At 34.2% G+C, this 115,343-nt stretch carries 85 protein-coding genes and 1 other RNA gene (2 of these 86 cut by a window edge); 75 read left to right on the forward strand and 11 right to left on the reverse strand.

Going from position 1 to position 115,343, the window contains the following annotated elements:
* Positions 1–1,171: the 5' portion of an MATE family efflux transporter gene (locus PBV87_RS10440; RefSeq protein ID WP_053984581.1), read on the reverse strand. The gene continues 245 nt to the left of window position 1, outside the view; 1,171 of the gene's 1,416 nt are visible here — the first part of the coding sequence; the start codon lies at positions 1,169–1,171; its stop codon lies beyond the left edge, outside the window.
* A gap of 263 nt (positions 1,172–1,434) precedes the next feature.
* On the opposite strand from PBV87_RS10440, the gene PBV87_RS10445 reads away from it, so the two are divergent.
* From PBV87_RS10445 to recQ, 3 genes are all read left to right on the forward strand, one after another.
* Positions 1,435–3,405: a methyl-accepting chemotaxis protein gene (locus tag PBV87_RS10445; RefSeq protein WP_271012210.1), complete on the forward strand. Its 1,971-nt coding sequence runs from the start codon at positions 1,435–1,437 to the stop codon at positions 3,403–3,405.
* A gap of 158 nt (positions 3,406–3,563) precedes the next feature.
* Positions 3,564–5,534 carry a methyl-accepting chemotaxis protein gene (locus PBV87_RS10450; protein ID WP_271012211.1) on the forward strand — a complete coding sequence of 657 codons (1,971 nt, stop codon included), beginning with the start codon at positions 3,564–3,566 and terminating at the stop codon, positions 5,532–5,534.
* A 222-nt stretch (positions 5,535–5,756) separates the two neighbouring features.
* Positions 5,757–7,946, forward strand: a complete 2,190-nt coding sequence (gene recQ / locus PBV87_RS10455; protein ID WP_271012212.1) for a DNA helicase RecQ — start codon at positions 5,757–5,759, stop codon at positions 7,944–7,946.
* Positions 7,947–7,985: 39 nt separating this feature from the next.
* Here the strand turns inward: recQ and PBV87_RS10460 are convergent, their stop codons facing one another.
* Positions 7,986–9,311 carry an MATE family efflux transporter gene (locus tag PBV87_RS10460; RefSeq protein WP_271012213.1) on the reverse strand — a complete coding sequence of 442 codons (1,326 nt, stop codon included), beginning with the start codon at positions 9,309–9,311 and terminating at the stop codon, positions 7,986–7,988.
* Between the two features lie 96 nt (positions 9,312–9,407).
* On the opposite strand from PBV87_RS10460, the gene PBV87_RS10465 reads away from it, so the two are divergent.
* The 6 genes from PBV87_RS10465 (at position 9,408) to PBV87_RS10490 (ending at position 14,291) form a co-directional block, all read left to right on the forward strand.
* Positions 9,408–10,280 (forward strand): MerR family transcriptional regulator, encoded by an 873-nt coding sequence (locus tag PBV87_RS10465; RefSeq protein WP_271012214.1) that lies wholly within the window; start codon positions 9,408–9,410, stop codon positions 10,278–10,280.
* 103 nt (positions 10,281–10,383) lie between these two features.
* Positions 10,384–10,635: a hypothetical protein gene (locus PBV87_RS10470; RefSeq protein ID WP_271012215.1), complete on the forward strand. Its 252-nt coding sequence runs from the start codon at positions 10,384–10,386 to the stop codon at positions 10,633–10,635.
* 108 nt (positions 10,636–10,743) lie between these two features.
* A complete protein-coding gene (gene smpB / locus PBV87_RS10475; protein ID WP_053984574.1) occupies positions 10,744–11,214 on the forward strand; it encodes an SsrA-binding protein SmpB in 471 nt (156 codons plus the stop codon).
* A gap of 57 nt (positions 11,215–11,271) precedes the next feature.
* Positions 11,272–11,621: a transfer-messenger RNA gene (gene ssrA, locus PBV87_RS10480) on the forward strand.
* A 155-nt stretch (positions 11,622–11,776) separates the two neighbouring features.
* Complete coding sequence (locus tag PBV87_RS10485; RefSeq protein WP_271012216.1) at positions 11,777–13,969, forward strand: ATP-binding protein; 2,193 nt, start codon at positions 11,777–11,779, stop codon at positions 13,967–13,969.
* Between the two features lie 13 nt (positions 13,970–13,982).
* Positions 13,983–14,291 carry a hypothetical protein gene (locus PBV87_RS10490; RefSeq protein WP_271012217.1) on the forward strand — a complete coding sequence of 103 codons (309 nt, stop codon included), beginning with the start codon at positions 13,983–13,985 and terminating at the stop codon, positions 14,289–14,291.
* A 611-nt stretch (positions 14,292–14,902) separates the two neighbouring features.
* On the opposite strand, the gene PBV87_RS10495 is transcribed toward PBV87_RS10490, so the two are convergent.
* Positions 14,903–15,613 (reverse strand): SGNH/GDSL hydrolase family protein, encoded by a 711-nt coding sequence (locus PBV87_RS10495; protein ID WP_271012218.1) that lies wholly within the window; start codon positions 15,611–15,613, stop codon positions 14,903–14,905.
* 186 nt (positions 15,614–15,799) lie between these two features.
* Here PBV87_RS10495 and PBV87_RS10500 point away from each other — a divergent pair, with 186 nt between their 5' ends.
* The 19 genes from PBV87_RS10500 to PBV87_RS10590 all read left to right on the forward strand — a co-directional run bounded on the left by PBV87_RS10500 (position 15,800) and on the right by PBV87_RS10590 (position 47,206).
* Positions 15,800–16,672: an AraC family transcriptional regulator gene (locus PBV87_RS10500; protein WP_271012219.1), complete on the forward strand. Its 873-nt coding sequence runs from the start codon at positions 15,800–15,802 to the stop codon at positions 16,670–16,672.
* A 319-nt stretch (positions 16,673–16,991) separates the two neighbouring features.
* Entirely contained in the window at positions 16,992–18,284 is a 1,293-nt protein-coding gene (locus PBV87_RS10505; RefSeq protein WP_416388424.1) for an ABC transporter substrate-binding protein, read from the forward strand.
* Positions 18,285–18,363: 79 nt separating this feature from the next.
* Positions 18,364–19,242, forward strand: a complete 879-nt coding sequence (locus tag PBV87_RS10510) for a carbohydrate ABC transporter permease (protein WP_271012221.1) — start codon at positions 18,364–18,366, stop codon at positions 19,240–19,242.
* Positions 19,243–20,076: a carbohydrate ABC transporter permease gene (locus PBV87_RS10515; RefSeq protein ID WP_271012222.1), complete on the forward strand. Its 834-nt coding sequence runs from the start codon at positions 19,243–19,245 to the stop codon at positions 20,074–20,076.
* Positions 20,077–20,110: 34 nt separating this feature from the next.
* Positions 20,111–21,217: a Gfo/Idh/MocA family protein gene (locus PBV87_RS10520; RefSeq protein WP_271012223.1), complete on the forward strand. Its 1,107-nt coding sequence runs from the start codon at positions 20,111–20,113 to the stop codon at positions 21,215–21,217.
* A 19-nt stretch (positions 21,218–21,236) separates the two neighbouring features.
* Positions 21,237–24,041, forward strand: a complete 2,805-nt coding sequence (locus PBV87_RS10525) for a sialidase domain-containing protein (RefSeq protein WP_271012224.1) — start codon at positions 21,237–21,239, stop codon at positions 24,039–24,041.
* Between the two features lie 194 nt (positions 24,042–24,235).
* Positions 24,236–25,399: a flagellin lysine-N-methylase gene (fliB, locus tag PBV87_RS10530; RefSeq protein ID WP_271012225.1), complete on the forward strand. Its 1,164-nt coding sequence runs from the start codon at positions 24,236–24,238 to the stop codon at positions 25,397–25,399.
* Between the two features lie 742 nt (positions 25,400–26,141).
* Entirely contained in the window at positions 26,142–26,522 is a 381-nt protein-coding gene (locus PBV87_RS10535; RefSeq protein ID WP_271012226.1) for a maltose acetyltransferase domain-containing protein, read from the forward strand.
* A 273-nt stretch (positions 26,523–26,795) separates the two neighbouring features.
* Positions 26,796–28,487 carry a type 2 periplasmic-binding domain-containing protein gene (locus tag PBV87_RS10540; RefSeq protein ID WP_271012227.1) on the forward strand — a complete coding sequence of 564 codons (1,692 nt, stop codon included), beginning with the start codon at positions 26,796–26,798 and terminating at the stop codon, positions 28,485–28,487.
* A gap of 121 nt (positions 28,488–28,608) precedes the next feature.
* The gene (locus tag PBV87_RS10545) at positions 28,609–30,300 is read left to right on the forward strand and encodes a sensor histidine kinase (RefSeq protein ID WP_271012228.1); all 1,692 of its coding nucleotides are present in this window, start codon (positions 28,609–28,611) and stop codon (positions 30,298–30,300) included.
* Between the two features lies 1 nt (position 30,301).
* A complete protein-coding gene (locus PBV87_RS10550) occupies positions 30,302–31,063 on the forward strand; it encodes a response regulator transcription factor (protein WP_053984562.1) in 762 nt (253 codons plus the stop codon).
* 150 nt (positions 31,064–31,213) lie between these two features.
* A complete protein-coding gene (locus tag PBV87_RS10555; protein ID WP_053984561.1) occupies positions 31,214–32,116 on the forward strand; it encodes an ABC transporter permease in 903 nt (300 codons plus the stop codon).
* 12 nt (positions 32,117–32,128) lie between these two features.
* Complete coding sequence (locus tag PBV87_RS10560) at positions 32,129–33,013, forward strand: carbohydrate ABC transporter permease (protein ID WP_053984560.1); 885 nt, start codon at positions 32,129–32,131, stop codon at positions 33,011–33,013.
* 4 nt (positions 33,014–33,017) lie between these two features.
* On the forward strand, positions 33,018–34,892 hold the full coding sequence (locus PBV87_RS10565; RefSeq protein WP_271012229.1) for a beta-N-acetylhexosaminidase: 1,875 nt from the start codon (positions 33,018–33,020) through the stop codon (positions 34,890–34,892).
* Between the two features lie 11 nt (positions 34,893–34,903).
* On the forward strand, positions 34,904–36,175 hold the full coding sequence (locus tag PBV87_RS10570; RefSeq protein WP_271012230.1) for a Gfo/Idh/MocA family protein: 1,272 nt from the start codon (positions 34,904–34,906) through the stop codon (positions 36,173–36,175).
* Between the two features lie 12 nt (positions 36,176–36,187).
* Positions 36,188–37,495 (forward strand): FAD-dependent oxidoreductase, encoded by a 1,308-nt coding sequence (locus PBV87_RS10575; protein ID WP_271012231.1) that lies wholly within the window; start codon positions 36,188–36,190, stop codon positions 37,493–37,495.
* An 11-nt stretch (positions 37,496–37,506) separates the two neighbouring features.
* Positions 37,507–39,300: a glycoside hydrolase family 16 protein gene (locus tag PBV87_RS10580; RefSeq protein WP_271012232.1), complete on the forward strand. Its 1,794-nt coding sequence runs from the start codon at positions 37,507–37,509 to the stop codon at positions 39,298–39,300.
* Positions 39,301–39,699: 399 nt separating this feature from the next.
* Positions 39,700–40,266, forward strand: coding sequence for a hypothetical protein (locus PBV87_RS10585; RefSeq protein ID WP_271012233.1), 567 nt, complete (start codon positions 39,700–39,702; stop codon positions 40,264–40,266).
* Between the two features lie 412 nt (positions 40,267–40,678).
* A complete protein-coding gene (locus PBV87_RS10590) occupies positions 40,679–47,206 on the forward strand; it encodes a chitobiase/beta-hexosaminidase C-terminal domain-containing protein (RefSeq protein ID WP_271012234.1) in 6,528 nt (2,175 codons plus the stop codon).
* 193 nt (positions 47,207–47,399) lie between these two features.
* On the opposite strand, the gene PBV87_RS10595 is transcribed toward PBV87_RS10590, so the two are convergent.
* Positions 47,400–48,335: a DMT family transporter gene (locus PBV87_RS10595; RefSeq protein WP_271012235.1), complete on the reverse strand. Its 936-nt coding sequence runs from the start codon at positions 48,333–48,335 to the stop codon at positions 47,400–47,402.
* Between the two features lie 169 nt (positions 48,336–48,504).
* On the opposite strand from PBV87_RS10595, the gene PBV87_RS10600 reads away from it, so the two are divergent.
* Positions 48,505–49,059, forward strand: coding sequence for a helix-turn-helix domain-containing protein (locus PBV87_RS10600; RefSeq protein ID WP_271012236.1), 555 nt, complete (start codon positions 48,505–48,507; stop codon positions 49,057–49,059).
* A gap of 168 nt (positions 49,060–49,227) precedes the next feature.
* Positions 49,228–50,025, forward strand: a complete 798-nt coding sequence (gene hdhA, locus PBV87_RS10605; protein ID WP_271012237.1) for a 7alpha-hydroxysteroid dehydrogenase — start codon at positions 49,228–49,230, stop codon at positions 50,023–50,025.
* A 76-nt stretch (positions 50,026–50,101) separates the two neighbouring features.
* Here the strand turns inward: hdhA and PBV87_RS10610 are convergent, their stop codons facing one another.
* Entirely contained in the window at positions 50,102–52,339 is a 2,238-nt protein-coding gene (locus PBV87_RS10610) for a glycoside hydrolase family 30 protein (protein ID WP_271012238.1), read from the reverse strand.
* Between the two features lie 124 nt (positions 52,340–52,463).
* Positions 52,464–54,215 carry a DUF4838 domain-containing protein gene (locus PBV87_RS10615; protein ID WP_271012239.1) on the reverse strand — a complete coding sequence of 584 codons (1,752 nt, stop codon included), beginning with the start codon at positions 54,213–54,215 and terminating at the stop codon, positions 52,464–52,466.
* 240 nt (positions 54,216–54,455) lie between these two features.
* Between PBV87_RS10615 and PBV87_RS10620 the strand changes: the two genes are divergently transcribed.
* Genes PBV87_RS10620 through PBV87_RS10630 form a run of 3 tightly spaced genes read left to right on the forward strand, consistent with a single transcriptional unit; the run spans position 54,456 to position 57,964 of the window.
* Positions 54,456–55,361, forward strand: a complete 906-nt coding sequence (locus tag PBV87_RS10620) for an ABC transporter permease (protein WP_242847668.1) — start codon at positions 54,456–54,458, stop codon at positions 55,359–55,361.
* A gap of 9 nt (positions 55,362–55,370) precedes the next feature.
* Complete coding sequence (locus PBV87_RS10625; protein ID WP_053984545.1) at positions 55,371–56,264, forward strand: carbohydrate ABC transporter permease; 894 nt, start codon at positions 55,371–55,373, stop codon at positions 56,262–56,264.
* 17 nt (positions 56,265–56,281) lie between these two features.
* Entirely contained in the window at positions 56,282–57,964 is a 1,683-nt protein-coding gene (locus tag PBV87_RS10630) for a type 2 periplasmic-binding domain-containing protein (RefSeq protein ID WP_271012240.1), read from the forward strand.
* Between the two features lie 23 nt (positions 57,965–57,987).
* On the opposite strand, the gene PBV87_RS10635 is transcribed toward PBV87_RS10630, so the two are convergent.
* Entirely contained in the window at positions 57,988–59,706 is a 1,719-nt protein-coding gene (locus PBV87_RS10635) for a sensor histidine kinase (protein ID WP_271012241.1), read from the reverse strand.
* A 50-nt stretch (positions 59,707–59,756) separates the two neighbouring features.
* Between PBV87_RS10635 and PBV87_RS10640 the strand changes: the two genes are divergently transcribed.
* The 5 genes from PBV87_RS10640 to PBV87_RS10660 all read left to right on the forward strand — a co-directional run bounded on the left by PBV87_RS10640 (position 59,757) and on the right by PBV87_RS10660 (position 64,752).
* Complete coding sequence (locus PBV87_RS10640; RefSeq protein ID WP_271012242.1) at positions 59,757–60,485, forward strand: response regulator transcription factor; 729 nt, start codon at positions 59,757–59,759, stop codon at positions 60,483–60,485.
* A gap of 257 nt (positions 60,486–60,742) precedes the next feature.
* Positions 60,743–61,891, forward strand: coding sequence for a Gfo/Idh/MocA family protein (locus PBV87_RS10645; protein WP_271012243.1), 1,149 nt, complete (start codon positions 60,743–60,745; stop codon positions 61,889–61,891).
* A gap of 133 nt (positions 61,892–62,024) precedes the next feature.
* Positions 62,025–63,224, forward strand: coding sequence for a class I SAM-dependent rRNA methyltransferase (locus PBV87_RS10650; protein WP_271012244.1), 1,200 nt, complete (start codon positions 62,025–62,027; stop codon positions 63,222–63,224).
* A gap of 4 nt (positions 63,225–63,228) precedes the next feature.
* Positions 63,229–63,906, forward strand: coding sequence for an RNA pseudouridine synthase (locus PBV87_RS10655; protein ID WP_330680382.1), 678 nt, complete (start codon positions 63,229–63,231; stop codon positions 63,904–63,906).
* A gap of 198 nt (positions 63,907–64,104) precedes the next feature.
* On the forward strand, positions 64,105–64,752 hold the full coding sequence (locus PBV87_RS10660; RefSeq protein ID WP_271012246.1) for a pentapeptide repeat-containing protein: 648 nt from the start codon (positions 64,105–64,107) through the stop codon (positions 64,750–64,752).
* 80 nt (positions 64,753–64,832) lie between these two features.
* On the opposite strand, the gene PBV87_RS10665 is transcribed toward PBV87_RS10660, so the two are convergent.
* Complete coding sequence (locus PBV87_RS10665) at positions 64,833–65,549, reverse strand: PHP domain-containing protein (protein ID WP_271012247.1); 717 nt, start codon at positions 65,547–65,549, stop codon at positions 64,833–64,835.
* A gap of 345 nt (positions 65,550–65,894) precedes the next feature.
* On the opposite strand from PBV87_RS10665, the gene PBV87_RS10670 reads away from it, so the two are divergent.
* The 19 genes from PBV87_RS10670 (at position 65,895) to PBV87_RS10760 (ending at position 90,871) form a co-directional block, all read left to right on the forward strand.
* Positions 65,895–67,256 (forward strand): MATE family efflux transporter, encoded by a 1,362-nt coding sequence (locus PBV87_RS10670; RefSeq protein ID WP_271012248.1) that lies wholly within the window; start codon positions 65,895–65,897, stop codon positions 67,254–67,256.
* A gap of 233 nt (positions 67,257–67,489) precedes the next feature.
* Complete coding sequence (locus PBV87_RS10675) at positions 67,490–68,848, forward strand: MATE family efflux transporter (RefSeq protein WP_271012249.1); 1,359 nt, start codon at positions 67,490–67,492, stop codon at positions 68,846–68,848.
* 263 nt (positions 68,849–69,111) lie between these two features.
* The gene (locus tag PBV87_RS10680; RefSeq protein WP_271012250.1) at positions 69,112–71,211 is read left to right on the forward strand and encodes an alpha-L-fucosidase; all 2,100 of its coding nucleotides are present in this window, start codon (positions 69,112–69,114) and stop codon (positions 71,209–71,211) included.
* A gap of 223 nt (positions 71,212–71,434) precedes the next feature.
* Positions 71,435–72,988 carry a response regulator transcription factor gene (locus tag PBV87_RS10685; protein WP_271012251.1) on the forward strand — a complete coding sequence of 518 codons (1,554 nt, stop codon included), beginning with the start codon at positions 71,435–71,437 and terminating at the stop codon, positions 72,986–72,988.
* Positions 72,989–73,182: 194 nt separating this feature from the next.
* The gene (locus PBV87_RS10690; protein ID WP_271012252.1) at positions 73,183–74,898 is read left to right on the forward strand and encodes an extracellular solute-binding protein; all 1,716 of its coding nucleotides are present in this window, start codon (positions 73,183–73,185) and stop codon (positions 74,896–74,898) included.
* Between the two features lie 52 nt (positions 74,899–74,950).
* Positions 74,951–75,919, forward strand: coding sequence for an ABC transporter permease (locus tag PBV87_RS10695; RefSeq protein ID WP_271012253.1), 969 nt, complete (start codon positions 74,951–74,953; stop codon positions 75,917–75,919).
* Between the two features lie 16 nt (positions 75,920–75,935).
* Positions 75,936–76,841, forward strand: a complete 906-nt coding sequence (locus PBV87_RS10700) for a carbohydrate ABC transporter permease (RefSeq protein ID WP_271012254.1) — start codon at positions 75,936–75,938, stop codon at positions 76,839–76,841.
* Positions 76,842–76,879: 38 nt separating this feature from the next.
* Positions 76,880–78,691 carry a cache domain-containing sensor histidine kinase gene (locus tag PBV87_RS10705; protein WP_271012255.1) on the forward strand — a complete coding sequence of 604 codons (1,812 nt, stop codon included), beginning with the start codon at positions 76,880–76,882 and terminating at the stop codon, positions 78,689–78,691.
* A 278-nt stretch (positions 78,692–78,969) separates the two neighbouring features.
* Positions 78,970–79,932 carry a substrate-binding domain-containing protein gene (locus PBV87_RS10710; protein WP_271012256.1) on the forward strand — a complete coding sequence of 321 codons (963 nt, stop codon included), beginning with the start codon at positions 78,970–78,972 and terminating at the stop codon, positions 79,930–79,932.
* A gap of 11 nt (positions 79,933–79,943) precedes the next feature.
* Entirely contained in the window at positions 79,944–81,263 is a 1,320-nt protein-coding gene (locus PBV87_RS10715) for a sensor histidine kinase (RefSeq protein ID WP_271012257.1), read from the forward strand.
* Positions 81,256–81,927, forward strand: a complete 672-nt coding sequence (locus PBV87_RS10720) for a response regulator transcription factor (RefSeq protein WP_271012258.1) — start codon at positions 81,256–81,258, stop codon at positions 81,925–81,927. Before PBV87_RS10715 ends, PBV87_RS10720 begins: the two co-directional genes overlap by 8 nt.
* Before the next feature lie 19 nt (positions 81,928–81,946).
* Positions 81,947–83,275 (forward strand): ABC transporter substrate-binding protein, encoded by a 1,329-nt coding sequence (locus PBV87_RS10725; protein WP_271012259.1) that lies wholly within the window; start codon positions 81,947–81,949, stop codon positions 83,273–83,275.
* 214 nt (positions 83,276–83,489) lie between these two features.
* The gene (locus PBV87_RS10730) at positions 83,490–84,518 is read left to right on the forward strand and encodes a sugar ABC transporter substrate-binding protein (RefSeq protein WP_271012260.1); all 1,029 of its coding nucleotides are present in this window, start codon (positions 83,490–83,492) and stop codon (positions 84,516–84,518) included.
* Between the two features lie 144 nt (positions 84,519–84,662).
* Positions 84,663–86,123 carry a sugar ABC transporter ATP-binding protein gene (locus PBV87_RS10735; RefSeq protein WP_271012261.1) on the forward strand — a complete coding sequence of 487 codons (1,461 nt, stop codon included), beginning with the start codon at positions 84,663–84,665 and terminating at the stop codon, positions 86,121–86,123.
* A gap of 21 nt (positions 86,124–86,144) precedes the next feature.
* On the forward strand, positions 86,145–87,164 hold the full coding sequence (locus tag PBV87_RS10740) for an ABC transporter permease (RefSeq protein WP_330680383.1): 1,020 nt from the start codon (positions 86,145–86,147) through the stop codon (positions 87,162–87,164).
* 52 nt (positions 87,165–87,216) lie between these two features.
* Entirely contained in the window at positions 87,217–88,098 is an 882-nt protein-coding gene (locus PBV87_RS10745) for a class II fructose-bisphosphate aldolase (RefSeq protein ID WP_271012262.1), read from the forward strand.
* A 34-nt stretch (positions 88,099–88,132) separates the two neighbouring features.
* Positions 88,133–89,140: a carbohydrate kinase family protein gene (locus PBV87_RS10750; RefSeq protein WP_271012263.1), complete on the forward strand. Its 1,008-nt coding sequence runs from the start codon at positions 88,133–88,135 to the stop codon at positions 89,138–89,140.
* A 49-nt stretch (positions 89,141–89,189) separates the two neighbouring features.
* The gene (locus tag PBV87_RS10755) at positions 89,190–89,870 is read left to right on the forward strand and encodes a D-lyxose/D-mannose family sugar isomerase (protein ID WP_271012264.1); all 681 of its coding nucleotides are present in this window, start codon (positions 89,190–89,192) and stop codon (positions 89,868–89,870) included.
* Between the two features lie 188 nt (positions 89,871–90,058).
* Complete coding sequence (locus tag PBV87_RS10760; RefSeq protein ID WP_271012265.1) at positions 90,059–90,871, forward strand: purine-nucleoside phosphorylase; 813 nt, start codon at positions 90,059–90,061, stop codon at positions 90,869–90,871.
* A gap of 131 nt (positions 90,872–91,002) precedes the next feature.
* On the opposite strand, the gene PBV87_RS10765 is transcribed toward PBV87_RS10760, so the two are convergent.
* Together PBV87_RS10765 and PBV87_RS10770 are read right to left on the reverse strand one after the other, a co-directional pair.
* Complete coding sequence (locus PBV87_RS10765; protein WP_271012266.1) at positions 91,003–92,319, reverse strand: sensor histidine kinase; 1,317 nt, start codon at positions 92,317–92,319, stop codon at positions 91,003–91,005.
* Entirely contained in the window at positions 92,316–93,029 is a 714-nt protein-coding gene (locus tag PBV87_RS10770) for a LytR/AlgR family response regulator transcription factor (RefSeq protein ID WP_271012267.1), read from the reverse strand. Before PBV87_RS10770 ends, PBV87_RS10765 begins: the two co-directional genes overlap by 4 nt.
* A 322-nt stretch (positions 93,030–93,351) precedes the next feature.
* Between PBV87_RS10770 and PBV87_RS10775 the strand changes: the two genes are divergently transcribed.
* The 9 genes from PBV87_RS10775 (at position 93,352) to PBV87_RS10815 (ending at position 104,301) form a co-directional block, all read left to right on the forward strand.
* On the forward strand, positions 93,352–94,803 hold the full coding sequence (locus PBV87_RS10775; RefSeq protein ID WP_053984526.1) for an APC family permease: 1,452 nt from the start codon (positions 93,352–93,354) through the stop codon (positions 94,801–94,803).
* 21 nt (positions 94,804–94,824) lie between these two features.
* Positions 94,825–96,066, forward strand: coding sequence for a metal-dependent hydrolase family protein (locus PBV87_RS10780; RefSeq protein WP_271012268.1), 1,242 nt, complete (start codon positions 94,825–94,827; stop codon positions 96,064–96,066).
* A 276-nt stretch (positions 96,067–96,342) separates the two neighbouring features.
* On the forward strand, positions 96,343–97,173 hold the full coding sequence (locus PBV87_RS10785; RefSeq protein ID WP_271012269.1) for a helix-turn-helix domain-containing protein: 831 nt from the start codon (positions 96,343–96,345) through the stop codon (positions 97,171–97,173).
* 87 nt (positions 97,174–97,260) lie between these two features.
* Positions 97,261–99,513 carry a PDZ domain-containing protein gene (locus PBV87_RS10790; protein ID WP_271012270.1) on the forward strand — a complete coding sequence of 751 codons (2,253 nt, stop codon included), beginning with the start codon at positions 97,261–97,263 and terminating at the stop codon, positions 99,511–99,513.
* Between the two features lie 84 nt (positions 99,514–99,597).
* The gene (locus tag PBV87_RS10795) at positions 99,598–99,972 is read left to right on the forward strand and encodes a HEPN domain-containing protein (protein WP_053984520.1); all 375 of its coding nucleotides are present in this window, start codon (positions 99,598–99,600) and stop codon (positions 99,970–99,972) included.
* Positions 99,973–100,063: 91 nt separating this feature from the next.
* Positions 100,064–101,815, forward strand: a complete 1,752-nt coding sequence (locus PBV87_RS10800; protein WP_271012271.1) for an ABC transporter ATP-binding protein — start codon at positions 100,064–100,066, stop codon at positions 101,813–101,815.
* Between the two features lies 1 nt (position 101,816).
* Entirely contained in the window at positions 101,817–103,634 is a 1,818-nt protein-coding gene (locus tag PBV87_RS10805; RefSeq protein ID WP_330680384.1) for an ABC transporter ATP-binding protein, read from the forward strand.
* 83 nt (positions 103,635–103,717) lie between these two features.
* The gene (locus PBV87_RS10810) at positions 103,718–103,975 is read left to right on the forward strand and encodes a cysteine-rich small domain-containing protein (RefSeq protein ID WP_053984518.1); all 258 of its coding nucleotides are present in this window, start codon (positions 103,718–103,720) and stop codon (positions 103,973–103,975) included.
* Positions 103,976–104,070: 95 nt separating this feature from the next.
* Positions 104,071–104,301, forward strand: coding sequence for a (2Fe-2S)-binding protein (locus PBV87_RS10815; RefSeq protein WP_053984517.1), 231 nt, complete (start codon positions 104,071–104,073; stop codon positions 104,299–104,301).
* A 79-nt stretch (positions 104,302–104,380) separates the two neighbouring features.
* On the opposite strand, the gene PBV87_RS10820 is transcribed toward PBV87_RS10815, so the two are convergent.
* Positions 104,381–106,120 (reverse strand): ABC-F family ATP-binding cassette domain-containing protein, encoded by a 1,740-nt coding sequence (locus PBV87_RS10820; protein WP_271012272.1) that lies wholly within the window; start codon positions 106,118–106,120, stop codon positions 104,381–104,383.
* A 405-nt stretch (positions 106,121–106,525) separates the two neighbouring features.
* On the opposite strand from PBV87_RS10820, the gene PBV87_RS10825 reads away from it, so the two are divergent.
* The 9 genes from PBV87_RS10825 to PBV87_RS10865 all read left to right on the forward strand — a co-directional run.
* Positions 106,526–107,401, forward strand: a complete 876-nt coding sequence (locus PBV87_RS10825) for a transporter substrate-binding domain-containing protein (protein ID WP_271012273.1) — start codon at positions 106,526–106,528, stop codon at positions 107,399–107,401.
* Between the two features lie 28 nt (positions 107,402–107,429).
* On the forward strand, positions 107,430–108,167 hold the full coding sequence (locus tag PBV87_RS10830) for an amino acid ABC transporter permease (RefSeq protein WP_271012274.1): 738 nt from the start codon (positions 107,430–107,432) through the stop codon (positions 108,165–108,167).
* Positions 108,164–108,868 (forward strand): amino acid ABC transporter permease, encoded by a 705-nt coding sequence (locus PBV87_RS10835; protein WP_271012275.1) that lies wholly within the window; start codon positions 108,164–108,166, stop codon positions 108,866–108,868. The genes PBV87_RS10830 and PBV87_RS10835 overlap by 4 nt, the downstream gene beginning before the upstream one ends.
* Before the next feature lie 28 nt (positions 108,869–108,896).
* Complete coding sequence (locus PBV87_RS10840) at positions 108,897–109,661, forward strand: amino acid ABC transporter ATP-binding protein (RefSeq protein WP_271012276.1); 765 nt, start codon at positions 108,897–108,899, stop codon at positions 109,659–109,661.
* Positions 109,662–109,803: 142 nt separating this feature from the next.
* Complete coding sequence (locus tag PBV87_RS10845) at positions 109,804–110,946, forward strand: amidohydrolase (RefSeq protein WP_271012277.1); 1,143 nt, start codon at positions 109,804–109,806, stop codon at positions 110,944–110,946.
* 17 nt (positions 110,947–110,963) lie between these two features.
* Complete coding sequence (locus tag PBV87_RS10850; RefSeq protein ID WP_271012278.1) at positions 110,964–111,566, forward strand: cytidylate kinase-like family protein; 603 nt, start codon at positions 110,964–110,966, stop codon at positions 111,564–111,566.
* Between the two features lie 5 nt (positions 111,567–111,571).
* Entirely contained in the window at positions 111,572–111,910 is a 339-nt protein-coding gene (locus tag PBV87_RS10855; RefSeq protein ID WP_271012279.1) for an AhpC/TSA family protein, read from the forward strand.
* A gap of 19 nt (positions 111,911–111,929) precedes the next feature.
* Positions 111,930–113,132, forward strand: a complete 1,203-nt coding sequence (locus tag PBV87_RS10860) for a MalY/PatB family protein (RefSeq protein ID WP_271012280.1) — start codon at positions 111,930–111,932, stop codon at positions 113,130–113,132.
* Between the two features lie 410 nt (positions 113,133–113,542).
* Positions 113,543–115,343, forward strand: the 5' portion of a protein-coding gene (locus PBV87_RS10865) for a PAS domain-containing sensor histidine kinase (protein WP_271012281.1). It continues 302 nt past the right edge of the window; only the first 1,801 of its 2,103 coding nucleotides appear in the window; the start codon lies at positions 113,543–113,545; its stop codon lies beyond the right edge, outside the window.

The following is a 115,343-nucleotide window of genomic DNA, read 5'->3' on the forward strand; positions in this document are numbered from 1 at the left end:
CATGTCCAATAGATTGGAACATAGTTGAAAGGGTAATCCCGATAGATGCAGGAATGAAGCAAAGGCTAAGTACGCGTAAAACATAAATACCCATTTGAACCATTTCTGGACTTCCATCAAAGAGTGCAAGAAGTTGTTCTGGAAGTAACCAGAAGATTCCTGTTCCTGCAAGCATAATAATGAAGGAAGTTGTAAGTGTTAGTTTTAAGGTTTGAATAAAACGTTTCTTGTTGTTAGCACCAAAGTTGTAACCCATAATAGGCATTGCGCCTTGAGTTAAACCAAATACTGGCATGAAGATGAAGGATTGAAGCTTAAAGTAGATCCCAAAGATGGCAACTGCTGTAGAAGAGAAGGCCATTAAGATACCATTTAAGAATGTAGTTGTTACAGAACCAATGGCATTCATAACGATAACTGGGAAACCAACTTTATAGATATCAATAATATGTTCTTTTTCAAGTTTGAAGCCTTTAATTTGTAAATGTACTTCATGTGATTTAATGTGGAACATCACAAGTACAAAGATCATGGCACAAATTTGCCCGATAACTGTTGCAATAGCAGCTCCCTTAATCCCCATTGCTGGAAGCCCGAATAATCCAAAGATAAGGATTGGATCGAGAATAATATTGGTAACCGCACCAATAAGTTGAGAGAACATTGGAATAATCATATTACCTGTAGCTTGTAAAGTTCTAGAGCAAGTAATCTCTACAAAGATCCCAAATGAGAAGATCAGTACGATTTGTAAGTAAGATGTCCCCATATCAATAATTGTTGCATCGTTTGAGAAAAGCCCCATAAAGAAGCGTGTTGCGAAAATACCAATGAGCATAAAGACGATGGCATTCATAATCGCTACAAAGAAACCTGTACTTGCAATTTTAGATGCCACAACTTTGTCACCTTCGCCTAATTTACGAGCGATCAGTGAGTTAACCCCAACACCTACACCAAGTGCAAATGCAATAATAAGCATTTGAAGTGGGAAGGCAAGAGAAACCGCTGTTAATGCATTTTCGCCAATACGAGATACGAAAATACTATCGACAACGTTATACAATGACTGTACCAACATAGAAAAGATAGCTGGTATAGACATACTTGCAAGCAATCTTCCAACAGGCATTGTACCTAATCTTTCAGATCTTGAATTGTTGTTTTGCATGAAAGTATAACCCCCTATATTAAATTTTTAATTGAATCCACTGTTGTGTAAACACATCCTATTAGTATAGTCCTTTTAAAAATAAATTTCTATACGTCTATTTGTAAATTAAGTAGATAGGTATAGAAAATGTTATGCGCAAATCCTACAAAAAATAAAAATATAAGGTTATATTTGAATAAAATTGTTTACTATTGTATAGTAAGTTAGGGCGTAAAAGTTGTAAAAAAGAAATTATACAAATGAGACAACAGGAGGAGAAGATGAAAAGGGTACACAAATCGATTAGGGAAAAAATTGAAAGACAATTTTCTATGATTTTATTATTTACAGCACTTTTGCTTACAGTCGTTGCCATATCCATTGGTTATACTACTGTGAATAATACAGTGAAAGAGATGATGCCAGAGATTGTTACAATGACAGCTTCAGCTATAGAAAATAAGCTAGAGCTCTTTAGAAATGTTGTAACCAATGTGGCGAAGATGGAAGGAATTGCTGATCCGGATATTCCTATGAGTGAGAAGTTTGGGGAACTAGAGGAAAATAGAGCTTATATCAATGCAGACACATTGGTAATGGCGACTATGGATGGCGATATTATTAGACAAGATGGTAAGAAGGCGAGCATTAAAGATACGGATGTGTATATGCACACAACAAAAGGTGAAACGTATATCTCTTCACCACAATTTAATCCTGTATCAGAAACCATGCGCTTTAATGTAGCTACACCTATTTATTACAATGGTGAGATGGTCAACATCTTAGTTGCCACATTTGATGCAGGCAAGTTAACAGAGATGATTAGCAACTTGAAAATAGGAGATAATGGGCGCGCATTTATTATTGATCAAACAGGTACAACAATAGCTCATCTAGATACAGACCGTGTGAACAACCAAGAAAACATCATGACTTTAGCACAAGAAGATAAAAAATATAAAACAGTATCTCGTGTTCATGAAAAGATGATTAATGGTGAGCTTGGGATGGATACATATAAATTTGGTGGGAAAAAATATATATCAGGTTATGGGCCAATACCAGGTACGCAGTGGTCTGTAGGCATTTCGTTACCCAATTATGAAGTAGTCAAGGAATTACGTATGCTCGTAGCCATTATGCTTGTTCTTTGCATTGTTTGTTTAGTAGTAGGTGGAAGAATTATACGTAAATTAGCTTACGCTATTACACAACCTATTGAAAGCTTGACAGAGCGTGCTAAAAAGATGCAAGAAGGTGACTTAAGCTCAACGATAGCAGCTATTGAAACAAAAGATGAACTTGAAACCCTCTTTATTTCACTTAGAGATATGATGAGAGGTATAGCGGTGTATATTAAAGATATAGACTATGTCTTACATAACCTAGCAGAAGGCGACTTAACTGTAGCCAGTCAAATCGAGTATAAGGGAGACTTTGCACCTATTAAGCAGTCTCTTAATATGATTGGAAATAAACTTAATACAACGATGAAAGAAATTCACCATGTATCTGAGCATGTATTAGAACAAGCAGGTAGAGTGTCAGAAACAGCAACAGAACTTGCGGCTTCAGCCACAGAGCAAGCAGCTTCTATAGAAGAGATGAATGCAACTATTAATGATATGGCAGACCAAATCAAAACAAGTAGCAATCATGCACAACAAGTTAATGAAGTTGCACAAACTGTAATGGTTGAGATTGAACAAGGTACGGGTCAAATGCGTCAGATGGAAGAAGCCATTGTTAAGATTCAAACTTCAACGGGAGAAATCTCTGAAATCATTAAAGTCATTGACCAGATTGCAGCTCAAACTAATCTTCTAGCCCTCAATGCTTCCATAGAAGCAGCACGTGCGGGGGATGCAGGACGCGGCTTCTTAGTAGTTGCCAATGAGGTTAAAGACCTTGCTGCACGCAGTATGCAAGCAGCAAAACAAACAACTGAATTAGTAGATGCAACGGTTCAGTCTGTAGAAGGTGGCACAGAGATTATTACAAAGACCACAGGGTCCTTTAATAAAATCGTAGAAAGCATTGATACAGTTATTGCAAGTGTTGAGAAAAGTGCAGAGATTGCACACAGTCAATCTGAAGCAGTAACAGATATTACAGCAGCGATTGATGAGATTTCTCAGCTTGTACAAACCACAGCAGCCAATGCCGAAGAGAGTTCGGCAAGTAGTGATGAACTTGCAAATGGCGCAAAAGTGCTTCAAGAGAAAATTAATCATTTTAAAGTTAATTAGAAAATCAAAAGGTATTGTATCGTATTAAGATGCAGTGCCTTTTTTGTATAAAAATGATTGAATAAAATTATACAATATTATATACTAAATTTAGTTATTTTGGGTGAAAAGTCCCAATAATAAGTCAAAACTAATCATAAAATATGAGGAGGAAGCAGATGCAGGGGAGAAAAAGGGGAATAAGAGAAAAAATGGTTACACAGTTTTCTAAAATTTTGCTTATTATCACCTCTTTATTAACAGTAGTAGCTATATCTGTGGGGGCTATTACGGTGAATTCAGTGGTGAAGCATATGATGCCAGAGCTAGTAAGTATGACGACAAAATCTATAGAGAACAAATTAGAATTCTATACAAGTGTGATGATGAATGTAGCAAGCTTTGATCATATTACAGATCCATCACTTTGGATGAGTGCTAAGTTTGGAACACTTGAAGAAAATAGAGAGTACTTAGATGCAGATACACTTGTTATGGCAACAACAGAAGGGGAAATACTTAGACAAGATGGCAAAAAGGCAAATATAAAAGATACAGATGCTTTTAAAGAAGCATTGACTGGCAAGACTTATATTTCAACGCCTAGCCTCAATGCGCTATCAGGGAAAATGAGCTTTGATATTGCAACACCTGTGTATTATGAAAAAGAAATCGTCAATGTCTTAGTTGCAACTTTTGATGCAGAGAAACTTACAGATATGATTAGAGAGAGCAAAGTAGGGGAGAAGGGTCAAGTTTTCATTATAAATGGTAACGGTACCACTATTGCGCACTTAGATATGGAAAGAGTAAATAGTCAAGAAAATGTGATTGCATTAGCTGATGAGAATAAGGCGTATCAATCTCTTTCACGTATACATACTCATATGGTAAATGGTGAGAAAGGAATAGATACTTATCAATTAGAAGGGAAAAAATATTTTATAGGTTATGAGCCCATCCCAAGTACCAGATGGTCAGTAGGTGTGGCATTACCTAATGCTGAAGTGTATCAGGAAATACGTATTTTAGCAGTAGTGATGATTGGACTTTGTATTGGATCTTTAATACTAGGAATGAGTGCTATACGTAAATTAGCCTATAACATTACTCATCCACTTGAAGCCCTAACAGAGCGTGCAAAGCAATTACAAAAAGGCGACTTAACTTCTGTAGTAGAACCTATTGAAACAGGAGATGAACTTGAAACCCTTTATCTATCATTACAAGAGGTGATAGGAAGCTTTGCAACCTATGTGAAAGATATTGATGATGTTTTACAGCGTCTTGCAGATGGTGATTTAACTGTAGCAAGCCACTTAGAGTATGAAGGAGACTTTGCACCCATTAAGCAATCACTCAATTCCATTGCACAGACCTTAAAAGGGACTATGGAAGAGATCCATCATGTATCTGAATATGTCTTTGGACAGGCTAAGAGAGTAGCAGAAACAGCCAATGAACTTGCAGCATCAGCCTCCGAACAAGCTGCTTCAGTAGAAGAAATTAACACGAACATAGGGGATATGGCTAAACAGATTAGACGTAGTAGTAGACATGCCAAGAAGATGGATGAGATTGCTCAAGATGTGATAGAAGAGATCGAGCAAGGTACAACCCAAATGCATAATATGGAGCAAGCCATTGTCAATATCCAAGTATCGGCAGGACAAATCTCAGAGATCATCCAAGTGATTGACCAGATTGCAGCGCAGACCAATTTACTGGCTCTTAATGCATCTATAGAAGCAGCTCGTGCAGGAGAAGCAGGACGTGGATTTGCAGTAGTTGCCAGTGAAGTGAAGTCTCTGGCAGAACGTAGCATGGAAGCGGCAAAGCAAACTGCAGAGTTGGTAGGGGCAACACTTCACACAGTAGAAGGTAGTGCGCAGATTATCACTAACACGACAGCTTCCTTTAACAAAATTGTTGAAAGTATTGATACAGTTATTGTGAGTGTTAAAAAGACTGCTGAGGCAGCAGAGATTCAATCCGAAGCCGTTAATGAGATTACCACAGTTGTAGAAGAGATTTCTGGGCTGGTACAGACAACATCCGGTAATGCTCAAGAAAGCTCTGCAAGTAGTGAAGAACTTGAGACCAGCGCGAGAGTACTTCAAGAGAAGATTAATTATTTCAAAGTAGGTTAAAAAAATGAAAAGGTATAAGCAGTAGGTATATGCAGAGTAATAGGGATATAATAGAGTAGAAATAGAGCTTAAAATGATAAAGCAAATGGGGGTGTTGCATGAGAAGTAGATGCAGCACCTTTTTAGATGTTTTTATATTTTCTTATATAAAGAAGCTTCTCTATAAGAAGAGAGGTTGAAGAAGTAGGGCAAAATGAGCTATAGTAAGAGATAAGAGTAATGATGCAAAGGATAGAACATATGAGACCATTAGAGATTTTAAAACAATATTTTGGATATAGTAGTTTTAGAGTAGGACAAGAAGAGATTATAGGGGCATTGGTAAATGGACAAGATGTACTAGGCATTATGCCAACAGGTGCAGGGAAATCTATTTGTTATCAAGTACCAGCTTTATGCGGGAGCGGTGTAAGTTTGGTCATTTCGCCTTTAATTTCTTTAATGAAAGACCAAGTGGATGCCTTAAGAGAGATGGGGATAGAAGCTGCTGTTCTTAATAGTACACTCAGTGCCCATGCCTATAGAGAGGTAATGGAAGATGCAAGAGAAGGTAGATATAAACTGATCTATGTAGCACCAGAACGATTAGAGTCTTATGACTTTGTCAGCTTATGTAGAGGACTGCCTATAGATTATGTCATTATTGATGAGGCACACTGTGTAAGCCAATGGGGACACGACTTTAGACCAAGTTATAGAGGTGTTGGTAACTTTATTAGAAGTCTACCACATCGCCCAGTGGTTGGTGCATTTACAGCAACTGCCACACCTAAAGTTAAGGAAGATATGCTGGCATTATTAGAGCTTCAAAGACCATATTGCATTACCACAGGTTTTGACCGCCCTAACTTATACTTTGAAGTAGAAAGACCGAAGCGTAAGCTAGAATGGACACTGGATTATCTTAAAAAGCATGAAGGAGAAAGTGGGATCATTTATTGCTCCACAAGAAAGAGTGTAGATGCTCTATATGAAAAACTCCTTTCAAAAGGCATGACAGTGGTAAGATACCATGCAGGGCTTAGTGAAAGCGAGCGTAATATGAACCAAGAGTACTTCTTATATGACCGTGCCAGTGTTATGATTGCCACCAATGCCTTTGGTATGGGGATTGATAAATCTAATATTCGTTATGTCCTTCACTACAACATGCCAAAAAATATGGAAAGTTACTACCAAGAAGCAGGGCGTGCAGGCCGTGATGGTCTAGAGTCTACATGTACATTAATGTATGCTTCTTCAGATATTATGACCAACCGTTTGCTAATCGAAAATGCAGGCTTAGGGGTAGATTTATCTTTAGAATATGAAAAGCTCAACCAGATGGTGGATTACTGTAACACAGAGGGCTGTCTAAGAAATGCCATCTTGCGTTACTTTGGTGAATCACCAACTAAGTTATGTGACCACTGTGGCAACTGTAATAGTGAGATTGCTCAAGAAGACATTACCATAGAAGCACAAAAGATTTTGTCTTGTATCAAACGTATGGGTGAGCGCTTTGGAATGACTCTTGTGATTGATGTACTTAAAGGGGGGAATACGGAGAAGATTCGTCAGTTTGGATTCCAGACTTTATCCACTTATGGCATTATGCGTGAATATAGCAAAGAGATGATTAAGGAAATGATGTCTTTCTTAATTGCAGAAAAGTATATTGCCTTAGATGGAGATAAGTTCCCCATATTAAGGTTAGCACCTCTTAGCTATGAGGTTTTAAAAGGACAAAAGCAAGTGAATATGCGTATTGCCCTTCGTGTATCTGAAAAAGAAAGAGTCCCAGAAGTGGAGAGCTTACCAGTAGATCTACAACTTCTAGAACAATTAAAACATTTACGTATGCAAGTGGCAGAGCAAAATCATATTCCACCATTTATTGTCTTTTCAGATGCAACTTTAAGCGAAATGTGTAAGTACTACCCAACCACACACGAAGAGATGCTTGCCATTAATGGGATTGGGGTAGCCAAGTATGAGAAGTACGGAAAAGTCTTTGAACTTCTTATCAATAATTACGTGCAAGAAAATCAAATCATTAAGCCAGAAGTAAGAGAAGCCAAAAAGGAAAAGGGAAGTACAACAAGTAAGACGGCTAAGAAAGAAAATAAGAAAGATAGCCACTTAACGACTTATCAGATGTACAAAGAAGGCATATCTCTAGATGAGATTGCAAAAGAAAGAGGTCTCTCACGTTTTACTGTAGATAATCATCTTGTCAAATGTGTGGAAGAAGGCTTAGAGATAGACTTCTATCAGTTTATGACACCAGAACAAGAACCTCTTATTGAAGCGGCTATAGGACAAGTAGGTATTACGTTACTTAAACCGATTAAAGAGTTGCTTCCAGAAGAAGTATCCTATACAGCTATTAAGCTTATGATTGAAAAGCTAAAACTTGAAAATAAGATTTAAATACAAAAGCTGTTGCCCTATTAGGCAACAGCTTTTTGATTAATAGCGATACTGTTTTTGATATCTTTTAAAAAAGAAGGCAGCCATAAGGAGACCTAAGCATTCAGCAAATGGTGTTGCAAACCAAAGTCCAGTCATGCCAAAGACAAGGGGAAGGATACTAATGGCAATCACCATAAAGACAAAGGAACGTGACAGGGCAAGTGCCGCAGAGACAATTCCGTTAGATAAGGCTGTAAACATACCACTTGCAAAGATGTTAAACCCTACAAAGAGTAACGCCAGTGAGCAGATTTTGTTCCCTGTAATGGCAATATCATAAACAGGATTATCTGGTCGTGTAAAGATATTGACCATCTGTGGTGTGGCAATAAAAGAACCAATAGCTGAGAGGATAGAAACACTTCCGATAAAGGTGAAGCTGAGTTTAATAAGACGACGCAACTTGTCGTGGTTATCTTCTCCGTAATAGTAACTAATCATAGGTGCAACCCCATAGGCATAGCCAGTGTAGAAGGAGCAAGCAAACATTAACACATACATGATAATGGTAATGGCAGCAACACCGTCTTCGCCTACATATTTCAGCATAGCAGCATTGAACATAAGGGTTACAACACCTGTTACAAGGGAGGTTGCCATTTCGGAAATACCATTGGTAGAGGTTTTGACAAGGGTATGCCATCTAAAGACAGGTTTTACAAAGTGTAAGAGGTTTTTCTTATTGGAAAAGATAATAAGTCCGGCAATGGCTGTAATAGAGTAACCTGTACCTGTAGCAAGTGCAGCCCCACCAATCCCCATATCCAAGACAGCAATCAATAAGTAGTCTAGAACAATGTTTGTAACACCCCCAGCAATAGAGCAAATAAGGGAAAGCTTGGATTTGTCTGCTGCAATCATGTAGAGAGAAAAGTTATACATAAGTAAAACTGGAATAGTGAAAAGTAAATAATGTGATAAGTAAGTTTTGCAGTAGTTAAGCACATTAGGTGAGATGTTCATCGATGCAAAGATGGTATCCATAAAGAGGTAGCCTAAAATCATCATCACGACTCCAATGACCACGTTAGTCAAGATGAGCATGGTGAAGTCTTGCTTAGCTTCCGGTGCTTTTTGTTCACCCATCTTTCGCATAATGACCGCACTACCACCAGTAGCAAGCATAGCTGAGATAGCAGTGATCAAAGAGAGGATAGGGGCAACTAAGTTAATAGAAGAAAGTGCCTGGGTACCAATCAAGTTGGATACAAATAAGCCATCAATCATGGTGTATAAGGAAGTAAATACAGACATGATAATAGTAGGAATGGCAAAACGCATAATATTTTTAAAGGTAACAGGACGCTGATAAGATGAAGTCATAATTTTTATCTCCTTTATAGTTTATTTTTTGATTAAGGTTATAATAAAGTATGTGGTAACCACGCGGTCAAGTGAAAAATTAAAGGAGATAGAAAGATGCAATCAACGAATAGAACCAAATTGTCTTCAGGTGAGTTTGCAAAACTCTGTCGGACTTCCAAAGAGACGTTACGTCATTATAGAAATTTAGGGGTGTTGGTGCCGTTATATGAAAGTGAAAAAGGCTACTTATATTATGATGTGGAGCAGTTTTATGACTATCATATGATTCACATCTTAAAGAAGACAGGTACACCCTTAGCGGAAATTAAAGCGTACTTAGCTAAGCAGCATCCAGATAAAGTATTAGAAGTCCTGAAGAAGCAACAAGAAATTTTAGAAGAAAAGAAAAAAGAAATTGAGCAGATGGAACAAGTCATAAGAAAGTCCATCGCCAATATAGAAATAGGCAACTCTAGTGAATTTGTAGATGGCGAGCCTACCATTGGCTATTTTGAAAAAGAACATTTACTAGCTATACCAGCAAGAGAGTTTGAAGCCAATGAGGATGAAGATATGACTTTTGTAGCCATGCTTCAAAAACAACATGACATCTGCCAAAAGTATGATGTAAATTCAGATTATCAGCTGGGGGCTATTATTCCACAAGATCATACATTACAAGGGATGGAAGCGATTAGTCACATTTATACATGTATTGATCGACCAAGTGATAACCAATATTATCATGAGAAGCCAGTAGGCTACTATGTGGCACTACGTGTACGGGGGGAGTGGGATGTACAACCTTTTTATAAGAAGTTGGTAGAATATATTAAGGCCCATGAAATTCAAGTTATAGGAGATACTTATGCCTATGATGTAGCAGGTTTTTTGCTCAATGGACAAGAAGAACACACGATTACTATGCTCTCTATTCCAGTTGAATGGAATAAAGATGTAGAAGAAAAATTAAATAAAAAGGTATAAAATATGGCCAACTGCATCAAACTTGTATAGGAAAGTTTGGCAGTTGGTCTTTGTGTATATAAGGACTAATAAATAGAACCAGATTATGAAAGGAGTACTCTAGATGGAGTCGAAAACTAAAAGGAATAGAAAGATAGCTTATGCCATAGGCCTACTTGTAATAGGAGGAGCAATCCTAAGTAAGTATATAGTAGTGCCTACATCTACTCGAGAGCAAGAAAACGTGATTGAACAACTTCAAGACGTATGGGAAGAAAATGTTGAAGTGCTCAAAACACTTATAGGAGTAGAAGATGAAGGCGAAGCGATCAATGCTTATAGTGAAGAAGAGAAAGGACTCCAAATACTTTTATAGCAAACACTTCTATAATAGGAAGAAATAGTATACGACACCTACTTGAAAAATGAGTAGGATATGTTATAATAACATATGCACTACATTTTAGAAGAAGGAGAAACAGTCATGGCGAAGAATCCAAATGCCTATAAGCTTATTGCACAAAACAAAAAAGCTTATCACGATTATTTTATAGAAGAAACGTTTGAAGCAGGCATTGTACTGGTTGGAACAGAAGTAAAGTCCATCCGCCAAGGCAGTGGCTCAGTTAAGGAAAGTTTTATCCGTATTAAAGATGGAGAAGCCTTCATCTACAATATGCATATCAATCCTTATGACAAAGGGAACATCTTTAATAAAGAACCCCTTCGTACACGTAAACTCCTCCTTCACAAAAAGGAAATCAACAAACTAGTCGGTGAGGTTTCCACAAAAGGTATGACTATCGTACCACTTAAAGTATACATCAAAGGAAGTTTGGTCAAAGTAGAAATTGGTCTTGCACGTGGTAAGAAGCTTCACGACAAACGTGATGATATCGCCAAGAAAGACATGCGCCGTGCCAACGAGCGTGAGTTCAAGATCAAGAATATCTAAGACTTAAGCTTTGCCTACATGTATGTGTATTCCCCAGCGAATACCCTTATCTAATAAGGGGGTGCACTGGTTTCGACGGGGGTCACGTATGTCGGGGCAGCCATCCGTAGAACGCCGGAGTCTACGTTAAAAGCTGGCATTTAAATTAAACGCAGATAATAATTTTGCATTAGCAGCTTAATGCTGCTAGTCTCCTCTAGGTCACCCGCAGCCTAGAACGAGACTCCGACTCAGCGGGGAACGACTTGTGCTAAGCTTTGCCCACAACGCCGTAACCATGAAGCTACTGAAGTGAACAGCCTGTCTCTGGGCGGTTCATGGAGGGAATGTTAAAACAGTGACTATGATGGTAGAGACCACAATATACGGGCTTTCGGACAGGGGTTCGATTCCCCTCACCTCCATGAACTAAATCCTCGAAATACTCTGACAAATAGAGTGTTCGAGGATTTTGGAGTTTTATGGGAAGTTACTAAAATTGGAAAACTAGAGATAAATTGACTAATCCTTGTACAGCAGAATGAGTGTGTTGTATGAGGATTTTTTATTATAAGGAGGATAAATGAAAAAGTTAGAGGTGAAATTCGAAAATTGCTATGGAATTAGAAATTTAGAGTATACATTCGATTATGAAAGGAATAATGGATATTTAATATATGCCCCAAATGGCACAATGAAAACTTCATTTGCAAAAAGTTTATTGGATATCGCTAATCAAGTTATGCCGGAAGATAAGATATATGCGGAGAGGGAGTCGAAGTATAGCATAAAAACGGCACAAGGAAATCTAGATCCACAAGGGATATTGGTTATTGAGTCATACAATGAAAACTTATCTACTGAAAAGGCATCTAGACTTTTAGCGGATAAAAAATTAAAGGAGAAATATGATAAGCTTCATAATATAATAAATGAACAAAATAAAAATTTATTAAGAGAATTAAAAATATTATCGGGTATAAGAAATGAAGATAGTATTGAAAAAGAAATTAAAAGTGTTTTTAATGAGGATAAAGAAGTAATCGAAATCTTTGAACAAATGGTACAAAATATTGAGTTTGAAAAAGTAACTGTATATGAAGATATTAAATATACAGATATTTTTAATGCTAAGACTGAAGTAATTTTAAATGATACCGAGTTTAAACAAGCGATTGAAGAGTACATGAAAAAATATAACCAGCTACTTGAAGAATCAATGGTGTTTAAGAGAGGATTATTTAATCACAATAACGCAAGTAGCATAGAGAAATCATTGAAGGATAATAATTTCTTTAGAGCTAATTTTACTTTAATTATAGAAGGAATCAATATTACGAATGAAAAAGAACTTCAGCAGTTATTAGAAGATGAAAAGAAAAAAATATTAACAGACGAAGAGTTATTAAATAAATTCAATAACATTGATAAAATTTTAAATAAAAATGCGGAAGCAAAAAAACTTAGAACAATTTTAGAAGAGCATAATGAAATAATAGAATGTTTAATAGATGTGGCAGGATTCAAGAAAAGTTTATGGTTATCATATCTAGCAAAATTAGAAGATATATTAAAAGAATTAATGGAACTGTACATAAGAAGTAAAGATGAGTTGAAAACAATAACGGAAATTGCTAAGCAACAACAAAATGCATGGTATAAGGTGGTAGATATTTTTAACAAGAGATTTGATGTTCCTTTTATTATCAGTATAGAAAATCAAGAAGATGTTATTTTAAAAGAAGATAGGGCTGTTTTTTCGTTCAAGTATAAAGATGGACAAGAAGAGAGAAGCGTGGATAAAAATAAATTATTAAGTGTATTGAGCAATGGAGAAAAAAGGGCATTATATATTTTAAATGTTATATTTGAAATAGAAGCACGTAAAGAAGAGGGGAGAGATATATGGTTAATTATTGATGATATTGCAGATTCATTTGACTATAAAAATAAGTATGCTATTGTGGAATATCTTAAAGATATACTAGAGTTAGATAGATTTAGGATGCTAATAATGACGCATAATTTTGATTTTTATAGAACGGTGGGAGGTAGGCTGAATATAGCAAGAAACCACTGTTTAATGAGTTGTAAAACCAATGGTACTATAGAACTCAAAAGAGGAGAGTATTTAAAAAATATTTTTAGTATATGGAAAGATAAATTGCATACTAATCAAAAAATATTAATTGCATCTATTCCGTTTGTGAGAAATATTATCGAGTATATCGAAGAAGAGGGAGCTGAAGATTATATTACATTAACAAGTTTATTACATATTAAAGATATAAGTCAAAATGTCACAATAAAAGATTTAGAGGCAATATACAATAGAGTATGGAAGACCCCTAAAAATATTCCTAATAAAGAACGGAGTGTGTTGAGTGTAATTGATGAACAAGCAGAAATAATATATAAGTCGCCAGTTGAAGAAATAAACCTTGAAAATAAAATAGTGTTATCTATAGCAATAAGGCTTGAGTCAGAGAAATATATGATTAAGAGGATAAATGATATAAATAAAGTCAGAAGTATTAAAAGTAATCAAACTCAAGAATTATTTAAAATATTTAAAGAGAAATATAAGGAAGAGGATGAGATATTAAAAATACTAGAACAGGTAAATTTAATGACACCTGAAAACATACATATGAATTCATTTATGTATGAACCTTTATTAGATATGGATGGTAAACATCTAAATTCTTTATATATTAAATTGAAAGAATTATACGCTGAGATAGTACTTAATGAAACAGATGAAAAAGAAAATTAGGGAGAAATAGAAGATGAAACAAATATTTGTACAGGCGATACATGAAAAAAGAATTTTAGAAGTGGTGTTTTCTTCGAGCGAAAAAGGGATAATTACACGGTGTTGTGTACCTTTTGACTTTGGACCAAGTAGAAGATATAAAGATGGAAGGGAAAGATACCATTTTTATGACTTAGACAGCCCAGAAGGAAAACATAATTTGTCTATTTTACCAGAGCAAGTGATAAATATTAGAATGGAAAGTAGCTGTTTTGAACCAGCTAATTATGTAACATGGAATCCTAATTGGTTTGTACAACGTGATTGGGGAGAATGCTCTTAGTAAATAGTAAACAAGTTTACCATAACTGTGCCAGGTATCACATGATTTAGATACAATTATTAGATAATGAGAAAATCATTAGATGTGACTCAGCTCCATGAACTAAATCCTCGAAATACTCTAATAAAAAAGTGTTTCGGGGATTTTGGAGTTTTTACGGAAAATTACTTAAATTGCAAAACTAGAGATAATAAACTGATTCTTGTGCAGAGAAGTGTGTAGTTGTACAAAAAAATTATTAATATAACATAATAGGAGGAGCTACAAGAATGGATAAGATAGTACTTAAGATATCAGTTAGAGAGGATGTAAAGAAAAATTTATAGCAAGTGAAGGTTTCACCTTCCCTATTGTACCAGGTACTTGACAATTCAAAAACAATTTAATTTATATCTAAAAGCACAATAAGTCATCCTAATAATAGTCTTTTCCCACTATGCGTTGGGTAAAGACTGAAATTAAGGTGGCTTATTATTTTGTGGCAAAGATTATAACTGATAAGTGAACTTTTAGTGGAGTTACCAAGTTACAGGCAAGCTGCTTTAGTGTTCCTGTAATGTTTTTTCAATAATGAGGTACTACTTAGAATAAGTATAATTAAAATACAAATTTTAAATAATAATATTATGATTTTCTAAGGTATTACGTAGTACAGTAGCCATAATATTATAACCTCTTGCATTGGGGTGTAGCCCATCATAGGTAATTCCATAGAGTTGAGTATTTGTGCCTGGGAGTGTTGTTGAGGGGTAATAGTTTACAAAAATAATATTTTCAGCTTTGCAATATTCATAGAGAAAATGATTCATCTCACAGATGTATTTCTTGCGTAAATATTCACAGAGAGATATAGGAATATTGATAGGCAGTAAAGAAGTGAAGATGGGGGTAGTATCTGATGCTCGAAACTGTGAGGCTATATCTATAATATTATTCTTTGCACGATTGAGGACTGTTTCGTAGGAGAGGCCAGGTATTAACTTCCAATAGTCTCCCTCCAGATCAATGGAATCATTAATACCGATACCTACAATACAATAGGTGGGATGGAGCTGAAGGGCATCTACCCATAGGCGTTTTTGTAAATAGGTTGTTGTGTCTCCTGCTATGCCTCGATTAATGATTAAATGGTCAGGATGATTAAAGTATGCATTAAGTTCCCAAAAATGTGTAATAGAATCACCAATAAATAGAAAGGTTGGAGTGAGTTTATTTTCTATTATAGTGTGATTCTTGATATCAAATTCTTTTCTCCTTTGGTCGGAGGCTACATTTTCTGAGAAATATTCTAACCGATCATAGCCTTCTTTTGTTTTTATCATCTAATAGACTCCTCTCCGTAATGAGTTTAATAACATAAGTATAGTACCTATGAAGTGCCTAAATAAATAGGAGAAATGATTAATGATAGCATTAAATGACTAGATTGTAATTGAAATGGACGGATAAGTATAGTATATTAAGATTAAAAAAATATAACAGAATATAGTGATTAATGAAGGAGGCTCATGAATTCATACATTAATGCCATAAGATTTAACTTTTTGTATATTGATATTTATTCTTTTGGAAGGACATGGGTATATCCTGAAGATTACTTACCTTACTGCATTGTGAGATATATACTAAGTGGAAGTGCAATCTTCTTTGTAGATGGTAAGGAATTTAAGGTCACTGTAGGAGATATAGTCTATCTACCTGTTGGTTGTAGGTTATCTTGCCATGCACTCAATGAAGACTTCCAGTTTTATAGCATGCGATTTGCCACATCAGTGAACTATAATAATGGCGATTTATTAACAGATTATTTTTATGTTCCTACTATTATAAAAGATCAAGGTGAATTAGGACGGCAATATTTTGATCATATTTATCAATGGGTTAAGTCAGAGAGTGAAACTAAGATGTTTAGAGTAAGGGGCTATTTGGATTTGTTAATAGGATATATGATTGAGCAGGGAAAAAAAGATGCTTCTCAAAAGATGAGTGCGCCTTTTTTTGAGCAGGACTTTACATTGGAGCGTATCAAAACCCGTATACAACAGTCAGATGTTCAATTAGATTCTAGAATACAAGTTGTTATTGATTATATTATTCTTCATCCCTCAGAACAGTATACTATTTTGGAGATGAGTAGGATGGCAGAACTAAGTGAATCTAGGTTTAGAACGTTATTTAAAAAGCAAGTAGGGAAGAAACCATTAGAGTATCTCAATGAAATTAGAATGATGACCGCAGCGAGAAAACTTCTTATATCAGGAGATAATATTAGTGATATAGCCTATGAGATTGGATTTGAAGATCCCAACTATTTTAGTCGTATCTTTAAAAAGTATTTTTGTATGACACCTAAGCAATATCGTGATAATGCAAAGTATTAACTTTAAAAGGCTGACTATATAAGACTAAGTCAATACATAAAAAGAAAAAGGTATCTGTAATATTGCAGATACCTTTTTCTTTTTATGTAAAACATTACTGTAAACTTTAAATTAATCTATAAATGAATAGGTAAAAAAGATTAGAACATAGTTGTTTTATGCTAGTAATAGCGTTTTTGTGTGTAGAATTGCACATATAAAATCAATATAATTAGACTATCAATAGCGTTATGCACAAAAAACAGATAACAAGAGGGGGAGTTTTGAAATGAAGAAAAGAATAATAAGTAGTCTATTAGCTGTAGCAATGATCACGACAATGGTCTCCGGATGCGGAAATAAAGCGGTGGAGACAACGGGCAGGAATGCAGATGGACAGTTAGAGGGAGAAATTACTTTTTGGCATTCATTCACACAAGGACCTCGTCTTGAAAACATTCAAAAAGCAGCAGATAAATTTATGGAAGAACATGAAAAAGTAAATATCAAGATCAAAACCTTCTCATGGAATGACTTTTATCTTAAATGGACAACAGGACTGGCTTCAGGAAATGTACCTGATATGAGCACGGGGCTACCAGGGCAAGTTGCAGAAATGATTAATGCAGAGGCGCTTCTTCCTATTAATGATTTGATTGATGATATTGGAAGAGATAAATTTAGTGCAAAAGCTTTAGAAGAGGGAACGGTTGATGGCAACGAATATTCTATTCCACTTTATTCACATGCACAGGTAATGTGGATTCGTAAAGATTTACTTGAAGAAAATAACTTAAGTGTTCCAAAGACATGGGATGAGTTTTACAATACAGCAAAAGCGCTTACGAAAGATGGTATCTATGGATGTTCTTTCCCAAGTGGCTCTACAGACTTCCAAGCAACTAATTTCCTTAACTTCTATGTAAAGAGTGGTGGGGGTAGCTTGCTAAAATCAGTAGATGGCAAACTGCAAGCAGATCTAACAAGTCCATTAGCCATTGATGGTATCAATTTTTGGTTAAAAGTTTATAGAGATTGCTCACCTAAAGACTCTATTAGTTATGATGTTCTTAAACAAGCAACATTATATTATCAAGGAAAAACAGCATTTGACTTTAATAGTGGTTTCCAAATCTCTGGGGTAGCGACAAACTCACCTGATTTACTCCAATATGTAGATGCTTATCCAATTCCCAAAATTAATGAAAATGATCCAGATTACGGTATTACAACTGCTAACCAACCTATGGTGATCTGGAAGAATACAAAGTACCCAGAAATTTGTAAGGAATTTATGAAAACATTATATGAAGAAGATGCTTATATTAATTTCTTACATGCGACACCTGTTGGTATGCTACCAGCTATTAGTGGTATTGCAGATACAGAAGCATACAAGAGTAATGAAATAGTTAAGCAATTTGCACATGCAGAAGAAGTCATTAGTAATGCGGTGGAGAGTGGGACAGCAATCGGATTTGAACATGGACCAAACATAGAAGCAGGTATCATGACAAGTCAACATCTTATTGAAGGCATGTTCCAAGATATTATTACAAATGGTACAGATGTGATGACAGCGGCTAAAGCAACTGAAGATGGATTAAATGACTTATTTAATGCAGCACGCTAAGCTTGCTCGGTAGTAAATTACATTAGAGCAAGATAATGATAATAAATTATCTTGCTTTTTTTAAAAGGTGGTGATTATGGTGACGCGAAAGAATTATACAAGGTGGTTCTTTGTACTTCCAGCTTTACTAGTAATAGGGGTATTACTTTTTTACCCAATATGCTCAAGTATTTATTATAGTTTTACGAACAAAAACCTAATCAAAGCGAGCTATGATTTTGTGGGATTAGAAAATTATAAAATCGTTTTAATGAGTAAAGATTTTTGGAATGCTTTTTTCAATACAATTAAGTGGACAGTTCTTTCTTTAGGTGGGCAGATTCTTGTAGGTTTTACAGGAGCACTTGCATTAAATAGAGTGCGACTATTCAAATCAACTTACCGTACATTGCTCATTATTCCATGGGCGTTCCCATCCATAGTTATTGCTTTCTCCTGGCAATGGATTTTAAATGGTGTATACGGTTACATACCGAATATGTTAGTCGAGTTAGGCATTTGTGAAACAGTTCCACAGTTTTTGATTCATAAAACAGGTGCATTTATTTGCTTGGTACTTATTAATATATGGTTTGGGGCACCGCTTATTATGGTGAATGTTTTATCAGCATTACAAACTGTGCCAATGGATCAATATGAAGCTGCCAAGATAGATGGTGCAACAACATGGCAATCTTTTTACCATATTACGATGCCACATATCAAATTGGTTATGGGTCTTTTGATAGCTTTACGTACAGTATGGATATTTAATAGTTTTGATATCATTTATCTTATTACGGGTGGTGGACCAGCAGGCGTTACAGAGACCATACCAATCTTAGCCTATAACATGGGTTGGGGAACAAAGTTAATAGGTAGATCATCAGCTGTTACGGTACTCCTATTTATTTTCTTAATCCTTGTACTTGCTACTTACTTTATAAAGCTTAGACACTGGGAAAAGGAGGAAAACTAGATGCGTAATAAAAGTAAATGGTTTTGGGATTCCATATCCCATGTGTATTTGATCTTGCTTACAGTTATTTCGGTATTTCCGCTTGTATGGATTATCCTTTCTTCTGTGAAGGAAAGAGGAGAGTTAACAGGCAATCCAACCAAGTTTTGGCCTTCTACATTTACGTTAGATTATTATAAGCACGTTATTACTGAATTAGGATTTATGAACAACATAAAAAATAGTATCATTATTTCACTCGTAACCACCCTTATTGCAATTACTATTGCATCTTTAGCAGCTTATGGCATTTGCAGGTTCTTCCCAAAGGTGGGAACGCTTATGTCGAAATTGATTGTAGTATCTTATGTTTTCCCTCCTATCCTTTTAGCGATTCCCTATTCAATTGTTATGGCTAAGATTGGACTGACAAATACAGGTACAGGACTTATTCTTGTCTATCTATCTTTTAGTGTACCTTATGCGGTATGGCTTCTAGTTGGATTCTTTAAGGCTATACCTATTGGTATAGAAGAGGCCGCCCAGGTAGATGGTGCAAGTAAGTTTACAGTATTTACAAAGATTGCACTGCCACTTGCAGCTCCTGGAATTGTGGCAACAGCCATCTATACATTTATCAATGCATGGAATGAATTCTTATACGCCTTGATATTGATTAACAATACAGAAAAAATGACTGTTGCAGTAGCCCTACGTTCGTTGAACGGAGCGGAAATACTAGACTGGGGTGATATGATGGCGGCTTCAGTACTTGTGGTTGTTCCATCTATTGTATTCTTCTGTTTTATCCAGAAGAAGATTGCTGGTGGACTGTATGATGGAGCAGAAAAGTAAATAAATATTTTAATAGATGAAAGGTGAGGATAATATGATGAGATATGGAGTTGTAGGAGTAGGATATTTTGGGGCAGAGTTATGCCGCATTATGAATATGCAGGAAGATGCCAAGGTTACAGCAGTATATGACCCTTATCATGGCGCTGAAGTTGCTGAGGAAATAGATTGTGATGCATGTAGTTCTTTAGATGAGTTAGTTACAAGAGAAGATGTAGATGCTGTAATCGTTGCGACACCAAACTACTTACATAAAGAACCTGTTATTAAGGCAGCACAACATGGCAAGCATGTTTTCTGTGAAAAACCAATTGCTTTAAGTTATAAAGATTGTGATGAAATGGTAAAGGCCTGTAAGGAGAATAATGTAATATTCATGGCAGGGCATGTTATGAACTTCTTCAATGGGGTAAGACATGCGAAAAAGATGATTAATGAAGGTGTGATTGGAGACATACTTTATTGCCATTCTGCAAGAAACGGTTGGGAAGATATACAAGAATCTGTCTCATGGAAAAAAATTCGTTCAAAATCAGGTGGACACTTATACCATCATATACATGAGTTAGACTGTGTACAGTTTATTATGGGTAGTATGCCAGATGAAGTTTATATGAATGCAGGCAATGTAGCGCATAGCGGAGAGAACTTTGGAGATGAAGATGATATGATCTTTATCAATATGAAATTTGCAGGCAATAAATTTGCTGTACTTGAATGGGGCTCAGCATTCCACTGGGCAGAGCACTATGTATTGATACAAGGCACAAAAGGGGCTATTAAGCTAGATATGTTTGAAGCTGGTGGTACTTTAAGGCTTAATGGAGAAGATACACATTTCTTACTACATGAAACACAAGAAGAAGATGATGATCGTACACGCATTTACAAAGGTACAGAGCTAGATGGGGCAATCCAATATGGTAAACCAGGCAAAATTCCTCCAATGTGGCTACATTCTATTATGTTTAATGAGATGAAGTATTTTAATAACATTATGCATGGTATGGAGGCAGATGAAGAATTTAGACCACTCTTAACAGGTGATGCAGCAAGAGCGGCTATTGCAACAGCGGACGCATGTACTTTATCTGCAAAAGAATGTCGTAGTGTTAAATTAAGCGAAATCTTAGATAAATAGTATGAAAAGGGGGGATATAATGAGGAAAAATCAATTGAAAAAATTTAGTTATGTGATAATAGGTTCACTTCTTGCCTCGACAGGAAGTACTGTTTTAGGAGAACCATTAGAGGGAACTATTCCATATCCCAAACAAATTGTGCAAGGAGAGTATGGTACTGAAATAACTACACCTCCAGCATATATTGTAGATTTAGAAAATATGAATAACCAAGTACCTAGTAGCCCTATAATAGATAAAAGTAATATTTCTATAGTAGCTGGTCAAGTATATGATCTTGGTAATGAAAGTGCAGTAAATGAGGTTTATAGTGCAACAGAAGGTTCAATCTTTATTGAATATAAGTCTACTGGTACAGGAGCATATCAATCCCTAATGAGTGTTTCAAACACAAGTACGGGTAATCAAGATAGGCACTTCCATCTCTATGTAACACCTAGTGGCACATTAGGTATGGAACTTCGTAATACAGATGCTCTATTTAAGTATACTATGTCAGCTCCTAATACAGTATCTGCCTTAAAGACAAATAAAATTGCCTTTAAGGCAGATGCAACCACTAAAGAATACAAGTTATTTGCTAATGGAAGTTTAGTTGTAACACTTTCTAAAGCTGATTTCAAGTACTTTGCAGACATTATGGGGGCTAATAATATTTCTTTAGGTGGAACAGTAAGGCAAGGTAGTGTAGCCTATCCTTTTGAAGGAACAATTACACAAGCTAAACTTTATAATGGGGTGCTGTCGGACCAAGAACTTCTTGAGATGACGACTCCTGAAGTTAAGCCACCGGTGCAGGGGCTACTTTTAGAAAAAAGTAATGTTGAGATCACACCGGGAACGGGATATGATCTAACCAATGAAGTAAATGCTGAAGAAGTACAAACGATGAGTGAAGGCACAATTATTGCATCTTTTACGTCGACATCAAATGCAAATATCCAATCTATTTTTAGTATAGGAAATAGTACATCAGGAAATAGAGATAGGCATTTCCACATTTATGCAACCAATACTGGAGCAATAGGTATGGAATTACGTAATACAGATGGTACATTCAAGCATATTTTAAGTCGTCCAGCAGTATTACAAGGTAAATATAAAGATGCTTATGCAACCAACACTATTGCATTGAAGGCAGATGCAATAAATAAAGAGTATAAATTATTTGCCAATGGTGATTTGATAGGGACACTTAAGGTGGATAATTTCAAGTTTATTAATGATATTACAGGTGTTAATAATGTTACATTAGGTGGAACAATAAGAGAAAATACTATAGCTTATCCTTTTGGTGGGACGATTAATAATATTAAGGTATATAATATGCTATTAAGTGATGAAGAGCTTCTGCAAGCAACTTCAGATACAAGTTATGGAACCAAAATTTTCTATGCAGGAGATGGAACCAATTCAAATTATTATCGCATACCAACATTATTAACATTAAAAAGTGGGACTGTTGTATCAAGTATTGATGCGAGATACGGAGGAACGCATGATGCAAAGAGTAATATTGATATTGCTTTTGCTAAAAGCTTAGATGGTGGGGTAACTTGGTCAGCACCTACGCTACCAATGGTATTTGATGACTATGCATCAAAGGCTGTAGAATGGCCTAGAGATTCTGTGGGCAAAAATGTACAAATCGTAGGAAGTGCAGCTTTTATAGACTCAGTACTTTTACAAGACCGAATAAATGGGAGACTCTTCTTGTTTGCGGATGCATTCCCAGCAGGGCAAGGATTTAATACAGCTGCGGCAGGAACAGGTTTTAAAGTAATTAATGGAAAGAAATATGTTAAGTTACGTTGGCATGGAGATACATCCAGTACGTATAATTACTCAATAAGAGAAAATGGTGTAATTTATAACGATATTCAAAATACACCAACGGATTATTCTGTAGATGGTGAATATAGGTTAAAATTAAATGGAGAATATTTGACTCAAAAGCAATATCAAGTGCGTTTTGAAGGAACAACTTTAAGAGAGGAAAAGAATAATACAGATGTTAGAATGTCTGTATTCTATAAAGATTCACATTTTCAAATGATGCCTACCAATTATCTTGTTATGAAATATAGTGATAATGAGGGTGAAACTTGGTCAGATATGAAGATCATGGGAGAATTTAAAGATATTAATTCGCGTATGATATTATTTGGACCAGGAGTGGGGACACAAATACAAAATGGTCCTTATGCAGGACGTCTGTTAATTTCTGCATATAATAGTAAGTCAGGAGAATTTGGTTATTTATATAGTGATGATCATGGTGATAACTGGGGATTCATACCAACGGATATTGGGGATAGAGGCAGTTTTGCTGAAGCACAAATAGTTGAAATGCCAGATGGCAGTTTAAAAACTTATATGCGAACCAATATTGGAAAAATAGGGTATATATCAAGTGATGATGGTGGTATGACCTGGAGTCCTATGGCATATATAGAAGGTATTACTGTTGCTTCCTATGGAACTCAAATTTCTGCTATTAATTATTCTAAACCTATTAATGGAAAGAAAGCTATTTTGCTATCAGCACCAACTGGAAGTAGCGGAAGAAGAGGAGGAAAAATTTTAGTAGGAATGATTGAAGATACTGGTATAGCTGGACGTGAGAGATATACGATTAATTGGGCACATAGTTATGAAGTTGACTTACCGACTTATGGTTTTTCTTATTCATGTATGACGGAGTTACCGAATGGAGAAGTAGGTATCTTATATGAAAAATATGATTCATGGTCAAGAGATGAGTTACATCTTAAAAATATTATGAGATACGAAAGATATACGATAGATGAATTAATAAAATAATAGAAAAACAAAAAGAGGCCTGTTATTACGCTTGCTCACTTCTGTAAAAAAATCTCGTAACACTCGGATAATGAGTGTTACGAGATTTTTTATTTGGTATTTCTAGTTGTATACGATTAAAGATACCACACTTGATGTTGCAATCAATAAATATTAAAATGAAATAATAATTAATAGAGAGAGTGAAACTACAAATGAAGATAAGAGTACCAAGTTATTTTAAGGATTTTAAATGTATAGCATCCGCGTGTGAAGATACTTGTTGTGCAGGATGGGGAATTGTCATTGATGAGGAAACTTATAATACTTATCAAAATATAGAGAGTGGTTTTGGAGAAAAGGTAAGAAGTAAGATTGTAGAAGAAGATGGAGAAAATGTTTTTGTATTAAACGGTGAGAACTGTCCATTTTTAAATGAAAATAATCTTTGTGAAATATACAAGGAGCTTGGAGAGAAAAGTCTTTGTTATACATGTAGACAGTACCCAAGATACATGGAAGAGTTTTTTGACTTAAGAGAAATGGGGATATCTTTATCTTGCCCAGAGGCTGCAAGAATTATATTAGGAAATAATAAAGCAACAGAATTTGAATTAAGTGAAGATGATGAAGTAGGAGATGCGGATGATTGTATAGATGAAAAGGCACTTGAAGACTTTTTCCTTTGTAGAAACATTATCATTAATATTTTAGAAATGCCTCATATAGCTTTAGGAGCTAAGGCAGCAATCGTACTTAAATTTGTTGAAGAAATACAAGAGACAATAGATTTTGATGAGATGGATGATATAAAAGCTATTAGAGAAAAGTATAGTAAAAGTAGTTTTATAGAAGAGATGATAAATGATTTATATAAATATAAAGGAAATGAAGTCATTAAATATAACCATGTCTATGAGTATTTTAAAACATACAGAGATTTGGAACATATAAACGCTAATGATCCGTTAGGGTTAAATAATGGATTTGAAAAATTTTGGCAAAGTGAAGAGAATAGAGCATTTTATATCGATAAACATAAGGCATTTGATCATTATTATAAAGATAGCATGTATAAGTTTAAAAATATATTAGTGTATTTTATATTTAGATACTTTATGAAGTCTATTTTTGATTATGATGTATCTGCAAAAATAAAGATAGCTATCATGAGTATGATTATGATCAAGGAGCTTGCAGTAGTAAGGTTTATAGAAAATGGACAATTTACAGAGGTAGATATGGTGGATATAAGTCATATGTATTCTAAGGATGTTGAGCATTTAGAACAGAATATAGAAGCATTACAGGAAATTTTTGAAACAGAGGAAGTTTATGAAGTTGATAAAATCATCATGACTTTAATGAATACATTTTAAGCTATGATGATAGGAGTGAAATGAAGAATAGAAGATAATATAAAATTTAAAAGTGCACAAATTAAAATTAAATATTTGTGCACTTTTCTTTGGTTTTAGCTTTTTATGTAAAATCTAGAAATTCACTTTCTTGATTTCGAAGAAGACTTTTAAAAAGTACAAGCTTTTTATTGGATAAAATGCAAGAATTTTATTTAGATATTTTGTCAATTGTAACAAGGTTTAGAAAGGCGTATAGTTAAAGTATCAAAAGACATATAACATTTAAAGTTTCGGTTACTCAATATAAAAGTATAGTGACACTGCCATTCTAGATAACCAGTGTTCTATACCACTAATAAGGAAGTTGTCATTTTGCCCCCCCTCCCAAAAGCAAGCAACTTTCTGATTAGGAATCATCACTTTGGAGGTGACACCAAAGTGTATTGATCAATATGTTTGATAGGATTCACACTTATAATGGAGTCAACTATTTATAGGATGTAAGAAGTTTTAAGGGAACGGATAGTACGTCTTAGGTGTTACAAGTGGCCAGACGAATAATGGTGCAAAGTCACTGCGACCTCTTCACCGGCAGGGTTACCAGGCGCTTTCGTAAGGACGAGAACCGGCTAGAAAGGGACAAATGAACCTATTACACACAAGCATAGTTGATGAAGTTTCACTAAGAATCCTGTAACAAGATGTCACCAATAAAGCCAACTTAAGTTTGCCTACGATTTTGGAGGGGAGGCAACTTAGGTTGGCTTTGTTTGTATTTATGGTATTTTACTATTTTTACTATTATTATAGAATAGTAAAAATATGTTTAGGAGCAAAGATGATGAAAGAAAAACCCAAAGTTCCAATAAACTGTTTGTTTCAGGGGTGTTATAATTCTGAGTTAGAAGCAGAAATCAGTAAATGCAAAGATAAATGTTACAGGTATAATCAGCTGAATACTAACGATTGGGAAGCGCAGCAAAAACTGCTCAGTGAGCTATTAGGAAGCATGGGAGAAAATGTAATGCAAACGCTTCTAGAATTTTTCCAAAAGGTTCCTCAAGTACGTAAAAAAGTTAAAGAATTTGTTAAAAGTTCTAGATGTATATGTTTTTGTCTTCTAGTTGATTGGACATACTAGGCTTAGGAATGATAGTATGTTTAATGAATGTAATAAAGTATAGGAAGAAAACATTTATTTAATAAGTAAGAAAAATAAGGGTGCTGTATAGTGTGTTGTGAGCCGGGTTGAATGTATTTAAAAAGATGCTCATAAAAAAGATATTTAGAGTGAAAAAGTAAATAAAATAGAATAAAGTAAATTAATCTAAATTGTTATGTGAAAATAAATGCATTATACTCAGATTAGAAATGGATATTTTGTATAAAAAATTATCTAAAATGGAGGCGTTTTATGAAAAAATCACTAAGTATAATGCTTGCAGGAACGATGCTGATGGCAATGTTCACAGGATGCTCAAGTAAAAAACCTGATAATGTAACTAATACTACTGAAAGTATTGCCAAAGGTGAAGAAACAGGAGAAGTACAAAATATTGATATTTGGCAAAAATATGACCCACCTATAGAGGTGTCTGTAGTAGCATCCTATAATGTGCCAGAAGATGGGATTGTACCTAAAGATACCACACCAGAGAATCAAAAGTGGGTAGAAATCATGGAAAAATATTTAGGCATTAAGCTTAAATATGACTGGGTAGTACCTGCAAGTCAAGGCGCACAGAAGATGGATGTTACAATTGCTTCAGGAAAAATCCCAAATATTCTTCAAGTAGATGAAGGGCAATTTGAACTTCTTAAGCAATCTGATATGATTGGGGATTTAACAGGAGCTTATGATTACTTAATGGAACCGATTAAGAAGAACTTAGAAGCAGACCCAACACTACTTAAGAAATGTACCAATGAAAAGGGTGAATTAGTAGCTATTCCAAGAAATTTAGATAATTTCCAACAAACACAGTTAATTTACATACGTGAAGATTGGTTAGAAGCATTGGGCTTACAAGTTCCAACAAGTATGGATGAATTATTCGAAGTAGCAAAAGCTTTCAGTGAACAAGATCCAGATAAAAATGGTAAAGATGATACTATTGGTATTGCATTATACAAAGAACTTTATGCTGGATTTGGTGGTGCAGCGGGCCTAATGAATGGTTATAATGCTTATCCAAAGATGTGGACCAAAGATGAAAGTGGTAAACTCGTGTGTGGTGATGTGCAACCAGAGATGAGAGACGCACTAGAGATGTTACAAAAGATGTATAAAGAGGGAATCTTAGATCCAGAGTATGTGGCAATGGATAGTAATAAGATGACAGAAGCAGTTGTTGGAGGAAAAGCAGGTATTGTACTTGGTGAATGGTGGGTACCAGCTTGGCCACTTAACCTTTCTATTGATAATAATCCAGATGCACGTTGGAAAGCTATTAATTTAGTAAGTGCAGAAGGTGGAATTGCAAATACAGGACTCAACCAAGCATTCATAGGTTCATATCATGTTATTAGTAAAGATATGAAGAACCCTGAAGCATTAGCAAAGATGATTAATATTTATTATGATACGCTAAGTACAGTTGTAAGTGAAAGAGAAGAAGAGTATGACCGTGAATTATGGAAACCAGAAAATGGTTATGTATACAACTGGTGCCCAGTAAGAATGGATGATACATTTGAGAACTCACGTCAGTACAAAGAACTCAATGAAGCACTTAAAAAAGATGATATTACATTACTTAAACCACAAAAATTTAAAGATCTTTTTGAGGCTGCAAAACGTTTAGAGACAGAATTAAATGGTACAGACTGGGGACTATATTATAGCCGTATTGCAGAAGATGGTGGTTTTGGATTAACAGAAAAAGTGCGTAATGAAAAACTATACACTATGAATGAGTTCTATGGTTCATACACACCAACGATGATCACTTCACAAGGTATCTTAGATACACTTCGTGATGAGGTTTATCATCGCATTATCACAGGTGCACCTATCGAAGAGTTTGATAAATTTGTAAATGATTGGCATAAGATGGGTGGGGATCAGATTACAAACGAAGTTAATGATTGGTATGCAAAACAATAATAAAGAAAAAAGATAGACAGTAGCGATACGCTTCTGTCTTCTTTTCATATCTATATTTAGAATGTTATACTAGTAAATAGATAGTGGGACAGGATGTATGACGGGATAATGGGGTGATTATTTGAAGGGAACGTTGAAGGTTTATAGACAGGCTGTTATTTTATTTGTAACAATAATAGTCCTTGTATTTACAACAAATATCTTTTTTTATTGGTACAACTTAAAGCATGTAGAAGAAAATATGAAACAACAAATAGAGCAGAGTACAGACTTTGCGATTCAACAGTTGGAATTACAAATGTCTTATGTGAATCAATATTGTAGAGAAATTTTAAATAGGCCAGAATTAAAAGTGATTAGCTATAGTGATCCCTATGTGAGACCGTGGGAGTATTATGCAGAGATCAATGATTTAAGGTATAAATTAAATAGCATTAAGGTGGCTAATCATTTTATCAATGATAGTATGCTCTTTATAAGAAATAAAAATATGGTTTTGTCAGCGGACAGTGGGATTATTCATCTAGAAGATAGTGACTATCAGGATCTATTTGAAAGTGAACTCGAAGTGAGTCGCTTAGATTTTAAGTTGATGAATGATAAAATCTATCTATTTGATTTTGATCCTCTCTATGAAAGAAGTAAGGCACTTAATCAGCTGGATACAGTCTTGTGCATAGAATTTGAACCAGAGTATTTCTTAAGCTATATTTCTAATTATTTAAATCAGAACTTAGTGTCTATAAGTTTTTTAGATGATCAGAATATACTAGCGAGTAAGCTATTTGGTAAGGAGAATGGTATTAAGAAGAAAAATATAGAGGTTATTACTAAGCGGCTTGAGCCTACTAATCAAATGTTGGTATTTGAGTTCGAGTTAGAAGTATATGGTTATAATTTTATTTTCTTAAGTGTCCTGATAGGTGTTTGCTTTATATTTGCAGGGATTGGTATTATCTATTATGTAACATGTATGAATAAATTGATGCATAAACCTATCAAAAAAATTATTAAGGCTTTTAAAAATGTAGAAGCAGGATGTTACAATGTGGAGCTAACGGGTCATGAAACAGAAGAATTTACATATTTATATGAGGCTATTGGCAAGATGATTGCTAGATTAGATACAAGTATTAAGGCACAGTATGAACAAAAACTAGCTCTTCAGCAATCAGAGATTAAACAATATCAACTACAAATTAATCCACATTTTTTATACAATGGATTTTATAACATTCAGCGAATGTGTACCAATCAGCAATATGAGAAAGCAATTCTCTTAAGTAAACGACTTGCTTCATACTATCGTTATATTACACGGAACGGTATTTATTTTGTACCTATTAAAGAAGAAATTAAACATATGGAGGATTATATAGACATTCAGACCATACGTTTTCAAGACCGTATCAAAATCAATCGTCTATATACGCTTCAGGATTTAGAGGATATAAAAGTACCGAGACTTATTTTTCAACCATTACTTGAAAATATATATGAGCATGCTTTTCAGAATTTAGAAGACCAAGGGAATATAGATATTTTTCTTTGCTTAGATGAAGAGTGGTTGAAATGTAGTATTGAAGATAGTGGAACGGGTATGGAGGATGAGCAAATAGATGTTTTAAATAGTCAGCTTGAAGCAGATAGTGGCTATGTAGAGTGCACAGGTATATTAAATGTAAATAAACGTCTAAAGCTACACTACGGTAAGCAAAGTGGATTAGTATATAAAAAAGGTGAGCATGGGCAAGGTATTCGAATTGAGATGAAAATTGACTTGAAAATGAAATTACTAGGGGGAGAGGAATAATATGTTTAGGTTATTGATAGTAGATGATGAGCCAGAAATTGTAGATAGCTTAGAGAATCTGATTAAAGAAAAATGTAAATACCATGTAAAAATAGATAAAGCCTATATGCCTAAAGAGGCTATTCGACTAGCATATAAACAGCGCGTTGATGTTATTTTATCAGATATGCGTATGCCGGGGCTGACAGGTATTGAAATGGTTAAAGAGATTACGTCTAGAGAAGAAAATAAAAATGCAAAAGTCATTTTCTTGACTGGTTATAGTGACTTTGATTGCCTATATGATATTGCTAAAAGTGGCCAAGCAAAATTTATTTTAAAAAATGAAGAAGATGAAGTTATTATTGAGTTCATTGAGAAAGTTCTAGATGAGATGCCGGCAGAAAGACTAATAGATAGCATTGAGCAAACAGAGAATACACTACGTATTATTGAAGCGTGTAAGCAATATATTGAGGAAAATATTGATAAAGATTTAAGCTTACAGACTATTGCTGAAAGAGTTAACATGAATCCGTCTTATCTTTCTAGATTATTTAAGAAAGAATGCGGTGAAAATCTATCTCATTATATTCAGCAAATAAAAATTAAGAAAGCAAAAGAACTTATTGAAAAAGGTAAATTAAAGATGACGGATATTAGTGTGAAATTAGGATTTTATTCACCTACCTATTTTACAACGTATTTTAAGAGGGTTACAGGGTATACACCTCAGCATTATCGTGATGCATGTATTGATAAAAATATTTATAAAAAAGAGTGATTTATTTAGGCATATTCGTGTTTTAAAACATGGATATGCTATTTTATTTGCCCAAAAGTAAACAAAATAAAAGTAAGTAAAGTATTAGAAATAGAAAACAATACACAAAGAAAATATAATGTTAGTAAGAATGAAGAGGAGGTATATTGTATGTCGAAAAGAAAAGCACGATTAAAAAGAGAAGCACCATTTTATATCATGTTAGCACCAGGAATGATCTTAACTTTGATCTTCTCTTACATACCTATGTTTGGACTTGTGATGGCATTTCAAAACTTTAATCCAGGAAAGGGATTCTTGGGTTCAGATTTTGTAGGCCTACAAAATTTTAAGTTTATCCTTAATCAACCTAATATTTGGCGTGTCACACAAAATACGCTATTTATAGCATGCTCAAAGATGGTACTAGGTATTTTGGTTCCTCTTTTGTTAGCACTACTTATTAACGAATTAGCAGGAACAAGGTTAAAGAAAATTGTACAGACAAGTTTTTTCTTACCTTATTTCTTATCTTGGGCAATTATAGCAAGTGTTATTTTCCAAGTGTTTAGTTTAAATGGTCCTATCAACTCACTACTTGAAATGGTAGGAGCTGATAAAGTGTCATTTTTTACAGATAATGCTGCCTTTCCATGGCTTATCATCTTTAGTGATACATGGAAAGGAATGGGGATGAATATTGTTATTTATCTTGCTGCAATTACTAATATTGATCAAAGTCAGTATGAAGCAGCAGTTGTAGATGGAGCTAATCGTTTGCAACAAGTAAGATACATTACCTTTCCATCTATATTACCAATAGTTATTTTAACGATTACATTGGCACTTGGTTGTGTACTCAATGCAGGATTTGATCAAATCTACTTACTTTATAATCCTCTTGTTTATGAAAGTGCAGATATTTTAGATACCTTTGTTTTTAGACTTGGTATAGGTCAAAAGTTATATTCACCTGCAGCGGCATTAGGATTTATTAAATCTCTTATAACTTGTGGATTAACAGGGATTTCATATTATTTAGCCTATCGTTTTGCAGGGTATAAGATTTTCTAAAGGAGGTTCATGATGGTAGTAAGAGACGGTATATCACGAAAAATATTTAACGTTTTTAATATCTTAGTGTTAGTATGTATTACTTTGCTTTGTATTTTGCCATTTATACATTTGTTCGCACTATCTTTAAGTGGTAGTGCGGCAGCTTCTGCTGGTAAAGTAGGCCTCTGGCCGGTGGATTTTACTTTGAAATCCTATGAATTTTTACTAGAAAAAAGTGATTTTATCGTATCACTGGGCGTAACCTTAAAGCGTGTATTTTTAGGAACAATCATTAATATGACCTTAGTTGTATTGACAGCATATCCACTGTCTAAGAGTAGCTCACAACTCAAATACCGAACAGCTTTGGCATGGTTCTTTGTATTTACAAACTTCTTTAGTGGAGGAACCATTCCAAACTTTATTTTAATACGTAACCTACAATTATTTGATAGCATATGGGCACTTGTTTTACCAGGAGCAGTAGCAGTTGGAAATGTAGTCTTACTTCTTAACTTCTTTAGAAGTATACCAAAAAGTTTGGAAGAAGCAGCTATGATTGATGGAGCTAGTCAATTTACTATTTTATTTAAGGTATTTTTACCTGTTTCAAAGCCAGCACTAGCAACCATTTTACTTTTTACAATAGTAGGACACTGGAATGCATGGTTTGATGGGATATTATATATGAATTCACCAGCTAATTATCCTCTTCAATCTTATTTATCTACATTGAATGTGAATATTAATACGAGTCTTATGACAAGTGAAGAATTAGCGATTATGAAAAATGTAAGTGATGAAACACTTAAATCAGCACAGATATTTTTAGGAACATTACCTATTATGTTGGTTTATCCATTTTTACAGAAGTACTTTGTAAAAGGTATTGTTCTTGGAAGCGTGAAGGAGTAAGAAGATGAAGATTAATATAGATATAAGAGATCTTTTTGGAGAAGTAGCTCAGCTACGTTTAGAGTCAGAAATTGATAAATTAGGTTTTGAAATAGATACACAGGGCAAACAAGTAATTGTTAAAAAGGGTAATCGCTTAGGTGTCTACACAAAGGCTGAAAATATAGAGATACATATACAAAAGCAAGTGGAAATTTATCGTGCGCTTTCTTTTTTAAAAGAAGAGCAGCTCCCAGTATCGTTAGAACAAAAGCCTTGCTTTGATACATTAGGTTATATGATTGATGTATCAAGAAATGCAGTTTTAACTGTAACTGCAATAAAAGACTTATTATTTAAGATGGCTGTCATGGGATTTAATATGTGTATGATGTACACAGAAGATGTGTATGAAATAGAGAATGAACCTTTCTTTGGGTATATGCGTGGAAGGTATACGAAAGAGGAGTTAAAAAGCATTGATGATTATGCCTATGAGTTAGGTATTGAGTTAGTGCCATGTATACAGACGTTGGGACATTTAGAGAATGCACTAAAATGGGGAGATTTGGCTAAGTACAAGGATACCTCTAGTGTACTTCTTGCAGGAGATGAAGCGGTATATGACCTTATCGAGAGAATGATAGCTAGTACATCAGATGTCTATAGAAGTCGTCGTATACATCTAGGTATGGATGAGGCTATGGATTTAGGATTAGGAAGATACTTGCAAAAGCATGGTTATACTAATGGTTTTGAGATTATTAAAGGGCACTTAGATCGTGTAGAAGAGATTGTAAAACGATATGGATTAAGACCAATGATTTGGAGTGATATGTACTTTAGATTAGGTTCAGAAGAACACTTTTATTATGATGAAGCTTGTAGTATTCCACAAGAAGTTATTGATCATGCAAGCGAGGACATTGAGTTAGTTTATTGGGATTACTACCATAAAACTCATAGTTTTTATAATGATTATATTGAGAAACACAAACAATTTAAAGCGAACACTATCTTTGCAGGAGGTATGTGGACTTGGGTTGGTGCAGCAGTGAATTATCCTTTGTTCTTTAAGACCTCAATTCCAGCTTTAGAGTCTTGTGTTGCTAAAGGTATCAAAGAAGTATTGCTAACAGCATGGGGAGACAATGGTGCTGAAGCTAATATCCAAGGCTTTTTACCAGCACTTCAAGTTTATGCAGAGTTCTGTTACAATGGAAAATTTAACTTAGACTGCGTCAAAGAGAGATTTAAACAGTGTATTGGAGAAGATATAGACCCTTTCTTGGAGATTGGTCAATTCGACGCATTACCGATGCTTGAGCATTTAGTAAATGATGTGCCAAATCCTAGTAAGTTCCTCTTTTATCAAGACCCTCTTGTAGGTTTATTTGATGAAGATATAAAAGATTTAGAGAGAAAATCACACTATGAGAAGCTTGCAAAAGTATTTGAAAAACATAGTAAATCGAGTAAACAGTACAGTTTACTCTTTAGATTCTATAGTGAGATGGCAAGATTTTTAAGCTATAAAGCAGAGCTTGGGATTGATATTTTAAATGCTTATAAGGAAGAAAATGCGGAAAAACTAGCTTCTATTGTTACCATGGATTTAGAGCTAGCTATTCAATATCTGAGTCAATTAAGAAGTACTTGGAGAGAACTATGGTTTACAACCAATAAAGCCTTTGGTTATGAAGTTATAGATATTAGGCTAGGAGGCTTACTAGCTAGATTAGAAAGTACTCAGTTAAGACTTAATCAGTATATACACCGTCAAATAGATTCAATTGAAGAATTGGAAGTTGAAAGGTTAAACATTTTAAGAGGAAAAAATGTGAGTGGTTTAGAAGGTGCCTATGTTTGGGCAAATATCGTTACTGCAAATAAAATTTAAGGGGTGTCATAATGAATAAGCAAATAACGACGATTATTTTAGGCCTAGGTGGTAGAGGGAGAGATATCTACGGCAGATATATATTAGAGCATCCACAAGAAATAAAAGTTGTAGGTATTGCTGATGTTGATGAAGAGAAGCTTGTAAGAGTAGGAAAGGATTTCTCTTTACCAAAAAAAGCATGCTTTACAAGTGCAGAAGCAATCCTTGCTCAACCAAAGATGGCTGATTGTGCACTTATTTGTACACAAGATAAGGATCATGTGAATCATGCAAAAATGGCTCTAGAAAAAGGGTATCATTTACTCTTAGAAAAGCCTGTTTCAGACAGTATTGAAGCGTGTGAAGAGCTAGTAGAATTAGCAAAGATACATAAGCGTCATGTTGTTGTATGCCATGTTTTAAGATATACACCATTTTATAATACGATCAAAGATTGTATCACAAAGGGAGATATAGGAGAAGTGGTGACAGTGCAGGCTATTGAAAATGTAGGTTACTGGCATCAAGCTCACAGTTTTGTACGTGGTAATTGGCGAAAAACATCTGAGTCAAGTCCAATGATCTTGGCTAAGTGTTGTCATGACTTGGATATCCTACTATGGCTTGTAGGTAAGTCATGTAAGCAAGTAAGTAGCTTTGGAAATAACTATTTATTTAAAGAAGAAAAAGCGCCAGAAGGAGCAACTCTTCGATGTACAGATAACTGCCTAGCACGTAAAGAATGTCCATATGATGCAGTGCGCTATTATGTAGAAGACCCTGTAACAGGAGTCAAAGGTGGTAAAAAGGATTGGCCTATCAATATTGTTGCACCTGTACCTACAGAAGAAAGTGTAATGGAAGCACTAAAAACAGGACCATATGGTAGATGTGTTTATCATTGTGATAATGATGTAGTAGACCATCAAGTAGTGAATATGCTCTGTGAAGATGGTGTAACGATCAACTTCACAATGACAGCTTTTAGTGATAGATGCTATCGCTATCTCAAGGTAATGGGAACAAAAGGTTGTATTGAGGCAGATATGGATAAAAATGTAGTAAGCGTCTTTAAGTTTGGTGAAGAGCCTATACACTATATGATCGACAATGAAACAAGTATTGAAGGACATGGTGGTGGTGATGAGAAGATGATGGATCAGTTTATTGAACTGATGAGAAATCCAGAACACATATCTAGCTTGCAGACTTCACTTGAAAAATCGATAGAAAGTCATATTGTAGCACTTAAGGCAGAAGCATCGCGCTTAGAAGAGGGCAAAGTATTTACAGTTAAATAAGGAGATAAACCTATGGAGTATACAAAAAAGATAGAAGTAGCATATGATGTAGATGTTTGTGTGGCAGGTGGTGGACCTGCTGGTGTTGCGGCAGCAGTCAGTGCAGCAAGACAAGGTGTGAAAGTACTTCTTATTGAATCCCAAGGTTTTTTCGGAGGAGCAGGAACAGCAGGGCTTGTCCCTGCTTTCATGCCTTTTGAAAATGGTGTAGATTTCTTGGCAGATGGTATAGGGCGTGAAATTTATGAAGCTAGTAGACAGGATCCTTCAGTTATCATGGATCGTACAGTAGGAATTCAATTAGAAAGATTAAAAAAAATCTATGATGATTTAGTAGTAGAAGCAGGTGTAGAGTTTCTCTTCTTCTCACAAGTTATCGATGTTATTAAAAAGGGTAGGAATATAGAAGCTCTTATTGTTAGTACAAAAAGTGGATTGTTAGCAGTAAAAGCAAAAGTATTCATTGATACAACAGGGGATGCAGATGTGTGTGCCTTATCAGGTGTTGCGTATACCTTAGGTGATGAAAAAGGAAATACCATGCCTGCATCCTTATGTTCTTTATGGGCTGATATAGAATGGGGAAAAATGTGGATGTCTCATACGGCTTTTTTAGAAGAGGCCTTTAAAGATCATGTTTTTACCCAAGAGGATAGACATATTCCTGGCTTTTGTCGAGCAGGAAAGACAAGTGGTGGGGCCAATATAGGCCATGTCTTCAATGTAGATGCAACCAATGTACAAGATTTAACACAAGCTATGATTAAAGGACGCAAAATATTAAGAGAGTTTGAAACTTATTTTACAAAGTATGTAAAAGAGGGCTACGAAAATGCTTTTCCTATGGTTTCAGCATCTTATCTAGGCGTAAGAGAATCTCGTAGAATTCAAGGAGAGTATGTCATGACCATTGAAGACTTTATGAATCGTGCTAGCTTTGAAGATGAGATAGGTCGTTTCTCCTATCCGGTAGATATACATATTGCGAATCCATCCAAGGACGCCTATGATGCTTTTGTAAAAGAACACAGCTCTCTTCGCTATGCAGATGGTGAGAGCTATGGGATACCTTATCGTGCACTTCTTCCAAAAGAACTGGATAATCTCTTAGTAGCTGGTAGATGTATAAGTGCAGATAGACAGATGTTATCTTCAGTGAGAGTTATGCCAGCCTGCTTCATAACAGGGCAAGCGGTAGGCGTAGCAGCTGCATTAAGTATAGATAAAGGATGGCAAGTAAAAGAAATAGATATCAAAGCGCTTCAAAAACGATTAAAAGCTATAGGTGCCTTTTTGCCTAACTTTACAGAGGAAGGTTAGGGAGGTCAAACATGAGGTTAGTATTTCAAACACCTGAACTTACAGATAGAGAAGCTATTGTTATTCCTGCTAGTGGCAGAACACGCAGACTACTACAAGCCATATTGATGGATGAGGATGGGCAAGAAGTAGAGAATATAGCGATTGTCTATGAGATGGATAAATCTATTGAGGGTATATGGATAGATGGTGATATGCTTTATCTAAGTGATCAAGTAGCACAATGCACTCAGTTTTACGTAATCGCTAAAGTCAAATTAAATCAAGAGATATGCACTACTTTAAAAATTGAAGTTATCAAGGATTTTACACTACAAGATGCACTGCCAAGCCCATTGGAAAAAGAGGGATGGGAGCTTGTTTATCACGAAGAGTTTCAAGATGGGCAGATAGATTGGCGTAAGTGGTCACCGTACTATCTCAGGGGCTGGACAGAAGATAGACTGGCAAAAGCAGATTTCTATTTTGAGGATGGCAAGTTCATAATCACATCAAAACCAGATAGAGAACCTTGGTGTGTACAAGATGGAGAGCATAGGGTTAGCAGTATACAAAGTTTTGAACGTACTCATTTGCATCGATTTGGTACAGTAACTGGTTCTAGAGAAATTCCGGATTTTCGGGGGTTTGCAACTAAATATGGCTATTTTGAGGTAAGAATGCGTTTGCCAGATACAAAAGATGGAAGCCATTTTGCTTGGTGGATGATAGGGGTACAAGATGATCAACATATCACAGCCGAGGTAGAGGGAAGTGAACAGTATGCCTTTGGAGTATTTACTAATCAAACAGCAGAATTTGATATTGTAGAGCAGACTCTTGATGCTTATACAGAGTCAAAGGACTATGAACCTAATATATGGCGTCCTGTTATTCATCCTAATGGAAGTACGGATTTGAATTACCTTTGGGTAGAACCAACACCTATTATCAATAGTCCAAGTCATGAATTTCATGTTTATGGCTTTGAATGGAATGAAAAAGGTACTAAGTTCTATTTAGATGGTAAGCTGGTACAAGAGACAGACAGAACACCGAACTACCGTATGATGACTCTGTTCAGTCTTTATCTTGGGGCAAAAGACGGTTCTTGTGGTATGGGAAGAGATAGAGGTATTTATCCAAAAGAAGCTTTGATTGATTACTTTAGAGTCTATAAGAAGAAAGAAGAAGCAAAACCTATATCCCTTGTAATTAATGATTATCAAGGACCATCGTATTTACAAATTCCTAATGAAAAGGTAAAGCGTTATAGGATGACAGCCTATGCCATGGATCAATGGGATAAACCAATAGAGGCTGATATCTTGTGGTATCTAGGGACAGATGTACAAGGTATGAGAGTACTTAGTAGAAAAGAGGAAGAAGCACAAGGGGTTACTATCCATAGGAAGACTGGTGAAGTAATAGTAGAAGCCCATGCCAAAGAGAATCAAGATATATTTTTAGTAGCATATTGCGAGGAAAATGTAAAAGAAGTGAAGCATTTGAAGCTTTCTAAGAAAGATCCTTATGGGGAAACTTTACGTTTTGAAATAAGTGAAGACACGATAACAAAAGGTAGTGAAAGGATTCTTCATGCAACAGTTTACGATCAGTATGGTAAAAGGTATCCAGGCCAAATCCGTTATACCATAATGTGTGACATTGTAGGAAGTGAATCATGTCGAATAGAAGGTGTACAATTAAGAGATACCAATCGATTAGTGGTAGATAAGGATGTGCCTTCTAATACCTATCTTTTTATTGAAGCACAAGAGGAGAAGCAACAGCTTAGGGCATGTTTAGTTTTACGTGTCATTTAAAGTAGTAAGTGAAGGTTATATCTTTGCTAAGGTATCATATACGTGACAATTTAGACACAATTGGCTAGAAAGGTAGTAGTGCAATCCTATATAGATAGGTGTGGCCTCTAATATTAGAAGTAACCTGAATGTGATAAATATTTCTACGATTAAAAAATCTTTTAATAGATGAAAGAAAACAATAGAATGAGAATAGTAGAGGGAATCATAGTGATTTACCTCCATATAACCCATAAATTTCAAGCCATTTAGTTGAAATTTATGGGTTATTTTTGGTTAATGCAAATAATACAATGCTTAGGTTACAATGTATTAAGTTTATATAATTAACGAATGTATTAATGTCGTCGATATAAAGAGAGCATGGGGTTAATTAATATAAAAATGGAGGTATGATAAATGAACATGAATATGAGAGTAGTAGGTTCGTATGATAAAGTGGCAGCTATGACGACAAAAAAGCAGATCGGGCAAGGAACACTGCAGCAAAATCAAGATAAAAAATTTTCAGTAAAAAATAGAGATACGTATATATCACAGATGACCACGAAAGTAAAAATGCCGTCAAGCCTGGATAAGGGTACTGCATCACATACTACAATTCAAGTGGATCGAAATACATTTGACAAAATTGCAAATTATACAACTTATAGTGGAGAAGTAACTTGGGAAGAACTAGGTAAAGATGAAAATAAAAGATGGATTGTTGTGAATGGGCAACGTTTTGAATGTGAACTTTCAGAACAAGAAAAAGCGATGATGAAAAATGCAAAAAAAACATTGATTGATTATATGGAAGAAGCAGACGAAAAAAGAAAAAAACTTGAAAATAAACAAAAAATAGATTATCCAATATCAGATAACATGGATAATGAAAAACTTAACAATCTAAAAGGAAATACAGTAGTAGTTAATATGCTAGATAAGTTAAGTAAAGCCTCAGGTGGTATCAATCTATATGTATAAGAAAGTTAGAATTGTATCATATCAGGAGCAATTGCAAATAAAGCCCTCGAACTTTAAATTAGTTCGGGGGTTTTAAAGTTTTATATAAAAGCACAATAAGCCACCCTAATAACAATCTTTTCCTCACTGTGTGTTGTGAGAAGGCTGAAATTAAGGTGGCTTATTATTTTATGGCAAGGATAATGGAATGTCAATAAAACTGGTGTATAGGGACATAAAATTGTTGGAATGGTCATCGGAATGAAGTGTGAGATATACATAAGTATAAATGTTGTTTAAAATAAAATGTTATAAACTATAAAAAATAGAAATTGACAAATTAAATAAAAGATGATAAAATTTAACTGAAAATTTAAATAAAATTTTTTTCATAAAAAAATAAAAAAAATTTTATTTATAAGGAGGAAACTAGGTGAAAAATAGAGTAATGGCAAAAAAACTAGCAATACTAGGATTGGTACCATGTCTTATTTCTAGTAGTTTGCAAATTTCAGTTCATGCAAGACCTTATTCCACTCAGGCATCACTTCCAGAAGAGGTGGCACAAAAAGAAGAGGCTTTAGAGAGTACGATAACTTCGGTGACCCTAGATAATTTAACAGTATATTGTGATCAAGAAGGTGCCACAGTAGGACGATTTGAGGTGAAAGGAAACCAAGATAGCAGAGTTACCTTAGATGAAGATACATATGATAATGGGCTATTTGTTATAGAGAGCAACATTTTAAGAACAAGGGAAAAGCTTGAAAATGGTATAACCTACAGAATACAAGTGGTATATGAAGGTGAAATTTTTAAGTTTAAGATTCGTGCTATAAGTGAAACTCAAGTATTGCCTATTGATCCAGAAGAAGAGCATGAGGTAGAAATATTACCTATTTATCCAGACGAAGAAAAAGAATTAGAAACCCTACCTATTTATCCAGACGAAGAAAATGGATCAGAAACCTTACCTATTTACCCAGACGAAGAAAAAGAATTAGAAACCCTACCTATTTATCCAGACGAAGAAAAAGAATTAGAAACCTTACCTATTTATCCAGACGAAGAAAATGGATTAGAAACCTTACCTATTTACCCAGACGAAGAAAATGGATTAGAAACCTTACCTATTTACCCAGATCAAGAACATTTACCAGAACTATTACCCATTTATCCAGAAGAAGAGGGTGTTGAGGAGAAGGTATTTACAACAGTAGAAGATGTGTATGAGAATGCTACTGTCAATTATGTACTTAATGGTGAAGAGCGAATTTTTGATGGTACAAAAACTATTGATAAAACGATAGACTTAGAGAGTATCAAGGGACTGACTAAGGGGACGATTATTGTTAAGGCACGTTTAAATCCAGATCTTATTACGGAAAAGGGTGTATATTCTATCATTGGGTTTGGCTCAGCCACAGCGCCCCAAACTAAAAATACAAAAGCACAGTTAGTAGGGGCCTATTATGATGAGAAGGAGATTATGCCACGTTACGAATTTTCAAATGGCTTATACAGTTCTTATTCAAAGAATGTTAATTATGGAGATGGGCAATGGCATGTGATGGCTATAAGCTTTGATGATAGTTATATTTTCGCAAGTGGAGATGGTGAGACGGTTTTAAATGGGCCTAATGGTCATTATGCTAATGAAAAATTCAGGGGATTTTTCACTAGAAATCAAGATATGAATAGCATTCATATTGGAGGTTTAAGTGGCACTGATACAAATAGTAATGGTGTAGCGTATAAAAATTGGATAGGGGATATTGCACAAATTACTATTACAGATCAAGTGCTAACAGTGGAACAAGCAAATGCATTAACATTAGCCGGAAAAAATGATAGCATTCAGGTAGCATTAGAGGGGAAAAGCTTTGAACCTTATAAAATAGGTGCAGAAGTAGGTCAATTTATACTTACAGGTCAGGAGACAGATGGAAAGCGTGTTGTCTTAAAAGAGGGGATAGTGGATAACGCACATTTTGTTATTGAAGATAATGTATTAAAGACTAAGGATGCACTACCACCACAGACGAAGTATACAATCGTTGTTACATGTGATGATGAAACATTTAGTTTTGATATTCATTCAGAAGTGGATTTAAATGCACCAATCATTCAGGAAAAAACATTGCTTAGATTTAATGAGGGTATGATAGACAACGGATATAGGGATTATGATGAAACAGTTATAGACACAGTGAAACTCTTGGATAGCATGACGCTAAAGATGCAATTTAGTCAAGGGAAAAGTGGGATTGGATCTTTGTTTAGCTTTTCAAACTCTAAAGAGGCGAATAATCATTTTCATGTGTATGTAAATGGTTCAACCATAGGGTATGAATTAAGAGGGGCAGGTGTGAATTATTCAGGAACTGCCAATACACTACGTTTTAATGGGGCAAATACTCTTGCATTTAAAGCTGATGCGACAGACTATACATATAAATTATTTGTAAATGGTGAGTTAGTGCTACAAAAACAAATGACGCCAGAAGAGTATAAAATGGCATCAGATTTTGCACAGATTGATACGGTAAGTTTAGGGAGAACTGCAAGAAGTAGTGGTAGTAACTCATATCCTTTTACTGGATTAATAGGAGAAGCTACCTTGGTACCTACGGCACTTACAGATGAAGAATTGATTGCTTATACAAGCCAAACAAAAGAAGTTTCTGAAGAAAAGGAATCAGACCAGCCGTTTGCAGCCGGAGATGAGTTTGGCAGTAACTACTTTAGAATACCTGCATTAACAGAGTTAATAAATGGTAATATTATGGCAGCTATGGATGTTCGTTTTGGTAGTACGTTTGACTCTCCTAATAACTTGGATACAGGTGTGCGATTTAAGCGTAATGGTTCTTGGGAAGAGGCTCAATTAGTGAATTATTTTGGAGAGTATACGAATGCATCTGGACGTCCTTCTAATAGCGCATCTTTTATTGATCCAGCGGTTGTACAAGATCCAGAGACAGGTATTATTTATATGCTTGCTGATGCCTGGCCAAGTGGTGGTGGACTTTTTGGTGGCTATAACCAACTTTATGGCAATGGTATGGTGAAAATTAATGCAGAAGGTGAAAGAGTCGCTGATAATGAAGAGGGAACATACTATGTAGGTCTAGTTCCTAATGGGACACCTATTGTAAGTGGCATGCAAATGACACATTACATAAAGCCAGTTGTAAGTACCAATCCAAATCTTAAATATGAACTAATTGAAATAGAAAACAATCAAAAAACAGCCTATACACTTAATGCCTATTTTGAATTGTTTAAGGATGGTGTTCCACTTGAGGTTGACCAAAAGAGGCCTAATAATAGCTTAAGTGGTGAAAGAGTGCCTATGAGTATCTTTTATGATACAGCAGACTTTGTTTTATATCCAGTTGCATACTTGTGGTTAAGCTCAAGCAATGATAATGGTATTACATGGAATGCTCCACAGCTTATTGCTAATGAATTTAAGACAGATAAGATGCGCTATTTTATTGCAGGACCTGGAAGAGGGCATGTGATTCAAAAAGGAGAATACGCAGGGAGAATTTTATTCCCAATGTATAGTGATCTCTACGGAGAGAGAAGTAGTGTGATCTATAGTGATGATAAAGGAGCGACATGGCAGCATAGTGACATTACAACTATGACAACGGAAGCTGGTAAGAGTCCAGGTAAGTCAAGTGAAGCACAACTTGTAGAGTTACCAGATGGTACTATTCGTATGTATGCACGTAGTGCAGCTTATACCAACTATGTGGGGTATGCAGATAGCTTAGATGGTGGGGCTACATTTGAACCTATGCGTATTGATGAAGGATTCCAATATGCGAGTAATGTGCAGTTATCAGTTATTAATTATTCAAGAGAAATTGATGGGAAACCTGCTATTATTCTTTCAGCGCCAGAAGGGGAAAAAGGAAGCAATCAAAGATCAAAGGGACGTATTCATGTAGGATTAGTCCATGAAAATCCTGGTGCAACAGGCTATGATAAATATGATATTGAATGGAGATATACTTATGAAGTAAATAATACAGCCTATGCATACTCATGTTTAGCAGAATTACCTAATGGGGATATTGCTGTACTTTATGAAACAGATGGTGTTAAACCTTATTATGAAGAAATTCCAATGGATAGGATACTTGGTAAGGTAGATAAGCCAATGGATGCAGCCGTTGATATTAATGAGCAGTGTGTGGCTGGTGAATCTGTTGACATAGCACTAACAACAAAAGCACGTGTTTTAGGGAGTCTATCTGATGTAAACAATAGTACTTTAAAAGTATCATTTGAGGGAATAGATGCTCCAGATACTATTGCAACTTACAAATCTATTAATGACGCAGGTAATAAACTGTTATATACAGTGACATTACCAGAAAGTAGTGTGCCATATGGCATGCATATAGCGTTGGATGAGACGACAATATTAGTAACAATGAATGAAACCATGGATGCAAGGACTGTTAAACCATTATCTACAGCAGTCTACACAACGCCAATTCAAACAAGTTATACCATCACTGTAGGTGATATAAATGGTGGTAAGGTATTAGTGAACAAAGAGACAAGGATATATGGTGAGGAAGTAGTACTTAATGTAGTACCCGATGAAGGCTTTAAGTACAAAAAGGATTCGTTGAAAGTAAATGGTGTGCAGGTAATAGGTAGTGCCTTTAGAATGCCTAATGAAGATGTTACGATTACAGCGGAGTTTATACAAGATAATTACAGTGTAGAAAAATTGGATGCTACAAATGGAACCTTTAAAACTTCTAAAATAATTGCAAAAGAAGGGGATGTTATCACTGTAAGTGCTAAGCCTGATAGAGGTTACATGCTTCAGGAAATAAGGGTAAATGGCAGTAAAATAGATGGGACAATATTTAAGATGCCAGCAAGGAATGTCTCAGTTGAAGTGCTATTCAAAGCGCAAGAAGCTGTGACCTATGATGTTTATATAACACAGCCTATAAATGGTAGTATTTCAGTTAATCAGACAGAGGCAACAATAGGGGAATCTATCCTAGTGCATGTTGAACCAGAAGAGGGGTATAAACTTGCATCTCTTTATATTAACAATGAGGCAATTGAAGGTAGAGTATTTGAAATGCCAGAAAAAGATGTTACTATTTCGGCTCAATTTATCATCTCTAATGAAGTAAATGCACCAAGTATTCATGTAAGTGGCATAGATACAGATAAGTATCGCAAAGTTGAACTGATAACACAGACGCCAGATGCAACTATTTACTATACACTAGATGGTAGCATGCCTACAAAAGAAAGTCTTAAGTATGATGAAAGTATTGTATTAGAGGAAACAACGGTTATTAAGGCAGTAGCAACTAAAGAAGGTATGGATGATAGTGCTATTGTAAGCCAAGAAGTTGTAGTTGGAAAAGAAGTATATGTAAGTGAGCCAACAGTTGTTGTAAGTGGCATAGATACAGATAAGTATCGTAAGGTTGAGCTGATAACACAGACGCCAGATGCAACTATTTACTACACATTAGATGGTTCAGATCCTACTCAAGCAAGCTTAATTTATACAGAGGCTATTGTACTTAATAAAACAGCAACTATCAAAGCAATAGCAGTAAAAGAAGGAATGGAAGAGAGTGGTGTTGTAACTAAAAAAATTATAGTTGGAGAAGATATAAAGTACAACATTACATTTGATAGTAAGGGTGGAAGTGAAGTAGCGGCACAAGAAATATTAGAAGGTCAAAAGGCGATTAAGCCGGCAGATCCAATAAGAGAAGGTTATAAATTTATAGGATGGTATATAGATCAAAGTTATACAGAGGCATATAACTTTGATAAAGAAGTGGTGGATCATGTAACAGTGTATGCTAAGTGGCAGAAAAATGAATCAGGTGGTTCATCAGGTAGTACTGGGTCTACAGACAATACATCAAATAGTTCTACACAGATAGAGGTAGTAGAAATCACGGAAGGTAAAGAGAGCGTCATAGTTAGACCACAGGTGAAAGCTGATAAAGCTGAGTGGCAAACATCACGAAAACAACTTCAATCCATCATAAAAGATAAGGCGAAACTTGTAATAGAGACCTCTATAGGAAAAGTTATGCTAAATAAGGAAGTGATAAATAATCTTTTAGACCAAGTTGGGGAAGAAGTTGTGACACTTACAATACAGCAATTAGAAAGTAATAAAGTAACAATTGGAATAAGTAAAGGGAGAGAAAAGATAGCTCTCAACGGAATAGGAACCATACACATAACAATTCCTTATACATTAACTAAAGGTCAATCACCTAATAATGTAGTTATGTATTACCATGATTCCATTGGATCAAGTAAATTGCTAAAAACATCTAACTATCAAGACAATAGTATCCAAGCTCAAGTAGAAGGATTAGGAAGTTATGAAGTGGTGTATAGAGAGCTAGGGCTTAAAGATATTGAAAATCACTGGGCAAAAGAAAGTATTGATTTTGTAGTAGCAAGAGATGTTATGGGAGGAACAGCTACAGATACGTTTAGTCCAGAAATGACTATGACAAGAGGTATGTTTGTGACGGTATTAGGAAGACTTGCAAATGTAGATGAATTCGATAAAAATACTTTATTTACAGACGTACAAGAGGATATGTACTATGCTCCTTATATTGCTTGGGCAAATGAAATGGGTATTGCACAAGGTATTGGAGAAGGCTTATTTGGACCAGAGGAACAGATAACACGAGAGCAGCTAGCATGTATGCTAGTAAAATATATGCAATTAATGGGTATACAAGTAGAAATAGAACAAAATCATTTAGCAGCTTTCGAAGATACAGACTACATCAGTAGTTGGGCTAAAGAAAGTATGGCTATTTTAGTAGAAAAGGATATCTTAGGTGGAAGTAGTGGTAAATTAAGTCCAAAACAAGCTGCAAAACGAGCAGAAGTTGCAAAAATGATTCATTACATTATGAAGTAATAGAAATAAAAATGTATCCAGAAAGGTAGAGGCTGAATAAAACAGTCTCTATCTTTCTTTTTATATTACTAGATCTCTAACAGTCATAGTAGGATACATTTATGTTAGGACGATGCTTTATTGAACAGCCAATATTACTATTAAAAAATACAGATCATAAATGAATATGTGAAAAGCAAGTTTAAGCTAAATTTTATGTCTGTGACATACTGTTTAATATCATTCCAACAACAACTAGAGATAAACCTAATATTGCAATAGAACTTGGAAGGGAATCATTTGAAAATAAAATACTGCCTAGTAGTGTGAAGATGACTTCACCTGCTTGAGTGGATTCTATTATGGCAAGTTTATGAGTATCACCACTTACTAAGTCTGTTGCTTTGAAAAAGAGTACGGTGGCAATAATACCGGAAAAAATTGCAACAATAAAAGATTGTATTAATTGATCTTGGCTAGGAAATCCAACAGAAATCGTACCGAATAGTGATATGATCAACCAAAAAGGCAGACTACAAAGGGTCATTCCAAAGACTCTTTCAATAGTGCTTAGTTTATTATCGCAGAGTTCAATCATCTTTCTATTACCCAGAGGATAAGCAAAGGCCGCAACAAGGACTGGAGCCATTCCTGTTAAACATTCTGATAATGAAAGTGATTTTGCTTCTTCAAGTTGCATTAAAAAAATGCCAATCAATATGATTGAAGAAATTAAAAGGAACTTTTTAGGGAGTTTATTACGCTCTTCAGTCATACCTTGTTCGGTTTTTATTTTAGTAGTAAAGAAAGGGGATATGAGCGCCCCGGCAATGATTGTTATCTGCCATGTTCCTGCAACAAGCCAGGATGAGCCGTATTGAGAAGCTAAGCTTAAGGGTGCATAAAACAATCCAAATCCAACAGTACTCCACAGTAGCCAGCTTGTAGGTGCTTTTTTTATTTCTGAAATGACCTTGCTTAAACTTTTGTTAATTACTATACCTATAAATAATAGAGGTAACATAAATAAAAACCTTAGAGATGAACTCCAAAGCCAACTACCTCCAGATATGTTCATTTGACTATTAAGAATAAAAGTAAATGAGAAAAAGAAAGAGGATATAATACCTAAGATAAATGCTTTTTTCATTGTGTTTCTCCTTATGTAAAATATGAAATAAATATAATATACAAATATAATGTATGTTATAGTGTATAATATATATGATATTATACAAACAGGAATAAATAATTTCAACTGTTATATTATAAAAAAAATGCTATAACATACAATTGGCCGTGTTTTAAGGAGTGAAGAGATGGAAAATTTAAATTTACTTATAGGTAAAAAACTTAAAGAGATAAGAAGCAGTAGAAATTTAAGTTTAGAGGAGGTTAGCAAAGTAACCAATGTTAGCAAAGCTATGCTAGGACAGATAGAAAGAGGGCAGTCTAATCCAACAGTATCTACTTTGTGGAAGATTGCTACGGGGTTAAAAGTGTCCTTTTCAGTATTTATTGAAGAAAATCAAGATGAGCTAATAATCGTTGATCAAGAGGAGATTGTACCTATAATTGAAAGTAGGGAAAAAATGAGATTGTATCCTATATTTCCTTTTGATACAAATAAGGGATTTGAAATATTTACGATAGAATTGGAAGCGGGATGTCATCATATTTCAATGCCTCATGCAGACGATGTTGAAGAGTATATAATCGTTACCAAAGGACAAATAGTGATAACTATAAAAGGTAAAGATTATATATTAGATAAAGGAAAATCAATAAAATTCATAGCTGATAAAGGACATGAATACAAAAATATTACAGATAATAAAGCAGTATTTCAAAATATTATTATTTATGGTAATTAAGCAGAGAAAATCCTAGATATAACAAATAAAGGTCTAAGATTTTTTTGAAAAAGTTAAAAATTTTATAGAAAAAATGAGAGTTGACAAAGAGATATATTGCTATAGAATAAGAAATTATATAAGAATATTTATTAATAAAGGATATTAATTAGAAATAAGGAGAACAATATGAGATTACAAAATAAAGTAGCAGTAGTTACAGCATCAACAAGAGGAATAGGACTTGCCTGTGTCAAACGTCTAGCACAAGAAGGTGCAACTGTCTATATGGCAGCTAGAAATGTAGAGCGTGCACAAGAAATTGCTACAGAATTAGGTGTAGCAGGCTATAATGTAAAGGTTGTTTACAATGATGCTACAGTTAAAGAAAGTTATAAGATGATGATCGATGAAGTTGCTAAAGAAGAAGGTAGAATTGATGTATTAGTCAATAACTTTGGTGGTTCTAATCCAAAAACAGATTTAGATATTAAAAATACAAACTATGAAGATTTCATGGGCACAGTAGATGTGAATTTAGCCAGTGTCTTTTTAACTGCACAAGCTGCTATTCCGCATATGGCTGCAAATGGAGGAGGAAGTATTATTAATATTTCTTCTGTTGGAGGAATTCGCCCAGATATTTCACAAATTGGATATGGAACAAGTAAGGCAGCAATTAATTATTTAACAAAGCTTATTGCAACACAATGTGCAAGAGATAATATACGTTGCAATGCAGTCCTTCCAGGGATGACAGCAACAGATGCAGTAAATGATAATTTATCAGAGGCATTTAAAGAATTCTTCTTAAAACATACACCGATTAAGCGTATGGGAGAACCAGAAGAAGTAGCTGGAACAGTTGCTTACTTTGCAAGTGATGATGCGGCGTACACAACAGGACAAATTGTGGATGTATCTGGTGGATTTGGTATGCCAACACCTGTTTATGGTGATATGATTGAAATGAAAAATAGAAGATAATATAAATTGTAAAAGTGCACAAATTATAAATTAAAATTTGTGCACTTTTGTTTAATTTTACTTAAATTAATAGGCTTTAATACAGAATTACTTTGGAAATTTGCTTATTCCATTCATATTTACCACCACTAAGTGTAATTTTTAAGTAATTACCTACCTTGGTATTATTGAGAGGTGAATAGGTTTTACGGTACCAATGATCCTTGGTATAAAAAGTTCCGGAGGATTTAGTTTCAAGTGGGTACCAGTTGATCCCATCATTAGAAGTAGAGAAGGATATATCTTGGAAGGGGTCATCTGTATTGTCATAGAAATATAAGTATACGTCAAAATCATTAATTTGACGGTCACCTAAAGTATAGATAAGTTCTCCAGCATCTGTTGTTGTACGTAGGGCCCTTGTTGTGTCGTTATCAAACTTTTCTTTTTGGTTACCATCTTGGCCACCAATCACCAGGTTGGAACTTGTTGTAACTTGGAATAAGTCAGATAAATCGTCCATTAATGCAATGGCACTTGAATCATAGGAAAAAGCAATTTCTGCTAGATGTTTATTCCATTCATTCGTACCACCATCAAACTCAATTTTTAAGTAATTTGTCCCTTGAGGGATATCATAACTAGGGAAGTATTTTACTCTATTCCAATCTTTTGTGGTATGAATCGGTTTAGTATGTTCTACTTGTAAAGGGGTGTAATCTATACCATCCCTAGATATGGAGAATTGGATGTTATTTAGATTGTCACAATAATATAGAGTGGCTAAGAAATTGTTCATTCCAGGATATTTATAAATGGCATGTTGTTTGGATAATTCGATCCTTCTTAGGCAGCTTGAATCATTATCATAGCGTCCATAATCATTACCCTTTTCGATGGTCCATTTAGCGGAGGAGTCATAAAGATTACCCATATGGTCTAGAGTATCAACTGTATCATAGGACTTGGTTGTGAGTGGTGTAGAATTTTGTGTACCAACTAAAGTTATAATACTTTTTGAGCCAATAGAGACAGTAGCAATACCATTTGTAACAGGGATATCTTCTAAAGGTTCTATATTATAATGTAAGTCTGTTACATAAGGAGTTAAGTAACCAGATGAAACACCTTGGAGGTTGACATCTAATACGTAATTATTATTTTTGTTGTTATTTACTAAAACAATGCAGAATTCACCTGTAATAGGATTTTTATACGCTGTAGCGTAAATATCAGAAGCAGGATTTTCTGTAGCAACAATCCGTTGATAGCCTGGGCGAATAAATTTACTGTATTGGCCTATAGCATACAATCTTTTTGTGGTGGTGTAATCTGTATTATTGTTTATCTGAATAAGTGCTTGATTGGTTGATGTGGTGTGAGCGCCGCGCCAATAGAAGAAAGCACTGACCTCAGGAATGGTCATAAATTTATGAACTTTCATAGCCCAATCTACACCGTCATTGATATCTGTTTTTAAACCATTAGATGTATCACAAAGTTCAGTGAGCCATATTTTCTTTTGTGCCTGGTCAGAAAGTGGGAAGTCTTGAATAAACCCTTGATATTGATGAGAAGTTACGATATCTAATGCTTCGCGTCCCTCGGGAGTAGTAAGTAATTTTTCTACAAAATGTTCATTCCAAAACCCACTTTCACCTGCGATGATTTTAGTGTCTAAGCTTTCACGTTCAAAAGTAGGTTTTAAATAATTAACGATAAAATCATAAAAGCTATTTGGGGTCCAAAGGCAAGATTTCCAAGATGCAGGATATTCAGGCTCGTTAGCAATGGAAACACCATAAATATCAATGTTATGATATTGTTTATAGATTTTCACATAAGCTGCTAAATAATCAGCATATTCTTGGTAGCATTCCTTTTTTAAAAATCCCCCATAATACCAACTGTTATTTGTTTTCATCCATTTTGGTGGAGACCATACTGTACCATAGATTTTTTCTACACCTCGTTGGAGAGCTTCATTAAAGTACCATAATTCACGAGGATCCCCATCTGTGTACCAAACATTATTTTCAGGTTCTATAGTAGGTTTGCTCTCCCCGCAACCAATTTCTGTACGGAGTAAAGATAGGCCGATGCCTTTTTCTTGAGAAAATAACAAATCCATGACTTCTGAACGATAAGGTTCGTTCATAACATAGGTGCATTCTTCTTCTTGTGTAATGCCAAACCCATCAATTTGTTGACGTACATTATTCCATTCTACAGTAACTTGAGGATTAGAGGCTGCATAGACAGCGCTACCATTCATCCCACCTAGTATGATGCTACTAACCAGACAACCTACCAATAGCTTTTTGAATCGACTCATTAAATCACCCTTCCCCCACTTAAAATTATGATGAAACCTAATTTAAACATAGACAAAATAAATAAAAATAGCCATTACAATTTTTATTTAATAATGACTATTTTTAAGGTGTATAAAATGGATTTTAAAATAAAGTATCTGTGTTTTTAGGGTCTAAGATATTATCTCTACCTATAATGCGCCATTTTGCATATTCAGGTGAGATAAAGACCTTTCCATATTTATTTTGAAGTTTTTCTAGCATCTCAAAATAAGGAGTTACTTTGTCAGGGCTATCTGTATCAAAATTAAATTGATCAATACACTCAAAAAATAGTTTTTGTAACTCTAAGTAAGATTTAAAGAGTTCTAGCTGATAGCGCTGGGCATCTGTCATAAGATCTAAGTTTACAGACTTAATAAGTTGTTGAATATGAGCATAAGTCTGCTTATAGGATTCTAGGTGAAGTGCATCGCAAGAAATATGGCGATGACAGATATGCTCTGGTTGATGTGAAAATTTGTGCGGAAAACGGCTCCAAAGGATTTTGTCTTGAAGTTTCGTAATGGTAGTGAGTAAGGCTTCGGCAAGTATAGTGCCATTGAGTATGCCAAAAAGCATATTGGAAAGCTTAAGAGTTTCGGTCTTTAAGTCAAAACAGGGATTATAGTAGGCAATTGATAAGTAATAATAATTAAGGCTAGATTGCCACCAACTTGTTATAGGGAGATAGAGGGAGATGATGCCTCGATAATGATAGTGCATAAATGTATTGACCATATCTTTGCAAGCAATAGGATTTAGCCAAACGTGGGTACGATAACGGTAATGGTCTCCTGTGTCATAGTCAAAGTAAAAAGCACCTCCTTTATTTTTTGCTTTTAGGCCCCATTTATAAGCTAGAGTATCTTGAATACTACAGACTAAGACGGAAAGGTTATCTGGAATATCATCATTAGGGCAAGAAAGGCTCTGAGGGGTGTAAGCTAGATGTTCAACTGTAAGATCTGGACGTACCTTGCCAATAGCGTGAGCTATTTTTTTATTAGCTTTTAAGATGGTTAGAGGATCTTTACACTGTTCACATTCACAATAACCACCACCATCTAATGGCCATATGCCAATAAATTTAAAGTCATGATGGGTTTTAACAAAATTGCAATAGCTTTTAATGTATTCATTTACTGCATCAGCATTAGAATAGCAAATCTGGAGAGGGTGACGACTACCATTAATCAGAGCAAACCATTCTGGATGTTCTAAAAACCATTTTTCACGAGGGAAAAAGTAATCTGTAGAATGCTCACTCATATCAATAACAATGCCTCTTTTAATAAGTTCGGGATAAAGCATTTCTCCTACATCTTGCCAGTGGATATCTTGAAAATCTCCCACAGCCTCATCATCTTTATTGATAGAAGTAAGTAAAAAGTTATAATTGTTTTTTCCCATATAATCAATCATATTGATTGATTCAGTAAGGGTATGAGTGGAAACTTGATAGAGACACAGGCCACGAAACTCTAAGGAAGAGATCTTTGTGATGGTTTGAGGAGTAAGCTCAAAAGTTGTTAGTGTTGGAATATATTGGTGTACTGGTGAGGGGAAGATAAAAGTGCAACCTATTAGTTTAAGAAGTTCATAGACACCATAGAGAATGCCACGACCTAGAGGGGAACTAATAGTAATTGAATCCTCTAAAATATGAAGGCTATAACTATCAAAGGGTAAGTGCTCATTCCTTGAGAAATTAATGGATAGGGGGGATGACACATTAGATGAAGCATTGGCAAATATTTTAGACCAATAAGAAGTAAGTTCTTGGTGTGCAAACTGAGTTGTTGGCTCATTAAAGAAATCATGGACAATAAGTGGTGTTTCGTTACTAATCAACATAAATAATCCTCCTTAAGTTATCTAATCTATTTGAATGATGGGAAAAGAGAAAAATAAGATTAATAGTATAGCGTATGATTCAACAATGGGAATTAGGTGAAAAGTAGAGGTAATATATAAATTGCATAAAAATAATCATGTAAAGATAAAAAATGATATTCAAAATATATATACATAAATATATAATATAAACAAATGAAGAATAAATCAATAAAAGCTAGGAAAAAGGGGGGAGTGGTTGTGAAGAGGAGGACATGGAATAAAGATCAGTGGCAGATCCAGAGTATGATTATTCCGAGTATTATCTTTTTAGTAGTTTTTGCCTATCTACCTATGTATGGAGTAATTATAGCTTTTAAAGAGTATAACATTTTCTCAACAATGGCATCGGCTGAATGGGTGGGGCTGAAGTATTTTAAAGAATTTTTTAATGATCCAGCATTATGGGGGATTTTAAAAAACACCATTAGCATTAATGGATTAGGGTTATTATTTGCTTTTCCAGCTCCCATAATATTAGCGCTTATGTTAAATGAACTTTATAGCAATAGGCTAAAGAAGGTAGCACAAACAATTTCCTACTTACCGCACTTTTTATCATGGGTAATCTTTGGGGGAATTCTATTAGAAATATTAGCACCAGGAGGCCTTTTTAGTGATCTAGCTGAATGGCTTGGAATGAGTAGTGAACCTATTAACTTTATGGCTAAAGGAAGTTACTTTTATGGAATTTTTACTATCTCAAGTATTGTTAAAAATGTAGGATTTGGTTCTATCATTTATGTAGCGGCCATATCGGGTGTTGACCAGCAACTTTATGAAGCGGCTACGGTAGACGGATGTAATAGACTTCAAAAGATTTGGTATATTACTTTACCATGTATTATGGGCACAATCGTTATCATGTTTATTTTTCAGATAAGTGCTATATTAAATACAGGGTATGAACAAATTATCTTATTGCAAAACCCTCTGAATTTGTCTTTTAGTGAAACCATTGATACGTACGTTTATAAAGTGGGGATTAAGCAGTCTAGATTATCTTATGCGACTGCGGTTGGTATTTTAAAATCCGTAGTATCAGTAGGCCTTATGCTAATTGCTAATAAGCTTTCAAAAAAATGTGTAGGAAAGGGCTTATTCTAGGGGGATAATGTGAAGAAAGTAAGTGTAACCAAAAAAAATGCTTTTGACTATCTTAATATATTTTTGACCGTAGTGATGATGTTTATTATGATCTATCCATTATGGTATGTGTTGGTTGGCTCATTGAATGAAGGGCAGGATTATCTAAGAGGGGGCGTATACTTTTGGCCTAGAGCATTTACTCTTAGTAACTATCAAGCTGTTTTTAGTGATCAGACTATTTTACAAGCTTTTTGGATAACGATCTTAAAATGTATAGTTGGAACAGTTACGAGTTTGTTTTGTACAGCGATGACAGCTTATGCAATTACAAGGCCGGAATTAAAATTTAAGAAATTTTACATTCCATTTATTATGGTTACCATGTTCTTTAGTGGAGGACTTATTCCATACTTTATTCTTATTAACGGTTTGGGGCTTTTTGATAGTTTCTGGGTATATATTATTCCAGGATTATTTAGTGCTTATAATATGATTATTATTCAATCGTTTATGAGGGAAATTTCACAATCGTTAGTAGAGTCTGCAAAGATAGATGGTGCATCAGAGTATCGTATTTTTTTATCTATTATTCTTCCGCTTTCTAAACCCGTTTTAGCAACTATTGCACTATTTACTTTAGTAGGGCATTGGAACTCCTATTTTGATTCAATGATGTACACTAATTCACAAGAATTACAGACTATACAATTATTTCTTAAAAAAGTTATCACGGACCCCGCTGTTGCGAGTAGATTGGGAAGTGCTGCAGCAACAACTATTCCAGAACAGGCAACTAAGTTGACACCACAAGTTATTAAACTAGCAACAATGATTGTAACAGCCTTGCCTATCATAACAGTTTATCCATTCTTGCAAAAGTATTTTGCGAAAGGCTTTACGATGGGAGCAGTCAAAGAATAATTATGGGGGGAATGAAAATGAAAACAAGAAAATGGCAGAGTTTGTTATTAGTAAGTTTAATGGTAGTTGGTAGTTTGGCAGGGTGTAGTACAACAAAAGTAGAAGAACCTAAACAAACAGACACAGTGAAAAAAGAAGAAACAAGTAAAGTAGAAGATAAAAAAGAAGAAGAGGCAAAACTTGCATCACCTAGTTGGAAAACAGATACATCAGATTACACGATTAAATGGTTTGTTGCTTATGATTGGTATGGGAAAAAATTTAACCCAGAAGTAAATTTAACGGATAAATGGATTTATGAACAAACAGGTACTAAAATTGAGTTCCAAACAGGTGATATTGATAAATTAAATGTACTGATTAAGACAGGGCAATTGCCAGATATCATTACTGTTGAAGCCAACTCAACCCAAAGAAAAATGTTAGAGCAAAATGGTACTGTACTTCCACTTAATCAATTAGTAGAAGAGTATGCACCAGAACTTTTGGTGCCAGAGTCTCAAAAAGAATGGTATACAGCAGAAGATGGGAACTGGTATTCAATATGTAATTTCTATTACGGAGAGGATAATGTATCAGAGAATAATGGCTTCTTTGAGACACATAACCAAAACTTTGTTAGAGATGATATTATGAAACAAATAGGTGCAAATTATGAAGACTTAAGAACCAAAGAAGGTTTCTTGGATGCACTTAGAAAGGTGAAAGAAGCAAATATTACTTATAATGGTAATAAAGTGGTTCCATATATGGGACTTATGACAGATTTTCTTGCTGAGCAGTTAGCAGAGCAATTTGGTTCATCTCAAGAAGATAAAGAGGGAAATTTCCAATCTATTTATCGTACACCAGAATTTTTAGAGTCAGTACTTTTCTTAAATCAAATGTATAGAGAAGGGCTTATGACTGATGAGAGCTTTACAATGAGTGCAGATCAAATTAAACAAAAAGCAGCATCAGGTCAATTTTTTGCAACCACAAGATGGACCAATGTATCTAGTACAAGAGATAGCCTCTATGCACAAGACCCAGCTGCTAAGTATCTCTACGCTGGACTTATGAAAGGGGATAACCATGACTATGTTGCTGTACCAGCAAAGAGTAATGCAGGATGGACTGCAACGCTCATTAATGCAAATACTAAGAGGCCAGACCGTGCGATACAGCTTTTATCATTCTTAACGCAAAAAGAAGCGCTTTATAATGCAAACTATGGTATGGGTGGCTATACGATTGAAAATGGAAAAATCATACTTAACCCAGAAATGGTTAAGCTTCAAGCAGAAAACCCAACGGAATATAATGCGAAATATGGAGATGGTATAGGCTGGTTAACAGATTATACTTTCATACAAGGTGGCTTTGATTTCGATGATGACAAAGTTTGGGGTGAAGATATTAATGCACGTACAAGAGACCCACAAGTACTCATCTATGACGATAAATGTTTTACAGATGTTGCACCAGCAGCAGGAAGTGAAGAAGGCGCTATATTTGCACGTATTAATGAATACAAAACACAGGCATTAGGTAGGGTAATTACAGCTTCTTCAGCAGAACAATGTGAAGCTTTATATAAAGAAGCACTAGCTGAAATGGATAAATTAGGATTGAAGCAACTTGAAGAGTATCAAAATACTTTATTCCAAGCAAATAAAGTAAAATTAGGATTAGAATTTGCACATCCATTTAATCAATAAAACAAAGGCAGGGAAACCTGCCTTTATTTTATTGGAATGGAGAAAGTAAAAGTTGTTTGACCATCTTCCATGGATGCAACAATATGATGAGAGGGGCCATAAAATAATTTAAGTCTGTCATTAATGTTAGATAAGCCAATATGATGATAAGACTTTGAAAGTGCGCTATAGGAAGAACTAAATGATTGATTAAGCTCTGCGAGTTTATCTTCTGACAATCCTGTACCATTATCTTGAATTTTGAAGTAAATAAGGCGATTATCTTCAAAAATTTTAATGGAAATAACAAGTGTACTATCAAGTTTGCGATATTTAAAGCTATTTTCAACAATAGGTTGTAAGATGAATTTAATAATAGGAATATGAACAAGTTCTTCAGAAATATTAGTAATAAGTACGATATCAATCTCTCGTAATTTTTGGATTGTAATATAATGAGTAACTTGAGCAAGCTCATCAGCAATGGTTGCTAGCATTTGATTACTATTAATATTGTAGCGTAGCATAGAACAAAAGCAGGTCATGGCATCACTTTCTTCATAAAGTTCATTGATTTCCATACGAGCTGAAAAAATATCCATTGTATTATACAAAAAATGTGGATTGATTTGATGCTGGAGGGCAATCAGTTGATTTTCTTTTGCAGAGACTTCTTGTTTAATGGTTACAGAGATTAAGTTACGGATTTTTTCAATAAGGTAGTTAATACGTGAAGAAATATGAAAGATTTCATCACTACGATTGAGATGGAGTGTTGTAGTAAAGTTATTTTGAATAGATTCATCTAATGCATCTAAGCAGTAATGAATATCATGAATAAGCTTACAATTATATAGAATGAAGAAAAGAAAGAGTATAAATATAAATACTATAAAGATTAATAATAATAGAATATTAAAAGGTTGATTAGAAAATGGAGATGTAATAATAATGATTTCAAAAGGGTGAGTAGGGTAAGTGTGTTTTGAGGCAACATAATGCTTATTAGTATAAAAAGTATCGGTTCGTTGATAAATAGTATCTAATTCATCGGAAGAAAGCGTTTTAGAAGTGAAATTATAATAAAGCTTAAAATTATCTATAACACATTGAACATTGGAGTTGAAAGATCCTGTAGCAGAGAGGTTTAAAAGATGTTTAGGAAGATAACTTAAAACGATACCAATGGGTTCAGCGTCATTATAAATTTTGGTCATAAAGCAAAAGGAGTCTATATTGTATAAGGAGAGTGCATCGGCATAGAAGTTTTCAGAAGTGATGGAGGAAGCATCTAGCCAGCAGGAATCTTGAGCCTCATCTTCATAAAAAGACTGGATAGATGGAATATGTAGAATGTTAGATAAATGATAAAACATACCAAAGCCAGAAGGAATGGTTTCATTTTCAATATACATACGTAGTTTCATATCGGAAGAAATACCGCTAGTAATTTTAGAGTAATCATAAATTTGAGTACGATAGTATTCTAAATCAATTTTATCTTGGTAAGGTTTTGAAAAGAAATCAATAATAGAATCATTAAGAAGGACTAAACGAGGGATATTTTGAGCAAAAGTAAATTGTTGATTAATATTATAGGCAACTTGAGAAGTAAAATCCATGTGAAGTCTTTTGTTATCATCTCTAGATGAAATATAAGAAATATGAAGTAAAAAACTAGATATAACAAGGAAAGGGAGCAGAATAAGAAAAATAAAGTGTGTTGTAAAGCTACGTGTTAAATTATTTTTTGAATATTTCATGCAATCACCTCAAATATATTATAAGATATTTTATAAGAGGGGGGAAGTAAATGTATTTATTAATTGTAGATGACGATAAAGTTATTTGCCAAGGCATTATAGGGAAATTAAAAAGGATTCATTATGATCAATACTATCAGTTTTTAACAGCCCATAGTGTACCAGAAGCAGAAGACTTATATGACCAATATCAACCAGAAATTGTAATTACAGATATTCAAATGCCAGGATTTAGTGGATTAACACTTATTGAAAGGCTGAGAAAAAAAGAGAATCTACCTAAGATTTTTGTATTAAGTGGATATGATGATTACGAGTATGTAAGGAAAGCTTTTTTATTAGGGGCTACGGATTATATGCTAAAGCCTGTTGATATAAAAGAGTTAGAGGCAAAATTGGGTGGGGATACTTTATCGTTGGGAAAACCTATAGATAAACTAAAGGGGACAGATAAGCATATTATAGCTTTGGCTATTGAATACATTGACTTAAACCTACATAGAAACATTACCATGGGAGAGGTAGCGAAGAATGTGTCTTTAAGCTACAGTTATTTTAGCAAGTTGTTTAAAGAACATACAAACTCAACTTTTCCAGCTTATATACACAAAAGACGTATTGAAATATCAAAACTTTATTTGATGGATCCGAGTATTAAAATTGTTGATTTAGCTAAAAAAATAGGATATGAGGATCCAAGTATATTTTCTCGTATCTTTAAAAAATATGAAGGATGCTATCCTACTGAATATAGAGAAAAGCAACAAAATATACTTTAAAAGCACAATGACCCACTCTAAGAATAATCTTTTTTTATTTGTATGTTGTACAAAGATTGTTTTTAGAGTGGCTTTTTATATTTAGATATAAATTCTTTTTGAAATCAGATGAGAGGGAGTAGATTGAAATGTGATTTTTGATAATAAAGAATACTTGAGATAAAAATTTTACTAAAATAGATAAAAATACTTTTTTAAGTTAGTGAAATATGATATTATTTACTAAAATATATAACATTCAGGGGGATGGAATTACAATGAAAAATATAAAATTTGGTGTTATTGGATGTGGAGGAAGACTTAGAAGTCTTGCAGCAGCACTTAATGAATATGAAGAGGTTACGTTAAAAGGGGTATGGGATCCTAGTCATGGGAATGCGGAACAATTATTAAAACATTGTAATAAAGATGGGGAAGGTATTATTTATAACTCTTATGAGGATATTTTAAATGATGATGAAATTGAGTGGGTAATGATTGGATCACCAAATGCTTTTCATGCAGAGCAAATCATTGCTTCTTTTAAAGCAGGGAAACATGTTTTCTCAGAAAAGCCTATTGCTCTATCAATAGAAGAGCTATTAGCTATTAAAGAGGCTCATAAAGCATCAAATAAATTATTTGCAACAGGCTTTACATTAAGATATGCAACAATTTACCGTGAAGCTAAAAAAATTCTAGAAAGCAAAGTTTTAGGTGATATTGTCTCAGTAAATGGCTCAGAAAATGTTTTACCTGACCATGGAAGTTATATTATGAAAAACTGGCGTAGGCTGAAGGAACTTTCCGGGCCACATATCTTAGAAAAATGCGTTCATGATATGGATTTATTGAACTGGCTTATTGACTCTGTTCCAACTCATATTAGTGCATTTGGTGGTAATAAAATGTTTGTACCAGCAAACAGCCATCTCTATGATAAACATCCAAACTTGTTTAATGGATGGGATACAGGTCTTGTGGATGACTATGAACAAGGTAATGATAATCCATTCTTATCCGATAAGACAATCGAAGACAATGTGGTAGCCATTATGCGCTTTGCAAACGATGTTCAAGTTCAGTTCCAAGCAACAACTTCTAATGCGATTCCAGAAAGACGCCTTTACTTCTCATGTACAGAGGGAACACTTATTGTAGAACTTTATAGTGGGAAACTAGTTTATAAGCGATTAGGTGATGAAGAGATTACAGAAGTAGACTTAGTAGGTGGAGGCCATGGTGATGGAGACTACTACATTATTAAAGAGCTTATGGAATCTATGGTAGATGGTAAAGCACCAGTATGTAGTGGAGAAGAGGGTATACGTAGTGCAATTGTAGCACTTGGAATCGACCAAGCAAGAGAAGAAGGACAAATGTTAGACATGAGGCCTATATGGGAACAGTTTGGTGTGCGTGTATAGTAAGTTATTTAATCCTTGTAATACTCAGATGATGAGTGTTACGAGGATTTTGACGTTTTATGAGTGTATTTTATGATATAATAAGGGCAATAAATAGTGTAGATAATAATTTACTAAGTAAAAGGATGACATGATGAGAAGAGAGACACCAATAAAAATTAAGGCAAACTTTGTTAAGGCAATTCAAAGAGGTAATCCTCTTATAGCAAAAGAAGCTATTATAAATATCAATCAGCTTAAAGAAGATGTAGTTCTCGTTAACTTATATGATGAGAAAAATAAGTTTCTTGCAAAGGGTTACTATGGCAAACAAAATAAAGGATACGGCTGGGTACTTTCTTATAAAGAAAATGAAATAATTGATGCAGACTTTTTTGAGCATAAATTAGCGACAGCTTTTGAACTTAGAAAAGCATTGTACCAAGATCCTTCAACAACAGCTTTTCGTGTCTTTAATGGAGAAGGCGATGGCATAGGTGGGTTGATTATTGATTATTATGACGGTTACTACGTAGTAAGTTGGTACAATGAGGGCATTTATACTTTTAAAGAAATGATTATAGAGACTTTAATCAAAGTAGGAAACCCAAAAGCAATCTATCAGAAGAAACGTTTCAATGAAGGTGGACAATATATAGAAGAAAATGATTTTGTATGGGGAAAGGAACCTGAGTTTCCACTTATTGTGAAAGAAAATGATGTAAACTTTGCTGTTTATCTCAATGATGGTGCCATGGTAGGTGTATTTTTAGATCAACGCCCTGTAAGAAAGTTAATAAGAGATAAATATGCTAAAGGGAAAAGTGTACTTAATACTTTCTCCTATACAGGTGCATTCTCCATATTTGCAGCACTAGGTGGTGCCAAGACAACAAGTGTTGACCTTGCCAATAGAAGTTTAAGTAAGACAAGAGAACAGTTTGAAGTCAACGGTATTGACTATACAGAGCATCATATTATTGTAGAAGATGTCTTCAAATATTTTAAATATGCAGTGAAGAAACAATTGAAATTTGATATGGTTATTTTAGACCCACCAAGCTTTGCAAGATCTAAAAAATTCACTTTTAGTGCGTCAAAGGATTATAAAAATCTCTTAAAAGAGGCTATTGCTATCACTGAGACAAATGGGATTATTGTAGCATCTACTAACTGTAACTTATTTGATATGAATAAGTTTAAAGAGTTTATTAACCAAGCTTTTAAAGAAAGTGAATGTAGATACGAGTTGTTAGAAACATTTTCTTTACCAGAAGACTTCAAGACACTAGAGACCTTTAAAGAAGGTAACTACCTAAAGGTTGTATTTATTAAAAAGTGCTATGCGAATTAACAAGTTGTTAAGTAATAAAGGAATTTGTTCAAGAAAACAGGCTCATGCACTTATAGAAGCAAAACGAGTACTTGTCAATAATCAACTATGTATTCCGGGGCAATGGGTAGAAGAAGAGGATGAGATACGTATTGATCACGAATTGATTGTTACAAGAGACAAAGTCTATATTGTATTAAACAAGCCAGTAGGGATTACTTGTACAGCAGACCCAGATGTAAAGGATAATATTATAAGCTTTGTCAATTATCCAGAGTATATATTTCCTGTAGGCAGGCTAGACAAGGATTCTCAGGGCTTAATTCTATTAACCAATGATGGTGACTTAGCCAATGAAATTTTAGATTCAGAAAATATTCATGAGAAGGAATACATTGTAAAGGTAGATAGAGCCTTTGATGAAGCCTTTGTAAAAGGCATGTCTGAAGGGGTAATGCTTAAAGGAGTCAAAACAAGACCTTGTAAAGTAAGAGCAATTACAGAAGATACCTTTAGTATCATCATGACCCAAGGCCTTAATAGACAAATACGTAAAATGAGTAAGGCTTTTGGCTATACGGTGGTACGACTAGAGCGTGTACGTATTCTGCATATAGGAATAGAAGATTTGGCCTATGGAAGTTGGAGAATGCTGACAAAAATGGAATTAGAAGAATTGAAAATGCTCAGTAGTAGCATATAGGCTAGTTGATAGAATAGGACAATTTGTAATAGAAAGAATTATTAATTGCTATTACACTATACGTGTGATACTCTAATAGATAGAAAAGAAAAGTGATGTGATAAAAAAACTCTTATATCTTTTGGTATAAGAGTTTTTTATATTACAGAAGAAATCTAAGAGCGAACTGAAATACAGTTGCTCCAATAGGAGAAAAAAATGGCTATTAGTAAAAGATTAAATGATCAAATTAAGTATAGTAATAGAAAGAAAACAAATACGGACTTTAAGTCAAAAGATTTAAGAAGAAGTAATTGTTTCGGTTGTGATTTTTCATCTTCTAATTTTGATGAGACAAGTTTTAGAGGGGCACAATTTAAGGCATGTAACTTTTCAGAGTGTACATTTGACTCAGCAGAAATTGTAGCTGCTAATTTAAAAAAATCCAGCTTCAGACAAGTTAAATTTGAAAACACGCTTTTTGATTCAGTTAACTTAGAAGGTGTAGATTTTGAAGGTGCAACTTTTAAAAATGTAATTTTTGTATCAACTGATATGAGCAAAGCTGTAAATCTAGAGTTAGCAAATCAAGATGTTAAAGTATTTGATGAAATGCCAGAATTAGCAATTAGTCTAGAACTTAAAAAAGCTGTTGAAGGACTTCTTAAAAATGAATTTGTAAAGTTTGCAAGAGTATTAGATACAAAAGATGGTAAAATTAGCTCAATTAGCCTTATGCGTTTATTAGAGAAATTTGATGAAGAAGTATTAATTGAAGGATTAAAAAAGATTAAGAAGAGCATAGATAAAGATTTCTGTACATTAAGTACAATTATTGAAGCTATAGAAGCATGTAAAACAGTATAGTGAAATGAGGAATCCCCCACGAATTTGTAACAATTATGTTAGAAATCCGTGGGGGATTTTTGTAAGTCAGCTAAATATCGTTAAGGTAATACAATACTGCCGCTTACATTAAATAAATAATCTCTTGATTTTAAAAGTTCTACAAGTTCAAAGGAGTCTTTTGGGAGCGCTTTAAAGAGCATAGCCCCTGCACCTTCATGGCCTAAATGATGAAAATCTGTTCCAGCGGTCTCAATAAAATAAGGGTGCTCTTTAGCGTATCTGGTAGCAAGTGCGATACGAGAATTGTGATGAGGATGGCAGTTGAAGGTTTCTACTCCGTCCACGTAGTGGGCATCTTGAAGCTTGATGCCATCTCTAAAGGGATGAGCTTGTATAATGAGATTTTTATCATTTTTTAAGTTTTTATAGAAAGTTTTATAGTCGCTTTTTAAATAAGTAATGGCTTTTGCTACATCTCGTTCATCAATGCCATATACGAGATAGTCGTTTTCGTTTTCTGGGAAACGTATTTCAAGTCCTAGTAAAACATTTAATCCTAATTTTTCACCTTCAGACTTTGCTTCTTGATAGTCTTTCAAATAGTAGGAAAGATGTTGTTCCAGGTCTTCGCGAGTGAGTAACTCAGCGATTAAGTGATTAGTGATGACTACGGCATCATATCCTTTATTTTTATAGCATTCAACTAATTGTTTGGGTGACACTTCGCTACATGGACTTACAGGTGATGTATGGGCATGGAGTTCAACTTTGTATGGATAGACTTTGGTTAATTCTTTGAGTTGCTCAATGTTCATATAGATTCACTCTCTATTTTAATGGATAATTTTAAGTATCTTATAATAGCATTTTGAATGTATAAAGTTTGAGTAAAGTATAAGTTAAGTATAATTGTTTTAAACTAAAGTACAAGTATTTTATATGAGTGAGCAGAATATATACTAATAAGATTCATTAAAAATAAACAGATGGAAGGGGAATTTGAGGAAATAGGAGAAATGTTAGAAAAATTAGCAGCACATTATAAAGAAGTTGAAATAAAAAAATATTTTGTACAAGAATAGTATAAGAAAAGACATCGCCAAAAGATAATGAATGGGCTATAATGTAGGATGGTTTAAAAAAGTAAGGAGAGTATTAATATGACAAATGATATGACACAAGGCAAGCCTTTTAAGTTATTTATATGGTTTTCAATCCCATTACTTATTGGAAATGTCTTTCAACAACTTTACAGTATGGTAGATACCATTATTGTAGGGAAATTCTTAGGAGAAGAAGCGTTAGCAGCAGTAGGTTCAACAGGGTCTATGTTCTTCTTAGTTAATGGCTTTTTATTAGGACTTACCAGTGGGTTCTCCGTTATGGTTGCTCAACGGTTTGGTGCCAAGGATGAAGAGAGTGTAAAAAAAGCCATTGCTAGTAATATTACATTGACTGTAATTGTAACCTTTATCGTGACAGTGGTTATGCTTTTGTTAAAAACACCACTTTTAAAGCTTATGAATACACCAGATAATGTTTTTAACTATGCAAATACATATATTACGATTATTTATGCGGGAATCTTTACCCAGGCATTTTATAACATGTCTGCAGGGATTTTACGTGCCTTAGGTGATAGTAAAACACCACTTTATTTCCTTATTATAGCTTCTATAGTAAATATCGTATTAGACTTGGTATTTATTGTAAATTTAGATATGGGTGTAGCAGGCGCAGCTTATGCAACGAATATCGCTCAAGGTCTAGCAGCAGTACTCTGTCTTGTTTATAGTTATAGAAAATTCCATTTATTAAAACTCAAAAAAGAAGATTTTAAAGTGCCGGCAAGTTACTACCGTACACATTTTTGTATTGGACTTCCAATGGCATTACAGTTTTCTATTACAGCCATTGGGGTTATGACACTTCAGAGTGCGATTAATATTTTTGGATCAAGTGTTATGGCTGCCTATACAGCAGCATCCAAAGTTATTCAGCTCGTTATGCAACCAGTAGTAACTTATGGTGTATCTACAGCAACATTCGTAGGACAAAATCTAGGAGCGGGATTATATCATCGTATTCGTGAAGGAGTCAGAACAATTACCTTTATATCTATTGGTACAAGTATACTAGCAAGTGCCGTACTATTTATTTTTGGTAAAACACTTGTAGCATTCTTCCTTGACAACCCTAGTCAAGAAGTAATAGGTTATGCAACTCAAGTTTTAAACTATGCAGGGATATTCTTTATACCTTTAGGACTTATTTTCGTTTACCGAAATGCCCTTCAAGCCATGGGACAGTCCTTTATACCGATGATGGCGGGGATGCTTGAACTGGTAGCTCGTGCAGTTGTTGCCTACACATTGCCAACTCTTATTGGCTTTACAGGGATCTGTTTAGCAGACCCGGCAGCATGGATTGCAGCAGCCACACCACTTATCATTGTTTACTTTATTAAAATGCGTAAAGTAGAGCAGAGAATGGCTGTAGAGGGTAATTCAAAAACATTATAGTCTTAGCTATTAATCAATTATTTTAAAGACATAACAAGATATCCTAAGGATAGAAGACCTAAATAAAAAATAAGAAAAATTCTTCCACATAATGAAATAGATGTGGAGGAATTTTTTTTGTAAACTTTAAGTAGAATATACTTAATGGAATGATTTAAAGAGAAATTTATATCGTCAAAAGACAAGGAATAGATTATAATGAAGGATGTTTAAAAAGTAAGGAGAGCATTAATATGACAAATGATATGACACAAGGCAAGCCTTTTAAGTTATTTATATGGTTTTCAATCCCATTACTTATTGGAAATGTCTTTCAACAACTTTACAGTATGGTAGATACCATTATTGTAGGGAAATTCTTAGGAGAAGAAGCATTAGCAGCAGTAGGCTCAACAGGCTCGATGTTCTTCTTGGTTAATGGATTTTTATTGGGACTGACCAGTGGGTTTTCGGTTATGGTTGCTCAACGGTTTGGCGCAAAGGATGAGGATAGTGTAAAAAAAGCAATTGCGAGTAATATAACACTTACAGTCATCCTAACCATTGTAGTGACAATAGTGATGCTAGCTTTAAAAACACCACTTTTAAAGCTTATGAATACACCAGAGAATGTATTTGGGTATGCAGATACGTATATTACGATTATCTATGCGGGGATTTTTACACAATCATTTTATAATATGTCTGCAGGGATTTTACGTGCGCTAGGGGATAGTAAAACACCTTTGTATTTCTTGATTTTAGCTTCTGTTGTAAACATTGTTTTAGACTTAGTTTTTATTGTAAACTTTGATATGGGTGTAGCAGGAGCGGCCCATGCGACCAATATCGCTCAAGGTTTAGCAGCAATACTTTGTCTTGTCTATAGTTATAAGAAGTTCCATTTATTAAAACTCAAAAAAGAAGATTTCAAAGTGCCAGCAAGTTACTACCGCACACATTTTTGTATTGGACTTCCTATGGCATTACAGTTTTCTATCACAGCCATTGGAATTATGACCCTTCAAAGTGCCATCAATATTTTTGGATCAAGTGTTATGGCAGCTTACACAGCGGCATCCAAGGTCATTCAGTTAGTCATGCAGCCATTAGTCACATATGGTGTGTCCACGGCTACATTTGTAGGACAAAATCTAGGTGCAGGACTATATCATCGTATTCGTGAAGGTGTTAAGACAATAACTTTTATATCTATTATTACCAGTATACTATCAAGTAGTGTATTACTTCTTTTTGGAAAGTCACTTATAGGCTTATTCCTTGAGAATCCTAGCCAAGAAGTAATAGGTTATGCCAGTCAAGTCTTAAACTATGCGGCAGCATTCTTTATACCACTAGGACTTATCTTTGTTTATCGTAATGCACTTCAAGGTATGGGAGAATCCTTTATACCGATGATGGCAGGTGTATTTGAGCTAGTGGCACGTGCAGTGGTTGCTTACACTTTACCAGCAGTTATTGGCTTCGTGGGAATTTGTTTAGCGGACCCTGCGGCTTGGATTGCCGCTGCTGTACCTCTTGTTATCGTCTACTTTATGAAGATGCGTAAGATAGAACGAGAAAAAATCACACAGAGTGTACAAGAAATATAACAATCCTATTATAAATGAGTGATTACAAATTAGTTTATAAAAATAGATAAAACAATTTTAGAGTTATAATAAGCTACCTTAAGAACAGTTTTAAGGTGGCTTATTATTTTGTAAAAAACTTATTTAGGGAGGAGTATTTGGTGTAATCTTGTAAATTTTTCAGCATATCTTTAAGATTTTTACGCACTTATGTATTTGGGGTTGAACGAAAGTATTTTGAAGGCTAGAATAACTTTCATAAAACATATATTTAGGAGAATATTATGAAATCAGATATCAAACAACTTGCACATGGTGGAAAAATTATTAAGCTCAATCCAACAGACACAATGGAAGAAATCTTATCAAAAGTAGTAGAAGTACGTCCTTCACAAGAACAAATTGCATGGCAAGAATTAGAGTTTATTGCCTTTATTCATTTTGGACTTAATACATTTACAGATCGTGAATGGGGAGAAGGAACAGAGCCGCTAGAACTTTTCAATCCTGAGGAGTTAGATGCTGATCAATGGATTAAAACTATTAAAGAGGCAGAGATGAAAGCAGTTATTTTAACATGCAAGCATCATTCAGGTTTTTGTTTATGGCCAAGTCAATATACAGATTACACGGTTGAAAATACCTCTTGGCGTGAGGGTAAAGGAGATATCGTAAGAGATGTAGCTAATGCATGTAAAAAGTATGGCGTCAAATTTGCAATTTATCTTTCACCATGGGATCGTCATGAACCAAGCTATGGGGATTCACCAGCTTATAATACATATTACAAAAGACAGCTTACAGAACTTCTTACAAACTATGGAGAGGTAGTAGATGTTTGGTTAGATGGAGCTTGTGGTGAAGGGCCTAATGGTAAGAAGCAAGAATATGATTGGCGTGGGTTCTATGAAACAGTTCGTACACAAAGTCCTCATACAACCATATCATGTATGGGACCTGATACAAGATGGTGTGGTAATGAAGCAGGGAGCTGTAGAGCAAATGAGTGGAGTCCGGTACCTATTCCAGGAATGGATGGTATTGAGGCAGAAAAGTCAGATACAAGTGCACTTTCTTTTGGGAATCATAATTATACTTTAGCAAATCTTGAAGACCTTGGGGGAAGAGATGCACTTAAAAAGCATGCGATTAATGGTGATTGGGTAGCATGGTACCCTGCTCAAGTAGATATTTCTATTCGTCCAGGCTGGTTCTATCATAAAGGGGAAGATCATATGGTAAAATCCTTAAAGCAACTGATGGATGTCTACTATCAATCAGTAGGTGGTAATGCTCAGTTGTTGCTAAATGTACCGCCAGCACCAAATGGATTGTTGCACCCAACAGATGTAACAAGACTTAAACAAATGGGAGAAGTGATTCGTTCCACCTTTAGACATAATCTTATAGAAGAGGCAACAGTTACAACACACTCAGAAGAAGAACGCTCAATTATAGAGATTAAATTTGATCAACCAGCTACCTTTAATACCTTAATGCTTCAAGAAGATATTGCACAAGGACAACGTGTAGAGGCATTCCACATAGAAGTAGAAGAGAACAATGAATGGAGAACTCTAGGTACAGGTACTATTATTGGTTATAAGAAACTCCTTCGTTTATCTGAAGAAAGCTTTATTACAGCAAGTAATATACGTATTATCATTACTCAATCTAGAGCGTTACCTATTATCAAACAAATAGGCCTATTCAAAGCACCTATTCTTGTAGCTGAACCAAGTATTACACGTTCAGAGGAAGGGATAGTTAGCATTACGTCAAAGCTTGCAGCGAAGATACATTATACAGTAGATGGTTCTACACCGACTAAAGAAAGTCCTCAATATGTCGAGCCGTTTGCATTAATATATGGAGGTACTGTTAAGGCTATAGCTTATTATACAGAAGACAACCCAGATTTTTATGTTGAAGAAAATATTCCAGCCAGTAAGACATTTGGTGTAAATAAAAAACATTGGAAAGTCATTGCAAGCTCAGGTAATGAGGTTGAAGGTTTTGAAAGAGAATCTATCCTTAGTGAGGATCCAACAAGTTACCTTAAAATAGCTTCAATACCTTATAGTATTGATATTGATATGGGTGAGACCTTAACACTTTCTGGATTTAGTTTTATGCCAGTAGCAGATGGTTATGACTTTAATTATAATGTAGCCATGTATTCTCTTTATACAAGTTTAGATGGTATACATTGGGAAGCACAAAAGCAGGAAACGAGCTTTGATAATATTTACCATAATCCAATCCTCCAAGTAGTACCTTTTGCAGCACCTAGCCAGGCACGTTATATACGTTTTGAAGTTTTATCAACTATACAAGGTAGTGTGTTTGCAGTTATGAGAGAGATTAGTGTTATGTCAGTTTAAAATTAATTAGTATCAAATATAAAACTCTAGAAGTACTCAATAGGTCAGTATTTCTAGAGTTTTTATACTTTGTTTATAATGAATTCATTATAAAGGAAATGATAATCAGACAGGATTACATAATTGTTGATAATATTTTCAGGTAATAATACAATGTATAATATAAAGGTTAATAATGAGACAATTAACATACTATATAAGGGCTATGATGGGGGAGGTTACAATGATAAAGGTGATTATAGCGGAAGATGAGATGTTAGTTAGAATTGGATTAAAGCATTCAATAGATTGGAATACATTAGGGATGGAAGTTGTTGCAGATGTAGATAATGGACAGAGTGCCTACCAGTGTTTCTTGGAGAAAAGACCTCAAATAATTATTACTGATCTAAAGATGCCTAAAATGGGAGGCGTCGAGCTTATACAAAAAATAAGAGAGATAGATCAAGAGTGTATTATCATTGTTATATCTTGTGTGGAAGATTTTGAAATAGTGAGAGGAATGATAGCGTACAATATTTTTGATTATCTATCGAAGGCATTAATGAATATGAAACAAATGAACGATGTATTACAAAAGGCAAAAAATACATTGTGTAATCAGTATCAGAAGCTTCAAGTGATAGAGGAAGAATATATAGAAGATACACTGGAAAAAAGTTTAATAGAGTATTTAATAGAAGAAAAACTGACTGTAGAGGAGTTTGTACAGAGTACTAAAGAACCTGGCATACCTTGTATGGCTATTATGGTAAATAAGAGTTTTCTTAATGATTGTAAAAACATTAGGCGGAACATAAGAAGAAATAGTACATTAAAAGATTTGCTGAAAAATAGTTTAATGCATGTTAGAGGACAAGTTTATACGCTAAGTGATGAACTAGATATTATTTTTATAGAAGAAAAAGATATAGCAAATCATGAGATGTTAGAGAAGGATTTGCTTCATATTGTACATACAAGTAAGGAATTACTCAAAGTAGATTTAAAAATAGTTATTACCCACTTAGCAGAGGGATGGGGGCAGCTTCAAGAGAAATATAAAAAAAATAAAGTATTAGCAAAACAGTTCTATTTTCTTGAAACGCCTCTTATATGGGAATTTAATACATTTAAGATTGAGAGTTATATACAAAAACTACTTCAGCCTATTCAACAAGAAAGTTTGGAATGGATGTTAGCAGACAGCCAAAAAGAATATTATAACCAAATAATAAAAAACATGGTAGCAGATTGTGCGGATGAAAATAATACGGATTATAAACAATTAATTCAAGATAAGATAATTTGTTTGGCAAACCTTATTAATAATACAACTAAAACAAATACGACAGAAGAAATGATCCAACTTCAACGAGAAATTATTAATACCTACACACTTTTAGACACGCTTAATGTATATAGAGGATTTGTTGAGAAGGTTAAAGAAACGATGAGAGAACATTTTCCTAAAAAGGATGAGATTGTGAAGGCACTTCATTACATAGAAAAAAATTATAATAAAGATATAGGGCTTAAAGGAGTAGCAGGCTATGTCAATTTAAGTCCTAACTATTTTTCTACATTGTTTAAGAAAGAAATGGGACAAAGTTTTGTAGATTATATGATGTACCTTAAGATAGAAAAAGCAAAAGAACTCTTAAAAACAAATATGCTTTTTTATCAAATAGCAGAAGAAGTAGGATTTGCAGAAGAAACATATTTTAGTAAAATGTTTAAACTTAAAACAGGATTGTCTCCAAGAGAGTGGAAATTAAATTTAGAGAGGAAAATTTAATTAAATCCTCATAGATCTAAAAATGTAAAATGTATAGAAATAGAGTAATATTATTCAAGAACTTTTAGGAATAAAATGGATTCTTAAAATAGTTAAAAATAATGATAACTTATGCCATAACCTTTAGTACCTAAAATAAGTATACTAAAACTACGATCATTATAGCTCATATAAAAATAAGGGGGAAGAAAGTTATGCGTATGTTAAAAAAAGCAATGTGTGTTTTTCTAGGTATGAGTCTACTAATAGTTGGATGTACAGGATGTAATCAAAAAGTTGAACAAGAGGTAGGAAAAGTGACGGGTACAGAGGAGGGAGTGCCTTTAACAATAGGTTTATTGAATCTACGCTTAACGGGTAGAGATAATAATGAAGATACCTTGATTATGGATGAGATTGAAAAGCAGTTAGGGATAGATTTAGAAGGGATTAACCTTGATACTGAGAAGTTTAACTTATTATTAGCAAGTGGAGATCTACCAGATATTTTGATGATCTATCCAGAATATCTAGAGCAAGTCTTACAAGCTGGATATGCCATACCGTTAGATGATTATCTAGATGAATATGGTTCTAATATTAGTAAGTTTGAATTTAGGAACAATCTTATGAGAGAAAAATATAGTAATGGCACCGGAAAACTTTATTTCCATACACCAAGTTCAGGTGTAGAACTTCCAAATGGTCCAACAGAACTTTATTATGGCTATAAGGTGAGATGGGATTTATATAAAGAAATTGGTATGCCAACGATCTCAAATGATGAAGAGTTTATAGATGCACTCAAAAAGATGAAAGCTATCTATCCTGTAACAGAAAATGGAGAACCTGTCTATGCAATGTCTGTATATAATGATATGGGTGTACATGGATGGACAATAAGAGCGATGGCATGTTATGGATATAAAGGAGCAAGTATAGGTAATTTACATTATCTTATTGATGTAAGAACAAATGAAGTTATCAATAACTTTGTAGATTATGAAAATAATAGTCCATTTTGGATGGATATGAAGTTTTATAATACCCTTTATAAAGAGGGATTACTAGATCCAGATGCATTTATCACAAAAAGTGAGGATCTTATAGAAAAGGCTGACAAAGGTCAATATCTTACAGATGGTACAGGATGGTATCTTGGAAATTTCTATAACAATAATAGAGCAGAAGACCCTGATACAATGAAAGGCTTCATTACTTTACCAGCAGAAGCAGGTTGGTATGGTTCCGACTTTAGATCAGGGTGGGTAAATAAACTCTACTTTGTAACAAGTGAATGTAAGAATCCAGAAAAAGCCGTAGAATTTATTGATTTTATAAATAGTCCAGATGGGAATAGACTAGCTTATTCAGGTATACAAGGAACCCATTGGGACTATGATGAATCAGGTGAACCTTATTTATTTGAAGAAACTTTAGCACTTAGATCTACACCTGAATGGAAGAATACAGGTATCGGTGCATGGCAAAATATTGTAGGTATATCACCAGATAATCTGCATCCAGATGGTAGTCCTTATTCCCTATTTAGTAAAAAGGAATATAGAGTTCAAGGGCTTAATCCAATACAAAAAGATTATAGTGAAGTTATGGGTGTAGAATATCCAAGCCAAGTACATCAACAAATGGTGCAAGAGGGCAAAGGATATGATCATTCAACACTTAATACAGATATAGATGCAGTGATGCCAACTGTCCCATCAGACATTAAACGTATCATGTCAAAATGTGAAGAAGTAACAATTAGTTATATTCCAGCTATTGTTCAGTCTAAAACAGACGAAGAATTTACTAAAAATAAAGATGCTTTAATTGCCGCACTACAAAAGGCCGACCAGCAAAAAGCTTGGGAATGGTTTGAAACGAATTGGAATAACTCCAAAGCTGAAATAGAATCTCTTGGTAAATAGATAAAATAAAAGACGAGAGGAAGCGAGTGAGTTCAATTCCTCTCGTTTTTATATGAAAACGAATGGAGTGATTGTAGTGAGTAATAAAGCATTGGCAATGCCATCTTCAATAACATTTACACAAAATAAAAGGAAAAAGAATTATATATTACTTTTTTTAGCGTTACCTTTTATGTTACTTGTATTTTTATTTACATATGTACCATTGTTTGGATGGATTTATGCGTTTTTTGATTATAAGCCTGGATTGCCTTTATGGCAATGTGAATTTGTAGGACTTGATTATTTTAAATTATTTTTAACAGATACAGTAGATATGCTAAGAGTTATTAAGAATACGCTGATTTTTGCGGTTATAGGGATTCTTGTTACACCACTTCCTATGTTCTTTGCGATTTTGCTCAATGAAATTAAAAATAAAAAGGCAAAGAAATTTTTTCAAACAGTGACAACGCTTCCTAATTTTTTAAGTTGGGTTATCATTTATTCCATATGCTTTATGTTCTTCTCCTCTGAGGGGATATTAAATGAAATATTAGTGTCAACAGGAATGGTTGCACAAGCACCTCAAAGTATATTAGGGAACCAAGATGCAGTATATTGGTTTCAGACATTACTAGGATTATGGAAAACATTAGGGTGGAGTTCTATTATTTACCTTGCAGCTATTACAGGATTAGATCAGGAACTTTATGATGCAGCTATGGTTGATGGAGCTGGAAGGGTAAAGTGTGCAATGCATATTACATTGCCAGGGCTTATGCCTACTTATATAGTACTTTTATTACTGAATATAGGAAACTTCTTAAATCAAGGATTTGAACAGTACTTCTTATTCAAAAATGCATCAACAGCCCAGACGATAGAAGTGCTAGATTTATACGTTTACCGATTAGGTCTTATTGGTCAAGATTATTCTTATAGTATAGCTATTGGAATCATGAAATCTGCAATCAGTATAGGGTTATTATTTACTGCTAATGCAATAGCTAAAAAAGTTAGAGGAACAGCTATTATTTAGAGAGGGGGAAGCGTTTATGGATAAGGTTAAAAATACACCTTTAAGAATAGGGTTTCAGTGTTTGAATTATGGTTTTTTTATAGTATTAGCATTTACATGTATCTATCCATTCTGGTATTTACTCATTTACTGCTTAAGTGACCCAGTGAGAGTAAATGAAGCACCTTTATATTTTTTACCTAGAGGTTTATCGGTGACGAGTTTTAATCAAATTTTTCAATTAAAAGGAATATGGAGTGCTTTTCTTATATCAGTACTTAGAACGGTAATAGGGACTATTGTTACAGTAATAAGTTGCGGAATGTTAGGATATTTGTTTACTCAAGAGGAAATGCCTTATAGAAAAATTTTATATCGTGCGCTCGTTATTACTATGTACATAGGGGGTGGACTAATCCCTGTCTATCTAACAATGAAAAGTTATAACTTACTCAATAACTTTTGGGTATATATATTGCCAAGTGCTGTTTCAGCGTACAATGTCATTTTAATTAAAACATTTATAGAGCAGTTACCTAAATCCTTAGAAGAGTCAGCGATGATAGATGGTGCTGGATATATAAAGATTTTTACTCATATTATTATTCCTTTATCTAAACCGGTACTTGCAACGGTTGCTATGTTTGCAGCAGTAGGCCAATGGAATGCATGGTTTGATAATAATATTTATATGACAAAAGACCATCTTAATACGCTCCAATATCTGCTTTATCAATATCTGAATGAATCACAAAGAATTGCTGCGGAGCTCAAAAATGCATCCTCTTTAGGGAGTATAACAGTTCAACAAGCGAGTAGTTTATCCCCTAAGGCAATTCGTATGGCAATTACTATTGTAGCAAGTATGCCAATTTTCATGGTATATCCTTTTATGCAACGCTATTTTGTAAAAGGGATTACACTAGGGGCTGTTAAGCAATAAATGAAGAGAGTATAACTTGAAAGTATATAGGTGATGAGATGTTAAAAGAAAAGATATTAAAGCAATTTAAGATAAGATTAGCCATTATACTTATTGGTATAGCAGTTATTATATTATCTTTAAGCTTTGGAATCTGCTATAGGCTCGTAAATAATAAACTCATTGAAAATAGCGAAAAGACATCTCTACAAGTCTTTCAGCAAATGGAAAACACAATTAACTTAGTAGCTGATCAAACAGAAAAAATAGTTGCTCAGCTCATGATAGACCGTGATGTACTTAATTTCTTGCAGGCAGGCAATGAAAATGAATTAAGTATTATCAATAATCACAAAGCATTGATTAAAATGATAGATAAGGTGATCCAACAAAATAGCTTTATAGATGCAATTGTTCTATTTTCAGAAGATGGGAGAAAAGGGGGAAGCTCACTACATAAAACATATTTTAGTTTAATCCCAAAGAAGCATCCCTTTATAGAATCTGAGGATTATCAAAAGATTATTGAACAATCCCCCCATTTCGTATGGCTAGGAGGCTATGATAGAGATTACTTTTATAAGAATGATGCTGACAGGATAAGTAATCATGAAGGAAATAAAAATTTAGTATTAGCAAAAACAGTTCCTGTTTCAAACAATCAAGGTATTATATTTGTAATGTTGAAAGAAGATATATTTAGGGCTTACTATGATGCTAATTCCCATTATGATTATGAAGTATCTATTGTAGATACCGATGGGATGAAAATCTCTTCAGTCAATACTTCGAATATAGGAGAGATCATTCCCTATATAGAAGATCTAGATCCTCTAAAACAATATGGGAGTATGAGATATAGAGATGAGGAAAAAGATGTTCAAGTCATGTATTACAAATTACCTAAGTACAAATGGATGCTGATTAATGAAATTCCAATGCAAGTCTATATCAATGATACTTTAACCATTAGAAATATGATGATTACTATAGTCATCATTACAATAGTAATTATGGGGGTATTTTTTAGTGTATGGATTATTAGGTATACCAATCCTATACAAAATCTTATTAACGTTATGAGGAAAGTTTCTGATGGAGGGATAGATGAAAGGATTACTCAGCATACAAAAGTAGAGGAGTTAGAAGAACTTAATCAGCAATTTAATAACATGTTGGATCAAGTCAAATTCTTTATGGAAGTTGCAGAGAAAAAAGAACATGAAAAAAGTTTATTAGAAATGCAAACCCTCCAAATGCAAATTAATCCTCATTTCCTTTACAATACAATCAATAGTATTAGGTGGATGGCAGTAATGAATGGTGCTGACAATGTAGGTGATGCAATGGTTAATTTGGCAGAACTTCTTAATGCAAGCTTTAGAAAACATACTATTATTTGGGAGATAGAAGAAGAATTAAAATTTGTGGGTAGCTACACAAAATTGATGATTATAAGATATGGGACAGGAGTGACTTTTGAGATTGAAGTCGAAGAAGCAGTTAAACAATACCTGATACCTAAATTTATTATACAACCAATCTTAGAAAATAGTATTAAATATAGAAAAACAGATGGAGAAGTGCTTAGGATACATATACAAATTTATGAGCAAGATAGAATCCATATCGTTGTAAAAGATAATGGAGATGGTATATCAAAAGAAAAATTAGATAGAATTAAAGATAGATTAGAGGATAAAATAACGAGTGAAGACTTAGATGAAAATGAAAGCATTGGGTTATCTAATGTTAATAGAAGACTTAAGCTTTACTATGATGGAAAATATAACTTGCAAATTGAGAGTAATGAAGGGCAAGGGACTGAAGTAACCATTAGTATACCGAAACTAAAGTTATGTAATCTATAAAAAGTATGCCTATGTCGAGTGAAACAATAAACCCCTTAAGAATAATCTTAAGGGGTTTATTGTTTTGTGAAAATTTACTCTGGAAGCCATACTTTTACAAAGAGTCTATTGTTAATATAGTTTAAATTTACTATAATATAAATTGTATTTAGGAAAATTTAATATAAAGTATACAATTTATGTCTACATGATGTATGAATATATAATTAATTTGAGATTGTATTTGCAGGTTGAGGTTTTACTTAAAATGAGTTAGGTAAAGTGGAGGGTTTATGGATATGAAGTATAAGCTAGCTATTATGTTGATTCTAGTAATTGTAACGCTAACAGGATGTAGGCTAAGCTTTGTAATGCAAGGCGAGCAAATAGCCAATAAGAAGCATATACCTAGAAAATTTGGTGCGACGTATATGAATATGAATAATCCTTATTTTATAGCATTAGATAATAGTATGGAATTAGCTTTAGCAGCAAATGGGGATATTTTGATTACAAGAGATCCAGCACAAGACCAAGAAAAACAAAATGCGCAAATTGAAGAAATGATAGAAGAAGGGGTTGTAGCTATATTTATAAATCCTGTGGATTGGAAGACGATCAAACCTGCTTTGGAGCAATGTTATGAAGCAGGTGTAGCAGTATTTAATATTGATACTTATGTTTATGATTTAGATTATGTAGTAGCTTGTATTTTATCGGATAATTATAGTGCAGGTGTACAAATTGCCCAGGATATTATGCAAAAGAAGGATGGGGCTAGGATAGCAATCATTAATCATAATAACGTTAACTCTACGGCACTACGTGTTCAAGGTTTTTTGGATACGATAGAAGGGTATGAGGAATATGAAGTTGTCTACCAAAAGAGCGGAACAGCAGAGCTTGAAGTTGCAATGGAGATTACAAAGGAAATGATAGATGAGGGGATCACTTTTGATGTGATATTGGGGGGGAATGATCCAACGGCATTAGGTGCTTTGGCGGCACTTCAACTGCGTGGTGTTAATTTTGAAGATATATTAATTTATGGAACAGATGGTTCACCAGATGGAAAAACTATGATTGAAAAAGGATATTTAGAAGGAACCAGTGCGCAATTTCCTATAGAAATAGGAAGAAGAGCAGTGGAATTAGCTTATCAGTATTTAGAGGGCGAAGAGATAGAGGGTGAGATTATTATTCCAGTGGAATTGATTACAAGAGATAACTTAGCTAGTTTTGATCCAGATGGTTGGCAATAGGAGGATGTGTAATGAATGCTAGAAAGATACGATTAATCAAACTAGTTATGCTATGTATTAATACTTTAGCCGCACTTTTTCCGGCCGTGTGTATTTATATAACATCTAATAGGATATGTGATTTTTATATTGCACGTGATTTTATTGGAAAGATTTCGGCCATACCTAAAAATCCTACAATGATATTAAACACCACAATTTTTTTACTTATTTGCCTTTTGATTTCATTTGTTTTAAGAGAATACATATATGGGAAAAACAAACTATTTATATATGGTTCATTAAGCTTTGACTTTATTTTATGTATGTCTATTATGGGACTTCAACATTTTAATTATAATGGGATTTTGTTTTGGGTATTTGCTAATCTTATCTACTATGTGCGGGATAAAGTGAAAATTATGTTTATGTTACTTGCCATGGGAATCTATGTAGGGACTAATTATGAAGTTTTATCTATTCAATCTAATCTTTTTACATTCAGTGAGTATGTAGAGTATTATGGGGCAACAACCCAGCAGTATTTAGTTGGTATGTATAATGTTTTAGTGTCATTGAACATTGTTGTATTTATTGTATTTTGTATAGATGTTATTCAAGAACAACAAGGGATCATTGAGGAAGTAAATGCGCTTTATGCTAGACTAACTGCTACTAATACTGAATTACAATGTGCCAATGAAGAATTAAAAGAATATGCATTAATAAAAGAAAAAATGGGTGAAACCAAAGAACGTAACCGTCTGGCAAGGGAAATTCATGATACGTTGGGACATACATTAACAGGAATTTCGGTAGGGCTTGATGCGTGTTTAACGACTATTGAAGGCAATCCCATAGCCACTAAGAAACAATTGGAAATTATATCAAAAGTAACACGAGAAGGTATAGGAGAAGTACGTAGATCGGTTAATCAGCTACGTCCAGATACACTTGAAAGATTACGCTTAGATTCAGCGCTTCAAACAATGGTAGAAGATATGAAGTCTGTGACAAAGGCAGATATTAAGTTGCGATATAACTTGAAAAACTATGCTTTTGGTGAAGATGAAGAAACAACTATTTATCATATTGTTCAAGAAAGTATGACGAATGCTATACGTCATGGAAAGGCGAGCCGCATAGAAATTGTTATTGATAAAAAGGATGGTGCCATACATATTGAAATACAAGATGATGGCATTGGATGTAAAGAAGTCAAGAAAGGATTTGGAACCAAACATATGCAAGAACGTATTCAGTTACTACATGGGCATGTATCTTTTGATGGTAGTAATGGATTCCTAGTAAAAGCAGTTATACCAGTAAGATGGGGGGAAGAATATGATTAAGGTTCTTATTGCAGATGACCAAGAGCTTATTCGGGAAAGTTTAAAGGTGGTATTAGATTCCAAGACCAATATTGAAGTAACAGGTACAGTAGCTAATGGGCAAGAGGTAATACAAAGTATACGAGAAAGTGCCCCAGATATTATCTTAATGGATATACGTATGCCAAAAATGGATGGTGTACAATGCACACGCATTGTTAAGGAGTTTAATCCAGTAATTAAGATTATTATTTTAACAACTTTTGATGATGATGAATTTGTATTTGATGCTTTAAAATATGGTGCAAGTGGCTATTTATTAAAAGGTGTATCTATGGATGAACTAGTAGCTTCTATTGAAACAGTTTATAGTGGTAGGGCAATGATTAATCCGGAGATTGCAACAAAGGTTGTACGTATTTTTTCACAAATGGCAAAAGGTGAACAAGCGATACAGGTAGAAGAAAGATTAGTAGGAGAATTAACAAAAGCAGAATGGAAAATTGTACGAGAAATAGGAAAAGGTGCTTCTAACAAGGAAATAGCAGAAACATTGTATTTATCAGAAGGAACTGTAAGAAATTATTTGAGCATCATTTTAAATAAACTCCAGTTACGTGATCGCACCCAATTAGCTATATGGGTTGTTCAATCTCATGAGTTTAAAAATCAGCAACAGGGGTAAGGAAGTGTGAGAAAGAATAATGACTAAATATAAAGAGGATAAGAAAAGATGGAAGTGTACATTTTTTGTTACTATAGTAGTGATAATTTGTAGTATAGGAGGGTTAGGCTATCTAGCCAATAAGCCTATTGTACTAGAATTTGGTATGTTTGTAGGAAGTAACTGGGATGTAGCTAATGCCAATAGTTATCAGATTATAGATAAAGTTATTGCTGAGTTTGAAAAAGAACATCCGGGCGTTAAGGTTCATTATACAGGTGGTATTAGAAAAACAGATTATGCAGAGTGGTTTGCTCAAAAGATCTTAAAAGGAGAAACACCAGACGTAGCTATGATTCTATCAGATGACTTTGATAAGTTAGTATCATTAGGTGTTATACAGAACTTAGATGAACTTATTAAAAATGATAGATCATTTGATACAAATAAATTTTATGAAAGTGCATTAAATATTGGGGTCTATGAAGATAATCAGTATGCACTTCCTTATGAAGTTGTTCCTATGCTGATGTTTGTAAATAAATCTTTGCTCAAACAAGAAGGATTTTTGGTCCCGGAAGACAATTGGACTTGGGATGACTTATATACAATTTGCAGTAAGATTACTAAAGACACAGACGGTGACGGTATTATTGACCAGTTTGGTACTTATAATTATGGATGGACAGAACTTTTATATTCTAATGGTGGACAATTATTTAATCAAGAAGGAAGTCAGGTATATTTAACAGATCAAAAAGTAATAGACTCTATAAAATTTTTAAAAAAACTTTTAGAATTAAATAAGGGTGTAAAAGTTACTCAAAATGACTTTGATGCTGGAAAAGTAGCCTTTATGCCTTTATCTTTTGCAGAATATCGTACGTATAAGACATATCCTTATAAAATGAATAAATACACCACTTTTAAATGGGATTGTATTACTATGCCAGCAGGTGAGAATGGAAGTAATTTATCAGAAGTAAATGCCCTACTTATGGGTATCAGTAGCCAGAGTAAACATAAAGCACTAGCGTGGGAACTTCTTAAAATGTTTACATATAATGAAGCATTTCAGATGGATATTTTTAGATATTCTCAAGGTGCTTCTCCTTTAAAAAAGGTGACAGGGTCTAAAAAAACAGAGCAAATACTGCGTGAAGATACAGATGATGGTGAAAAAGTTATTGATACAGGTGTATTGAACCATGTGATAGAAAATGGTGTGAGTACGCCGAAATTTCCTCAGTATAGACAAAGCATGGCTTTAGCTACAGGAGAGGTAGACAAAATATTGAGTGAGGAAAAGGATGTAGAGAATACGTTGAAGATTACTCAACGAACTATAGAATCATTGTTGCAAAAATAATTAAATAAAATAGGTACCCTTATGTGATAAGTTAATTTATATACATAAGGGTTATTTTTATATAAATACTTAGATAAAATAACAATAAATTGAAAAATAATTACAAATGTCATATATAATATGTTACAAAAATCAGGTTTTTTAAAAAAATATTTGGTGTATTATTAACTCATAATTAATCACGCGTAAATAAAAAATCTTAGGGGGAATTACAATGAAAAAGAAAATGCTAAGTATCCTTATGAGTATGGCTTTAGTACCTACATTATTAGTAGGATGTGCAGGTCAAGTAACATCTACTCCTGCCAAGACAGAAACAAATACAGCAACTTCTACATCTACTGATACGGGATCAGAAGAAGCAAAAGATACAACAAAAGAAAAAGATAGTTATGTATTTGGTTATACATGTATGGATGGAACAAATCCTTTCTTTGTTATCTTAGAAAAAACAATCAGAGAACAAGTAGAGGCTAATGGTGACAAGCTTATTTCTACAGATCCAGCCAATGATGTATCCTTACAAATTACACAGATTGAAGATATGATTTCTCAAGGGATAGATGCTATTTTCTTAAACCCAGCAGAAGCAGAAGGTGTTCTTCCTGCACTTGATCAATTAAAAGAAGCAGGTATTCCCATTATTAACTTTGATACAGAAGTAGCAGAATTAGAATATGTTGCATCTTATGCAGGTTCAGATAATTACAATGCAGGTTATGTTTGTGGTGAGGATTTAGTTGCTAAATGTCCAGAAGGTGGAGATATTATTGTTTTAGATTCTCCAACAATGAACTCTATTGTAGATAGAACAAATGGATTCTTAGATGCTATTAAAGATAAAGGATTTAACATTGTAGCACAACAAGATGCGAAAGGTAACCTTGAAGTATCAATGGGGATTACAGAAGACTTATTACAAGCACATGGAAATGTTATTGCTATTTTTGGTGGAAACGACCCAACAGCACTTGGTGCTTTAGCAGCAGCCAATGCAGCTGGTTTAAAAGATGTGAAGATCTATGGTGTTGATGGATCACCAGATATTAAAGCAGAATTAGCATCTGGAGATTCTTTAATTGCAGGTACAGGTGCACAATCTCCAATTGGTATTGCAAATAAATCAGTAGAGATTATGTATAAAGTAATGGGTGGAGAAAATGTAGATGCTAGATATCCAGTAGAAACATTCCTTATTACATCTGATAACGTAAATGAATTTGGAACAGATGGATGGCAATAAGAAGAAGGGGTTATTAGAAGTTTAATCTAGTACAGTAAGTTAGAAGTATATACAGAAAGTGCTTTGTTCTAAAGGAATAGGATAAAGCACTTTTCTAACATAGAAGAAGTAGGTGATAACTTGGATAATAATGTATTGCTTAGAATGGAAAATATTCATAAAAGATTCCCAGGAGTATATGCACTTAATGCTATTGATTTTGAACTTAAAAAAGGTGAAGTTCATGCATTACTTGGAGAAAATGGTGCAGGCAAATCAACACTTATTAAAGTACTAGGAGGTATTTATACACCTGATGAAGGTGAAATCTTTATTGAAGGGCAGAAGGTAAATATCCATGATGTACATTCTGCTCATGCAAATGGGGTTGCTATTATTCATCAAGAGTTAGTGCTAGTACCTCATATGAGCGTTGCTGAAAACATATTTTTAGGGCGTGAACCCAAAGTTGCTGGATTTGTTAATAAAGATAAAATGAACAAAGAAGCACAGATTTTATTAGATACATACGAAATGCACATAGATGCAGAAGATTTGATTAGTCATTTAACCATTGCACAGCAGCAGATGGTCGAGATTGTGAAGGCAATATCTTTTAATTCTAAAATTCTCGTTATGGATGAACCAACTTCTTCTATTTCAGATAAGGAAGTAGCGTTCCTTTTTGAGACTATGAGAGCTTTAACTGCCAAGGGGGTAGGCATTATCTATATCTCTCATAAAATGAGTGAGTTAGATGAAATATGTGATAGGGTAACTGTGCTTAGAGATGGTACTTATGTTGGCACAGAAGTTGTTAAAGAAGTTAAAAAAGATGACTTAATTGCTATGATGGTTGGACGTGAATTATCAAATTACTATACAAGAGATTATCAAGAGGCAAAAGAAACTATCTTAGAATGTAAAAATATTGATGATGGGAATATGGTAAAAGGTGCTTCTTTCCATCTTAAAAAAGGTGAAATTCTTGGATTTGCTGGCTTAGTTGGAGCTGGAAGAAGTGAACTTATGAAATGTATCTTTGGTCTAACCAAAAACTATAAAGGAGATATTATTCTAGAGGGAAAGAATGTAAAAATAGCCTCTGCAACAGCAGCTATGAAAGCAGGCATAGCACTGGTGCCTGAAGATAGAAAGCAAGAAGGTTTATATAAGGTTCAGAGTGTAAGATATAACTCTACGATAGAGGTACTTGGGAAGTTTATAAAAGGTATTTTTGTAGATAGTGATCAAGAGGATGAAATTACACAAAAATATATTGATATGATGCATACTAAAACACCGACATTAGATCAAGAAATTGGTAATTTATCTGGTGGGAATCAGCAAAAAGTAATGATTGGAAGATGGTTGGCAATGCATCCTAAGGTATTGATTTTAGATGAACCCACTCGTGGTGTAGATGTGCATGCGAAGTCAGAAATTTATTCTATCATGAATGATTTAGTTAAAGATGGTATGTCCATCATTATGATTTCTTCAGAGCTTCCAGAAATTATTAATATGAGTGATCGTATTTATGTAATGGCCTATGGAAAAGTAAAAGGGTGTTTGGAGCACAAAGATGTAACACAGGAACAGATTATGCAGCTGGCTGCTGAATAAGAAAGGCAAGGGAGGAAGACTATGAAACAACAAGTGTCAATGGAACAAGAAGCTGTAGTAAAAAATAATAAGTTCTTTAATAAAATAAAGAAAAACTCAAGGGTATTTTTAAAAGATAATTTAGGGATTCTCATAGCCCTTTTTGCACTTTGTACCTTTTTATCAATTAATCCATCAACAAGTAATTCATTTTTGGCATCAAAAAACATATTTAATGTACTACGTCAAATTTCTACTAACCTTTATTTGGCATGTGGTATGACTATGGTTATTATCCTTGGTGGCATTGATTTATCAGTAGGGTCCATCATTGCCTTATCAGGATGTATTTCAGCAGGATGTGTTGCACGATATAACTTACCATTACCTGTTGCACTTCTCATTGGAATAAGTATAGGTCTAATGATTGGTATGCTTAATGGTACAATCGTTGCCAAAACAACAATACCTCCATTTATTGTAACACTTGCAACTATGAACATTGTCAAAGGGTTAGCATATGTTTATACAGGTGGTTCTCCAGTACGTGTTGTAACAAAAGAGTGGCAATTCCTTGGAGCAGGATACATTGGGCCTATTCCAACCCCAGTTATTATTCTTATAGCTGTATTAATAGTAACGGCAATTCTGATGAATAAGACCAAGTTTGGACGACATATGTACGCTGTGGGAGGCAACCAACAAGCGGCACAATTCTCAGGTATTAATGTTGCTAAAGTTAAATTCTGGGTACATGCATATTCAGGTTTAATGGCTGGTTTAGCAGGTGTTGTATTAGCTTCTCGTATGTATTCAGGTCAACCTACAGCAGGTGATGGCGCAGAGATGGATGCAATTGCTGCGGTAGTAGTTGGTGGAACAAGCATGGCTGGGGGTTATGGAAAAATAGGTGGAACCATCATTGGTGCACTAATCATTGGTGTACTTAACAATGGTTTGAACTTAATGAACGTTAACTCTTTCTGGCAATATGTTGTAAAAGGTTCTGTTATTTTATTAGCTGTATACATCGACTACATAAGAAATAAGAAAAAGAAATAAATGTAAGTAAGAATGATGATAGAAAGTATACACAATATGAGGGGGTACATTCATGTTAGTTACATTAAATGAAGTAATGAAGGAAGCAGTTGAAAAAGGTTATGCGGTAGGGGCCTTTAATGTATGTAATTTAGAATCAGCTATGGCAATTGTTCAGGCAGCAGAAGAGATGGGAAAAGGTGTTATCCTTAACTATGCAGAGGTTCACAGTCCACTTCTTTCTATGGAAATTGCAGCAGATATTATGCTTTATTTTGCTAAGAAAGCAAAAGTTCCAGTATGTGTACATTTAGACCATGGAACATCTATAGAGAGCTGTATTAAAGCAATTCAACTAGGTTTTACATCTGTAATGATTGATGCTTCCTCTGATGATTATGAAAGTAATGTCAAAGCAACAGCGGAAGTTGTAAGGCTTGCTCATAGTGTAGGGGTAACTGTAGAAGCAGAATTGGGACATATTTTTGCTTCAGATATTGGTGTAGGTGAATCATCAGGAAAAGCAGAAACAGCAGAAAATTGTGAGAATCTTGAAGATGTATATACCAATCCAGTATTAGCTAAGGATTTTGTAGAAAGAGCAGGTGTAGATGCCCTTGCCATTGCTTTTGGAACGACTCATGGGATTTATACAACTAAGCCAGTACTAGATTTAGATAGAATTACCCAGATTAAAGAACAAATAGATATACCATTTGTTATGCATGGAGGATCAGGATTAAGTAAAGAAGAGTTTCAAACAGCTATAAAGAATGGTGTGCGTAAGATTAATTATTATACTTATATGACATTAGCAGGTGGTAAAGCTGTTAAAGAGAAATTAGATGAGATGAATAGGGAAGATAATATTTTCTTCCATGATATTGCCTTAATGGGTATAGATGCTATGAAGGAAAATGTAAAAGAAGCAATAAGTATGTTCAGTATGATTTAGATGAGAAAAAAACATAAGGTAGAGGGTAGAGAACATGAATAGAAAAGGGATTACAGTTGCCGGTACCTTGCTAGTAGATAATTATTTTTTGATTGACACTTATCCTGAACAAGGTAAATTGGTGAACATTAGAGGGAAAAAGATGGATATAGGAGGATCAGGCAACTTGATTTTGGATTTAGCAAAGCTGGATTCTTCTTTACAAGTAAAAGTAAGTGCTATTATTGGTAAGGACAATTATGGTGCATTTGTCAAACAGACATTAGGTCAATACCCAAATGTGTTGCAAGACAACATAACAGAAGAAGGGGATAGTTCCTTTACAATGGTGATGAATGCACAAGATAATCAACAGCGCACTTTCTTTTATTTACCATCAGCGAGTGATTTATATGATGAGAGCTACATTAACTGGAAAGAGGTAGATGCTGATATTTTTCACCTAGAATATTTATTGCTAATGGAAAAAGTCGATGCTCCTGATCCTATATATGGTACACATGGTGCCAAAATACTTCATGATGCTAAAATGAGAAATATGAAAACATCAATTGATATGGTATCTGAGACTAGCGAGCGTGGGCGAGATATAGTGAAAGCAGCCCTTAAGTATACAGATTACTGCACTATTAATGAAGTAGAAGCTGAAGTTATTACAGGATTATCTTTATTAGAGAATGATAGATTGATCGAAGAAAATATACATGAAGCATTGTATGAGTTAGAGAGATTTGGTGTTTCAACTTGGGCTATTATTCATTCACCTACCTGTAGTTATGGGATGGATTGTAAGACAAAAACCATTTTTAAGGTGAATAGTTTAAAACTGTCTAAAAATTATATTAAAGGTTCAACAGGTGCAGGAGATGCATTTTGTAGTGGAGTACTTTATGCAGCTTATAAAGGTCAGGAGATAGAAGAAGCAATGCAGTTAGGATGTGCATGTGCAGCCTGTTCTCTATCTGAGGTTAGTGGGACAGCTGGGATGCGTTCTTATCAAGAAGTGATGGATGTGTACAAACAATATAGTAACTGTAAGTAAGAAAACTATTTTATATATAGAATATATAAATGGCCAAGGAGGGAAAAACTTGAAGCGTTCAGAGATTAATAAAGCTCTAAAAGAGATGGAAGCTATGCTAAAAAAATATTGTATTTATTTACCTGAGTTTTGTCACTTTACACCAGAGGAATGGGAGAATAAAGGTAAAGAATACGATGAAGTACGGGATAATATGCTAGGTTGGGATATAACTGATTTTGGTCTTGGAAAATTTAATGAAGTTGGATTTTCTCTTATTACTCTTAGAAATGGTAATGTAAAAAATAATCTGTACAAGAAACCCTATGCAGAAAAATTACTTTATATCCGAGAAGGGCAAACAGCACCTATGCATTTTCATTGGAGTAAGATAGAAGACATCATTAATAAAGGTGGTGGAGACGTATTTATCAAAGTTTACAATGCTGATGAAGAGGAAGGTTTATCGAATGAACCAGTAACGATTCATTGTGATGGAAAGGAACAGGTTGTTCCAGCAGGAACACAAGTATTATTACGCCCAGGAGATTCTATAACTATTCCACCTTATATGTATCATAATTTTAGGTTAAAAGAAGGCACAGGACCTGTATTATTAGGCGAAGTGTCTATGTGTAATGATGACAATACAGATAATAGATTTTATGAAGCCATAGGTCGTTTCCCAGAAATAGAAGAAGATGAAGCACCTTATCGTTTATTATGTAATGAATACCCCCAAGTATTCTAATATATTTTAAAAGAAAACTAAGCCACCTTAAGAACAGTAAGATTGAACTTAAGGTGGCTTAGTTTTTATGAGGAGTTTTAACTTGTAAGGTTTATAAAAATAAAGTAGGGTATAGGAAGTAGAAAAGATGAAACATATACTATATAATAAGGTAAATCTAATAAACCAACTTCAAGGAGGCTTTTAATATGTACGATAAAGTTATGGAATCAGTACAATATGTTCAATCAAAAGTAAGCAATCAACCTAAAATAGCTGTTATCTTAGGATCAGGTCTTGGTGATCTTGTAAATATCGTAGAAGATATTAAGAGCATAGATTACTCAGAAATTCCTAATTTTCCTCAATCTACAGTAGAAGGTCATGCAGGGAAATTAGCGTTTGGTAAGATTAATGGTGTAGAGGTTCTTCTTATGCAAGGGCGCTTCCATTATTATGAAGGCTATACAATGAAAGAAGTTACTTATCCAGTTTATATGATGAAACAGCTCGGTGTTGAAAAAATTATCGTAACAAATGCCTGTGGTGGAATCAATACAGAGTTTAGCCCAGGTACATTAATGCTGATTACAGATTTTATCAATTTAATGGGTGATAATCCACTTATGGGTAAAAATGATGAACGTTTTGGCCCAAGATTCCCAGATATGTCTGAGCCTTATAAATTAGATCTTATTGAAAAGGCTAAAGAAGTTGCAACGCAATTAGGCATTGAATACAAAGAAGGTGTTTATGCAGGATTTATGGGACCTTACTATGAAACAGCTGCTGAGATTAGAGCGTATGGTGGTATGGGAGCAGATGCCATTGGTATGTCTACTGTTCCAGAAACAATTGTTGCTAACTACTTAGGTATGGATGTACTTGGTATTTCATGTATTACCAACATGGCAACAGGGATCCAACAATGTAAACACTCTCACCAACGTGTTGTGGAAACAGCGCAAAAAGCTTCTGTCAACTTATGCAAATGGGTTGAAGAAATGATTGCTGTTATCTAATTTGAAGATAAGCCTATAATAATAAAAAGATAATAAGCCACCCTAAGAATGATCTTTTCTACTTTGATAGTATAAAGATTATTCATAGGGTGGCTTATGTTTTGGAGTAAGTCTTAAGTTATAAGTAACTTCTAAGCATCAGAATCTAATCCAAGCAGTGTAGAAACAGTGAAAATTTCATCAGTATAGGAAATGTCCATTTCTCCATGATATTTATTAACAACTTTATGGATGTTAGAGAGTCCTATACCACATATGTATTGTCCCTTTTTTACAGTGTGATAAATGTTGTTGGTTACATTAACGATACCATCAAAGGAGTTAGCAACACGAATATATAACATTTCTTTTTTTATACACATATTTAAGGTTACAAAACGTTCTTCAGAAGAACCTTCCATACGATTACAGGCTTCTAATGCATTATCAAGGAGATTTCCTAAAAGAATACATAGGTCTAGGTTATTAATAGGGAGTGTAGGAGGGAGAATTGCATTCACTTGACAGGTGATATTATGGCTAGACATTTTTGACAGGCTTTGATTAAGAATAATATCTACCATTACATTCCCACTTTGTACAGGAGAGGAGAGATGAGTACTTTTTGCATAGAGATCAGTAATATAATCTTTTGCCTCAGCGTAGTGATCACTCTCTAACATAGACTGGATACATCCTAGATGATTTTTCATATCATGACGCATAGAGGCGATTTCTTTTTGGGAATCCTCTAATTTACTATAGTATTGCTCTTGAATGTGCATAAGATTTTCCATCAGTGCAGATTTTTCACTACTTTCTTTAATCACAACAGTTTTATCTAGTAGGTAAAAAAGTGCGAGGGAAGTAAAAAATAATAAACATCCTATTTCAAAATAAAACGTAAGATTAAATACTGTTAGACGATGTAGAAAAAGCCTAGTTGCTAAAAAAAGTACAGCTGCTGGAAAGATACAAATAATAATACTATAAGTGATTAAATTATTTTTGAGTCGTAGATGGCGACAATAAATAATAATACGTACACAAATTAAAAAGAATATACAAGCTATAATTTCAGCTTTAGCATTTAAAATCATCTGACTAGGCAGTAAAGAAAGTGTAAGATTATGGGTTAATGTAGCAACAAGGACACCAAAGATCTTACAGGAGTAATTGAGCATAACAAACAATGAAGAAGCAATAATCTTAATTTCAGTACTATCCATAAAGAAGATTGTAGCAATAATGCTTGTAAAGATGAAATAGTAAATAGCAGTAGAAAATAAAGGACAGCCTATAAAGTATGTAATCATTTGAAAAATAAAATAGCCAAATAATCCTACAAAGTACTTTTCAAAAATAAGGGTATTTTTATTTAAAAAAGATACCAAAAGTTGATGTAGGATGATGGTTTCAGCTATAGATAAAAAGAAATAGGTGAAAAAGTCTTGAAGCGTAATGGTCATAAAGCATACTCCATATACTCTAAAAGCTGTTTGGCAACTTCTTTTCTTTTATGTTTACTTAATAAAATCTCTTTTTTATTTTCTAATATAATTGATTCCTTAAAAATATTCGAAACATGTTTTAAATTAACAATATAGCTTTTGTGTGTACGTACAAACCCTACATTTTTAAGTTGTTCTTCAACCTCACTGATTTTGCCTGTAAAAGTAAAGGTTCCGTCTTTAGCTATTAAATAAATAGTACGTATATTGGACTCAAAGTAATAAATATTGTCTAGTGCGATTTTATTTAATCCATCTTCGTTCGTAAATATAAAATACTTTTTGTTATGTCTTGAAATTTTAAAAAGAGTTTCTTTTATTAAGTCAAGAAACTCTTCTTTATTAACAGGCTTGATAAGATAACGTAGTGCATTGACTTTGTATCCGTCAATAGCGTATTCCACAGAAGACGTAAGAATGATAATGGGAACTTCAGGATCATATTGACGAATAATACGGGCGGTTTCAATACCATCTATAGGTTCCATACACATATCTAAAACGATAAGGTCAAAGCGTCGTCCGTTCTTACTCATTTCTGCAAGTTCTATTCCATTATCTATGTATATATCTTCAATTTGCCAATGTTCCTTTTTTAACTCATGTATATATTCAGATGTTAGCTCTAAGTCATATGAATTATCATCACATAAGGCAATATAAAACACAGTAACCCCTCCCCAAATGTAAGATCAACTCTATCAGTCGTTATATGATAGGAATTTTACAACATATTTTTGTAATTTACAATACAAATCAGGAAGAATCTGATAAAGTAAGTGCTCATGTGCATTTAAAAGAAAATCCCGATTTTGACATCAAAAGTCTACTTTATGTAACTTCTGTTGAAATAAAAAAAAGAAAGAGTAGACTATAGTCACGAGTAAAAATACACAAAAATATAAAAAGAAAAAGACCTTTTGTAAGTGTGTTTTTACTAATAAATTTAGTGATTTAAAATAAAATATTTGTAGGGGAGGATATGAAACGATGGAAAAGATAAAGCCATCAGAAGGTGTAGGCATGAAAAAAACGCTTTCACTATGGAATTTTTTTACTATAGGATTTGGGGCGATTATCGGTACAGGATGGGTTTTATTAGTTGGTGACTGGATGATTATTGGCGGAGGTCCTGTAGCCGCAATGATTGCATTTCTTATTGGAGCAATTTTCTTACTACCAATAGGAGCCGTATTTGGAGAATTAACAGCAGCTATTCCTATTTCAGGGGGAATCGTAGAGTATGTAGACCGAACTTTTGGAAGTAATGCTTCTTATATTACAGGTTGGTTGCTAGCGCTAGGAAATGGTATTCTTTGCCCTTGGGAAGCTATTGCAATCTCTACATTAGTCTCAGACATGTTTGGAGAATTTTTCCCTATTTTACGTTCAGTTAAGCTATATACCATTCTTGGGGCAGATGTATACTTATTCCCAACGATTATAGCACTTTGTTTTGCAGGGTATGTTATTTGGTTGAACTTTAAAGGAGCATCTTCTGCAGCTAAATTACAAGCGTTCCTTACTAAAGCATTATTATGCGGTATGGTATTAGCAATGGGAATCTCTTTTATTAAAGGTGGACCTAGCAATATTACACCAATATTTGCACAAGTAGATGGAGCGACTTCAAGTACAACAGCAACCAGTTTATTTGCAGGGATTATTTCTGTATTAGTTATGACACCTTTCTTCTATGCGGGATTTGATACCATTCCACAACAAGCAGAAGAAGCAGCAGAAGGATTGGATTGGAATAGATTTGGCAAGATTATAGGGCTAGCTCTACTCGCAGCTGGTGGATTTTATATGGTTTGTATTTATTCATTTGGTACCATTATTCCTTGGTCAGACTTTGTACAAAACACAGTACCAGCACTTGCTTGTTTAAAAGGTATTAACATGATTTTATATATTGTGATGCTTTGTATTGCAACACTTGGGCCAATGGGGCCTATGAATTCTTTCTACGGCGCAACAACACGTATTTTACTTGCAATGGGTCGTAAAAAACAATTACCAGAGTCTTTTGCAAAGGTAGATCCTGAAAAGGGTACACCAACTACAGCCAATTATCTAATTGCAGCACTTACCATTCTTGGGCCATTCCTTGGTAAGAAAATGTTAGTGCCATTAACTAATGTTTCAGCGCTTGCATTTATATTCTCATGTACAATGGTAAGTTTTGCTTGCTTAAGAATGAGAAAAACAGAACCAGATCTTCCAAGACCTTATAAAGTACCAGGTGGAAAGATTGGTATTGGGGCAGCTTGTTTATGTGGTTCTCTTATCGTAGCACTTATGGTTATTCCAGCAAGTCCAGCAGCATTAAATGCTGTAGAATGGATTATTGTTTTAGGCTGGATTGCAATTGGTATAGTACTTAAGCTTATTTCAACTAAGAAAAGAAGTAGCTCTAATGGCTATTCTTTAAATAAATAAAATAAATTTAGGGGGTCAACAATGAAAAAAATAGCATTTGTAAATGGTCTTTTAATTGATGGTACAGGTAAAGCACCTATTAAAAATTCTTTAGTATTAATAGAAGATAAGAAAATTGTGTATGCAGGAGAAATGAAAGCCTTTGGAGATGACTATAAAAAGGTAGATATTGCTGGTAAAACGATTATGCCAGGGTTAATTGATACACATCTTCATTTTAGCGGAAACTTGACAGATGATGATAGTGATTGGGTACTAGAAGATCCTATTCAAAAAACAGTTGTTGCTGTACAACAAGCAAAAGAATGTTTAGAAAGAGGATTAACTACTGTTGGTGAAATCTCACGTTCAGGGTTACATATCCGTAATATGGTTGAAGCTGGGGTTATGAAAGGGCCTCGTATTGTAGGAACAGGATTAGGCTTTGCACGTACTTGTGGACATGGTGATTCACATAGATTACCATCTTGGTATAATGATCAATCTCATCCATGGGCAGAACGTGTAGATGGCCCTTGGGATTTACGTAAAGCAGTAAGAAGAAGACTTAGAGAAAGCCCAGATGCTATCAAAATTTGGTCAACAGGTGGCGGTATCTGGAGATGGGATAAAAAATTAGATCAACATTATACATTAGAAGAAATTCAAGCAGTTGTAGATGAATGTAACATGGTAGGCATTCCAGTATGGTCACATGCAGAAGGTTATGGCGGTGCTTTAGATTCTGCTAAAGCTGGTGTACATCTTATTATCCATGGTCAAACTTTAAATGATGAATGTCTTGATATTATGGCTGAAAAAGGGATTTACTTCTGTCCAACTATTCAGTTCTTAAATGAATGGTTCAAAACTTATGCACCTCCTTATATCCCAGAAGTACATGATCAATATGAAGGTGCAACAGTAGCAGAAAAAGAACTTAATCGTGTTTATGCAAACTTAAGAAAAGCAAAAGGCAAAGGTATTGGACTTACCATTGGTTCTGACTCTTTCTGCTCTAGTTTAACACCTTATGGTATTACAGCTATTGGTGAAATGTATTCATTCGTAGAAAAAGCAGGTATTTCAGAAATGGATACACTTGTTGCAGCAACTAAAGTAGGGGCTGAAATGTTAAATGTAGGTGATATTACAGGAACAGTTGAAGCAGGTAAATTCGCAGATATTTTAGTTATTAATGGAAATCCTTTGGAAAATATTCGTGCCATTGATGTAGACAACATGGAAATGATTATGAAAGAAGGAGACTTTATAAAAAAATAATTTATAAAGATTAAAAGGTAAAACCACCTTAAGAAACGCCTGATCCGATTGGATTGTATAACGACGTTTCTTAAGGTGGTTTGTTGTTTTAGGATGATTTTATACTATAAGTTATAATTGAGATAAAAAGCGTATAGGGGGGGCTGGGGTGAAATATATAGTTTATAATAAGGTGATTATAGATGGAGAAGAAGTGAAGTTTAATCCTACATAATATAAAATTATAATACACTAAAAATATAAAAATAGAAATTAAAGCTATATAAGGAGTAAGTCATGAAAAGTGTAATCATTAATGAGTGTATGCAAAAGTTTAATGTGAGATTAAGTACGGCAAGTTACGTGAAATGTTCTAAAGACTGGAAGCAAGACTACTATCTTTCACCACGTAGCGCCTTAGGCTATATCAAAGAGGGAGAGGGGTACTTTATGCTAGAAGAGGAGAAGTTTTTTCCAAAGAAAGGGCAAATGTATTTCTTGCCAGAGCAGCACAGACATTCTTTTTCTGTAATGAATCAAGAGAATACGTTTGAAAAATATTATTGTCATTTTAATACCATGCCAGGAGCAACCAATATATTCAAGGTGATGAAAGTACCAAATTTTGTAACGCCTAGGGATCCAGACTATATAGAATTTCTTTTCAAACAAATGATAGAAGTGTGGGAACAAAAAGAGGGATATTTAAATAGTTTAAAAATAAAGATTTTGTTGTATCAAGTTTTTGAACATTATTTAGAAGCCTGTGATATAGATCAAATAAAAATTAAGCATCACTATAAACAAGAAGCATTAGAAGAAATTTTAAAATTTATCGATGAAAATTTGGATAAGAAAATAAGTTTAAAAGAAGTAGCTTATGAGTTTGGTTATAGTACACAGTATTTTTCTAAGATTTTCAAGAAAAGCTTAGGTATTACTTTTCTGCAATATATGAATCAGTTAAAGATGGAGAAAGCTAGAGAGTTGATTATCTATAGCAATAAAAGTATGTCTGAAATAGCATATACATTAGGATTTGAAAATCAATATTATTTTTCTAATACTTTTAAGAAAGAAAATGGTGTGTCGCCAACAGATTATAAAAAAATGTATATAAAAATATAAAATCAGGCTATGATTTTATATTGGTTAGTGGAGCATATCATCATACAATAGGGCTTATACTGTATGATGATAAGGAGCGAAAGTAGAATGCCTAATGAACAATTAGAGTTTTATATAGCAACAGATGGATGTGATACCCATATAGGAAGTTTGGAAAAACCCTTTAAAAGTTTTGAAAAGGCTATAGAAGTGATAAAAGAGCATGGAACCCATAGAGGAAAGATTATTTTCTGGATAAGGAAGGGAATTTATAGATTAAAGAATACTTTAATATTTGATGAAGAAATAGTGATGAATCCATTATTACATATTTGTTTTAGCCATTATTTAGACGAAGAGGTGATTATAAGTGGGGGTGTGTTATTAAACACACAGTGGAAAGCATATAAGAATGGTATTAAAGTAGCTGATATTGGGATGAATCATGATTTTGATATGTTATTGATGAATGGTAAGACACAGGTTTTATGTAGATATCCCAATTATGTAGAAGATGAAATATTAAATGGATATAGTGAACAAGCTTTGTCACAAGAGAGAGTAGCTACATGGGAAAATCCTAAAGGTGGTTATATAAGAGCCCTTCATGAAAAGGATTGGGGTGGAAACTCTTATAGGATTAAGGGGAAGACTGTAGATCAACAATTAATATATGACTGGGTAGGTGATAATAATAGGGGTGCAGGACATAGCAGGAAAAAAGTTATGGTAGAAAATATTTTTGAAGAGTTGGATAGTGAAAGGGAATGGTACTACGACTCAGATACAGGGAAATTATATTTTTATCCCCCAAAAGGAGAGGATTTAGAGCAAGCTACCTTTGAAGGTGCAACATTAGAAACACTATTTACTTTTAAAGGAAAATCTATAGAAGAACCAATCCAGAATATTACTTTGGAGGGATTAACATTTACTTGCACTCATCGCACACTTTTTACAAGGCGCTATGAGCATCCCTTAAGAGGGGACTGGGGGATAGCTAGAGCTGGTGCTATCTACATAGAAAATGCAGAAGGGATTAATATTAAGAAGTGCAAGTTTTATGATTTAGGTGGCAATGGGATAATGATGTCAGCTTATAACAAGGGACATGTGGTTGATTATAACGATATAGAAAATATAGGCGCATCAGGTATATTAGTTGTAGGATTACAAAAAGCCACAAGAGATCCCTCTACATGGGAAAATCATAAAACAACAATAGAAGACTATGAAGTTGGTCCAAAAACAGAAGACTATCCAAGAAATATAATGATTAGTAATAATTATATTTATAATAGTGGGATTTATGAGAAGCAGTCTGCAGGGGTTTGTATTTCTATCTCAGAGAACGTTACAGTATCTAAAAATACAATTCATCATGTACCACGAGCGGGTATTAATATAAGTGATGGAACGTTCGGAGGACATATTATAGAAGGCAACGATTTGTTTGATTGTGTAAGAGAAACAGGTGATCATGGACCTTTTAATTCATGGGGAAGAGACCGCTTTTGGTCTGTGCCAGAATATAATACAACAGGGCTATTTGGAAAGGAAAAGCGCCCTTATGCATTATTAGATGCAAGAAGTAGAACTATTATTAGAAGCAACCGTATTCATGGAAATCATGCTTTTGGAATAGATTTAGATGATGGATCTTCTAACTATGAAATCTATAATAATTTATGTTTAGGCGTAGGCATAAAAACAAGAGAAGGTTTTGATCGTAAAGTATATAATAACATTCTTATAGGTTGTTGCTTTGAAATACATTGTACTTATGCAATGAATGAAGATATGTTTTTCAATAACATAATTTATAACTATAAAGCCTATAACTTTATTGCCATCAATGAAGGAAATACAACACGATTTAAAGATAATGTGTGTTACAAAGATGAGGAAGTATTTAATCAGCCTTCTTCAAATGATTACTCACTTAAGGTAACTTCAGATGCCTTACAGTTAGGGTTTAAGAACTTTCCTATGACGGACCAAGATTTTGGAAGACAAGATAAACCTAATCCACCTGTATATGTCTATATCTATGGAGGAAGTGAAGAAAGTTACTATGAACTAGAAGATGCAAAACTCATAGATATTACAGATGATGGATTACGTTCAGCAACTGGGCTCCCAGATTATAAAGGAATGTACCTTTTAGACATTCCGGCAATAGGTTGGTGGGTAGAGCAAGGATTTCGTATAGGTGATGTTATTAGAAAGGTTAATGATGAAAAAATAGTGGATACCCAAGACTTTATGAGGGTGTATAAGCAACTAGAAGAAGGAACAGATTATGAGATACAAGTTTATAGGAATCAAACGTATCATACTTTAAAGATAAGAAAAAAATAAATTGCTTATAGCAGATAACTGTTTATCTCCTTATAAAAAAGGATATAATCTTCTAATATATAATTCTAAAGTAGGTGATAACATATGACAGGTATGTTGGTTTTAGCAAGGCGGAATTTGAAGTTTTTAAATAGAGAAATGGAATATTTGAATGAAGGGGTAAATGAAGACGATTTAGTCAATGCATGTTTTCATACGCATATGATTATAGAGTTAGCACTTAAGCATTTATTAGAGGTTAACGGTCTTCCTTCTAACTTTACACATCAGTTAAAAACACTTATTAAAATGTGTAAAGGTTATGAGCTACCGATCCCAGAGGAAGTAACCACTCATTATATTGAGATGAAAGATTGGGATACAGAGACGTTATATAATATTCATTTTGAAGGTGATTTTGAAATTGTACAAGCATTGCACCCAGTCTTAAATAAATGGCTAAAAGAATTAGAGAAATGAATAGAGTAAAATTTGAAACTAAATTCTAAATTGTGATAGAATAATAAACATGCGAATAATAATATGACAGCTGTGAAGGAGGGAGACAACAATGCAAAAAATTTTATCGTATTATTTGAAACCTTATTATTTTCGTATGAGTATAGGTTTTATCATCAAGTTTGTAGGTTCTATTATGGACCTTTGTTTACCATGGATATTGGCTTATATGATTGATACAATTATTCCTATTCAGGATAAGAGTAAAATTTATTTATGGGGGCTTATGATGATTGTATGCTCCTTTTTAGCTGTCTCGTTTAACATCATTGCTAATAGGATGGCATCTAAAGTGGCGAGTGAGGCAACAGAGCATATTAGAAATGATTTGTTTAAGAAGGTAATGTACTTATCAGATGCTTATATTGATACGTATACCAAACCTTCACTTATGTCTAGACTGACAACAGATACCTATAATGTGCATCAGATGATAGGAAGAATGCAGCGTCTAGGGGTAAGGGCACCAATCCTTTTAATAGGAGGAATCATTGTAACTTTAACGTTAGATCCAGTACTTGCTTGTGTACTTATTATTACCTTGCCATTTTTAGTATGGATTATGCTGAAGGTATCTAAAAGAAGTATTCCGATGTACACTCAGTTACAACAATCCATTGATCATTTTGTAAGAATTGTTAGAGAAGATATTAGTGGGATTCGTGTTATTAAGGCACTGTCAAAGGAAGATTACGAGAAGAAACGTTTTGAAAAGATCAATGATGAAGTGGTAGCACAAGAGCAAAAAGCTGGAATGATCATGGCAATTATTGACCCAAGTGTAAGTGTCATTATGAACTTAGCCTTAGTAGGTGTATTGACTGTAGGGGCTTTTAGAGTGGATAGTGGCTTAAGTGAAGTAGGGAAGATCTTAGCTTTTATGACCTATTTTACCATTATCCTAAATGCGATGATTTCTATATCTAAGATGTTTATCATTCTTTCAAAAGCTATTGCTTCAGCAAACCGTATTGATACTATTTTAGCCTTAGAAGATGATATGGAAGTTATAGAAATTCTAAAGGATTATGAAGATGAAAATATTGCTACAGATAAGGCAGTAAATGAGGGGTATCATATAGTATTTGAGAAGGTTTCCTTTGCCTATAACCAAGGTGAAGAAGAGGACTTAAAGGATATTAGTTTTTACATAAAACCGGGAGAGACATTAGGAATCTTGGGTGGAACAGGTGCAGGGAAGAGTACAATCGTCAGTCTCCTTTTACGTTTTTACGATGTAAAGGAAGGGCGTATTTTAATAGATGGAAGGGATATTAGAAGTATTCCACTTCAAGAGTTACGAAGTAAGTTTGGTGTTGCTTTTCAAAATGATATGATTTTTGAAGATACAATCTTAGAAAATGTAAATCTTGGGAGAAATTTAAGTGAAGAGGAAATACAAGAAGCATTGCTTTATGCAAGAGCGAAGGAATTTGTAGAGCAGAAAACGAATAATTTAGAAGAAGCTCTAGATATTAAAGGGGCTAATTTAAGTGGTGGACAAAAGCAAAGAATCCTTATTGCAAGAGCATTGGCAGCCCATCCAGAAATCCTTATCCTTGATGATTCATCTAGTGCATTAGATTATCAAACAGATGCTATGTTGCGTCAGGAACTAAGTAGCCACTTTAAACGTACCACTAAGATTATTGTAGCCCAAAGGGTAAGTTCTATCATGCAAGCAGACCATATTATTGTCTTAGAAGAAGGACGAATGATTGGCTATGGCAGACATGATGAACTAATGGCACAATGTGATTCCTATAGACAGATTAGTGCATCACAAATGGGAGGTGTAGCTTAAGATGAGTCAACGTGGATTTGTAGGAGAATTAGCTGGAGGCAAAAGCATAAAAGGTCAAAAGGCTATGAATCAAGCAAAAAATAAAAAAGCAACACTGATTAGGCTAACCCTCTATTTGATGCAATACAAATGGTTATTGTTGGGTGCATTTATCCTAACTGTAGGAAGCAATTTATTGGCCCTTATTGGTCCTATGCTTTCAGGTTATGCAGTAGATGCCATAGTGGGTGTTGGAAAAGTACAGTTTAATAAAGTCTTTTATTATGCAGGATGGATGATAGTCTTTTATCTCGTATCGAGTATACTTTCTTATTGGTTATCTGTCTTAATGATTACCATAAGTAAGAAGGTAGTAAAACGTATGAGAAAAGATGTATTTGATAAGCTGTTACAACTACCAGTCGGGTATTTTGATACAAGGCAGACGGGGGATATTATCAGTCGTATTACTTATGACATAGATACGATTAATGGTTCTTTATCTAGTGATCTGATTCAGATGCTGACTACACTCATTACTGTAACGGGTGCACTTTCAATGATGCTGGTGATTTCCAAAAGCCTAGTCTTAGTTTTTTGCTTTACAGTACCTTTATCTATAGGCATTACAAAGTTTATTACCAGTAAGACCAGACCACTCTTTAGAGAGCGATCAGCAAAGCTTGGATTACTTAATGGCTTTACAGAGGAGATGGTATCTGGACAAAAAACATTAAAAGCCTATACTCAAGAGGAGAATGTACTGGCTAAGTTTGGTAAGAAAAATAAAGAGGCAGTAGATGCTTATTATAAAGCCGATTATTATGGTGGAATGACAGGGCCATGTGTTAACTTTATCAATAACTTATCCTTATCTCTTATCAGTGTATTTGGAGCCATGTTATTCTTAGCAGGTAAGATGACAATTGGTAACATCTCTTCCTTTATTCTCTACTCTAGAAAGTTTTCTGGGCCTATTAATGAGGCTGCTAATATTGTGAGTGAGCTCCAATCATCTTTAGCTGCAACAGAACGCATCTTTAGTTTACTAGATGAACTCAATGAAATAGAGGATAGTGAAGGGGCCATAGCTCTTGGAAGTGAAGAAAAGGTACAAGGGAAAGTAGAGCTTAGTCATGTTCAGTTTGGATATGAAGAAGGAAAAACTATTATTCATGATCTATCCTTAAAGGTAGAACCAGGTAAGTTAATTGCCATTGTAGGTCCTACAGGGGCAGGGAAGACGACACTCATTAATCTCTTGATGCGTTTTTATGACATTCAAAGCGGCAAGATTTTAGTGGATGACCATTTAAGTACAGACCTCACTCGTGAGAGTCTTAGAAAGTCCTTTGCTATGGTATTACAGGATACTTGGTTATTCCATGGAACGATTTATGACAATCTTGCTTATGGCAAAGAAGGTGCAACAAGAGAAGAAGTTATGGAAGCCGCAAAAGCTGTTAAGATTCATTCATTTATTAAAAGACTACCTAAAGGGTATGATACAGTCATTAGTGATGAAGGGGCTAATATTTCAAAAGGGCAGAAGCAGCTTCTAACTATTGCTAGAGCGATGTTATTAGATGCACCTATGCTCATCTTAGATGAGGCAACTTCTAATGTAGATACAAGAACGGAAATTCAAATAGGGCAGGCTATGCGAAAATTAATGGAGAATAAAACGTGCTTTGTCATTGCCCATCGCCTTTCGACGATTCAAAATGCAGATACTATTTTAGTTGTAAGAGAAGGGAATGTAGTAGAGCAAGGCACACATGAAAGCCTAATGGCACAAAGAGGATTTTATTGTTCACTATATGAAGCTCAGTTTGCTTAATATTAAGACATAAATTCTAATGATTGCAAGATAAGGTCTTCTAAGGGTAAAATAAGAGAGACTAACACTTAGGAGGTAGCTAGATGGAAGGTTATAAAAAGTTTCAAAATAAAGCATGTGAGTATTTTCCTTGCCATAAAATAGACAACATAGAAGACTTTAATTGTTTATTCTGTTATTGTCCTTTATATATGCTTAAAGAGGATTGCGGAGGTAACTATACATATTTAGAATCAGGTATTAAAAGCTGCATGGGCTGTACTAAAACCCATGGACCTAATGGTTATGAGTATGTACAAGAAAAAATGAAACTTGTATTAGAGCGTGCAAAAAACAAATAATAAGTTCAGAAAATATTTCTAAAAGATATTAGTTGATAATAATTATTTTATGTGTTATTCTACCTTCAAGAAAAGCAGAAAGTGTAGGAATAACTATGAGTCCTATTGATGAACAAGCAATTAAAGATAGATTAACCAAGACATGTCCATGCCGCGTAGTTACACGCGCGGCTATTAAAGAAGCCATTGCAAATGGTGCAGATACATTGGAAAAAGTAAGAGCAGCAACAGGTGCTATGGCTGGCTCTTGTAGAGGCCAAAGATGCCGCTCAAGTATTGAGGGGTTACTAGAACAAGCAAGTTGGGAAAAAGATTTAGAGATTTAGAAGATAAAAGTAATAAAAGGAAACCTCCTATCACTGAGATCAGTTTTAGGAGGTTTCCTTTTATTACTCATATATTTTTTTAAAGCTGTTGAATAAGTGTTGCTAACTCTTCACAAAGGATATTTGCACGAACAAAATCGTTTTCTTTTAATGCAAGCTCAATTTTGAGTTCAACATCTTTTTTCTTTTGTTCAATTTCTAAATAATCTTTATTAAAATGATTTGCATAAATCATCTTTCTAAATTTACGCATACTCATTTTTCTAACTGTTTTATCGTCAATAATCAAAACAGCATCCATACAGTTGATAATGGAGTAGAAGTCATGGGAAATCATAAGAATGGCACCGTTGTAGTCAGTAAGTGCTTTTTCTAATGCGATTTGTGAATAAGTATCTAAATGACTTGTTGGCTCATCGAGAAGTAGGAAATCAGCATTAAGTAAAGACAGTTTAGCAAGTTGAAGCATATTTTTTTCGCCACCAGATAAGGTGCTTATTTTAGTCTGAAGACTTTTTTCTTCAAGGCTATATTTCATAAGGTGTAAGTGAATGGCTTCATCTGTTGTTAAGCCAGCTTCAAAGAATACTTCGCGGATAGTTTGAGATTCGTCCAACATTTCACCTTGAAGTTGAGATAAAAGGGCTACTTGAGCATCTTCACTAAACGCAATGGCTTGATGCTCATTTTTAAAGATTGCACGAAGAAGTGTAGACTTCCCACAACCATTTGGACCGATAAGGGCGATTTTCTCTGTAGATTTAACCTCAAAGTTAACATTTTCTAAAAGTGGTTCATTGAAGGCAACGCTGTACCCATTTACTTGTAGTACAGTGCTTTCTTCACTTTTTTCATCTGTAGCAAATTGAATTTCTGGCTGCTTGATTGCTAAGAATGGTGCTTTGATTCTACGTGCTTCTAAGCGTTCTTGTATTTTAACGCGGGCTTTTAAAGCTTTTCCACGAGCAGGCTCAGAATTGTTAGTTGCTGCTGTTCTTAGTTTGTTGATTAATTGATTGTTTCTTTCGATTTCTTCTGTATCAGCAGTAGCCAGTTCTTGAAGTTCAATTTTATTTTCGAGTAATGAGAAATTATAATCGATATAACGTCCGTCAAATTCTTGAAGGTCCATGTTTTCAAGATGAATAATTTTATTGAAGCAGTGGTTGAGCAGATATCTATTATGTGTAATAACCAGCAATGTACCTTTGTGTGCATTGATTAGATTCTTAAGAGAATTAAGATTTTCAAAATCTAAAAAGACATCAGGTTCATCCATAATGAGTAGGTCTTTACTTGTGAGCATTTCTTTAATAACTTGAATAAGTTTGAACTCACCACCACTTAGTTTAGAAACCATAAGATTTTCGTGTTTACTAAGGTTAGCCAAGCTAAGTTGTTTAGTAATTTTACTTTCAAAATCATCTCCGCCAATGGCTTCAAAGGCATCTAGTGCTTCTTGATACTTTTCAAGTAAAGTCTCAAGGTCAGAAGCGGTTTCCATTTCAGTACAGATAGATGTGATTTCATTTTGTAGCTTGATAAAGGTTTCTCCAATATATTCAAAAACAGTCATTTCATTAGTAGTATCTAATCCACTAAACTGGCTGACATAGCCGATTCTACAATTTGGAGCAATTTCCAAGTCGCCATCATACATATATTTTTCAGGATCCATAATCATATCAATAAGCGTACTTTTTCCACTACCGCTTGTACCGATGAAGGCACAGTGTTGTCCTTCTTCTATTGTAAATGAAATATTATTATAGAGATCTTTGTCCGGGAAGGAGTAAGATAAGTTATCAACTTTTATCATATTTATACCTCTCTCTAAACATTAAAAAAGAGCTTATGAAACAAGCTCTCTTTCATAGTGTAATTTGATTTTAATGTTGGTAGCATAACATTTTTTTCGACAAATTTCAATTACTTCTTGCGAAAGATATTTTAGGAAATAAATGACATATATGAAAAAATGTATTGACAGCTAAAAAAACTAAGTCTATACTTCTTGATATAAATTCAAGAAAACATCTACATATTAAATAGGTAGGTTGCAAAGGTGCAATTTGTTGAAAAAGCAAATTGCACCTTTTTGTTATATAACCATTAAAAATAAGAATAAATAAAATAAGTGAAATTAACAAAGGCGTTAGTATCTAATTATGATTAGAGCTAGCGCCTATTTTGTTTATTTAAAAATCCAAAGGAGGCAGAGTATATGAAAAGAATGAAAATGTTAGTAAAAGCTATGGGTGTATGTACAGTGATTACAATGATGAGTTTAACATTAGGTGGATGTAGTAAGAGTGATACAAAAACAGTAGAAACAACTAAAGGAAGCGAGGGGGAAAGTGAAAAGGATGCGTCAGATAAAATAAAGGTATCAGTAGGAATTGGTAATATTTTTGTACCCTTTTGCTATTTAGATGATGATGAAAACCCAGCAGGTTACGACTATGAGGTTGTGTGTGCCGTAGCAGAGAAATTAGAGGATAAATACGAATTTACTATTAATCCTGATGACTTTAGTAACTTACTTATTGGGCTGGATACGAAAAAGTATGATATGGCAGTACATCACTTTGGCTATACAGATGAGAGAGCAGAAAATTATCTCTATGCAGAAGAAGCTGATATGTACTTTGGTAGTTTCCATGTAGGTTATTTAAAAGGAAGAACAGGTATTACAGATTTTGAGAGTTGTAAAGGATTAACAGCTGTTACAACAAATGGAACAATGGCTGAGACCATACTCCTTAACTGGAACAAAGAGAACCCTGATAGTAGCCTTAAAGTGGAGTATGCAACAGACTTATCCGTTATTGCAACAGGTATAAAAAATGGCCTCTATGATGTATTTATCGAGAGTGAATACGATTTGAATTTATTTAATTCAAAATACGATAATGTCTTAGCTTATAGCGATTACAATATAACGCCAGAAGGCTATAATGATGGTGCTTATTTCATCTATCCAAAAGGAGCAGAAGAACTTCAACAAGATGTGGATACAGCGATTCGTGAATTACGAGAAGAAGGGATATTAAAAGGAATCTCAGAAGAAATTTTAGGTAAAGACTACTCAAAAAAATAAAGTGTTTGAAATAGGAAGGAGGGATAGTATGTTTGAATGGGGAAGAGTTATAGAATATTTTCCAACGATTATTCAAAAGTTTCCGATTACCTTGCAAATCGTTCTTGGGTCATTTGTAATGGGGGTAACCTTGGGATGTATTTTAGCAATTATTAGAATTAGAAAGGTTGTTGTACTCGATCAGATTGTTACCATATTTATTTCCTATATAAGATGTACACCCGTTATATGCCAGATGTTTGTTGTCTATTTTGGGGCTCCAGCCGTCTTGAAGTCATTAGGTGTAGATATAGCTGAGATTAATAATATAGTTTATGTATTGTTGGCTTATGGACTTAATATGGCCGGATTTATGGGAGAAACGATTAGGGCTGCTATTTTGGCAGTTCCTACAGGTCAAACAGAAGCCGGTCGTGCCGCAGGTTTAACGGAAACACAAACTATGGTGCATGTTATTGCACCACAAGCATTGCGTATTGCCCTACCAACTTTTGGCACAATTTTTATTTCCTTATTCCAAGCAACGGCCTTAGCATACTTAGTTGGTGTCATCGATATGATTGGGAAAGCGGTATCCATTGGTGCTAAGACCGGTCATGTATTAGAAGGCTATGTATGCTGTGCCATTGTATTTGCACTGATTAGTATTGTAATGGAACAGATCTTTAACTATATAAATAGGAAGTTAGACTTTGGCAAGAGCGGACATAAAATCACTAAAAAGTATAGAGTAGCTAAAAAAGTGGAGGAGGTGGCAAGTGTATGATTAATGGCGATTACTTTATGATGTGTTTAAAAGCAGCAATAACTTATATTCCCCAGAATCTCATGATGAGTTTGATTACACTTGCAATTAGTGTATTCGTAGGAACATTTATTGCAATGGCACGTACGTATCAAGTGAGAGGATTTAAGCAGTTATTTGATGTAGTGCTTGCCTTACTAAAGGCGTTACCGCCTAACCTTATTTTACTAATCGTATTTATTATTTATAATTCAAATTTTACTAAGATTATGCAGGTACTACACCTTAATATTAGTATTAAGGATGTGAATTTAATGTATGTTGCTATTGTTGCCCTTACGATCTGCTGTTTACCAGGTATTTCTGAGGTGATTCGATCAGGCCTTATGGCCGTTGATCATGGACAATATGAAGCAGGTTATGCTATAGGACTTACCAAGTTACAGACTTTCTTCCATATTATTGCACCACAAGCAATACGTGCAGTTATTCCACCCATTACAAATAGCATTTTATCTTTAGTAAAGGCAACAGCATTGGTGAATGTTATAGGTGTTGTAGATATTATGAATGGAGCTAAAATTGCAGGAAATACGTATTATTGTTATATGGAAGCTTACCTTGCAGCGGCGTTAGTATTTTGGGTAATAGGCCTTATGTTAGAAGTGTTTAGCCATAAAGTTGAGGGGATTTTTTCACAGAGTGTAAAGAAGTTAGCATAAAGATTAAGTGATAGAGGGGGCTTATAATATGTCTGTATTAGAAGTTAAAAACGTTAAAAAGAGATTTGGAGAAAATGTGATCTTAAAAGGTATTGACCTTACTGTAAATAAAGGAGATGTAATTGTTATTTTAGGACCAAGTGGTTCAGGTAAAACTACATTTCTAAGATGTTTAAATCTTTTAGAAAAGCCTGATTCAGGCGAATTAGACTTATGTGGTAAGAATTATAATCTTCAAAAGGTAAGTAATAAGGAAAAACTAGAAATTAGAAGAACCAGCTCATTTGTATTTCAAAATTATAATTTATTTGCCAATAAGACAGTCTTACAAAATGTTACGTTGGGGCTTACATTAGCAAGAAAAGTAAAGAAAGCAGAAGCGAATGAAATAGGGAGATCCTTTTTAGATAAGGTTGGGCTTGCAGGCAAATATGACTATTATCCAGCTCAGCTATCAGGAGGGATGCAGCAAAGGGTAGGAATTGCTAGAGCAATGGCTGCTAATCCAGAGGTTATCTTATTTGATGAGCCCACATCTGCATTGGATCCAGAATTAATAGGCGAAGTCTTAATGGTCATGAAGCAATTTGCAAAAGATGGTGTAACTATGATTGTCGTAACACATGAAATGGGATTTGCTAGAGAAGTTGCCAACCAAGTAATCTTTATGGCAGATGGTGTTATTGTAGAAAAAGGCACACCTGAGCAAATATTTGATAATCCACAAGAAGAAAGAACAAAAACATTTTTAAAGCGTATTCTTAAAACAGAAGACCAAGTGCAGCTTGTATAAATAGGTTTAAATCTTAGGGGGATAGATAAAGGAAATAAGGAATAGAAAATAACAAATAAGAAATAAGAAAGGGGGAAGGGGTATAGATATCAATAGAACCATTCAATTATGTGCGCATCAGGTAGAAGAATATACGATTGAGATGAGACGAAAAATACATACTTTTGCTGAAGTAGGCGGTGAAGAATACAAAACTAGTCAATTAGTTTGCCATGAGTTAGAGGTGCTAGATATACCTTATGAAAAAGTTACACAAACAGCTCTTATAGCCATAATGGATACAGGAAGAACTGGTCCAACAATTGCATTTAGAGCAGATATGGATGCCTTGCCTATGAAGGAGAATCTGAATAATTTAGTCGGGCCAAGAACTTGTGTCTCAGAACAAGAAGGGACTTGTCATGCATGTGGGCATGATGCACATACAGCGATGTTGCTTGGAAGTATACAAGTGCTACATCAGTTAAAAGAAAAACTTGTAGGGAGGCTAATCTTTTGCTTTGAAGCTGGTGAGGAATGTGGAAAAAGTGTCAAGCAGATACTTGAGGGGCTAGAAAAATTAAAACCTGATACGGTTTGGGCAATACATGTGTACTCAGGATTAGAGTCAGGAGAAATATCTGTAGAAGCAGGACCTAGAATGGCGGGGGGAGCAGGTGTTGGCATTCAAGTTAATGGACGAGGTGGACATGGTTCAAGACCGGATAAATCAATAAATCCAGTCTATGCAGCAGCTAATATTGTTACCAATATTCCAGGTACATTTGTAAACCAACTAGATGTTGAAAAAACGGTAACCTTTGGTATTACAACGATTATGGGTGGAGGTACGGCAAATATTTTTCCAAGTTCAGCAGAGATTACAGGCTCCTTAAGGTTCTTTGATACCAAAGAGGGGGAGAAGGCGATTGCACTTATTAAGAAAGTAGCTGAGCATACGGCAGCATTAAACGACTGTAGGGTTGAATTTGCACCTACTACCAAGGTACTTATTGCACCTGTTATGAATGATGAAGGGTGTGTAAAGCTAGCCCAAGAAGGTATTAAAGAGATATATCCGCAAGGAATAGTGGCTAAATGTAGTCCGTGGTATGCATCTGAATCTTTTTCAAGATATACACAGATCTATCCAAGTGTACTGGCATTTTTAGGAATCTCAAATTTGGAATACGGTTCAGGTGCAGAGCATCATAATGAATATTTTGATATAGATGAAAAGGTGCTGAAGATAGGCGTAATGGCTACAGTCAAATATGGTATGAAGTATATCGAAAGTTATGTATAAAATAAGGGGAGATTATAATGAATAAATTTAGTATTTCCATATCACGTCAATTTGGAAGTTTAGGAAGACCTATAGCTAAGAAAATGTCAGAAATTTTAAATATAGAATACTTTGATCGTGATATAGTAGACTTAGTAGCAAAGAAAATGGGTTTGACAGTAAAAGAAATAAGTGATTTAGAAGAAACAGTGGCAACAGGATGGGCACGTATGAAGAATCCTTTTGGGAGTGAAACTAACGAGATTCAAGATCAAATTTTCAAGGTGCAAGCTCAGACCATTAGGGAACTTGCAGAAAAGCAAAGTTGTATTATTGTAGGCAGATGTGCAGATAACATTCTAGAAGATGCTAAGAATAATTTTAATATCCATATTTATGCACCTTATGAGGATAGACTTTTAAACTGTGTAAACGAGTTGGGTATGACTAGCAAAGAAGCAAAAAAAATGATAGTAGAAGTAGATAAAGTAAGAGATGCTTATCATATGCGTTATGCAAAGTATTATCCCAATGATAAAAATCATATGGATTTGATGATTAATTCAGCACTACTAGGTGTAGAGGGTACAGCTGAATTATTAAGTGATATTGTGAAAAAGTACTTTATAAAAGCAGTCTAAATCAAGTGATAGTATTACAGTCTACAGCTGATAGTATAGATAGGCAGGCAAAAGAAATCTTTCCTTTTGATATAATCTGTGATGCCAATCAGGATTTATATAAAGCCTTGGAGATTGAACCTATAGAGAATCTAAAGAAAGCTTTTTCTAAAGGGGTCGCTTTAAAGGCAACGAGAGCCAAGATAAAGGGGGTTACACATGGTGAGTATGAAGGTAATGAAAATCAACTACCAGCTTATTTTGTTGTAGATCCTACAAAGGAAGTGTTGATAGCACATTATTCTAAAACACTAGATGATGTACCTACTCATAAAGAAGTAATGAAACTTATAAATAACGAATAAGGAAGAGGGGCATAACGTTATGAAATATGATTTTAATACGATTATAGATAGACAGGGAAAAGATGCAGTAGCTGTAGATATTATCGATCAGTTACCAGTCAAAATTAAAGAGGGATTTAGTGTGATCCCTATGTGGGTTGCAGATATGAACTTTGCAACAGTGTCAACTATTCAAGAGGCTGTTATTAAAAGAACACAACATCCTACGTTTGGTTACTTTTTTCCACGTGAAGCGTATTATGATGCCATTATACAGTGGCAAAAAAGTAGGAATGAAGTAGAGGGACTAACAAAAGAGGAGATTAGTTATGAAAATGGTGTTTTAGGATGTGTTGTTTCTTCAGTGAATGCTTTTACATCTCCAGGAGAAGCAGTTTTGATTCATGCACCTACATACATTGGGTTTACCCATTGTCTTGAAGATAATGGTAGGAAGATTATACTAAGTCATCTGAAGCAAGATGATGAAGGAACATGGAGAATGGACTATGAAGATATGAACAAGAAGATTAAGGAGAATAATATTCACTGTGTAGTATTTTGCTCTCCTCATAATCCGTGTGGTCGTGTCTGGGAAAAAGAAGAACTTGAAGCAGCTATGAAAGTGTATGCAGAAAATGAGTGTGTTGTAATCTCAGATGAAATTTGGTCTGATCTTACATTAAGAGGGTATAGACATATTCCTACTCAAAGTATATCTGAAGATGCAAAGAATAGAACCATTGCCATCTATGCACCATCAAAAACCTTTAATCTTGCAGGATTAATAGGTTCATACCATATTATTTATAACAAAATGTTACGCGATAGAGTACGTAAGTACGCAGCTTCAACCCATTATAATCATATGAATGTATTATCTATGTATGCATTAATAGGAGCCTATGAAGAAGCAGGCTATGAGTGGCTAGAAGAACTGAAAGAAGTTTTAACAGCCAATGTTGAATATGCTTATAACTATATTTGTGAGCATTTTAAAGGCGTTACACTTGCTAAGCCAGAAGGAACCTATATGCTCTATTTAGATTGTAGCAAATGGTGTGAAACCCATAATAAATCCCTAGAAACTTTATTGCATAAAGGTATGTCGTATGGTGTTTTGTGGCAAGATGGGCGCCCATTTAATCGACCAGATACAATAAGAATGAATGTGGCACTGCCTATGTCCTTGCTTAAAGAGGGAATGAAACGTTTAGATCAGTTTGTATTTAATGCTTGTTAAAAATGAGATAGGAATAGCTGGTGAGATTCTAATAGGAGTGTAGAGTCTCACCAGCTATTTTATGTTTTATAAGTTCATAAGATAGAAAAAGTTGAGAATGTAAATAAGTCATGATTTAAAGTATATTTACTTGTTCAAATGTTTATATGAAAGAGGATTTATAAAATTATAAAGTGGTTATTGTGTATATTACATAACAAGGGTTTTGAAAAGTATAAACTACTATTTACAAGATTAGCAAAAAACCATCAGAAATTGCTATATTTTAAAGTATATTCAAATAGTGTATACTTTGTAAGTAAAAGTCGATTTATGGAAGAATAAATCAAATAACTATATTAGAGGGGGAAGAGTTATTTGATTTTAAAATAGATTTATAAGAAAACAAGCGTTTAAGGGAGGGTAAAGAAATGGATAGAGCACTTCTAGATCATTTAGATGAGGGCATTATTATTTTTGATGAGGATTATAAAATTCAATTTTGCAATAAAAGGATAATTGCGAAGTTAAAATATAGTAAAGATAATTTACATAATCAATATATAGGAGAAGTATTAGCAGAGTCCATAGAGAAAGTAATGGAGGCAAGTACAAAGTCTAATAGTAAAAACATAGTAACTAGCTTATATGATAAAGTAGGCAACTTAATTGAAGTACGAGTAAGAGTATTTAGAAATCAATGGTTAGGGAAAGAAAACTATTGGTTAGTGATAAAAGAGTATAAAAAAGAAAAAGTTATGGCAAAAGAACTAGAAGTAATCTTAGAGAACATTCCTTATGCAATATGGTTAGCAGATACGGAAGATAATTATAAGTTTGCTAACTCTAATACACTTACAATGGTAAATCAATTAAGTGATATGAATAATATATCTAATAGAAAAGAGCTTTTAGAGCAACATCCTGAAGAAGTTTATAAAGAGACTTTAAATAAAGATATATTTAAAAAGGATCAAAGCATACTTCGTAAAGGCATTATGATTAATGAAGAACGTATGAGTGCCAATGCTAAAGAAAATTTAACCTATCAGCTTATTAAAATTCCGCTATTTGATGAAAATCAAACTTACCAAGGCTATATAGGAATGAGCCAATATAATATTTTGAAACAGAATGTAGATATTGCTAAAGTTATAGAGAGTAAAAATTCAGATTTTAGGATAGATCAAAAAGAACTTGATGATCAATTAGTACAGTCACTAGAGTTTAGTACAAGAGCAGCTAGAATATTTCAAGGAAATAATATTATTATATTAAAATATAATGAGAATGTAGAGAGGATGGAGGAAATTGGTAGATTACAAAAGTCAGATGATAGGCTTTTGACGAATAGTCCTTTACGTATTGATGGCATTAAGTTAGTAGAACTTATAGAAGAAAATACGGAATGGAAAGTAGAAGTATTTGAACAAAAGATGGGGTGTAGGATAACAAAAGAATCAAAAACAATAGATGATAGCTATATTAGAATTAATCCTATTGAGTATAATAACAAGTTTATGGGGGCTATTTTTACGACATATGAATCAAAATTACAGTATCCACTAATGGACTCGTGTATTATTGATAAGCTTTGTCAGCATATAGCCGTACTTTTTAAGAGTATAGAATACTCGCTAGAGATAAGAAGTGAGTTATTGAAGAGAAAAGAAATAGAGGCAGAAAAAATTGCTTATCAAGAAGCTTTACAATTAGAAACTTTAAAGTCAGAATTCCTTGCGAATATGTCTCATGAGTTGAAGACACCATTAAATATTATTTATAGTACAATGCAGATGTTTGAGCTAGAGGTTAAGGAAATAGATGAAGAAGACAGTATAGGAGAGATACTAAGTAAGTTAGAGCGATATAAAAGTATAGAGAAACAAAACATATTGAGGCTATTAAGGCTTATTAATAACATTACAGATATATCTAAAATGGGAGCAGGATACTATCAAGCAAAATGGGTCAACTGCAATATTATAAGTATTATAGAAGACATTACCATGTCAGTTGTTGAGTACGTTAAAAATAAAGAACTTTCCATTATCTTTGATACAGAAGTAGAGGAGTTAGTTATGGCATGTGACCCTGAAAAAATTGAAAGGATTATGCTTAACTTACTTTCTAATGCGGTAAAATATACAAGTAAAGGAGACTCTATAGAAGTTAATCTTGGCATAGAAAAAAATAGATTGATTATTTCAGTAAAGGATACAGGAATTGGTA

The organism is Holtiella tumoricola (assembly GCF_027857615.1).
GTDB lineage: Bacteria > Bacillota > Clostridia > Lachnospirales > Cellulosilyticaceae > Holtiella > Holtiella tumoricola.

Excerpts from the sequence above, each read along its gene's own strand:
- PBV87_RS10450 (WP_271012211.1), top strand. The coding sequence starts at position 3,564 with ATGCAGGGGAGAAAAAGGGGAATAAGAGAAAAAATGGTTACACAGTTT.
- PBV87_RS10740 (WP_330680383.1), top strand. The coding sequence starts at position 86,145 with ATGAAACAACAAGTGTCAATGGAACAAGAAGCTGTAGTAAAAAATAAT.
- hdhA (WP_271012237.1), top strand. The coding sequence starts at position 49,228 with ATGAGATTACAAAATAAAGTAGCAGTAGTTACAGCATCAACAAGAGGA.
- PBV87_RS10585 (WP_271012233.1), top strand. The coding sequence starts at position 39,700 with ATGAACATGAATATGAGAGTAGTAGGTTCGTATGATAAAGTGGCAGCT.
- smpB (WP_053984574.1), top strand. The coding sequence starts at position 10,744 with ATGGCGAAGAATCCAAATGCCTATAAGCTTATTGCACAAAACAAAAAA.
- PBV87_RS10555 (WP_053984561.1), top strand. The coding sequence starts at position 31,214 with ATGTCGAAAAGAAAAGCACGATTAAAAAGAGAAGCACCATTTTATATC.
- PBV87_RS10570 (WP_271012230.1), top strand. The coding sequence starts at position 34,904 with ATGAATAAGCAAATAACGACGATTATTTTAGGCCTAGGTGGTAGAGGG.
- PBV87_RS10710 (WP_271012256.1), top strand. The coding sequence starts at position 78,970 with ATGAAGTATAAGCTAGCTATTATGTTGATTCTAGTAATTGTAACGCTA.
- PBV87_RS10540 (WP_271012227.1), top strand. The coding sequence starts at position 26,796 with ATGAAAAAATCACTAAGTATAATGCTTGCAGGAACGATGCTGATGGCA.
- PBV87_RS10750 (WP_271012263.1), top strand. The coding sequence starts at position 88,133 with ATGAATAGAAAAGGGATTACAGTTGCCGGTACCTTGCTAGTAGATAAT.
- PBV87_RS10745 (WP_271012262.1), top strand. The coding sequence starts at position 87,217 with ATGTTAGTTACATTAAATGAAGTAATGAAGGAAGCAGTTGAAAAAGGT.
- PBV87_RS10670 (WP_271012248.1), top strand. The coding sequence starts at position 65,895 with ATGACAAATGATATGACACAAGGCAAGCCTTTTAAGTTATTTATATGG.
- PBV87_RS10485 (WP_271012216.1), top strand. The coding sequence starts at position 11,777 with ATGAAAAAGTTAGAGGTGAAATTCGAAAATTGCTATGGAATTAGAAAT.
- PBV87_RS10460 (WP_271012213.1), bottom strand. The coding sequence starts at position 9,311 with ATGACTTCATCTTATCAGCGTCCTGTTACCTTTAAAAATATTATGCGT.
- PBV87_RS10850 (WP_271012278.1), top strand. The coding sequence starts at position 110,964 with ATGAATAAATTTAGTATTTCCATATCACGTCAATTTGGAAGTTTAGGA.
- PBV87_RS10520 (WP_271012223.1), top strand. The coding sequence starts at position 20,111 with ATGATGAGATATGGAGTTGTAGGAGTAGGATATTTTGGGGCAGAGTTA.
- PBV87_RS10580 (WP_271012232.1), top strand. The coding sequence starts at position 37,507 with ATGAGGTTAGTATTTCAAACACCTGAACTTACAGATAGAGAAGCTATT.
- PBV87_RS10830 (WP_271012274.1), top strand. The coding sequence starts at position 107,430 with ATGTTTGAATGGGGAAGAGTTATAGAATATTTTCCAACGATTATTCAA.
- PBV87_RS10490 (WP_271012217.1), top strand. The coding sequence starts at position 13,983 with ATGAAACAAATATTTGTACAGGCGATACATGAAAAAAGAATTTTAGAA.
- PBV87_RS10695 (WP_271012253.1), top strand. The coding sequence starts at position 74,951 with ATGAAAACGAATGGAGTGATTGTAGTGAGTAATAAAGCATTGGCAATG.
- PBV87_RS10675 (WP_271012249.1), top strand. The coding sequence starts at position 67,490 with ATGACAAATGATATGACACAAGGCAAGCCTTTTAAGTTATTTATATGG.
- PBV87_RS10515 (WP_271012222.1), top strand. The coding sequence starts at position 19,243 with ATGCGTAATAAAAGTAAATGGTTTTGGGATTCCATATCCCATGTGTAT.
- PBV87_RS10835 (WP_271012275.1), top strand. The coding sequence starts at position 108,164 with ATGATTAATGGCGATTACTTTATGATGTGTTTAAAAGCAGCAATAACT.
- PBV87_RS10845 (WP_271012277.1), top strand. The coding sequence starts at position 109,804 with ATGAGACGAAAAATACATACTTTTGCTGAAGTAGGCGGTGAAGAATAC.
- PBV87_RS10565 (WP_271012229.1), top strand. The coding sequence starts at position 33,018 with ATGAAGATTAATATAGATATAAGAGATCTTTTTGGAGAAGTAGCTCAG.
- PBV87_RS10815 (WP_053984517.1), top strand. The coding sequence starts at position 104,071 with ATGAGTCCTATTGATGAACAAGCAATTAAAGATAGATTAACCAAGACA.
- PBV87_RS10660 (WP_271012246.1), top strand. The coding sequence starts at position 64,105 with ATGGCTATTAGTAAAAGATTAAATGATCAAATTAAGTATAGTAATAGA.
- PBV87_RS10610 (WP_271012238.1), bottom strand. The coding sequence starts at position 52,339 with ATGAGTCGATTCAAAAAGCTATTGGTAGGTTGTCTGGTTAGTAGCATC.
- PBV87_RS10465 (WP_271012214.1), top strand. The coding sequence starts at position 9,408 with ATGCAATCAACGAATAGAACCAAATTGTCTTCAGGTGAGTTTGCAAAA.
- PBV87_RS10470 (WP_271012215.1), top strand. The coding sequence starts at position 10,384 with ATGGAGTCGAAAACTAAAAGGAATAGAAAGATAGCTTATGCCATAGGC.
- PBV87_RS10720 (WP_271012258.1), top strand. The coding sequence starts at position 81,256 with ATGATTAAGGTTCTTATTGCAGATGACCAAGAGCTTATTCGGGAAAGT.
- PBV87_RS10630 (WP_271012240.1), top strand. The coding sequence starts at position 56,282 with ATGAAAACAAGAAAATGGCAGAGTTTGTTATTAGTAAGTTTAATGGTA.
- fliB (WP_271012225.1), top strand. The coding sequence starts at position 24,236 with ATGAAGATAAGAGTACCAAGTTATTTTAAGGATTTTAAATGTATAGCA.
- PBV87_RS10715 (WP_271012257.1), top strand. The coding sequence starts at position 79,944 with ATGAATGCTAGAAAGATACGATTAATCAAACTAGTTATGCTATGTATT.
- PBV87_RS10705 (WP_271012255.1), top strand. The coding sequence starts at position 76,880 with ATGTTAAAAGAAAAGATATTAAAGCAATTTAAGATAAGATTAGCCATT.
- PBV87_RS10805 (WP_330680384.1), top strand. The coding sequence starts at position 101,817 with ATGAGTCAACGTGGATTTGTAGGAGAATTAGCTGGAGGCAAAAGCATA.
- PBV87_RS10765 (WP_271012266.1), bottom strand. The coding sequence starts at position 92,319 with ATGACCATTACGCTTCAAGACTTTTTCACCTATTTCTTTTTATCTATA.
- PBV87_RS10505 (WP_416388424.1), top strand. The coding sequence starts at position 16,992 with ATGGTCTCCGGATGCGGAAATAAAGCGGTGGAGACAACGGGCAGGAAT.
- PBV87_RS10495 (WP_271012218.1), bottom strand. The coding sequence starts at position 15,613 with ATGATAAAAACAAAAGAAGGCTATGATCGGTTAGAATATTTCTCAGAA.
- PBV87_RS10820 (WP_271012272.1), bottom strand. The coding sequence starts at position 106,120 with ATGATAAAAGTTGATAACTTATCTTACTCCTTCCCGGACAAAGATCTC.
- PBV87_RS10685 (WP_271012251.1), top strand. The coding sequence starts at position 71,435 with ATGATAAAGGTGATTATAGCGGAAGATGAGATGTTAGTTAGAATTGGA.
- PBV87_RS10785 (WP_271012269.1), top strand. The coding sequence starts at position 96,343 with ATGAAAAGTGTAATCATTAATGAGTGTATGCAAAAGTTTAATGTGAGA.
- PBV87_RS10860 (WP_271012280.1), top strand. The coding sequence starts at position 111,930 with ATGAAATATGATTTTAATACGATTATAGATAGACAGGGAAAAGATGCA.
- PBV87_RS10810 (WP_053984518.1), top strand. The coding sequence starts at position 103,718 with ATGGAAGGTTATAAAAAGTTTCAAAATAAAGCATGTGAGTATTTTCCT.
- PBV87_RS10725 (WP_271012259.1), top strand. The coding sequence starts at position 81,947 with ATGACTAAATATAAAGAGGATAAGAAAAGATGGAAGTGTACATTTTTT.
- PBV87_RS10550 (WP_053984562.1), top strand. The coding sequence starts at position 30,302 with ATGTTTAGGTTATTGATAGTAGATGATGAGCCAGAAATTGTAGATAGC.
- PBV87_RS10600 (WP_271012236.1), top strand. The coding sequence starts at position 48,505 with ATGGAAAATTTAAATTTACTTATAGGTAAAAAACTTAAAGAGATAAGA.
- PBV87_RS10635 (WP_271012241.1), bottom strand. The coding sequence starts at position 59,706 with ATGAAATATTCAAAAAATAATTTAACACGTAGCTTTACAACACACTTT.
- PBV87_RS10780 (WP_271012268.1), top strand. The coding sequence starts at position 94,825 with ATGAAAAAAATAGCATTTGTAAATGGTCTTTTAATTGATGGTACAGGT.
- PBV87_RS10730 (WP_271012260.1), top strand. The coding sequence starts at position 83,490 with ATGAAAAAGAAAATGCTAAGTATCCTTATGAGTATGGCTTTAGTACCT.
- PBV87_RS10795 (WP_053984520.1), top strand. The coding sequence starts at position 99,598 with ATGACAGGTATGTTGGTTTTAGCAAGGCGGAATTTGAAGTTTTTAAAT.
- PBV87_RS10825 (WP_271012273.1), top strand. The coding sequence starts at position 106,526 with ATGAAAAGAATGAAAATGTTAGTAAAAGCTATGGGTGTATGTACAGTG.
- PBV87_RS10775 (WP_053984526.1), top strand. The coding sequence starts at position 93,352 with ATGGAAAAGATAAAGCCATCAGAAGGTGTAGGCATGAAAAAAACGCTT.
- PBV87_RS10560 (WP_053984560.1), top strand. The coding sequence starts at position 32,129 with ATGGTAGTAAGAGACGGTATATCACGAAAAATATTTAACGTTTTTAAT.
- PBV87_RS10690 (WP_271012252.1), top strand. The coding sequence starts at position 73,183 with ATGCGTATGTTAAAAAAAGCAATGTGTGTTTTTCTAGGTATGAGTCTA.
- PBV87_RS10700 (WP_271012254.1), top strand. The coding sequence starts at position 75,936 with ATGGATAAGGTTAAAAATACACCTTTAAGAATAGGGTTTCAGTGTTTG.
- PBV87_RS10840 (WP_271012276.1), top strand. The coding sequence starts at position 108,897 with ATGTCTGTATTAGAAGTTAAAAACGTTAAAAAGAGATTTGGAGAAAAT.
- PBV87_RS10645 (WP_271012243.1), top strand. The coding sequence starts at position 60,743 with ATGAAAAATATAAAATTTGGTGTTATTGGATGTGGAGGAAGACTTAGA.
- PBV87_RS10650 (WP_271012244.1), top strand. The coding sequence starts at position 62,025 with ATGAGAAGAGAGACACCAATAAAAATTAAGGCAAACTTTGTTAAGGCA.
- PBV87_RS10800 (WP_271012271.1), top strand. The coding sequence starts at position 100,064 with ATGCAAAAAATTTTATCGTATTATTTGAAACCTTATTATTTTCGTATG.
- PBV87_RS10445 (WP_271012210.1), top strand. The coding sequence starts at position 1,435 with ATGAAAAGGGTACACAAATCGATTAGGGAAAAAATTGAAAGACAATTT.
- PBV87_RS10790 (WP_271012270.1), top strand. The coding sequence starts at position 97,261 with ATGCCTAATGAACAATTAGAGTTTTATATAGCAACAGATGGATGTGAT.
- recQ (WP_271012212.1), top strand. The coding sequence starts at position 5,757 with ATGCAAAGGATAGAACATATGAGACCATTAGAGATTTTAAAACAATAT.
- PBV87_RS10735 (WP_271012261.1), top strand. The coding sequence starts at position 84,663 with ATGGAAAATATTCATAAAAGATTCCCAGGAGTATATGCACTTAATGCT.
- PBV87_RS10640 (WP_271012242.1), top strand. The coding sequence starts at position 59,757 with ATGTATTTATTAATTGTAGATGACGATAAAGTTATTTGCCAAGGCATT.
- PBV87_RS10665 (WP_271012247.1), bottom strand. The coding sequence starts at position 65,549 with ATGAACATTGAGCAACTCAAAGAATTAACCAAAGTCTATCCATACAAA.
- PBV87_RS10595 (WP_271012235.1), bottom strand. The coding sequence starts at position 48,335 with ATGAAAAAAGCATTTATCTTAGGTATTATATCCTCTTTCTTTTTCTCA.
- PBV87_RS10680 (WP_271012250.1), top strand. The coding sequence starts at position 69,112 with ATGAAATCAGATATCAAACAACTTGCACATGGTGGAAAAATTATTAAG.
- PBV87_RS10500 (WP_271012219.1), top strand. The coding sequence starts at position 15,800 with ATGAATTCATACATTAATGCCATAAGATTTAACTTTTTGTATATTGAT.
- PBV87_RS10615 (WP_271012239.1), bottom strand. The coding sequence starts at position 54,215 with ATGTTGATTAGTAACGAAACACCACTTATTGTCCATGATTTCTTTAAT.
- PBV87_RS10760 (WP_271012265.1), top strand. The coding sequence starts at position 90,059 with ATGTACGATAAAGTTATGGAATCAGTACAATATGTTCAATCAAAAGTA.
- PBV87_RS10525 (WP_271012224.1), top strand. The coding sequence starts at position 21,237 with ATGAGGAAAAATCAATTGAAAAAATTTAGTTATGTGATAATAGGTTCA.
- PBV87_RS10575 (WP_271012231.1), top strand. The coding sequence starts at position 36,188 with ATGGAGTATACAAAAAAGATAGAAGTAGCATATGATGTAGATGTTTGT.